Here is a 115,038-nt window from a genome sequence, read left to right as displayed (position 1 = left end):
GTGGTTCATCGCTGCCAACTCGTGGAGCGAATGGTAAACGCGCTCAAAATGAGCCTCCCACGGCTCTGCACCGTAATACTCCTCAAGCGTACTTTTCACCCATTCGTAGGCCTTCAATCCCCCCGTTTTGACACAATATTGGTTGTTCCTAAGCTCGTTTTCGAGAGCTGCTGTAAAGTCTCTGGTCTGAGGAATACCGAAATCGACAGAGGCCCCGGCGCCGACAAGAACTAGAATTCTTTTTTTCCAAAACGTTGTCATTGATATCTCTTACGCGTAGGTAGTTTTCGCCAGCTTGTTCAGCAGGTATGGCTGCACGTGTCGCAGAGTCCGGTACTGAAGATATATAAATTCATGCTCGGTCGAATGGCGTCTTTTGGCCGTTTGCTGCCCTCAACCACCAGCCGGATCGACTCAAAGCGCTGCTACGCGCAGGGCTAATCACCGCCGTTCCGTGTACCCCAACAAACTACTCAACCCGGGCGCCTAGGGCGACTGGGGCCTGGATAATCCGCTCTAACCAACTCCACTCCATATATCGATCACCACGCCCCCTCAGATGGGTGTAACGCCGCAGCGAGTTCCAGTGACGATGACCGGAAACACTCGACACCCTCGGGATATCCCAATCCATTTCGAACAACCGGCTCACACCTTCATGGCGCAGATCGTGAAAATGCAGGTCCTCCACGCCAACCATCTTGCACGCTCTGGACCAGGCCGTGCCGATAGAGTCGGTGTTGTAAGGGAAGATCTCAGCGCACTGACGCGGCATGCTTTGCACAATCTCCCACGCCTCATCCGGAAGATGGCACCACACGTCGTTGCCGATCTTCTGCCCGGGGTTCTTCATGTCCCGTACTTTCACCGCCTGGCGGTGCTCATCCAGATCCTCCCACATGATGCGAGCGATCTCGTCCATACGGCGCGTGGAAAAGATGGCAAACGCAACCACCTTCGGCATGTGAATGACTGTCGGACGCCGTGCAAGCATCTCGAAGAAATGCTCAAGCACCTTGTCGAGTTCTTCAAGCGTTGGCCGGCGATCCCGCTCCCGGCTCTTCATGTTGTAGCCGAGGCGTTTCAGGACAAGGCGTGCGTCGGGCATAGCTTGGGGGTTGATCTCGTACTCCCACGCTGCCCTAGCAAGCGACAACACTGAACCCAGGTGAGCCAGATCATTGCCGGCTGTCTGCGGTTTGATGCCACCGCCTGCGGGGCTCATACGCCATAGGGCATAGTCCACCAGCACCTGCTGGCTGATGTCGGAGTCGACCATCTCACCCAGGTAGCTGTTCTTGATGGCGTTTAAAGTGCGTCGCTTGGTCTCGCCCAGAGGCCGAGCTTTCTCTGCCTCTACCAGGTAACGGTCGATCATCTGTTTGACCGTGTGCCCTACCCGGTTGGCGCGCTCGATAGCACCAGGCTCAGACAACTCAGTTTCCCGTCGCTTCGCCCAGGCCACTGCAGCCTGTTTGCGGGCGAACGTTTGGCTCTCTTGGTAGACTGTCACCTTGTCGCGATTAATGCTGATCTGCAAGCGCTTGGTAAAAACGCCCCAAAACCCCCGAAAATTGGTACAAAACACGTTGAACGAAATGACCGCAAAATCAGGCTACAAACCAGAAAATACGCGCCCTGAGCCGTCACGCCGCTTCAGCGTTGCACCTATGATGGACTGGACAGACCGCCACTGCCGCTTCTTCCTGCGCCTGCTCTCCAGCCAAACCCTGCTCTACACCGAGATGGTCACCACCGGCGCCCTCCTCCACAACGACGCCCACCGCTTCCTGCGCCACGACGTCTCCGAACACCCGCTGGCCCTGCAACTGGGCGGTAGTGTGCCCGCCGACCTGGCTGCCTGCGCGCGCCTGGCCGAGGAGGCCGGCTACGACGAGGTCAACCTCAACGTCGGCTGCCCGAGCGACCGGGTGCAAAACAACATGATCGGCGCCTGCCTGATGGCACACCCGGCACTGGTGGCCGATTGCGTGAAGGCCATGCGTGATGCGGTGTCGACGCCGGTGACGGTCAAGCACCGCATTGGCATCAATGGCCGCGACAGCTACGCCGAACTGTGCGACTTCGTTGGGCAGGTGCGAGAGGCCGGCTGCCGGAGTTTTACCGTGCATGCGCGCATCGCGATCCTGGAGGGGCTGTCGCCGAAGGAGAACCGCGAAATCCCGCCGCTGCGCTATGACGTGGCAGCGCAGTTGAAGGCCGACTTCCCGGACCTGGAGATCGTGCTCAACGGCGGGATCAAGACCCTGGCCGAATGCCAGGCGCACCTTGAAACCTTCGATGGCGTGATGCTGGGGCGTGAGGCATATCACAACCCTTACCTGCTGGCCGAGGTAGACCAGCAGCTGTTTGGCAGCGCGGCGCCGGTGGTCAGCCGTAGCGAGGCACTGGCACAGCTGCGCCCTTACATCGTGGCGCATATGGCAAGTGGTGGCGCGATACATCACGTTACCCGGCACATTCTAGGGTTGGCGCAGGGGTTCAAGGGCGCACGGCGCTTCCGCCAATTGCTGTCGGCGGATATTCACAAGGCCGCTGAGCCGTTGGCGGTGTTTGATCAGGCAGTCGAGTTGTTGCAAGGGCGGTGACAAGGCGGGATTGGGAACCTCGGGCCGGCTTGCGACTCGAATCTTCACCTTTCGCACCGCCCTTCGCGGGCAAGCCTGCTTCCACCGCTTGCCTGCATGGTTTCGACGGCCCTTGAGCGGCCGTCGGGGCTCGGGTAATGTCGAGTCATTGCACAGGACAGAGCACGCCCATGACCTCCAAGCTGGAACAACTCAAGCAGTTCACCACCGTGGTCGCCGACACCGGGGACCTGGATGCCATCACCCGCCTGAAGCCGGTCGATGCCACCACCAACCCGTCGCTACTGCTCAAGGCCGCCGCCATCCCGGGCTATGCCGATCTGCTCACGCAGGTGAAGGCCGATGCCAAGGGCAATGTCGACCTGGCTTGCGACAAGTTCGCAGTGGCCGTGGGCTCGGGCATTCTCAAGGTCATCCCGGGGCGTATCTCCACTGAAGTGGATGCGCGCCTGTCGTTCGATGAGCCGGCCCTGCTGGCCAAGGCGCGCAAGCTGATCGAGCTGTACGAAGCGGCCGGGGTTGGCCGTGACCGTGTGCTGATCAAGCTGGCCTCCACCTGGGAAGGCATTCGCGCCGCCGAAAAGCTGGAGAAGGAAGGCATCCAGACCAACCTAACCCTGCTGTTCTCCTTCGCCCAGGCACAAGCCTGCGCCGATGCCGGGGTGTTCCTGATTTCGCCGTTCGTGGGCCGTATTTACGACTGGTACAAGAAGAGCACCGGCAAGGAATACGTGGGCGCCGAAGACCCTGGTGTGCAGTCGGTCACGCGCATCTACGACTACTACAAGGCCAATGGCTACGACACCGTGGTCATGGGCGCCAGCTTCCGCAATATCGGCCAGATCGAACAACTGGCCGGTTGCGACCGCCTGACAATCAGCCCTGAGCTGTTGCAGCAGTTGAGCGATGACCAGGGTGAGCTGCCGCGCGTGCTCAAGCCTGGCAATGCGGGTGAACCCAAGCAACAGCTGAATGAAAGCCAGTTCCGCTGGGCAATGAACGAAGATGCCATGGGCACCGAGAAGTTGGCCGAAGGTATCCGCCAGTTTGCGCGGGACCAGGAAAAGCTGGAGAAGTTAATGGCTGAAAAGGCCTGATACAGTTCGGGTTTGCCTGACGGGCGGGAGGTGTTAAGCATTTTCCGCCCGTTTTGTTTTGCCCTGTTTTAGTTGTGTACTGAATTCCAGGGCCTTTTCGCGGGCTTGCCCGCAAAGAGGCCCGCATAGCCACCCGAGCTGTCGATGACCCCCTCTACCCCATTGCCCCTCGTGCTCGCCGGCCCGGTACTGCGCCGCCTGGAGCCTCAGCGCCTGGCCATCTGGCTGGTCGCCACCCAACCGCTGCAACCCGATTTCATCTGCCCCGCAGGCGAGGCCCAGGTCGATTGCCAGGTTCTCCCGGTCGGCCAACAGGCCTTCATTCACCTGCTGGATATCCACTTCGCAAATCCCCTGCCCTGCAACCAGCTGCTTGACTACGATCTGATGATCAACGGTCAAGGCATCGCCAGTTGGGCGCCACACTTGCTCTACCCCGGTACCCAGCGCCCAAGCCTGGTGCTGCGCGACCGCCTCGACCACTTGCTGCACGGTTCCTGCCGCAAGCCGCACCACCCCGCTGCCGATGGCCTGTTGTGCGCCGATCGCCTGCTCAAGGCCTGCACAAAGCCCGAGGACCGCCCGGCCGTGCTGCTGATGACCGGCGACCAAGTGTACGCCGACGATGTCGCCGGCCCCATGCTGCGCGCCATCCATACCCTGATCGCGCGCCTGGGCCTGTTCGACGAGCAGCTGGAGGGTGCGGTGGTGCCGGATAGCCAGGCGCTGTACCAACACCCGGCCAGTTACTACCACCGCGCCGACCTGCTGCCGGCGCAGGAACACAACGACACCTTGCGCGAGCGCTTTTTCGGCGGCAAACGCAAGCCGATTTTTTCGTCCAGCAACGCCGACAACCACTTGGTGACCTTCGCCGAGGTCATGGCCATGTACCTGCTGGTGTGGTCACCGGTGCCTTGGCAACTGGTGAACCTGGACATGCCCACCGGTCTTACCGACCAGCGCCAGGCCCGTTACCGGCAAGAGCTGCCATTGATCCAGGCGTTTGCCGACAACCTCGACCAGGTGGCGCGGGTGATGGCCCACCTGCCCTGCCTGATGATTTTCGACGACCACGACATCACCGACGACTGGAACCTCTCGGCACAGTGGGAAGAAACCGCCTACGGCCATCCGTTCTCGCGGCGCATCATCGGCAACGCCCTGCTCGGCTACCTGCTGTGCCAGGCATGGGGTAACAACCCGGACGGCTGCAAGCCACTGACCGAGCAATGCCAGGCGCTGACCGGTCAACACCAGGATGCGCTCATCGACGAGTTGTTGCGCTTCCAGGGCTGGCAATTCAGCCTGCCCACAAACCCGCCCCTGCTGGTGCTGGACACCCGCACCCGGCGCTGGCGCAGTGAAAGCAGTTTGGCCAAGCCGTCCGGCCTGCTCGATTGGGAGGCGCTGAGCGAGTTGCAGCAAGCACTGCTCGACCACCCGTCAGCGGTCATCGTGTCACCGGCGCCGATTTTTGGCGTGAAGCTGATCGAGACGGTGCAAAAGGTGTTCAGCTGGCTGGGCTATCCACTGTTGGTGGATGCCGAAAACTGGATGGCCCACCGAGGGGCGGCGCAGGTCATCCTCAACATCTTCCGCCACTCCCGCACACCGGGGCACTATGTGGTGCTGTCCGGGGATGTGCACTACTCGTTCGTCTATGAAGTGCTGATCCGCCACCGCCAGCGCAGCCCGCACCTGTGGCAGGTGACCAGCAGCGGGATCAAGAACGAGTTCCCCCGGCGTTTGCTGGATGTGCTCGACCGGCTCAACCGCTGGCTGTATTCGCCACGCTCGCCGTTGAACTGGTTCACCAGACGTCGGGAGATGGAAGTGGTACCGCGTACGCCCAGCCACAGCAAGGCTGGAGAGCGGCTGTGGAACGGGGCGGGGTTGGGGCAGGTGTTCTTCGACGAACAGGGGCGGCCAGTGCGGGTATTTCAGCTGGATGCCGGCGGCGCTGAAGCAACCGAGTTTGTTGCCGGGCGGTAGCCGGGCGACAGGTCAGCTTCGCTCCAGCGCACTGACCAGGTCATGGAACGCTTCGCGGTTGGAGTCGTTCAGGCCCATGAGGATCTTGTGCGCCTCCAGCACCTTGGAGCGCACCACGTCTTCGTTCTGGTCCTGCGATGGCAGGTCGGTCAGGCATTCCGGGCACGGAATTGGGCGATCGACGATGTTGAACACCTGATCGAAGCCCATCGACTGCAGCAACCGGGAAATGTCCGGGTTGGTGGTAACCACGGTCGGCAGCAAGCCCACCTTCTGCCGCGACAGGATCGACAGCTTGGCCAGCAGGCCCAGGGTGGTGCTGTCGATGCTTTCGGTTTCAGTCAGGTCGATGACAATCGCCGAGAAGTTCAACGCCGTGAAAATCTTCTCGATCGTCGCATCCAGCGCCGAACACAGGGTCAGGCGCACTTCACCGACAAATTTCAGTACGAAGGTACCACTCTGCTCGGCGAACTGGATTCTACCGGTACTCATTGAAGGTTCCTGCTCAACACCAATAGGGCGATATCATCCGGCATCTCCCCAAGCGTAGCCAATCCGAATCGTTGACGCAGCCCATCCAGGCTGCCACCTGCTGCCTTGACGATCTCCGGCAAGGCGGTTTCTTTATCTTTGAGCGTGTCACCCGGCAAAAGGTCCAGAATGCCATCGGACATCAGGCTGAGGCTGAACTGCGGTGGCAACTCGACTACCAGGTCCTGGTAGGTGGCCTCCTCAAACAGCCCCACCGGCAGCCCACGGCCTTCCAGATAGCGGGCGTGATCGGGGGTGTACAGCACCGGCAGCGGCAGATGGCCGCCCACGGCGTAGGTCAGCAGACCGGACTCTTCGTCGATCACACCGCCGACCATGGTGACGTGCTTGCCCAGCTTGCTATTGATCAGGCCGCGGTTGATATGGCTAAGCACTTCCGACGGCTTGAACTCGCGCATCCTGCTGCGCTTGAGCTCGAACATGAGCCGCGTGGTCATGAACTTCAACAGCACAGTGACAAAGGCCGACGACGCGCCATGCCCGGAAACATCGGCGAGGTAGAAGGCAATGCGCCGCTCGTCCACGCGGAAGTAATCGACAAAATCACCCGACAGGTACAGCGACGGAATGATCTGGTGCGCGAAAGCGAACTCGCCGGCTGCCCAGGGGCTTTCCGGCAGCATGTTCATCTGCACCTGGCGACCGGCGGTCTGGTCCTCCTGCAGCAGGTGCAGGCTGGCTTCCAGTTCGCGGTTGGCGGCTTCGAGCTTGTCGCGATAGCGCTGGTTTTCCAGCACCAGGCGCGAACGGTCGAGGGCGCGGCGCACCGAATGCTCGAGTACGGCCAGGTCTTCCAGCGGTTTGATCAGGTAGTCGGCGGCGCCCAGGCGCAACGCTTCAACCGCATCACTCATGACGCCGGCACCAGACACCACGATCACCGGCAACTGCGGCGCGCGCTCGCTGACCTGGCGGATCAGTTCGAGGCCGCCCATCTGCGGCATGCGCAGATCGCAGATCACGAGGTCGGGCTGGTGTTCTTCGAAGACCTGAAGCCCCTGCTGGCCATTACCGGCCTGGAGGACGCTGAAGCCACTGTCTTCAAGATAGGCGGCGAGGCTCGCACGGACCACGTCGTCGTCATCGATGATCAGCAGCGTTGCACTGGTTTTCTGCATGTGGGCGAACGGCGCCGATTTAGGTTGGTGCAGCGGTGTCGGCAAGGCAGACGGCCAGCTACGGGAATTCTTTAGGGTCACACTCTACTTGAGTTGTAGGACAAGAACACCTGCCCGGCAACTCTCCGGCAACTGTCAGAGCTACCTTGTAAGGCGCAGACGGTACTCCCATCCGGCAGGGGTTTCAAGCATGCAAGGGTCGACCTCGCCGCTCTTTACAGGGCAAATCACCGGGAGTTATAAGAAAGTCGACCAGCGCAACCCGATGGGAAGGATGCAGCATGCCCCACACGCCCTCCAGCCACAGCGAGAAACGCGACTTTATCCGTATGCGCATCGACACCGAGGCCAGCCTGCTGCATGAAGGCCAGGTGATTGCGGCGGTGTGCCTGGACCTGTCCAGCGGCGGCATGCAGGTACAGGCACCGCAGCGCTTTCTGGTGGGGGATCATATCGAGGTGCGGATCGACTCAGAGCACCCGGCGCTCAAAGGGCTGCATGCCAGCACCGAAGTGGTATGGATTGCCGACCAGCCGGGCGGGCAGCAGAAGTTCGGGCTGCGGATTCTGGCGATGCACTGAACCTGGGGCCGCGTTGCAGCCCCAGGCCAGCCCACGGATCAGAAGTCGTCTTCGACTTCGCCGTCCTGCACCTTGAACTCGCGGTTCTGCAGGTAGGCGTTGCGAATGAAGATGTACTTGTCACCCTGAATCAGCTTCTCGGCCGACAGCAGGTCGGCACGGGTGTCGATCACGTCCAGGGCGAAGATCGAGTTACGCGTCGGCACATGGTCGATGTAGCGGTAGGGTTTGGTGTAGGTGTCCGGGTATTTGGCTACGCCGTCACGTACGGTGCTCGGCCCCAGCAGCGGGATGACGACGTACGGGCCGCTCGGCACGCCCCAATAACCCAAGGTCTGGCCAAAGTCCTCGTCATTACGTTGCAGGCCCATCTTGGTACCCACATCGAAGAAGCCGCCCAGGCCGAACGTGGTGTTGACGATCAGCCGCGCAGTATCCACGCCCGCTGCATGAGGCTTGAGCTGCAGCAGGTCGTTGGCCAGGTTGGTCACGTCGCCCAGGTTGCGGAAGATGTTGTGGATGCCATCTTCAAGGAACTGCGGGGTGACCGCCTGGTAGCCCTTGGCCAAAGGCTTCAGGGCATAGGTGTCGAGGGTATCGTTGAAACGGAAGATCGGGCGGTTGACCGCTTCCCAGGGATCTTCCTCGGTGGCGGCCTGGGTGGCTGCCACGGGCGCCAGCAGCAAGCTGGCGCAGACACAGGCCTGGGTGACTCGTTCGATCACACTGGCACCGATCCTACGCATAGATGTCTCTCCATCGAATTTCTCGGCCGCACGCGCAACGGGGCGCGCTGCTGGTAAGGCGGCAGTATAGAGGCTTGCGGCCCGATAAACAGCTTTACACATTTTTGCTCAATATTTTGTGAACAACTGTTGCGCGGGCGAGCCTGTCACAGGCCGGTAACAATCAGCGAATAGCCTGCGGACTATTTGGGGGAAGTTGCCATGGACGCTGCACCCGCCTTCACCGCTGTGCTGTTCGGCTTGCGCGGCTGCCTGGTGGAGGCTGCCAATGGCGGCGCCCCCTCACCCGCTCCCGGCGCACTGGCCACCCTCGCCAGCCTGCGTCATCGCCAGGTGCCGTGCATCTGGCTGGATGACCTCACCGCCGCCCACAGCAAACGCCTGGCCCATGTGCTGCCCGACTGGCTGCCAGGGCACCTGGTCAACGGCGTCCGCTGGCCAGCGCCCAACGCCTGCTGGCAGGCCTTGATGAGCCTGGACAGCGAACGCCTGGACGGCTGCGTGCTGGTCAGCGGCGACCCGCGCCTGCTGCAGTCGGGCCTTAACGCGGGCCTGTGGACGGTGGGCCTGGCGGCCTGCAGCCCGCTCTGCGACCGCAGCTCGCAGCAATGGCAAGCCATGAGCACACAAGAACAAGACCTGGCTCGCGGCAAGGCGACGCTGGAGCTGTTCAGCCTGGGCGTGCATTCGGTAATCGACCACCTCGAAGCGCTGGATACCTGCCTGCAGGACATCGCGCAGCGCCGCCGCAAAGGTGAAAAACCCTGATACAGCACCTTTGACACGGATCATGCAAAGCGGCGGCAGGTGGATTACGCTGAAGACAGGCCAGAACCTTTGCCGCTTCGCTGAGGTCCATGGTTTGCCAAGCCATTGATGGAGAACTGCCAATGCCTGCCCGCGAATTGCAAGAGCGCCTGAACAGCTTGCGCGAGCAACTGGACCGCAACGTACCGCTTTCGGAAGAAGAGCTGGCCGCGCTGCACGAAGAAGCGCGCCAGATCGAGGCGCAACTGAAACTTGAGGAAGCCACCCCGGACAACAACCTGGTCGATGGCGTGAACCTGGCGATCGAACGCTTCGAGGCCGACCACCCCGACCTCACCGCCACCCTGCGCAGCATTGCCAACTCGCTGCACAGCATGGGGATCTGAAATAGCCGGGGCTGCGTTGCAGCCCTTGTGCCGCGAAAGGGGCGCAGAGCGCCCCCCAGCGTACGGGAACCTTACTGCCTAACCAGCCGCGTGTTCTGCGGGCTGATCGCCCCGGTGCTGCGGTAAGGGTTGATGTCCAGCCCACCCCGGCGCACATAGCGCGCATACACCGTCAGGTGCTCCGGCTGCAGCAGGTTCTTCAAGTCCAGGTAAATGCGTTCTACGCACTGCTCGTGGAAGTCGGCATGCTGGCGGAAGCTGATCAGGTAGGTCAGCAGGCTGGCATGGTCCAGCGCCCTGCCCTTGTACTCGACCACCACGCTGCCCCAGTCCGGCTGGCCGGTAACCGGGCAGTTGGACTTCAGCAGGTGGCTGTGCAAGGTTTCTTCCACCACCCGCTCCGGGTCGCAACGCAGCAGTTCCGGCTGCGGCTGCTCGTAGTTGCTGATGGCCACATCCAGTGCATCGATGCACAGCCCCGGCAAAGCCACCACACCCTGGGCCTCGACCTCGGCCAAGGTCCGCACTTTCACGCCCACCGGCTTGCCAGCGGCAGCGGACAGGTCTTTTTCCAGGCACGCCTGCAACTCGCCCAGCGAGGCGAACACCGTCTGGTTCAGCGAGTTGAGGTACAACTTGAACGACTTGGATTCGATGATGTTCGGCGAATCAGCCGGAATGGCGAACTCGCCGATCGCCACCACAGGCTTGCCCGACGGCAGCAGCCAGCTCAGCTCAAAACAGTTCCAGTAATCCACGCCCTGCCAGGGCAAGGTCTGCGCGGTAACGCCCAGCTCGGCCCACTTGGCAGTACGCGGGATCGGGAACAGCTGCTCCGGGGAGTAGGTGGCAACGTATTCGCTGGATTTGCCCAGCGGGGAGTGTTCGGCAGCGGGATGCATGGAAACTGACCTAGAGGTTCGAAATTGCCCCTAGTTTACCGGTTTTGCACCCCGCCTTGCAGGGCAAGTCACTCGATGGTCAAGACCCCGACCATACCGGCCTGGTAATGCCCTGGTACGTTGCAGGCAAACTCGATGGGCGCCGACTGGCGGAAGGTCCAGGTCAGCTCGGCGCGCTGGCCGGGCATTACCAGCACGGTATTGCCACCGCCGTGACCATGGCCGCCACCGTGATCCATCATCTGGCTGTGATCCATGCCTTCATGGTTCATGGCCTGGGTGAACATCCTGCCTTGCATGGCGACCATTTCTTTCTGGTGCTCGGCATGCATGGCCTTGTCACCCAGGTTGAACTCGTGCGGCAGCTTGCCCTCGTTGACCAGCACGAAGCGCACCGTCTCACCGGCTTTTACCTGCAGGCTCTTGGGCTCGAAGGCAATGTCTTTGAGCACCACGTCCACCGTGCGGGTGGCTTTGGCCGCCGGGGCCGGCTCGCCGAAGGCGAAGGTTTTCGCCTCGGCAGAAAAGGCTGGCAGGCTGACCAAGGCAAGGGTGGCGGCGATGAACAGGTGTTTCATGATGACTCCGGGCATGCACAACAGTATGAGGCGACCTTAGTCAGGGACGGCTGGCGGCAACCTGACAGGGAGATTACAACGTTGTCAGCTTGAGTGACGACCGGGATAGTCACGTATCATTTCAAGCATCACCCGGCCCTTGCTGGAGGCAAGCTACCCAATGAAATTGCTGATCGTCGAAGACCAGGCCCGCACCGGCCAGTACCTGAGACAAGGCCTGAGCGAAGCCGGCTTCGCCACCGAACTGGCCACCGATGGCGAAACCGGCCAGTTCCTGGCGCTGACCGGTGACCATGACCTGCTGATCCTCGACGTGATGCTGCCCGGCCGGGATGGCTGGCAGATCCTGCAAGCGGTGCGCCAGGCCGGCCTCGACACGCCGGTACTGTTCCTCACCGCACGCGACGCCGTCGAAGACCGGGTGCACGGCCTGGAGCTGGGCGCCGATGATTACCTGGTCAAGCCCTTTGCCTTCTCCGAGCTGCTGGCCCGGGTGCGCACCTTGCTGCGCCGTGGCACCAACCCCGGCCAGGACACCATCCTGAGCTTGGCCGACCTGCGCCTGGATCTGATCCGTCGCCGCGCCGAGCGCGCCGGCCAGCGCATCGACCTGACCGCCAAGGAGTTCGCCCTGCTCGAACTGCTGCTGCGCCGCCAGGGCGAGGTGCTGCCAAAATCGCTGATTGCCTCGCAGGTATGGGACATGAACTTCGACAGCGACACCAACGTGATCGAGGTGGCAATCCGCCGCTTGCGACTGAAGATTGACGACCCGCACACCAACAAACTCATCCACACCGTACGCGGCATGGGGTATGTACTCGAAGAGCGTGCAGATTGATGCGCAGGCTTTCCCTCGGCAGCCGTTTGGCCCTGTTGTTCGCCGCCTGCACAGCAGCCGTCTCGCTTGGTGCCGGCCTGTTGTTCAGCAAGGCCAGCGAGCAGCATTTCGTCGAGCTGGACCAACAATTGCTGGACTCGCGCCTGTCGCTGTTCCGCGCACAACTGGCCGGTATCAGCACGCCGGAAGATTTACAGGCCCGCCTGCCCGCCCTGCACGATGAGCTGAGCCACCAGGCCGACCTGGCCTTGCGCATCAGCGGCAACGATGGCACCACCTGGTTCGAAAGCCGCACAGGGCTGCCGCAGGCACCACGGCCAGCGGGGCTGGCTACCCTGCACGCGCAAGGTACCGACTACCGCAGCCTGGCCGTGCACCTGGCACAAGCCACAACACCGTCGCCGCAACTCACCCTTTACCTGGACATCACCCACCACCAGCACTTCCTGCAAGGCATGCAACGGTTGATCTGGCTAACCGTCGGCCTGTCGGCGCTGGCCACCGCGCTGCTCGGCGCCTGGGCCGCACGCAGTGGGCTACGCCCTTTGCGGCAGATGGGCCAGGTGGCCGCTGGCGTGTCGGCACGTTCGCTCACCACCCGCCTGCCGGTGGCGCAGATGCCCGAAGAACTGGCCGAGCTGGCCACCAGCATGAACGCCATGCTGCAACGCCTGGACGATGCCTTCCAGCGCCTGTCGGCGTTTTCTGCCGACATCGCCCACGAGCTGCGTACCCCCCTGTCCAACCTGCTGACCCACACCCAGGTCACCCTCACCCGCCCCCGCAGCCTGGAGGAGTACCGCGAGGCGCTGCATGGCAACCTGGAAGAGCTGCAGTGGATGGCGCAGATGATCAACGACATGCTGTTCCTGGCCAAAGCCGATCACGGCCTGCTGGTGCCGGGGCAGGCGCCGCTGGCGTTGCATGAAGAAGTGGATGCACTGCTGGAGTACTACGCGCCGCTCGCCGAGGACAGCGGGGTGCAGATGTTGCGTGAGGGAGAAGCCGTGTTGCAGGGCGACCGGCATATGCTGCGGCGAGCGTTGTCCAACTTGCTGGACAACGCCCTGCGGTTTACCCCGGCGGGCGGGCAGATAAGGGTGACGCTGGAGCCGGGGCCTACAATCTGCGTGGCCAATACCGGGCAGGCTATCGACCCTGCGGCGTTACCACGGTTGTTCGACCGCTTCTACCGGGTCGACCCAGCGCGACGGGAAGGCAGCAGCGAGCATGCGGGGTTGGGTTTGGCGATTACCCGGTCGATCGTGCAGGCCCATGGCGGGTGCATCCGGGCGGAATGCGAGGATGGGTGGACGCGGTTTTTGATCGAGTTCACTCAGGATCGTTGAAATTGGGGCTGCTTCGCAGCCCCCAGACTCTCAGGTAAACATCAAACCGCCAGGCCAATCGCCGGCTGCACCTGCGATGCCCGATATGCCGGGTAAATGGTCGCCAAAAAGCTCATCACCAGGCCCGCAGTGCAGATGATCGCCACATCCCCCCACTGCAACTGCGATGGTAAGCTGCTGACAAAGTACACATCCGACGTAAAGATGTGCTGCCCGCTAACCCGCTCCAGCCATCCAACGATCTGGCTGACATTGAACGCCGCAATCACCCCCAGCACGCCACCAATCAACGTACCGACAATGCCGATCAGGCTGCCCTGAACCATGAACGTGCCCATGATCTGCGCCGGCGTGGCGCCCAGGGTACGCAGGATGGCAATGTCCGGCCCCTTGTCGTTCACCACCATCACCAGGGTGGCGATGATGTTGAACGCGGCCACCGCGATGATCATCATCAGCAACAGGCCGATCATGGTCTTTTCCATCTTCATGGCGCTGAACAGGCTGCCCTGGGTGTGCGACCAGTCATCGGCGCGGTAGGCATCGCCCAGCCCGGCAGCGATGGCCTTGGACACCTGCGGCGCGGCATACAGGTCATGCAGTTTCAACCGCACGCCCTGCACCTGGCCCGGCGCCCAGCGCTGCATCTCACCGGCATCCGCCAGGTGGATGTAAGCCTGCGAACCGTCCAGCTCGGCGCCCACCTTGAAAATACCGACCACGGTCAGGCGCTGCATACGCGGGGTAATCCCGCCCGGCTCCTTGCTGATTTCCGGCACGATCAGGGTCAGCTTGTCGCCGGTGTTCAGGCGAAAGCGACGCGCCGTCAGCTCGCCGATGACCACGCCGAACTCACCCGCTTGCAGGTCCTGCAAGCGGCCCTGCACGATGTGCTGGCCAACGATAGAGACCTTGCCCTCTTCGGCCGGGTCGATACCGCCCACCTGGATCGGCTGCATCGCCCCCTTGTACGACAGCATGCCTTCCATTTCGGTAATCGGCGCTGCCGCCATCACCGCCGGGTTCTGCAGGGCCGCGTCGGCCACCTTGTGCCAGTCGTCCATCGGCTGCACGCCCAGGATGGCAGCATGCGGCACCAGGCCAAGAATGCGCGCGCTCATTTCACGCTGGAAGCCGTTCATCACCGACAACACCACGATCATCGCCAGCACACCCAGCGACAGGCCGATCATCGAGGTCATCGAAATGAACGAGATGAAGTGGTTGCGACGCTTGGCTCGGGTGTAGCGCGCGCCGATGAAAATGGGCAAGGGTCTGAACATGTACGGAATCACCCAGTGAAAACAGGAAAACGGGGCGGCACCTGCCACCCCGGGCAGTCGATCAGATGGCCACCAGGTGGCCGTCGTCGAGCTTCAATACACGGTCCATCTGCCGCGCCAGGTTGAGGTCGTGGGTCACCACGAGGAACGCCGTGCGCGAGGCGCTGGACAGCTCCTGCATCAGCTCCTGGATGCCCTGGGCGGTATGGTGGTCGAGGTTGCCGGTCGGCTCGTCGAGCATCACCAGGCCAGGGCGGTTGACCAGGGCCCGGGCAATCGCCACACGCTGGCGCTCACCACCGGACAGCTCGGCCGGCTTGTGGTTCAGGCGATGGCCCAGGCCCACGCGCTTGAGCAGCGCCTCGGCGCGCTCACGGGCCTCGGGGATGGGCGTGCGGCCGATCAGCAGCGGCATGCACACGTTCTCGATGGCGGTGAACTCTGGCAACAGGTGGTGGAACTGGTAGACAAAGCCCAGCTCTCGGTTGCGCAGCAGGCCACGGGCGCGCTCGCCCAGCGCCGACAGCTCTTCGCCGGCCAGCCAGACGCTGCCCTGGGTCGGCCGGTCGAGGCCGCCCAGCAGGTTGAGCAAGGTACTCTTGCCCGAACCGGAGCTGCCGACAATGGCCACCCGCTCGCCGGCGTGCAGCTCCAGGTTGAGCCCGGACAGCACCTGCACCGACTCCGGGCCCTCGTCGTAGGACTTGCCCAGGTTGCGGCAACTCAGAACGGCTTTATCACTCATGCGCGACTCACTCATAACGTAGCGCCTCTGCAGGCTGGGTGCGGGCCGCACGCCAGGCCGGGTACAGGGTGGCGAAGAAACTCAGGACCAGCGCCGCACCGCAGACCATGTACACGTCCTGGGCCTGGATCTGCGAGGGCAGGTAATCGATGAAGTACACGTCGGCGTTGAGGAACTTGTGCCCGATCAGTTTCTCGATGCCGGCGATCGCCGCACTCACGTTCAGCGCGGCAACAATCCCGACCACGGCGCCGATCAGGGTACCGATCACCCCGATTACCGTGCCCTGGACCATGAAGATGAGCATGATCTGCCCGGGCGTGGCGCCCAGTGTGCGCAGGATGGCAATGTCACCACGCTTGTCGTTCACCACCATCACCAGCGTGGAAATGATGTTGAACGCCGCCACCGCCACGATCAGCAGCAACAGCAGGCCGATCATGGCCTTTTCCATGCGGATGGCCTGGTACAGGTTGCCGTGGGTGCGGGTCCAGTCGCGGCTGTAGTACTCCTGGTCACCCAGCTGCTGGGCAATGCTCCAGGCCACCCGTGGCGCCTGGAACAGGTCGTCGAACTTCAGGCGCAGGCCCTGTACCTGGTCGGGCTTCCAGCGGTGCAGGCGGGACAGGTCGCTGATATTGGTCAGGCCCAGATAGCCGTCGATCTCCCCCGCGCCCACATGGAAGGTGCCCACCACGGTGAAGCGCTTCATGCGCGGGAACATGCCGGCAGGCGTCACGCTGACTTCGGGGGCGACGAAGGTGAGTTTGTCGCCAATGGTCACACCCAGCTTCGCCGCAGCCTTGTCGCCTATCATGATGCCCCACTCGCCCGGCGCCAGCTGGTCGAGGCGGCCTTGCAAGATGAAGTTGTCGATAATCGACACCTCGCGCTCGCGGGCCGGGTCGATGCCGTTGAGCAGCACCTTCTGCACCTTGCCGTCATGGGTCAGCAGGCCCTGCATCTGGGTGAAAGGCGCTACCGCCACCACCTGCGGATTCTGCTTTACTTGTTGGGCAAGGGCAGGCCAGTCGGTTATGGGCTGGCCGCTCTCCAGCGTGGCATGCGGGACCATACCGAGCACACGGGTACGCATCTCGTGGTCGAAACCGTTCATCACCGACAGCACCACGATCATCACCACCACGCCCAGGGCGAGGCCGATCATCGAGGTCAGGGAAATGAACGAGACGAAGTGATTACGGCGTTTGGCACGGGTATAACGCGTACCGATGAATGCGAAAAGAGGTCTGAACATGTCGGGGCTTGTTCGGATGAAAGGGAACGTCCTTGTGGCGAGGCGCCTACGGCGGCTTTACACTCGGACCACCGCCGCTACCTTGGGTTCGCCATGACGACATTAGACGAAGAAGATCGCCGCGAATACTACCGCATCGAAGATCGGATCGCACTTCAAATAAGCCCCCTCAGCGCGGCCGAAGCCCTCGACCCAGATGTGTTGCAAGATGATTCCCCGCTGTTCAACCTGCTCAGCGAACTGCATCTGTCCGACTTCGAGTCGCAGCACCTGCTGCGCCAGCTGAGTGACAAGGACCGCACCCTCGCTGCCTTCCTGCGGGCGCAGAACAAGCGCCTCGACCTGCTTAGCGCGGTGGTTGCGCAAACCCTGCTTGGCGAAGTCGGCCAGCCGCTGCCGGTGGTCATCTCCGAAGGCGGTATCGAATTCGCCCAAGCCACGCAGATTGCCCCCGGCACCCGGGTAAAAGTGAAAATGGTGCTGATGCCGCGCGCCCATGGCCTGCTGCTGCGCGGCAAGGTCACCCATTGCGACCCGCGCCCGGAGGGCGGCTTCGAGGTCGGCACCGAGTTTACCGACATGACCGACGCCCAGCGTCAACTGCTGGCCCGCTACATCCTGCAGCGCCAGCAACAACAACGGCGCCAGCAGCTGGAACAGAACGACCCCGCCTCCTGAGCCTATTTTCCCCTGATTTGAAGGAACGAACGTGACCCTGATCTACGGCCATCGCGGCGCCAAGGGCGAAGCACCCGAGAACACCCTGACCAGCTTTCGCCAGTGCCTGTCCCACGGCGTCACCCGCTGCGAGCTGGACCTTCACCTGTCGGCCGACAACGAGCTGATGGTGATACACGACCCTACCCTCAAGCGCACCACCGGCAAACGCGGCAAGGTGGTCGAGCACCCGGCCGCCGACCTGGTGAAAATCGACGCACGTAAAGGCGGCCCGGGCCATGTGCAGCCCTGCCCTATTCCAAAACTGGAAGAACTGTTCGAGAAGTGCCCGTTCGAGCACTGGCAGCTGGAAGTCAAGAGCGCTTCGCGCACCCGCGCCGCCACCACCGTGCTGGCGATCCGCGAACTGGCCCAGCAATACGGCCTGCTGGACAAGGTAACCATCACCTCCAGCTCACGCGAAGTATTGGGCGCAGCCCAGGAGCTGGTGCCAGACGTGAAACGCGGGCTGGTAGCCGAATACGCCTGGCTCGACCCGTTGAAGGTGGCGCAGAACTACGGCTGCGAGATGCTGGCCCTGAACTGGACACTGTGCACCCCCGAGCGCCTGCTGAAAGCACAGGGCCAGGGCTTGCACGTGTCGGTGTGGACGGTCAACGAACCGGCACTGATGCGCCGGCTCGCTGACTTTGGCGTGGACAGCCTGATTACAGACTTTCCCGGTTTGGCCAAGACCACCCTCGGGTAGGGTTGAAATCGGTCTCTCCGACCGGCTCAGGCCACCGGTCGGAGCCGCTCAAAAAAGCCGGTTCAGGCCATCGTAGGCAGCTACCCGGTAGGCTTCGGCCATGGTCGGGTAGTTGAACGTGGTGTTGACGAAGTACTTCAGGTTGTTGTGCTCACCCGGCTGGTTCATGATCGCCTGGCCGATGTGGACAATTTCCGAAGCCTGGTAGCCGAAGCAGTGCACGCCGAGGATTTCCAGGGTTTCGCGGTGGAACAGGATCTTCAGCATGCCCTGCGGCTCGCCGGCGATCTGCGCGCGCGCCATGCTCTTGAAGAAGGCCTTGCCCACTTCGTACGGCACCTTGGCCTGGGTCAGCTCCTGCTCGTTCTTGCCGATCGAGCTGATCTCCGGAATGGTATAGATGCCGGTCGGCACGTCATTGACGAAGCGCCAGCTGCCATTGTCGACGATGCTGCCAGCCGCTGAACGGCCCTGGTCATGGGCCGCACTGGCCAGGCTTGGCCAGCCGATCACGTCGCCTGCACCGTAGATGTTCGGCACGCTGGTGCGGTAGGCCTCGTCGACCTCGATCTGGCCACGGCCGTTAACCTTGATACCGATGTTCTCCAGGCCCAGCTTGTCGGTGTTGCCGGTACGGCCGTTGCACCACAGCAAGGCGTCGGCCTTGATCTTCTTGCCCGACTTCAGGTGCAGGACAACCCCGTTGTCCAGGCCTTCGACGCGCTCATACTCTTCGTTGTGGCGCACGGTGATGTTGTTGTTGCTGAAGTGGTAGCTCAACGCCTGGGAAATTTCCGAATCCAGGAAGCTCAGCAGCTGCCCACGGTTGTCCACCAGTTCTACCAGCACGCCCAGGCCACTGAAGATCGAGGCGTATTCGCAACCGATCACACCGGCGCCGTACACGATCAGCTTGCGCGGGGTGTGGCTGAGGCTGAGGATGGTGTCGCTGTCGTAGACACGCGGGTGGTGGAAGTCGATGTCGGCCGGGCGATACGGGCGCGAACCAGTGGCGATGATGATGTGCTTGGCGTTGAGTTTTTCCACCACGCCGTTCGGGCACACCACTTCGACGGTTTGCTCGTCGGCAAAGCTGCCGGTGCCGAAGAACAAGTCAACGCGGTTACGGGCGTAGTAGCCAGTGCGCGATGCCACCTGCTTGGCAATCACCTTCTCGGCGCTTTTCAGCACGTCCGGGAACGAGAACCAGCGTGGCTCACCGATGGCACGGAACATCGGGTTGGTGTTGAACTGCATGATCTGCCGCACCGAGTGACGCAGTGCCTTGGACGGGATGGTACCCAAGTGGGTGCAGTTGCCACCAACCTGGCGACGGTCATCGACCATCGCTACCTTGCGCCCTGCTTTGGCGGCGTTCATTGCCGCACCTTCACCGGCCGGGCCGGAACCCAGCACCACTACGTCGTAGTTGTAGACAGCCATGCGTACTCCTTCAGAACTGGCCCGCAAGCCACGGTCGCTCGCGGGGCGCGATCATGCCGCCGGGGCGTCATGAGAAAATTCGGGTGCAGTCTAATCAAGCGTGAACGCCGCGCACATTAACCCTTGGTCGCGTCGTAGGCCAATTTCGCCCGCACTACATATGGTTTACCCATTCCCTGGCGGCAATCATCCCTGCCTGCGCTTTCAATCGCCTTTCACCGCCCGTTCGAATGCGGGCGTAGCTCGGGAGACGAAGCCACCCTCGGCCCGAGTCACCAATACCGCAGCCAGGCCATGCGCCAGGGCAAAGTCCCAGCCACGCTCGGGACCAAGGATCAGCAGCAGCGTCGAATAACCGTCGGCCTGCAGCGCCGAAGCGTGTAGCACGGTGACGGCGGCCAGGTCATGTTGCACCGGGCGCCCCAGGCGGGCATCGAAGGCGTGCGAATAGCGCCGGCCATTCTGCTCGAAATAGTGCCGATAGTCACCCGAGGTTGATACTGAAAGGCCATTGACCGGGATGATCTGGCGTGCGATCTGGCGGTCTTCACGGGGCAGTTCCAGGGCGATGCGCCAAGGGCTGCCGTCAGGTTTGCGGCCGACCGCCTTGAGCTCGCCAGTGGCCTCGGCGACAAAGCGGGTTACGCCCATGGCTTGCAGGCGAGCGGCAATCAGGTCGACGGCATGGCCAGCGGCCATGCTGTTGAAGTCGAGCTGCACCTGGGCGTCCTTGCACAGGGCCTGCCCTTTGATGTGCAAGTGCCGGTAGCCCACGCGCTGGCGCACCTGAGCCAGGGCTTGCGGGTCCGGCACCTGCTCGTGGCGGGCCTGGGGGCCAAAGCCCCACAGGTCGAGCAAGGGCTCGACGGTGAGGTCGAAGGCGCCATCGCTCTGCTCGGCCAGATGCTGGCCAAGGTTGACCAGTTCGAGCATGTCGGGCGGCAGGGCCAGGCACTGGTTGGCGGGCAACTGGTTGAACAGGCTGACAACGGAGTCTGCGCGGTAGGTCGAATAGTGCTGGTCGATGTCGCCCAGGATGGTTTCGACCGCCGCTTGCACCTGCTCCGGCGCCGGGCCGCCGGGCTCACGGACGTACTGGATGCTGTAGCTGCTGCCCATGGTCGGGCCACCCAGGCGCTCCAGGGTAGGGCCTTGGTTGCAGGCGGTTAGCAGCAGGAGGAAGGACAGTAAGGCTTTGCGCAAAAAATCGGTTCCTGGGTGCTTGGCTTGAATTTTGTGGTGTGGCACATATCGAGCGCCGCGCGGGCGGCGCTCGATCTAACAGACGCCACACAACTTACTCCAGGCAAAAAAAACGGGAACCCGAAGGTTCCCGTTTTTTCATTGCCTTACAAGCGCATTAGCGTGGAAACGCTGGCGGGTTCACACCGGCCATCTCTTCCATCACGCGAACCACCTGGCAGCTGTAACCGAACTCGTTGTCGTACCAGACGTACAGAACAACGCGGTTGTCGTTGGCGATGGTGGCTTCAGCGTCAACCACACCGGCGTGGCGCGAGCCGACGAAGTCGGTCGAAACCACTTCCTGCGAGCTGACGTAGTCGATCTGCTTGTGCAGCTCCGAGTGCATGGCGGTCTGGCGCAGGTACTCGTTGATCTCGTCGCGCGAGGTGGCCTTTTCCAGGTTCAGGTTCAGGATGGCCATCGAAACGTTCGGCGTCGGCACGCGAATGGCGTTGCCGGTCAGCTTGCCCTTCAGCACTGGCAGTGCCTTGGCGGCAGCAGTGGCGGCGCCGGTTTCGGTGATGACCATGTTCAGCGGCGCGGCACGGCCACGGCGGCTGCCCTTGTGGAAGTTGTCGATCAGGTTCTGGTCGTTGGTGAACGAGTGAACGGTTTCGACGTGGCCGTTGACGATGCCGTACTGGTCGTTGATGGCCTTGAGTACCGGCACGATGGCGTTGGTGGTGCAGGAAGCTGCCGAGATGATCTTGTCATCGGCGGCGATGTCACCGTGGTTGATGCCGTGCACGATGTTCTTCAGCGCGCCCTTGCCAGGTGCGGTGAGGATCACGCGGGCAGCGCCCGGGCAGGCCAGGTGCTGACCCAGGCCGTCAGCGTCACGCCATACGCCGGTGTTGTCGACGATCAGCGCGTTGTCGATGCCGTACTGGGTGTAGTCGACTTCGCTCGGGCTCTTGGCGTAGATAACCTGGATCAGGTTGCCGTTGGCGGTGATGGTGTTGTTGGCTTCATCGATGGTGATGGTGCCATCGAACGGGCCGTGAACCGAGTCACGACGCAGCAGGCTGGCACGCTTGACCAGGTCGTTTTCGGCGCCTTTGCGCACGACGATGGCACGCAGGCGCAGGCCGTCGCCACCACCGGTCTTCTCGATCAGGATGCGCGCCAGCAGGCGGCCGATGCGACCGAAGCCGTACAGGACAACGTCGGTGCCTTTACGGGCCGAAGCGTTCTGCTGGCCAACCACGTCAGCCAGCTCTTCACGGACGAACTGCTCGGCAGTGCGGCCATTGCCTTCCTGCTTGAACTTGTTGGCCAGCTTGCCCAGATCGACCGAAGCGGCGCCCAGTTTTAGCTCGCTCATGGCCTTGAGCAGTGGGAATGTCTCGTGGACGGACAGTTCGGTTTCGTCGGCTTGACGATGACGCGCAAAGCGGTGCGCCTTGAGGATCGAGATAACCGAACGGTTGATCAGGCTGCGGCCATAAATCGAGCTCACCACGTTGTTGTTGCGGTAGAGCTGACCGATAAGCGGGATCATCGCTTCAGCCAGGGCTTCACGATCGATCCACTCACCAAGACACTGGTCGGGCTTCTGAGTCACGGGAACCTTCCACATGTAGGGACAGAAAAAAGGGGCTACATTATGACGCCCCAACGCGGAACCGGCAATGAGCGCCTGTCGCAGTCACGCAAGCCAGCGTTCATGCCCTTTCAAGCCTGACAGGCGGCACTGGCACCGGTACAATCGGTCTCTTTGCCGCAACGCTTGGAGTGCAATCTCCCGTGTCAGTTCTGCGCCTACCGCAAATGTCGGCCACGGCCGGCAAACAAACCTGGGGCAACCTGCCCGGTGCCGCCCTCAGCCTTGCCATCGCCGAGGCCGCCAGCAGCGCTGGCCGCTTCACCCTGCTGCTGACGGCCGACAGCCAGGCCGCCGACCGTCTGGAACAGGAGCTGCGCTTCTTTGCCCCAGACCTGCCGGTGCTGCCGTTCCCCGATTGGGAAACCCTGCCCTACGACCTGTTCTCGCCACACCAGGACATCATTTCCCAGCGCATCGCCAGCCTGTACCGGCTGCCGGAGCTGAGCCACGGCATCCTCGTGGTGCCGGTCACCACCGCCCTGCACCGCCTGGCACCCACACGCTTTCTGCTAGGCAGCAGCCTGGTGCTGGATGTGGGCCAGACCATCGACGTGGAACAGATGCGTACGCGCCTGGAGGCCAGCGGCTATCGCTGCGTCGACACCGTGTACGAGCATGGCGAGTTTGCCGTGCGCGGCGCGCTGATCGACCTGTTCCCGATGGGCAGCAAACTGCCCTACCGTATCGACCTGTTCGATGACGAGATCGAGACGCTGCGCACCTTCGACCCCGAGACCCAGCGCTCGATCGACAAGGTGGATTCGGTGCGCCTGCTGCCGGCACGCGAATTCCCGATGCAGAAAGAGGAAGTGACCCGCTTCAAGGCGCGCTTTCGCGAGCGCTTCGACGTCGACTTCCGCCGCAGCGCCATCTTCCAGGACCTGGCCAGCGGCATCATCCCCGCCGGTATCGAGTACTACCTGCCACTGTTCTTCGAAGACACCTCGACCCTGTTCGACTACCTGCCAGCCGACACCCAGGTGTTCTCGCTGCCCGGTGTGGAGCAGGCCGCCGAACACTTCTGGAACGACGTACGCGGGCGTTATGAAGACCGTCGCGGCGACCTGAGCCGGCCGCTGCTGCCACCGGCCGAGCTGTTCCTGCCGGTGGAAGACTGCTTTGCCCGGCTCAAGCAGTGGCCGCGGGTGGTGGTCAGCAGCGAAGACCTCGACCCGGGCGCGGGCCGCGAGCGCTTCCCGGCACGCGCCCTGCCCAATCTGGCCATCGAGGCCAAGGCCAACCAGCCGCTGGCCGAACTGGCCAACTTCCTCGACCAGTTCCCCGGCCGCGTGCTGTTCACCGCCGAATCGGCGGGCCGCCGCGAAGTGTTGCTGGAACTGCTCGACCGGCTGAAGCTGCGCCCGCATACCGTCGACGGCTGGGACGATTTCATTACCGGCAGCGAGCGCCTGGCAATCACCATTGCTCCGCTGGACGACGGCCTGGTGCTGGACGACCCAGGCCTGGCCCTGGTGGCCGAAAGCCCGCTGTTCGGCCAGCGGGTGATGCAGCGCCGACGCCGCGACAAGCGTGGCGAAACCGCCAACGACGCCGTCATCAAGAACCTCACCGAGCTGCGCGAAGGCGCGCCAGTGGTGCACATCGACCACGGTGTGGGCCGCTACCTGGGCCTGGCCACCCTGGAAATCGACGGCCAGGCCGCCGAGTTCCTTACCCTGGAATACGCCGAGAACGCCAAGCTGTATGTGCCAGTGGCCAACCTGCACCTCATCGCTCGCTACACCGGTAGCGACGACGCGCTGGCGCCGTTGCACAGGCTGGGCTCGGAGGCCTGGCAGAAAGCCAAGCGCAAGGCCGCCGAACAGGTGCGCGACGTGGCCGCCGAGCTGCTCGACATCTATGCTCGTCGCGCTGCGCGCAAGGGTTATGCGTTTGCCGACCCGTCTGCCGACTACGCCACCTTCAGCGCCGGCTTCCCGTTCGAAGAAACCCCGGACCAGCAAGCCGCCATCGAAGCCGTGCGTGCCGACATGCTGGCACCCAAGCCGATGGACCGTCTGGTGTGCGGCGATGTCGGCTTCGGCAAAACCGAAGTGGCCATGCGCGCCGCGTTCATCGCTGTGCACAGCGGCCGCCAGGTGGCCGTGCTGGTGCCCACCACACTGCTCGCCCAGCAGCACTACAACAGTTTCCGTGACCGCTTCGCTGACTGGCCGGTGACCGTGGAAGTGATGAGCCGCTTCAAATCCGCCAAGGAAGTGGCCGCCGCTGCCGCCGACCTGGCCGAAGGCAAGATCGACATCCTCATCGGCACCCACAAGCTGCTGCAGGACGATGTGCGCTTCAAGGACCTGGGCCTGGCCATCATCGACGAAGAACACCGTTTTGGCGTGCGCCAGAAGGAGCAACTGAAGGCCCTGCGCAGCGAGGTCGACATCCTTACCCTCACCGCCACGCCGATTCCGCGTACGCTGAACATGGCGGTAGCGGGCATGCGCGACCTGTCGATCATCGCCACGCCGCCGGCGCGCCGCCTGTCGGTGCGCACCTTCGTCATGGAACAGAACAAGAGCACGGTCAAGGAAGCGCTGTTGCGTGAACTGCTGCGCGGTGGCCAGGTGTACTACCTGCACAACGATGTGAAAACCATCGAAAAATGCGCCGCCGACCTCGCCGAGCTGGTACCCGAGGCGCGCATCGGCATTGGCCACGGGCAAATGCGCGAGCGCGAGCTGGAACAGGTGATGAGCGACTTCTACCACAAGCGCTTCAACGTGCTGGTGGCCTCGACCATCATCGAAACCGGCATCGACGTGCCCAGCGCCAACACCATCGTCATCGAGCGTGCCGACAAGTTCGGCCTGGCCCAGTTGCACCAGTTGCGTGGCCGGGTCGGGCGCAGCCACCACCAGGCCTACGCCTACCTGCTCACACCCACCCGGCAGAAAGTCAGCGCCGACGCCGAAAAACGGCTGGAGGCTATCGCCAACACCCAGGACCTGGGCGCCGGTTTCGTGCTGGCCACCAACGACCTGGAAATCCGCGGTGCGGGCGAGCTGCTGGGCGAAGGTCAAAGCGGGCAGATCCAGGCGGTGGGCTTCACCCTGTACATGGAAATGCTCGAACGTGCGGTGAAGGCGATTCGCAAAGGCACCCAGCCGAACCTCGAACAGCCACTGGGCGGTGGCCCGGAGATCAACCTGCGCCTGCCGGCGCTGATCCCCGAAGACTACCTGCCCGACGTGCACGCGCGGCTGATCCTGTACAAGCGCATTGCCTCGGCGGCCGACGAAGAAGGCCTCAAAGACCTGCAAGTGGAAATGATCGACCGCTTCGGCCTGCTGCCGGAGCCAACCAAGAACCTGATGCGCCTGACCTCGCTCAAGCTGCATGCGGAAAAGCTTGGCATCAAGAAAGTCGACGCCGGCCCCAATGGCGGCAAGCTCGAGTTCGAGGCCGAAACCCCGGTCGACCCGCTGACCCTGATCAAGCTGATCCAGGGGCAGCCCAAACGCTACAAGTTCGAAGGTGCGACCCAGTTCCGTTTCCTGGTGCCGATGGAGCGCCCCGACGAACGTTTCAACACCCTGGAGGCGCTGTTCGAGCGCCTGACCCCACAGCCTGCCTAAGGAAGATCCATGCGTGCCATCCGTAGCCTGACCCTGCTGCTGGCGCTGTTTGCGCCAGCCGCCTTCGCCGAAGGCCTGTATCAGGTTGAAATGATCCTGGTGCGGCAAAACAGCGTGCCCGCCTTCACCAGCCCGTTCGCCCCGGAAAACTGGAGCGCCGGCGCCCCACGCCTGGAAAAGGACGCCGAGCGCCGCTTGGCGCTGGAGGACGAAGCCACCCGCCTGGAAGCCACTGCCGACTACACCGTATTGATGCACAAGGCCTGGCAGCAGCAGGTGGGCAGCGAGCCCGGCCGCATTGCCCTGGGCGAAGGTACTGAGCAGTTCGGCCACTTCCCCATCGAAGGTAACCTGAGCATCGCCGAAGGCCGCTTCATCACTGTCGAGGCCAACTTCTGGGTCAACCAGCTGGACGGCAACGGCAACGTGCTGCAAAGCGAGCAGTTCAAGCAGAGCAACAGCAACGTCAAGGGCGGCCAGCTGACCTTCCTCGACGGCGGCCACCTGGCCGTACTGCTGAAGGTGACGCCACCGGGTACGCCGAAAATGCCGGTGGTGGACCCGGAGATGATGGAGCAGTGACGTGAGCGAGAGCGATGCGCAGTTCTTTGTGCGGGCGCACAATGGCTGGACTATGTCGTTTGATCGCAAGACCCTGCGGCGCGGTCGGGACTATGCCGATGAAGGCAGAAGCGCGATCGTATCGATCCTGGGCATGACGATCCGCGCTGAGTGTACAGGCTCCGCGGGCCGCACCTACTACCAGCGCATAACCCTGGACATGACTGGAGATGGCCTGGAATGCGAGGGCAGTTGCACGTGCCCTGTAGGTGAAAACTGCAAGCATTGCGCCGCTGCACTTTACCTGCTGGAACAGGGCCCGGATTGCGGCGAAGGCGATCAGGACACCCCGCCTGCACCTGCCGAAACGACCCAGCACTCGCTCGACCTCCCCCCTGAACTCGCCCACTGGGTCGAAACCCTGGAAGTCCCGACCAAGCCCGCTGAACCCGCCAAGCGCAAAGGCCCCTCGCTCTACTACAAGGTCGTTAACGACCATGGCGTTTGCACGCTCAGCGTATCCAAAGGCACCCGCGAAGCCGATGGTCAGCTGAAGCTGGGGCGTGCCAGCTCGCTGCCTGAAATGCTCTATTACACGCCGCGTTATGTCACAGATGAAGATCTGCGCATCCTCAGGTTGATTGACACCCTTGCCAATAATTCCAGCATGCCCATCGCCAGACTGGAAGGTAAACAAGGTGCAGAGCTGTATGAATTCGCACTTGCCAGTGGGCGCTTGATTCATGCCGAGAAACAGTTGTCATTAATCCCTGGGCCGACCCTCCAAGCCGAGTTCCGCTGGATGAGGCTTGAGAACGGCAGCTATCGCGGTTCGTGGCACAATGACAAGCGGATGCATGACGTGGCACTGCCGCTCGACCCGCTCTACTACATCGATACTCAAACGGGTATGACTGGCAAGCTTGAGCATGGTCTTGACCCGTTCATTGCCAGCCAACTGGCAAGCGCACCTACGGTGCCCGAACACTTGATCATCCCCCTGAGCCACCGGTTGAATGCGCTGAATCGCCAGGTGCCAACGCCTACAAGCGTACGCAGTGAAGAAATCGACAGTATTCAACCCAGGCCGCACCTGACCCTCGGCAGCCTCGAATTCAGCGCCTACATGCCCAAGACCGGCCGCATGCAGCGGCAGATGCAGCATCGAGCCGCACTGGCGTTCGACTATGACGGTTTACGCGCCAGCGGCAGCGACGAAAAACCGCTGACCCGCCTGATCAACAACACCAGCCAGCGCATCCGCCGCCAGCCGCAGGCCGAGCAGGCGCTGCGCAAGGTGCTGCTTGACCTGGGCTTCAAGGCCGCCACCCGACAAAGCAAGGCCCTGCCCGACAGCGCCGGCGAGATGTTTCAGCTGCCAGACGACGAAGCTTGGCTGCGCTTTGCCCGCGAAGGCCTGCCCCGCCTGCGCGAGGCCGGGTGGGACATCGACATCCACCGCGATTTCGCCTTCAACCTGCAAGAGGTAGACGACTGGTACGCCACCATCGACGAAGCCCCCGGCCATGAATGGTTCGACCTGGAGCTGGGTATCGTGGTCGATGGCCAGCGCCACAGCCTGCTGCCGATTGTGCTGCAACTGCTGCGCAGCAACCCGGAATTGCTGCGCCCCAGCGAACTGGCCCGGCGCAGCGACGACGAGCACCTGCTGATCGACCTCAACCGCGGCCGCCTCGATGCCTCGGCCCTGCGCGTTGCCCTGCCCTACGGCCGCATCAAGGCCGTAATGGGCACCTTGGGCGAGCTGTACCTGCACGAAGACGTAGCCGGCCCGTCCCTGCGCCTGGACCGCGCCGATGCCGCACGCCTGAACGAGATCGAAGGCTTGCCCCTGCACTGGGAAGGCGGCGCACATGTGCGGGATCTGGGCCGCCGCCTGCGCGACGCCCGCGACTTGCAGGTAGCCCCGCCCACAGGGCTGCAGGCCAGCCTGCGCCCCTACCAGCAACAGGGCCTTAACTGGCTGCAGGCACTACGCGAAATGGGCACAGGCGGCATCCTGGGCGACGACATGGGCTTGGGCAAGACCCTGCAGGCCCTGGCACACCTGCTGCTGGAAAAGCAGGCCGGGCGACTGACCGCTCCCGCCCTGGCAGTGATGCCGACCAGCCTGGTGCCCAACTGGCTGGACGAAGCCCAGCGCTTCGCCCCCGACCTGCGCGTGCTGGCCCTGCAAGGCCCGGGGCGCAGCAAGCATTTCGCCACGCTGCACGAATACGACCTCGTCCTGACCACCTACGCCCTGGTGCCACGCGATCTCGAACACCTGCGCAGCCAACCCTGGCATGTACTGGTGCTGGACGAGGCGCAAAACATCAAGAGCAGCACCAGCAAGGCCGCACTCGCCGTCTACGAGCTGCAAGCCAACCAGCGCCTGTGCCTGACCGGCACGCCAATGGAAAACAACCTGGGCGAGCTTTGGTCGATCTTCCACTTCCTGATGCCCGGCTGGCTGGGTGACCTGAAGCGCTTTAACCAGGACTACCGTACCCCCATCGAGCGCCATGGCGACAACGAGCGGCTGGCCCACCTGGTTACACGCATTCGGCCGTTCCTGTTGCGCCGCACCAAGGAACAGGTGGCCACCGAGCTACCTGCCAAGACCGAGATGGTGCACTGGGTGGAGCTGAGCGACGCCCAACGCGACACCTACGAGGCCGTGCGCGTGGCGATGGACAAGAAAGTGCGCGACGAAATCGCCCGCAATGGCGCCGCCCGCAGCCAGATCGTCATTCTCGACGCCCTGCTCAAGCTGCGCCAGGTGTGCTGCGACCTGCGCCTGGTCAAGGGTGTGGAAAGCAAGGGTAACCAGGCCGACAAGGGCAAGCTGGGTGCGCTGCTGGAAATGCTCGAAGAACTGCTCAGCGAAGGGCGGCGGGTACTGTTGTTCTCGCAATTCACCTCGATGTTGGCGCTAATCGAGCAAGAACTGCAGAAGCGCAAGATCCGTTACAGCCTGCTGACCGGTGACACCCGCGACCGGCGCACGCCGGTACAGCAATTCCAGCAAGGTGAGAGCGACGTGTTCCTGATCAGCCTCAAGGCAGGTGGCGTGGGGCTGAACCTGACAGCTGCGGACACGGTGATCCACTTCGACCCCTGGTGGAACCCGGCCAGCGAGAACCAGGCCACCGACCGCGCCTACCGCATTGGCCAGGACAAGCCGGTGTTCGTGTTCAAGCTGATTACGCGGGGGACGGTGGAGGAGAAGATTCAGCTGTTGCAGCAGGAAAAGGCGGCGCTGGCGGCAAGCCTGCTGGATGGCGGGCAGGCTGGGCAGTGGCGACTGGGGGATGAAGAGATCGAGGCGTTGTTTGCGCCGCTGCCGGGGAAGCGTGGGCGGTGAGTGTTTCGGGGCGCATGACTTGAGGGTTTTGTCGCCCGTCAGATCGAGCGCCGCGCGGGCGGCGCTCGATCTCGGCAACCCCAGAAAACTCAAGACCTAAGCTTCGGCTCAATCAACCAGCTGGGCCTCCTTCAACGCCCCCAGCGCCTCCAGCCAGCGCGGCTGCTGCCGGTAGTCGGTCCGCGCAAACCCTTGCCCACGCATCCGCGCAATTCGCGGCGAGGGCTTCACTTTCATTCGCTGAGCCGCACTCAGCGCCAGCTCAGCCGCCGCCCGGTCGTTACACACCAGGCCCATGTCACAGCCGGCACTCAGCGCCGCCTCGATACGGCTGGCCGCATCACCCACCACATGTGCCCCGGCCATCGACAGGTCATCACTGAAGATCACCCCGTCGAAGCCCAGCTCGCCACGCAGGATGTCCTGCAGCCAGCGCCGCGAGAAGCCGGCTGGCTGGTTGTCGACCTGCGGGTAGATGACATGCGCCGGCATCACCGCTGCCAGCTGCCCGCTCAGGCGGGTGAACGGCACCAGGTCGGCCTGGCGCAGCTGCTCAAGGCTGCGCTCATCGGTAGGGATGGCCACATGCGAGTCGGCCTCGGCCCAGCCATGCCCCGGGAAATGCTTGCCACAAGCGGCCATGCCCGCCGCATTCATGCCGCGAATGAAGGCCCCGGCCAGTTGCGTGGCACGCAGCGGGTCACCCTCGAAGGCGCGGCTGCCAACCACGGCGCTACGCTGGTGGTCCAGGTCGAGCACCGGGGCAAAGCTCAGGTCCAGGCCAACCGCCAGCACCTCGGTCGCCATCAGCCAGCCGCATTGCTCGGCCAGGTACTCGGCATTGTCATTGTCGGCCAGCGCACGCATGGCTGGCAGGCGCACAAAGCCCTGACGCAGGCGCTGCACACGGCCACCTTCCTGGTCTACCGCCAGGATCAGGTCGGGGCGAATGGCGCGGATCGACGCACACAGCTCACGCACCTGGCGCGGGCTATCGATGTTGCGGGCAAAGATGATCAGGCCAGCCACTTCGGGCTGGCGCAGCAAGTGACGGTCTTCGGCGGTCAGCCATTTACCGGCGATATCCACCATCAGGGAGCCTTGCAGGCTGACGGTCATGGGTAATCCTTCATTGAAGACTGAGAGAAGCCCACTGGGGGCAGGCAGCTTGTTCGATGAGCACCGGGCAATGGACCGGCACCCGCTCGAACAGGCTTAGCAAGTCGGTATTACGCAGGCGTATGCAGCCATGGGACAACGCTACGCCCAGGGGTTCCGTATCCGGAGTGCCATGCAGGTAGATATAGCGGCGGAACGTGTCGACCGCACCCAGGCGGTTGACGCCAGGCTCGCAGCCGCTGAGCCAGAGGATGCGGGTGAGGATCCAGTCGCGCTCCGGGTTTTGCGCGTGCAGCTCCGGCGACCACACCTCACCCGTCCAGCGCCGCCCGGCCAATACCGCATTCAGCGGCAGGCCTGCGCCAATCTTTGCCCGCACCTGATGCAGGCCGCGCGGCGTGCACCCCGAACCGTTGCGCTCGCCGGCTCCGTTACGCGCCGTGGACACTGGCACGCGCACGCGTAACTGGCCACGGGCGAAACCGTACAGGCATTGGTCGGCAAGGGAAATGTGCAACAGATCGAGGTCGGGCATGGGCGCTAGCTTAGCCGAAGCGCCCTGCCCCGCCCAGCCTTCAGGCTTTGGCGGTGGTAGCGCTGACGCTGGTCTTGGTACGCGGGCGCAGCTGGGCGCTGGCCATGGCATCATCGGTGACACCGCTGTCGGCACGCATGCCGGCCGCCAGGAACGGCACCATCAGGCGCATCACCTGCTCGATCGAGGTATTGATGCCGAAGTCGGTCTCGGCGATCGCCCGCAGGGCCTTGATACCGGACATGCTGAAGGCCGCAGCACCGAGCATGAAGTGCACACGCCAGAACAGCTCCAGCGGTGGAATGCGTGGCGCGGCCTCGTTGACCAGCAGCATGTAGCGGCGGAATACCTTGCCGTACATGTCTTCCAGATAGCGCCGCAGGTGGCCCTGGCTCTGGCTGAAAGCCAGGCCCAGCAAGCGCATGAAGATCGACAGGTCATTGTTGCTGCGAGGCTGCACCGCCAGCGCCTGCTCCACCAGCATTTCCAGCAGCTCTTCAAGGCTGGGTTTTTGTTCCGGCTTGGCCTGACGCCGCTCGAGTTCACGCTCCAGGCTGGCACAAAACGGGCCGAGGAAGCGCGAGAACACCGCCTGGATCAACGCCTTCTTGGAGCCGAAATGATAGTTGACGGCCGCCAGGTTGACCCCGGCCTTGCTGGTAATCAGCCGCAACGAGGTTTCGGCGAACCCCCTTTCCGCGAACAGCTGCTCGGCAGCATCGAGAATGCGTTCAACGGTTTCCGATTGGGCCATGACTACTCCGGGTACTCCGCCAGACAAACAGGTGTTTGAAACATACGTTTCAGCCCCGCTTCTGTCAAGGCTCGGTGACCGGGCGGTCGCCATTTAAAAGCGCCAGACGGCCGGCTGCAAGCATCACCTCTGCTGTTTATTGCGCCTTTTGGCTTGCAGCGCATCCAGCACTGTATATAATCCCAGTCACTGTACAAAAAGACAGAGCGCTCACCATGTTGAAACTGACGCCACGCCAAGCCGAAATTCTCGCGTTCATCAAACGCTGCCTGGAAGACAACGGCTTCCCGCCGACGCGCGCCGAGATCGCTCAGGAGCTGGGCTTCAAGTCGCCCAACGCCGCCGAGGAGCACCTCAAGGCCCTCGCCCGCAAAGGCGCCATCGAGATGACCCCGGGCGCCTCCCGTGGTATCCGCATTCCCGGCCTGGAAGCCAAAGCCGAAGAAAGCGGCCTGCCGATCATCGGCCGGGTTGCTGCCGGTGCGCCGATCCTTGCCGAACAGCACATCGAGCAATCCTGCAACATCAGCCCCGCCTTCTTCCACCCCCAAGCCGACTATCTGTTGCGCGTACACGGCATGAGCATGAAGGACGTCGGCATCTTCGACGGCGACCTGCTGGCGGTACACACCTGCCGCGAAGCCCGCAACGGCCAGATCGTGGTGGCCCGCATCGGCGACGAAGTGACCGTCAAGCGCTTCAAGCGTGAAGGCAGCAAGGTATGGCTGCTTGCCGAAAACCCCGAATTCGCCCCCATCGAAGTCGACCTGAAAGAACAGGAGCTGGTGATCGAGGGCTTGAGCGTCGGCGTCATTCGCCGCTGATCCAGGAGGCGTCATGCAGCAGTTCATTCACGCACCCGAGCAAGCTCAGTTGCCCCTGTTCGAAGCTTTTCTCGCCCAGCCCGTGCTACCGGGCCTGAAAGCCAGTGAACTGGCACGCAAGAGCAGCCAACCCGAGCTGTTCAGCGAACTGTCGCTGCGCGGCGCCCCTGGGCACTGCCAAAGCCTGCTGGCACCGGTACTGCGCGAGCTGAGCGAAGAGGACGAAGCGCGCTGGCTGACCCTGATCGCTCCGCCCTCCAGCCTGACCCAGGCCTGGTTGCGCGATGCCGGGCTCAACCGTGAACGTATTTTGCTGCTGCAACCTCGCAGCAATCAAAGCCCGCTGCAACTAGCCTGCGAGGCCTTGCGCCTTGGCCTCAGCCACACCGTGGTGAGCTGGCTGGGTAGCGTCAATGCCACTGCACGTCAACAGTTGCTACGCGCGGCCAGTGCCGGAAATGCACAAAGCCTGAACATCCGCCTCGGCTGATGTTCAGGCTTTGCCTGTCACTTCAAAAAGCCTGACACGTTGCTGCACCCTTAGTGCAGCACACGCGGCCCTTCATCACGCTCAAGCTCGCCATCCATCAGGCGACCGGCCATCTGCACGCCCACACTGAGCATGGCCTTGGCCACTTCCACATGCTGGCCCTGCAGGAACACCTTGGCGTCTTCCGAGAAATCCAGGGTTACCAGAGAGCCCTCATCCTCGGCGCGACGCAGTTCGATGCGGCCATCAGGCAACTCGACAATTTCCAGAAACGACGTAGACATAAATGGCAGTTCTCCGCGAAAGGCCGCTAGTGTATCAGCCGTTGCGACTATCAGCACTCACTCAACGCATCGCGGAAACGTCTCACCAAGCCCTTGAGGTTGCTGCGCCAGCTTTCCAGCTCGGCACGCGACAGTGCAGGATGCTCGGGCTCATCGAGATTGACGGCCTGGATCAGGGGTTGGGTAACGTCAGTTTTCGGCGCCTTCTTCGCGACAGGTGGTCGGAACAAATCGGCATAAGCACCCAGCATTTGCGCCAGCCAGGTTTCGCGCTGGCGGGCGATTTCCAGTAGCTCAGCCACTTCCGGGATGGCGATGCCGTTCAAGGCATCGTCAGCCAGGGCTTGCTCGACCGTTGCAACAACCGGCAGGCGGTAGAAGCCGCCGATCTCATGACACAGGCCCAGCAGCGCGCCGTACAGATGGAACAGCGCCGATTCGCGTTCGGCCTGCACCAGGCCTTGAGCGTTCATGGCCTGGCTTTGCTCGGCCTTGGCCATGGACTCCAGGGCGAGGCCGGCGAAGAACAGTTTCTGGTTGGTACGGGTATACAGTTCCTGGGCCATTTCAGTGGCCTCCCTAAGGCTGCAAGGCGAGTACATGCATCATAAATGATTGGGGCCGCAAAGCGGCCCCAATTGCTGCACTGAAGAATCAGCGCTTGTCTTCAACCTTCCACGCATTCCCGTCGTAGAACGCCTTCCAGCCGGTCGGCTTGCCATCAACCTCGGACTGCACGTACTGCTCCTTGGTCTTGCGGCTGTAGCGGATTACCGCCGGGCGGCCTTCCGGGTCTTTCTGGGGCGCTTCGCACAGGAAGTGGTACTTGGGGTCGATCTCATGCTTGTGCGGCACAATCTCCAGCACCAACGGCGCACGGGTTTCGCGGTTTTTCGGGAACTGGCTAGCCGCCAGGAACAACCCCGAAGCGCCGTCACGCAGCACGTAGGTGTCGTCGACCTTTTCGCACTTGAGTTCAGGCATGTCCACCTTGTCCATCTTCGGTGGCGCAGCCTCGCCGCTCTTGAGCAGCTTGCGGGTATTCTTGCATGCCGGGTTGGTGCAACCGAAGAACTTGCCGAACCGGCCGGTTTTCAATTGCATCTCGCTGCCGCACTTGTCGCACTCCAGGCTAGGCCCTTCGTAGCCCTTGATGCGGTAGTTGCCTTCCTCGATCTCGTAGCCGGCGCAATCCGGGTTGTTGCCGCAGATGTGCAGCTTGTGCTTCTCGTCCAGCAGGTAGGCGTCCATCGCCGTGGCGCAAATCGGGCAGCGGTGCTTGCCCAGCAGCACGCGCGACTCCGACTCACCCTCGTCATCAGCGGCAATCTCGTCACCCGGCACCAGGTTGACGGTGGCCTTGCAGCGCTCTTTCGGCGGCAGGCTGTAACCCGAGCAACCCAGGAACACACCCGTGGAAGCGGTGCGGATCATCATCGGCCGGCCACATTCCTTGCAGGCAATGTTGGTCATGGTCGGCTGGTTGGCGCGCATGCCGTTTTCGCTGGACTCGGCAGTCTGCAGCTTCTTGCTGAAATCGCCGTAGAACTCGTCGAGCACGTTCTTCCAGTCACGCTCGCCTTGGGCTACGTCGTCGAGGTTCTCTTCCATGTCGGCGGTAAAGCCGTAGTCCATCAGATTGGAGAAACTCTCGGATAACCGCTCGGTCACGATGTCGCCCATCTTCTCGGAATAGAAGCGGCGGTTGTGCAAGGTCACATAGCCACGGTCCTGGATGGTCGAGATGATCGCCGCATAGGTCGACGGGCGACCAATGCCGCGCTTTTCCATTTCCTTGACCAGGCTGGCTTCAGTGAAGCGCGCCGGCGGCTTGGTGAAGTGCTGGCTCGGGTCGATCTGGATCAGCTTCAGCGCTTCGCCCTGGACCATTTCTGGCAGCACGTCGTCTTCGCCCGGCTTGCTCTGCTGTGGCAGCACGCGGGTGTAACCGTCGAACTTGAGAATGCGGCCCTTGGCGCGCAGCTCGAAGTCGCCAGCCGCCACGGTGACGCTGGTGGACAGGTACTGCGCCGGCGGCATCTGGCAGGCCAGGAACTGGCGCCAGATCAGCTCGTACAGGCGTTCGGCGTCACGCTCCATGCCACTGAGCTTGGTCGGGTGGGTATTCACGTCAGAAGGACGAATCGCTTCGTGCGCTTCCTGAGCGCCTTCCTTGCTGCCGTATACCAGCGGTGCTTCCGGCAGGTACTGCTTGCCGAACTCGCGCTCGATGTAGCTGCGCGCCATGTCCAGGGCATCGGCCGACAGGTTGGTCGAGTCGGTACGCATATACGTGATGTAGCCGGCTTCGTACAAACGCTGGGCCATCATCATGGTTTTCTTCACCCCGAAGCCCAGGCGGTTACTGGCCGCCTGCTGCAGGGTGGAGGTAATGAACGGTGCCGATGGCTTACTGCTGGTCGGACGGTCTTCACGCTTGACCACGCTGTAGCTGGAAGCCTTGAGCTTCTCCAGCGCAGCCATGGCCTGGGCTTCGTTCAGCGGTTTGAACGCCTCACCCTTCTCGCGCGCCACCTCGAAACGCACCTTGGCGTTTTTGGCGGTGCCCAGGTCGGCGTGGATCTCCCAGTACTCTTCCGGGATGAACGCACGGATTTCGCGCTCGCGCTCCACCACCAGCTTTACCGCCACCGACTGCACGCGGCCGGCAGACAGGCCACGGGCAATCTTGGCCCACAGCAGCGGCGAAACCATGTAACCGACCACACGGTCGAGGAAACGGCGCGCCTGCTGGGCGTTGACCCGGTCGATATCCAGCTCGCCTGGCTGCGAGAAGGCGTCCTGGATGGCCTTCTTGGTAATTTCGTTGAACACCACGCGCTTGTAGCGGGTGTCGTCACCCCCGATGGCTTCGCGCAGGTGCCAGGCAATGGCTTCCCCTTCGCGGTCCAAGTCGGTTGCGAGATAGATGGTGTCGGCATCCTTGGCCAGGCGGCGAAGCTCTTCGATCACCTTTTCCTTGCCAGGCAGGATCTCGTACTTGGCCTTCCAGCCATGGTCAGGGTCGACACCCATGCGTGCCACCAGCTGGCGACGGGCCTTTTCTTTTGGCGAAAGGGCCGGAGCCTCACCCGCAGCCTTGCCACGCTTGGCGGCTGGCTCTTTGCTCGCGCTGGCCGAACCGCTGGTGGGGAGGTCTCGGATATGGCCGATACTCGACTTCACCACGTACTGGTTGCCCAGGTACTTGTTGATGGTCTTGGCCTTGGCCGGGGATTCCACAATGACCAGCGATTTGCCCATGGATCGGAGTATTCCTGAATCTGAAGATGAAAAACGCGTCAGGTGCCAGACGCGGCACCGCTATATATAGTGGCAAAAGTGTGAGGTCAAGCTCGAACGATCATGCGTGCGACTTGCTCAGCAACCCGGGCAGCCCCTCTTCGGCCTTGACCAAAGCAAAGCGTGGCACCTGCTCGCCGTCAACCTCGACAGACTCCTGGAACATCGAAAGTGGCCGTACCCAGAAGCTGTAATCACCATACAGGCACTGGTAGAACACCATCCACTCTTCGCTCTCGGAGTGCCGTGCAACACTGAAGACACGGTACTCAGGCCCTTTGTAATGCCGGTATACGCCTGGTTGCATCTGCATGTTGCCCACCCTCTTGACTTGAACCTGAAAAAAACAAAAACCGGGGCACAAGGCCCCGGCTGCTGTCCTGCTACGCGATCAGACGCGTTCGAAGACAGTGGTGATACCTTGGCCGAGGCCGACGCACATGGTCGCCACCCCCAGGGTACCGCCATTCTGCTTCATGACGTTGAGCAGGGTGCCCGAAATACGAGCCCCGGAGCAACCGAACGGGTGGCCCAAAGCAATGGCGCCGCCGTGCAGGTTAACCTTCTCATCCATCTTGTCGAGCACTTTCAAGTCTTTCAGCACTGGCAGGGCCTGTGCGGCGAAGGCTTCATTGAGCTCGATGAAGTCGATATCGGCCATGGTCAGGCCGGCACGCTTGAGGGCTTTCTGAGTCGACGGCACCGGGCCATAGCCCATGATTGCCGGGTCGACACCGGCCACCGCCATCGAACGAATCACCGCCAATGGCTGGATGCCCAGGTCCATGGCGCGCTGGCCAGACATCACGATCATGCACGAGGCGCCGTCGGTGATCTGCGACGAGGTACCGGCAGTAACGGTGCCGCCTTTCGGGTTGAACGCAGGCTTGAGCGATGCCAGGCCTTCGAGGGTGGTTTCCGGGCGAATGGTTTCGTCGAAATCGAACACCTTCAGGAAGCCGTTCTCGTCGTAGCCCTGCATCGGGATGATCTCGTCCTTGAACTTGCCTTCGACCGTGGCCTTGTGGGCCAGCTGGTGCGAACGCAGGCCGAACAGGTCCTGCTGCTCACGGGTGATGCCGTGCATCTTGCCGAGCATTTCCGCAGTCAGCCCCATCATCCCGGAAGCCTTGGCGGCGTGCAAGGACAGGTGCGGGTTGGGGTCGACGCCGTGCATCATGCTGACGTGGCCCATGTGCTCCACGCCACCGACCACGAACACATCACCGTTGCCGGTCATGATCGCCTGGGCAGCCGTGTGCAGCGCGCTCATCGACGAGCCACACAGGCGACTGACGGTCTGGGCTGCGGAAGTGTGCGGGATCTGGGTCATCAGCGAGGCCATGCGGGCGATGTTCCAGCCCTGCTCCAGGGTCTGGTTGACGCAGCCCCAGATCACGTCCTCGACCTCTTTCGGGTCGACCTTGTCGTTGCGTTCCAGCAGCTTGCTGATCAGGTGCGCCGACATGTCTTCGGCGCGGGTATTGCGGTGCATGCCACCCTTGGAGCGGCCCATTGGCGTGCGACCGAAGTCGACAATCACCACGTCTCTTGGATTCAGGCTCATATCAAATCTCTCGCTCTAGCTCGTTGACCGCTCAGTTGAAGAAGCGCTGGCCGTTCTTGGCCATTTCACGCAGCTTGGCGGTCGGGTGGTACAGCGGCCCCAGGTCGGCGTACTGATCGGCCAGGGCGACGAATTCAGCCACACCGATCGAGTCGATATAGCGCAGCGCACCACCGCGGAAGGGAGGGAAACCAATGCCGTAGACCAGGCCCATGTCGGCTTCGGCGGCGGTTTCGACAATGCCGTCTTCCAGGCAACGCACGGTCTCCAGGCACAGCGGGACCATCATCCAGTTGATGATGTCTTCGTCGGTGACGTCACGCTGCTCGAAGACGACAGGCTTGAGCACGTCCAGCACGGTGGCGTCGAAGACTTTCTTCGGCTTGCCGCGCTTGTCGGTTTCGTAGGCATAGAAGCCCTTGCCGTTCTTCTGGCCCAGGCGGTTGGCTTCGTACAGCGCGTCGACGGCCGAGCGGCGCTCGTCTTTCATGCGGTCCGGGAAGCCTTCGGCCATCACGTCGCGGCCGTGGTGGCCGGTGTCGATGCCGACCACGTCCATCAGGTACGCCGGGCCCATTGGCCAGCCGAACTTTTCCATCACCTTGTCGATACGCACGAAGTCGACACCGGCGCTGACCAGCTTGGCAAAGCCGCCGAAGTACGGGAACAGCACACGGTTGACCAAGAAGCCCGGGCAGTCGTTGACCACGATCGGGTTCTTGCCCATTTTCTTGGCGTAGGCCACGGTGGTGGCGACCGCCACTTCACTGGATTTCTCGCCTCGGATCACTTCCACCAGCGGCATCATGTGCACCGGGTTGAAGAAGTGCATGCCGACGAAGTTTTCCGGGCGCTTGAGCGCCTTGGCCAGCAGGTTGATGGAGATGGTCGAGGTGTTGGAGGCGAGAATCGCATCATCCTTCACCTGGCCTTCCACCTCAGCCAGCACGGCCTGCTTCACTTTCGGGTTCTCGACCACGGCTTCGACGACGATGTCGACATTGGAGAAATCGCCATAGGACAGGGTCGGGCGAATGGCGTTGAGCGCCTCGGCCATCTTGGCCGGGGTCAGGCGGCCCTTCTCGACGCGGTTGCCGAGCAGCTTGGAAGCCTCGTTAAGGCCCAGCTGGATGGCTTCCTCGCGGATATCCTTCATCAGGATCGGGGTGCCCTTGACCGCCGACTGGTAAGCGATACCGCCACCCATGATGCCAGCGCCGAGCACGGCAGCCTGCTTCACGTCGTGGGCGATTTCGTCATGCGCCTTGGCCTTGCGCTTGAGCTCCTGATCGTTCAGGAACAAGCCGATGAGGCTTTCGGCAACCGAGGTCTTGGCCAGCTTGGCAAAGCCTGCGGCTTCGACCTCCAGCGCCTTGTCGCGGCCGAAGTTGGCAGCTTTCTGGATGGTCTTGATGGCTTCGACCGGTGCAGGGTAATTCGGGCCGGCCTGGCCAGCGACGAAGCCCTTGGCGGTTTCGAAGGCCATCATCTGTTCGATGGCATTGAGCTTGAGCTTTTCCAGCTTCGGCTGGCGCTTGGCTTTGTAGTCCAGCTCGCCGCTGATGGCGCGCTTGATCAGGTCCAGAGCACCGGCCAGCAGTAGCTCAGGGGCGACCACAGCGTCGACGGCACCCACTTTCAGGGCGTCTTCGGCGCGGTTTTCCTTGCCGGCGGCAATCCACTCGATGGCGTTGTCCGAACCGATCAGGCGTGGCAGACGCACAGTGCCGCCGAAGCCCGGGTAGATACCCAGCTTGACTTCCGGCAGGCCGATCTTGGCGCTGGTGGACATGACCCGGTAGTCGGCGGCCAGGCACATTTCCAGGCCACCACCCAGGGCGATGCCGTTGATGGCGGCAACGGTCGGCACTTCGAGGTCTTCGAAGGCGTTGAAGATGCGGTTGGCTTCCAGGTTGCCGGCGACCAGTTCGGCCTCGGGCAGCTTGAAGTTGTCGACGAACTCGGTGATGTCGGCGCCGACGATGAACACGTCCTTGCCACTGCTGACGATCACGCCCTTGACCGAGGCATCGGCCTTGATGGCATCGACGGCCTGGCGCAGCTCGTTCAGGGTCAGGCGGTTGAACTTGTTGACGGACTCACCCTTGAGGTCGAACTTGAGCTCGACGATGCCACTTTCAAGAGCCTTAACCGTGATGGCTTTACCTTCGTAAATCATCAACTGATCTCCACGATATGGAAGCTGAACTGTACACGCCGATCGCTGCAGCAAAAGCAGGCCTAACTGCCCCGCCCCAGGCACACCCGTCAGCGCGCTAGTCGGAAGTATGGCTTGGCGTCACGACATACAAACGCTCAATTCATACGCCCGTTTGATTTGGGTGTGCACACATTCTCCGAAAAGATCGGCGTTGTCAAATGCTCACGAGCATGGCGAAAACGCGACTTTCCAGTCATTTTGTATCGTCTTGGTACAAAACATGATGACAGTGATCGCCGGCCATTCATGTCAGCGATTGACCACAGCCACTTGCAGTGTGCTGCAACTTTCCGCTTGCACGGCAACCCCGGGCGGCTACACTGCCACTTGCTTGAATGAATACCCGGCCTGCCTGGCCTTTTCTGCGCAGCAGAACGCAAAGCGGCGACTTGGCACCCCACCCTTCAGGGTTCTGCCAAGCCGCCGCTTTGTCGTTTCAGGCCAGATTAACCGGGCTGATGCCTACCCGCCCCTAGAAGGCGTATGAGCATGACTCAGGCGAGGGTTTCAAGGACGTAGGCAACATCCTGCAATACAGCCGTATCGCCCCGCTCAGTCCAGTACAACGCGATCATCCGAGCATCCGCCTCGACCTTGTAAACGCTCGCCGGCAAGCGCGCCAGGGCCTCCACGAAGCGCGGGTCTTCGCAGGGTTCACGCCACTGGTTCCACCACACCCCCGGGCTGACCTGCCAGAAACTGAAGCTGTCCTCGTGCCCACGGCGCCGGGCGCGGTGGTACTGCGGGCAAGGGCTTGGCGGCTCCTTTTCCAACCAGTGCGGCCATTGCTGCGGCGCCAGCTGCATGGCCAGGCCCATGCGCCGTGCTTCCAGGCGCAGTTTCATCTGCTCGCTCTGTTTGCGCGAGGAACGCAGCCAGGAAAGCGGGCTGAGAATCAGCGCAAGGATTGACACCACCAGCAATACCGTCATATCAGTAGATCCCATAAAGCGTTGCAAATGAGCTGGTTAGCCATTTTTCACGGAAGACCCGCCCGAAAGCGACCATACTTCTTCTATCGCGATTGTCAGGAGTACCGCTCATGCAATACGAACATTTGTTGGTCGCCGTCGACCTGACCGAAGAATGCGACCCGGTGATCAAACGCGCCATGGCGCTGGCCGCGCCTTCGAACGCCAAGGTGTCGCTGGTGCACATCGTCGAACCGATGGCCATGGCGTTCGGCGGTGACGTGCCAATGGACCTGTCGCAGCTGCAACAGCAGCAGTTCGACCAGGCCAAGGAGCGCATGGACCGCCTGTTCAACAAATACCCGGGCATCAACCGCGGCGACTCACACCTGACCTATGGCCAACCGCGCCAGGAAATTCACCAGCTGGCCAAGGACCAGAAATGCGACCTGATCGTGGTCGGCAGCCATGGCCGACACGGCCTGGCGTTGCTGCTGGGTTCCACGGCCAATGATGTGCTGCATGGGGCGCCGTGTGATGTGCTGGCGGTGCGGTTGCTGAAGAAGGAATGATTTAACCTGTACCGGCCTCTTCGCGGGTAAACCCGCGAAGAGGCCGGTACAGGTTAAAATCTGATCAGCCTTCCAGCTCAGCCCAGCGCTCTACCAGTACATCCAGCTCACCCTGCAGCTTCTCGATCTTGGCCAGCACCGCCGAAGTCTCCGCAATCGGCCGCTGATAGAAGCCCGCTGCATTCACTTCTTCCTGGGCTTCAGCCATGCGCTGCTCCAGCGCGTCGATCTGCCCCGGCAGCATCTCCAGCTCACGCTGCAGCTTATAGCTGAGCTTCTTCTTCGATGCCTCTTCCGCCACCGGCGCAGCAACAGGCGCAGGCTTGGCCTCGACCTTCTCCACCACCGCACTGTTGAGGGCCGACTTGCCGCCCTTGCTCTCGGTCACGCCCAGCAGCTTCGGCGAGCCACCCTGGCGAATCCAGTCCTCATAACCACCGACATACTCGCGCACCTTGCCCTCGCCTTCGAACACCAGGGTGCTGGTAACGACGTTGTCGAGGAAGGCCCGGTCGTGGCTGACGATCAGCACAGTGCCCTTGTAGTTGGACAGCACCTCTTCGAGCAACTCGAGGGTTTCCACGTCCAGGTCGTTGGTCGGTTCGTCGAGCACCAGCAGGTTGGCCGGTTTGCTGAACAACTTGGCCAGCAGCAGGCGCGCACGCTCACCACCCGACAGCGCCTTGACCGGCGTACGCGCACGCTGCGGGCTGAACAGGAAGTCGCCCAGGTAGCTCAGCACGTGGCGGTTCTGGCCGTCGATCTCGATGAAGTCACGGCCTTCGGCCAGGTTGTCGATCACGGTCTTTTCAAGGTCGAGCTGGTGGCGCATCTGGTCGAAATAGGCCACTTCGAGCTTGGTGCCGCGCTCTACCTTGCCTGCGGTCGGCTCAAGGTCGCCGAGCATCATCTTCAGCAAGGTCGTCTTGCCAGTACCGTTGGCGCCCAACAGACCGATACGGTCCTCGCGCTGCAGGACCATGGAGAAGTCCTTGACCAGCATCGGCCCGTCAGGGTGATGGAAGCTGACGTTTTCCAGCACCATCACCTGCTTGCCGGACTTTTCCGCCGCTTCGATCTGGATATTGGCCTTGCCCTGGCGCTCACGGCGCTCGCCACGCTCCACACGCAAGGCTTTCAGCGCACGCACACGGCCTTCGTTGCGGGTACGACGGGCCTTGATGCCCTGACGAATCCACACCTCTTCCTGGGCCAGACGCTTGTCGAACAGCGCATTGGCGGTTTCTTCGGCGGCCAGTGCGGCCTCCTTGTGCACCAGGAAGCTGGCGTAGTCGCCGTTCCAGTCGATCAGGCCGCCACGGTCCAGCTCGAGGATGCGTGTGGCCAGGTTCTGCAGGAAGGAACGGTCGTGGGTAATGAACAGCACCGCACCGTTGAAGCCGCGCAGGGCTTCTTCGAGCCAAGCGATGGCACCGATGTCCAGGTGGTTGGTGGGCTCGTCGAGCAGCAACAGGTCGGGCTCGGACACCAGCGCCTGAGCCAGCAGCACCCGGCGGCGCCAGCCACCGGACAGCTCGGCCAGGGTCTTGTCGGCGGGCAGTTGCAGGCGGCTGAGTGTGCTCTCCACCACCTGCTGCAGGCGCCAGCCATCACGGGCTTCCAGCTCGTGCTGGACGTGCATGAGCTTTTCCAGGTCTTCGTCACCCTGGATGTTCATGCTCAGGTGGTGGAACTGCGCCAGCAACTCCCCCACGCCGTCCAGGCCAGCGGCCACCACATCGAACACCGTACGTTCGTCGGCCACCGGCAGTTCCTGCGGCAATTCGCCGATCTTCAGGCCCGGGGCACGCCAGATTTCACCGTCATCGCCCTTCTGCTCGCCCTTGACCAGGCGCAGCATGCTCGACTTGCCGGTGCCGTTGCGGCCGATGATGCACACCCGCTCGCCACGAGCGATCTGCCAGGACACTTTGTCCAGCAGCGGCATGGCGCCGAATGCGAGGGACACATCGCTGAATTTGAGCAGGGTCATGTTGGTCTCCATAAATCGGGCGCGCATTCTACCTGACTTGGCCCTCGACGGCATCCGCCAAGCCAACCGGCGAGTGCCTGGCGACATCTGGTCGAACTTAATATCCCGATACAAGCACAGTGCTTTCACCCGCTGCCGGCAAACAGCTAAGCTAAGGCAATAGCTTTCAACAGTGCTGGCTCCGCCGTCACTTCCCCATGGTTCAACTGCCCGGACGTATCATGCGCAGCCGCCTGTTACATATTGCATCCTGCCTGCTGCTTACCGCTGCCACCTGCGCGGCGCAGGCCACCGACCTGACCCTGCAACGCCAGTACTACGACGAGGCCAAGCGTGCGCTGGCCAAAGGCGACAAAGGCCCGTACCTGCGTTATGCCCAGGCCCTGAACGACTACCCGCTGACGCCCTATCTGGCCTACGACGAGCTCACCGCCCGCCTGAAAAGCGCCAGCAACCAGGAAATCGAAGGCTTCCTCGCCAAGCATGGCGACCTGCCTCAGGCCAACTGGATGAAACTGCGCTGGTTGCGCTGGCTGGCCGAACGGGGCGAGTGGGACACCTTCGTCAAATATTACGACCCCAAGCTCAACTTCACCGAGCTGGACTGCCTCAACGGCCAGTACCAGCTCAGCCATGGGTTGCGTGCCGAGGGCTACGCCACGGCCGATAAACTGTGGAACGTCGGCAAGTCACAACCTGCCGCGTGCGACACGCTGTTCGGCATGTGGGCCGCCGAAGGCCAGCTGACCGAGGCCAAGCGCTGGGAACGCACCAAGCTTGCGGCCCAGGCGCGCAACTACGCGCTGGCCAATAACCTGGTCAAGACCCTGACCACCCTCGGCCCGCAAGGGCGCCTGCTGGTCGACGTGGCGCAAAAACCGGAGCTGCTCAACCAGCCGTCGCGCTTCACCCCGGTCAACGAAGCCATGTCCGACGTGGTCAGCCTCGGCCTGCGCCGCCTGGCCCGCCAGGACCCGGAGCGGGCCATGGCCTTGCTGGACGATTACGCCCAGCGCATGCACTTTTCCCGCGACGAGAAGGTGGCCATCGCCCGTGAAATCGGCCTGACCCTGGCACGCCGCTACGACCCGCGCGCCCTCGACCTGATGACCCGCTACGACCCAGAGCTACGCGACAACACCGTCAGCGAGTGGCGCCTGCGCCTGTTGCTGCGCCTGGGCCGCTGGGAAGACGCCTACGAGCTGACCAAGCGCCTGCCCCAGGACCTGGCCAGCAGCAGCCGCTGGAAGTACTGGCAGGCTCGCAGCCTGGAGCTGGCACAGCCGAACAACCCGCAGATCCCGCTGCTGTACAAGACCGTGGCGCGTGAGCGCGACTTCTATGGCTTCCTGGCTGCGGACCGGGCACAAACACCGTACCAGTTGAACAACAAGCCGCTGCTGCTAAGCCCGCAACTGGTCAAGAAGGTACGCAACACACCCGGCATCCAGCGCGCGCTGGAATTCCACGCCCGCGGCCAGATCGTCGAAGGCCGCCGCGAGTGGTACCACGTCAGCCGCCACTTCACCCGCGACGAAATGGTTGCCCAGGCGCGCCTGGGCTATGAGCTGCGCTGGTACTTCCCGGCTATCCGCACCATCAGCCAGGCGCAGTATTGGGACGATCTGGACATCCGCTTCCCGATGGCCCACCGCGACACACTGGTGCGCGAAGCCAAGGTCCGCGGCCTGCATTCGAGCTGGGTATTCGCCATCACCCGCCAGGAAAGTGCATTCATGGAGGATGCGCGCTCGCCGGTGGGTGCCAGCGGCCTGATGCAACTGATGCCGGCCACAGCCAAGGAAACCGCTCGCAAGTTCAGCATCCCCCTGGCGTCACCGGCGCAGGTACTGAACCCGGACAAGAACATCCAGCTGGGCGCCGCGTACCTGAGCCAGGTGCACAGCCAGTTCAACGGCAACCGTGTGCTGGCTTCGGCGGCCTACAACGCAGGGCCCGGGCGCGTTCGCCAGTGGCTGAAAGGCGCCAAGCACCTGAGCTTCGATGTGTGGGTGGAGTCGATCCCGTTCGACGAAACACGCCAGTATGTGCAAAACGTGCTGTCGTATTCGGTGATCTACGGGCAGAAGTTGAATTCGCCACAGCCGCTGGTGGATTGGCACGAGCGGTATTTCGATGACATGTAAGGTTCGCCGAGCCTGAACCGGCCTCTTCGCAGGTAAACCCGCGAAGGGGCCAATACGGACAAACAGTTATTCAAGGACTTCCACTTTCATCCCCACCTCAAGCCACCCATTCCCATCCACCGCCAGGTTCTGCCCGAACAGCACATCCCCCTCCTTCTCGCGAAAGGTCTTGAGCGTGGCCATCGGCTCCCGATCGGCACTGCGCTCCCCGGTAGCCGGGTCAATCGTGGTAAAGATGCACCGCACACTCGGTTTGAGCACACGAAACACCAAGCTGCCGACACGAATCCGCTTCCAGCCATCTTCGGCGAAGGGTTCAGCGCCGTGCACCACCAGGTTGGGCCGAAAGCGCAGCATCTCCATGGGCCGGCCAACACGCCGGCTGAGCTCGTCGAGCGAGCCCTGGCCAATCAGCAGCAAGGGGAAACCATCCGGAAACGCCGCCCGGTCACTGTTGAAACCATAACCATTGGGCAGGTAGCGCGCACGCTGCTCCGGGCAATGCACCAGGCGCACGGCCTTGCCTAGCAGTTCGCTCAGCCAGGCCGCCACTTCATCGCCTGCATCAGGCACTCGCAACGTATCGCGCCAAATGGTCACGCCACGCAGGGCTTCGTCGGCAGCGGGTACAGGTACCCGCAACGGTGCCTGCCCGGGCGCCTGCAGCAGCAACCGGCCGCTGTCGTCTTCACACGCCTGTAACTGGCCAAGTTGAGGCCATGCGCGCTGGGTCAGGAAGCGTCCGTTTTCTTCCTCGACCACCATCCAGCGCCGGTCACCTTGCAACCCCAGCAACCCAACCGGTGAAGCCTGCAGGCTTTGCGCCTGCCCCGACTTCACCGGGTATCGATACAACTCACTGAGAAACATCCCTGCTGCCTCGCGTCATGCCAAAAGCCAAGCTTATACCTGGCCGGCCCAGGGTTCACGCAGTGGCGGTGTCCAGTAGCAGGCGTTGCTTGACCACATCGACCAGGCGATCAGGCTGGAACTTGGACAGGAAGTTGTCGCAACCCACCTTTTTCACCATGGACTCGTTGAAACTGCCCGACAGCGAGGTGTGCAGCACCACGTAAAGCTGGCGCAAGCGTGCATCACTGCGGATCTCGGTGGTCAGCCGGTAGCCGTCCATTTCCGGCATTTCGGCATCGGTAAATACCATCAGCAGCTTCTCGCATACGTCTTCGCCGGCATCGGCCCAGCCCTTGAGCATACGTAGCGCTTTCAGGCCATCACTGGCCACATGCAGTTTCACGCCTAACTGGGACAGCGTATCGCGCAACTGCGCCAAGGCCACGCTGGAGTCATCCACCAACAGCACCTCGCGGCCACGCGCCCGGGCCAGCACCGGGTCGGCGAGTTTGTCGCCGGAGACCCGGGCGTTGTACGGCACGATCTCGGCCAGCACCTTCTCTACGTCGATAACCTCCACCAACTTGTCATCAACCTTGGTGATGGCTGTCAGGTAGTGTTGGCGCCCGGCACTGGAAGGGGGTGGCATGATCGACTCCCAGTTCATGTTGACGATGCGGTCCACACCACCCACCAGGAAGGCCTGCACCGAGCGGTTGTACTCGGTGACGATGATGGTGCTGTCCGGCCCCGGCTGCAGCGGGCGCATGCCAATCGCCTGGGACAGGTCGATCACCGGCAGGGTCTGCCCGCGCAGGTTGACCACACCGCAGACGAAGGCGTGGCGCTGGGGCATCAAGGTCAGTTTGGGCAGTTGCAGCACCTCCTGCACCTTGAACACGTTGATCGCGAACAACTGGCGACCGGCCAGGCGAAACATCAGAATTTCCAGGCGGTTCTCACCCACCAATTGCGTGCGTTGGTCTACCGTGTCGAGAATGCCAGCCATTGGAAACCCCCAGGCTTGAGTCGGAAAAGGTGAAATCATCTACCCTGTATCGGCGGTTTCACGCGCACCTTGACCCTTGCGGGAAAATACCGCAAAGGCAATTGATATCACTTTACCATCATGCTTTACTGCGGGCCCACCGGGATAAACCGAGGGTGCTGAAAAAGTTCCCCACCCCGGCCCCGCATCAGGGAAACCCTTAGTCGCAATCGGGCGCAACCTGATGTTCGCGATATCCTTTAGCCATTAATGTGACGCCATTCTCACTGCATGAATGGAGTCAGGCTTTTGCTAGCTATCGTTTTGGCGTGCCCGTCCCCTGCGCCTACCCCACGCGCGGGGACCTGACCATGGACACTGCCTTATCGTTCGACGACGCCCTCCAAGGCTTCCTGCTGGATGCCCAGGTACTGCTGACCCAGGCCCAGGAATGCCTGCAGCATCTGGAACTGATCGACAATGATCCGGATGCCTGCCGCTGCCTGGGCAACGCCCTCGACAGCCTCGCCCGTCAGGCCACACGCCTGGGCCTGCGTGAAGTCGCCCATTACACCACTGCCCTTCAACAGTTGCTTGCCCCGGCCTGCCACGGTGGTTGCCTGCAACGTGCAGCCCTACCCGCGGTAGGGGAGTGCCTGACCCTGCTGGCCTGGCAACTGGAGCTGGTCGACACCCGAACCGGGCGGCTGAACCTGGACATCGGCGAGCAACTGGTGCTACTGGGTGAGTTGGCGAAAGTCGTGCAACAACCTTTTGCGTCAGCCTGTACGTCATGCGATGAGCAAGGCAGCGAGTGCATACACACCCAGGGTGAAGTGGCAGACAGCAGCCACCCTGATCGCTCTAAGCCGGCGCTTTAAAAGACGCAGAGTGCAACTAAGTACCGTTGTTCAAGCTCCACCATGGTCAAACTTGGTAAGTTCTCCAGGTTTTCAGTGGCCCAAGTTGAACCTTGAGCACGCGAGTTACAGCACAAGTGCGTACTGCACGATTAAAGGGTGGCACTTTGCTACCCGAAAAGACCGGACCAGCAGGCGTTTCAAAGCGTTTCCCATCCGCGACCGATGCAATGCAAAGTGGTAATATGCGCCCCCACCAAGGCTTGCAACCTGAAGCAAGGTTGCAAGATCACGCATTCGAAAAAACATCGAAAGTACTTCGCCAAAGCCTCTGACCAGCATTGTGCAAGGCCTCCATCAGCAATACTTCAGTGGCTTTCCTACTTATGTTCCCACGCTTGAAGACTTCTCTGCGTTGCTGCTCCCGCGCCGTCCTGTTGCGTTGGGCGACGGCCGGGCTGTGCGTGGCCTCGCTGGTTGCGAACCTGGCGCTGTACCTGGCCAACCAGGCCATCCCGGCCAGCCTGCTGGTGCTGCAGCTGGCCGCCACGCTGGGCGCCGCCGTTCAACTGGGCCTGGGCGCCAGGTCGATCAGCCTGCGCCCGGCCGAACTGGCCGAGCGCATGCTCAAGGTGCAGGAAGACGAACGTCAGCATCTGAGCCGCGAACTTCACGACGACATCGGCCAATTGCTGACCGCTGCGAAGCTGCAGTTGCAGTGGCTGCAGCGGCGTATGCCCGACGAGCTGCAAAGCCACTGCGATGCCCTGCGCGGCACGCTGGATGACACCCTGGGCAACGTGCGCGATGTGTCCGCCCTGCTCAACCCCCGGCAGCTCGCCAGCCTTGGCCTGGAAGCCAGCCTGCGCGCGCACCTGGTACGTACGCTGGCCAGCAGCAGCGTGCACTGGAGCCTGGCGTGCAACCAGCGCCTGGGCGGCATCGACGAAGCCGTGGCCATGGCCGTGTTCCGCATTACCCAGGAGGCGGTGACCAACATGTTGCGCCACGCCCAGGCACAGAACCTGGTCATCCGCCTGCAGCGCACCCCTGAAGGGCTGGCGCTGTCGATCCACGACGATGGCCGTGGCTTCATTCCGGCCCGGCACCCGGCCGAGGCAGGCCAGCGCGGTCTGGCCGGCATGCAGGAGCGGGTAACCGCGTTGCAGGGCAGCCTCGACATCACCAGCCAGCCTGGCCTGGGCACGCAGATCGAAGCGATGTTCCCCTGGCCCCCGCGCAGCCAGCAACGCGCCCGGAGTACTGCCACCCATGACCTGTAGACTGCTGCTGGTTGACGACCACTCGCTGATCCGCGCCGGGGTACGCGCGCTGGTCTGTGACATCCCTGGCTATGACGTGATCGGCGAAGCTGACGATGGCGGCCAACTGCTCGAACAGGTGCGCACGCTGGCGCCCGACATCGTCTTGCTGGACATTTCAATGCGCTCCACCAGCGGCCTGGATGCCCTGACTCAACTGCGTGCCAGCGGCAACGCCTGCAAAGTGCTGATTCTGTCGATGCACACCGACCCCGACCTGATCATGCGGGCGCTGGAAATCGGCGCCCACGGCTATCTGCTCAAGGACACCAGCGCCACCGAGCTGGAACAGGCCCTGAGCGCGGTGCGCAACGGCGAGCGCTACCTCAGCCCGGCCATCGCCCACACCGTCATCAACCAGGCGCTACGGCACACCAAACCGGGCAAGCAGGCCGCTGGCGAGCGGCATAACCTCACGGCCCGGCAACTGGAGATCCTGCGCCTGATCGTGCGCGGCAAGTCCACCCGGGAAATCGCTGCGGGCCTAGGCCTGTCTATCAAGACGGTCGAAACCCACCGTTCGCAAATCATGAAGCGGCTGCAGATTCATGACGTGGCTGGCCTGGTGCTGTTTGCCGTACGCGAAAAGATCATCAGCCTGGACGACTGAGCAATGGCGACCCGGTCGGCAGGTGCAGGCGTATCGCGGCTGGCCTGGCCTGAAAGCGCAGGTTGTCGGCCTGCAAAGGCTCGCCGTCGAGGTTGATATCCAGCCCCTGCGAACTCTTGATTTCCACCCAGGGCAGCCTCGCCCGAATGAACAGGCCATCGCCGGCCAGCAGATCGCGCAAAGCTCCAACCACTTCCTGCGGCGCAGGCAGGATGGCGATGTCCAGCAAGCCGTCATTCACCACCGCTTCAGGGCATAGCACCTGCCCTCCCCCAGCCTGGCGGCCATTACCGATACCGAGTGCCAGCAAGCTCCCTTGCCACTGAAAATCTGGCCCTTGCAGTTCCACCGAAGCTGCCTGCAGTTCGCTGAAGCGCGACAAGCCGGTGAACAGGTAGGCCGCCGCCCCCAGCACTTTTTTCAGGTCTTCGGAGGTGTTGGCGGTGACCTGACTGCCAAATCCGCCTGTGGCCATGTTAAGGAACAACTGGTCCCCAGCCTGGCCCAGGTCTATCGCCTGGGCCGGTGTGTTCAACAACGCCAGAGCCGCAGCAGGCTCCAGCGGTATACCCGCGGCCCGGGCGAAGTCGTTGGCAGTGCCAAGGGGCAACAGCGCCAGGCTGGCATCGGCGCCGGCCAGCCCCATGGCTTCGGCCACGTCGCGCAAAGTGCCGTCCCCACCACCGGCGACAATATGGCTGTAGCCCGCGCTAAGTGCCTCACCGACCAGCCGCTGCGCATCACCCGCCTCCCAGGTAACACGTACATCCAGTGCCCAACCGGTACCGCGCAGGTCATGCACGGCGCTGCGCAGTTCTTCGTTCATCGCCTGCTTACCGTGCAGGATCAGCATTGCCTTGCGCCCTTGCATTGCGCTTCTCCGTGAAGTTGAACCACCCAAATCTCGACCATGCCCAGCAACGGATCGTTGCATAGGTGTAAAAAAATAACGAAGCCGGCGCGGTCTTTTTCCCACACCCGACAATGCGCGGCTATGCTCAGGAAATGAACTTTTGACAAGTTTTTGACCCAGGCCAACATTTTTCCCAGGGTGGTCAGCCTTTTGACTTCTGTTCGCCGGGCCAATCTCGATCCTGGCCATGGACGCGCCCCCCGGCAGTGGTGTGCATAGCGCTGCCGATGGGCGCGTCTTTTCATCCACAGCCTTCAGCGAGGATTCCGGGTCATGCGCATTCTCTGGACACTGCCGTACCTGCCTTGGCCAACTACCAGCGGCAGCAAGACCCGGCAATACCACCTGATGCGCGCAATGGCACAGCAAGGCCACCGCATTACCCTGCTGGTGCAGTCGAAAATCCCGCTCAGCGATGCGGCCCGCGAAGCCCTGGAGCCCCTACTCGAACGACTGATCGTGCTACCCCGTCGGCCACTGCACAGCCCGCTGAACCTGCTGGCCTCGCCGATCATCGACTACCCCATGCGGGCGATCATCAATGGCCTGTCCCCTTGCCTGCGGCACCGCTTCGAGCAGTTGCTGGACGAACCGTGGGACGTGATCCAGATCGAGCACAGCTATAGCTTTCAACCGTTCGAAAAGGCTTTGCAGGCGCGCGGGCTGCCCTACATGCTCAGCGAGCACACGCTGGAGTCCGTGATGGGCGGTGCCTGCCACGACCGCCTGCCGCTCTGGCTACGCCCGCTCAATGCCTTTGACCGCTGGCGCTACCGGCGCTGGGAACAGCGGGTGCTGCGCCAACCTACCGAGCTGGTAGCGGTCAGCGCACACGATGCCGAGCTGATCGCGCAGATCAGCGGGCGCCCGGTGAACGTGGTGGTCAATGGTGTGGATTGTGATTTCTACCAGCACGTGCAACCTGCGCTGCATAGCCAGCGCTTGTTGTTCGTGGGCAACTTCGAGTATGGCGCCAACCTGGAAGCCATCGAGTGGGCGCTGGAAGACATCATGCCGCAAGTGTGGATGAGCAACCCGGCGGTGCGCCTGGCGATAGCCGGGCATGCGCTGCCAATCAGCTGGAAATTGCACTGGAACGACCCGCGCATCGAATGGTTCGGCTACCGCCCTGACCTGCGCGAGCTGCAAAAGCGTTCGGCACTGTTCTTCGCCCCGCTGCGCTATGCCGGCGGCTCCAAAGTAAAAATCCTTGAGGCCATGGCCGCCGGCCTGCCGGTGATCACCACCGGCAAAGGCGTATCGGGCCTGGCCGCGAACAACGGTGAGCACTACCTGGGCAGTGATGACGGTGACCAGCTCGCCCTGCTGATCACCCAACTGCTCAACCAGCCCTGGCGCATGAGCCAACTGAGCGATGACGGGCGGCAATTCGCCCGTCAACGCCACGACTGGAGCGTGGCGGCCCAGCAACTGGAGAACGTGCACATGCGCCTGGCCCAGGCAGCGCCCGCCGAGGCCGCACCGCTGGGCAGTGCCTGGCTGGGCCGCTCAGCCAAGTAGCTCGCTGAAGGGGATGAACGGCACGCTATCGCCCTGTTTCGGCGTACTGCCTTCGCGCACCTCTACCAGGCCCTCGGCCCAGGCGGCACTGCGCAGCACCCCCGAGCTCTGGTTCTTGTAGATGCGCACCTGGCCCTGTTCGATGCGCGCGCGCAGGTATTCGCGGCGCGTGCCAGGCTTGGGCCAGTCGAAGCCCGCCGGCATGTCGAAACGCAGCGGCGTGACATCGGCCACCCCCTGACGACGGAGCAAGTAGGGCCGGGTCAGCAGGCCAAAGGTGACCAAGGTCGAGGCCGGGTTGCCCGGCAGGCCGATCACCGGCACGCCCTGGAAGTGGCCGAAGGTCAGCGGTTTGCCCGGTTTGATCGCCAGCTTCCACAACGCCAGCTCGCCGGCTTCGCGCAGGGCAGCACCGAGGTAGTCGGCCTCCCCCACCGAGACACCGCCGGTAGACAAGATAAGGTCAACGTCGCCCAGCGAGGCCAGGCAGGCACGGGTACGTGCAAGGTCATCCGGCAGGATGCCCGCATCGACCACGTCGCAGCCCAGCCGCTGCAACCAGCTGACCAGCAGCCGACGGTTGCTATTGTAGATTTGCCCAGGGCCCAGCGGCAGGCCGGGCTCGACCAGTTCGTCACCGGTGGACAGCACCGCCACCCGTACCTTGCGTACCACATCCAGGCGACCATGGCCCAGGGTCGCCGCCAGGCCCAGTTCGATCGGACCAAGGCGGGTGCCGGCGCTCATTACCTGCTCACCCCTGCGGGTTTCCTGGCCCTGAGGGCGTATGTTCTGCCCGGTTTGCAACGCTTCAAGAAAGCGTACCCGGCCATCTTCGAGCACCTCGGTGTTTTCCTGCATCTCGACGCAGTCGGCCCCTTCCGGCACCGGCGCCCCCGTAAAGATGCGCGCGCAGGTGCCTGGCTGCAGCGGCTGTGGCGCATGCCCGGCAAAAATGCGCTGGCTGACCGGCAGCGGCTGGCCCTGCCAGTCGGCGTTGCGCAAGGCATAACCGTCCATGGCGCTGTTCGGCCAGGGCGGCAGGTCGAGCGAGGCCACCAGATCGGTAGCCAGCACACGGCCTTCGGCCTCGGCCAGCGGCAGGTTCTCCATCTCGCGTATGGGCGCCGCCTCGGCCAGCGCCAGCAGTTGCTCCAGGGCCTGCTCCACCGGCATCAGCGGCCGGGCCTGGCCGGCCTCAGCCACGGCTGTCACAGGCCGCTGCCTGCTTCAGGTGCGCAACGAAGTTGCACGGGCGATGGCGGGCATCGAGCTGTTCGGCCAGGATGCCATCCCAGCCGGTACGCACGGCGTTGGTCGAGCCCGGCAGGCAGCACACCAAGGTACCGTTGGCCAGCCCGGCCAAGGCACGCGACTGCACAGTGGAGGTGCCAATGTCGGCCACCGAGATCTGCCGGAACAACTCTCCAAACCCTTCCACCTGTTTGTCCAGCAGGCAGGCCACCGCCTCGGGCGTGCTATCGCGGCCGGTAAAGCCGGTCCCCCCCGTGATCAACACCACTTGCACGTTGTCATCGGCGATCCAGGTGGCAACCTGGGCGCGGATCTTGTACAGGTCATCCTTGAGCAGCACGCGCTCGGCCAAACGGTGGCCGGCCGCACTCAGGCGGTCGACGAACAGCTGCCCGGAGGTGTCGGTGTCGAAAGTACGGGTGTCGCTGACCGTGAGCACGGCGATGTTCAGCGCCACGAAGGGGGTATCTGCCTTGGCTTTCATGGGTGTCCGTCACAACAGGATGAGATGGCCGCAGTTATATCACAGCGCACCTTTCCCGACGTTGCGCCCATGGCGATTGCCCTCGGTCAATAGGCCGGGTTTGCCGCTATGCTGCACTAGAGAAGGAACTTGCATGGACACCCTGCGTCTTAACTGACATCTAGCACCATCGCACTGGAGAAACACGATGATTCAACGGACCCTACCCGCCTTCCTGCTCGCCCTGGGCCTGGGCGCCCTTGCCGGCTGCGCTTCGCCGACCGTCATTACCCTGAACGATGGCCGCGAAATCCAGGCCACGGACACCCCGAACTACGATGAAGACTCCGGCTTCTACGAATTCGAGCAACTGGATGGCAAGCGCACCCGCCTGAACAAGGACCAGATCCGCACCGTCAAAGAGCTCTGATCCAGGCGCCCGTTTTGCAAAGCCCCTTTGAACAACAAGGGCTTGTGTGCAAAAACGGGATGCAGTAGGATTTTGTTCATCGGAGTGTAGCGCAGCCAGGTAGCGCGTCTCGTTCGGGACGAGAAGGCCGCAGGTTCGAATCCTGTCTCTCCGACCAGATCCTGCTCGAAAAGCCCGCCTTGTGCGGGCTTTTTGTTGTGCCTGAAAACGGTCAGGCCGTCAGGCGCGAGGTCACCTCACCCAACTGCCCCGACAACCCGTGCAAGCGCTGCCCGGCCTGCTCGGTATGCTGCACTGCCTGCTGGTTGGCCGTGGCGATACGGGTGATTTCGATCAGGTTGCGCGAAATGTCCTCCGCCACACTGGTCTGCTCTTCGGCCGCCGTGGCGATTTGTCGGTTCATGTCACGGATCGCCTCTACGGACTGGGTGATGCGCTGCAACATCTGCCCGGCCTGCTGCACCTGCTCGGCCCCCTCCTCGCTGCGCTGCTGGCCGCTTTCGATCGCCTTGACCGCCTCTACCGCCCCCGACTGCACGGCTTCGATGATCTGGTGAATCTCGGCAATCGATGCAGCGGTGCGCTGGGCCAGGCTGCGCACCTCATCGGCAACCACTGCAAACCCACGCCCGGCTTCGCCAGCACGGGCCGCTTCGATGGCTGCGTTGAGCGCCAGCAGGTTGGTCTGCTCAGCGATGCCACGGATCACCTCCAGCACTTTGCCAATGCGCGTGCTGTCGTGTTCCAGGTCGCGGATTACCGCCGCCGTGCCGGCGATTTCACGGTTGACCACACCGATAATGTCGATGGTCTGCTGCATCACCTGCTCGCCGGCCTGGGCGCTGTGGTCAGCGTCATCTGCCGCGCGAGCGGCCTCGGCGGCGTGGCGGGCGACCTCCTGGGCGGTGGCGGACATCTCGTGCATGGCCGTGGCCACCTGGTCGGTACGCTGGAACTGGTCGTGGGTGCCACGGGCCATGTCGCCGGCGATGCTACGCAACTGGCCACTGGCGCCTTCCAGCTCCTGCGCGTTGTCCTGCAGGCGGCCAACGGTATCGGCAAGGAAGTCGCGCAGCGTGTTGGCAGCCCGCGCCAGGCGCCCCAGTTCATCTTCACGGCGGCTATCGACCCGGGCGGCGAAACGCCCTTGGCTCAGTTGTGCGACATACTCGATCAGTTGGCGGATCGGCTCGATCAGGCTACGGTTGACCAGCCACAGGCTGAGCAGCCCCACCAGCACCGCCGAAGCCAACATCACCAGCAAGCCCAGCCATACCGTGCGCTCGGCGCTGGCGCTGATGCTGGCCGCACGCTGACGCGCATCGGCACGCAGCTGCTCGACCAGTTCGCTCATCTGCTCGCTGGCGGCGCGGTCCACGCCTTTGACCGCCTGGTCGCCGGCTACCGGGTCACCACCTGCGGCAAGGAAAGCCTGGCGGCCCTGCGCATAGGCCTGGCCCAACTGCCGGTGGCTGTCACGCAGCTGCTGCAACGGCGCCTTGAGCCTGGCGTCGCTGCTGTCGATCAACTGCCCGAGCAGCTCTTGAACCTGTTGTTCACGGGCCTGGAACTGCTGCCAGTACTTGTCCATGTCCGCTGGCTGGCGCCCGCGCAGCAACACGTTCTTCCATTCCTGTACCTGTATCTTGAATTGCAGGTTGGCTTCGTCGATCAATTGCGAGGCCCGCAGCGGCCCGTCGACCAGCTCGGCATAACCGCGCACGCTGGACGACAGGAACTGGAAACACACCAGGGCGATCAGCAACATCGCCGCCAGGCTGCCGCCGAGCAGCGAGAGAATTTGCACTCTGAGGGATTTACGCAACATCTAGGGTCTCGGAACCAGAGAGAGAGGGCTGGGGCCGCTGTGCAGCCCCCATTACTGGCAGGCCAAAAAAAAGCTGCCATCAAGCAATGGCAGCCAGGTCGAGCACTTACGCAACAGTTGAGGCAGATACTCTCAGGCAATTGCTACAAAAATGTTACAAAACCGCGACACCCTACCCTGTGGTGAACTGCAAGGCCGCCAACCGCGCATACAGCGGGCTTTCCTCGATCAACTGACGGTGTGTGCCCACCGCCACCAGCCGCCCCTTGTCGATGACCGCGATACGTTCGGCATGCTGCACCGTGGCCAGGCGATGGGCGATCACCAGCGTGGTGCGCCCGGCCATCAGGCTGGGCAACGCCTGCTGGATCAGGTGTTCGCTCTGCGCGTCGAGGGCGCTGGTGGCTTCATCCAGCAACAGGATCGGCGCATCCACCAGCAACGCCCGGGCAATCGCCAGGCGCTGCCGCTGCCCACCGGAAAGCCCGATGCCGCCCTCGCCCAAAGGCGTCTGGTAGCCTTGCGGCAGCTGCCGGATGAATTCATCGGCATAGGCACCGCGGGCGGCTGCCTCGACTTCTGCCAGGCTCGCCTCGGGCCGGCCATAACGGATGTTGGCCTCCACCGTGCCACGAAACAGCGAGGGGTTTTGCGCCACCAGGGCGAACTGGCGGCGCAGCTGGTCAGGGTCGAGCGCGGTAATCGCCTGACCATCGAGCAGGATGCGCCCTTGCTGTGGGTCGTAAAAACGCAGCAACAAATCGAACAAGGTCGACTTGCCTGCACCCGAGGGGCCAACCAGGGCAACGGTCTGTCCAGGTTCGATGGCCAGGCTCAGGCCATCGACAGCCGCCACCGTAGGCCGTGACGGGTAGGCAAACACCACCTGCTGCAATTCGATGTGCCCTTTGGCCCGCTGTCTTGGTAGCGCCTGCGCCAGCTCGGGCGGCAGGATTGCACTGCGCGCAGCCAACAGTTCGGCAATACGCTCAGCGGCGCCAGCGGCACGCTGCAGCTCGCCGATCACCTCGCTGAGGGTACCGAAGGCGCTACCGACGATCAGGCTGTAGAACACGAATGCAGCCAGCTCGCCTGCAGAAATACGCCCAGCGATCACATCCATGCCGCCGACCCACAACATCACCCCCACCGCCCCCAACACCAGCACGATCACCAGGGTGATCAGCCAGGCACGCTGGGCAATCCGCTTGCGGGCCACGCTGAACGCTGCTTCGACAGTGCCCGCGAACAGTTCGCGGTCGTGCGCCTGGTGGTTGTAGGCCTGCACCGTCTTGATCTGCCCCAGCGTTTCGGCCACGTAGCTGCCCACATCGGCCACCCGGTCCTGGCTCTGCCGCGACAGGCTGCGCACCCGACGACCGAACAGCAGGATAGGTGCCAACACCAACGGCAGGGCCACCACCACGATACTGGTGAGCTTGGGGTTGGTGATGAACAGCAACACCACGCCGCCGATGACCATCAACGCGTTACGCAAGAACATCGACAACGATGAGCCGATGACCGACTGCAGCAAGGTGGTGTCCGCCGTCAGCCGCGACTGGATCTCGGAGCTGCGGTTGTCTTCGAAAAAGCCGGGGTGCAGGCCGATCAGGTGATCGAAAACGGCGCGACGGATATCGGCCACACACCGCTCGCCAATCCACGAGACCAGGTAAAAGCGGCTGAAAGTGCCCACCGCCAGGGCCAGCACCAGCAGCAGGAACAACCCGATGGTCTGGTTGAGCTGGTGCGCGGAGCGGGTCATGAAGCCCTGGTCCACCAACAGGCGGATGCCCTGCCCCATCGACAGGGTGATGGCGGCAGTGACCACCAGGGCCAGCAAGGCCAGCAGCACTTGCCGGCGATAGGGGCGGACGAACTGCCAGGCCAGGCGCAAGGCGCGGCGCTGACGTGGGGAAACCGATTCGGGCATGGCGACGACCATAATGCGGGGGAAACCGCAGACTACCACTCATCCAGGCTGTGGGAATGCCCGCAGGTTGCTATAGCCCATCGGTATAACCAGTCGCTGGAGCTTTCACCTGGTTTCTGTTGGACTGTTGCTGCCGTGACACAGAAGCTGTCACAGGCCAGTCACGGCGCAGGGCTAACTTGAGCTTGAACCTGATGAGGAGACAGTGCATGAGCTTGCAGCATGGCAGTGACAACCAGAAGCCCCGGACCACCCCGCAACCGCAGGTGTGCGGTTCGATCATCGACGCCCAGGGGCGCGAAGTGCCGATCACCGAGCAAATGATCCAGCAGGCCTGCAAGGCCCTGGAAGAAAGCCGGGCCGAGCGCGTACGCAAAGGTTGACCGACGAATTATTTGCAACCCGGCGCTCGCGCCGGGTTTTTATTGGCCTGAATCAGGCCAGCACCCCACCCAAGGCACTGACCAGCTGCGCCAACTGTGGCGACTCACCCCGCAAGCGCACCGCCAGCCCTTCGATCTCGCGACGTGGCGGGTACTGCTTGCGCAACTGGTCGAACGCCGCCCGCTGCAGCTGCGGGTCGTCGCTCAGGCTGCGGCGGAAGTCCGCATCGTCGCGGCGCGGGTCGTACACGGCGCGGCACAGGGTCGCCAAGGCCCAGGCCGGGTCGGTGCCGGCATCCAGTTCGATTTGTGCCAGTGGCGGCCGGGGCAGCAAGTCTGCCAGTTGCACCTGCTCGTCCACGCCGAGGAAGCGGCACAACGCCTGGTAGATCTGCGCCGTGCCACGCTGGCGGCCATCGAGGCTGTAGCCGGCAATGTGCGGCGAAGCCAGCGTGCACAGGTCGGCCAGTTGCAGGTCGACCTGCGGCTCGCCCTCCCACACATCCAGCACCGCATGCACGTCTTCACGGTCCAGCAGCAGCTCGCGCAAGGCAGCGTTGTCCACCACCGGGCCACGACTGGCGTTGATCAGCCAGGCCCCTGGGCGCAACTGCGCCAACTGCGCCTGGCCCAGCAAGTGCCAGGTCGGGTGCTCGCCGGCACGCTGCAACGGGGTATGCAGGCTGATCACATCGCACTGCTGCAAGATCGTCTCGAGGCTGACGTAGTCGCCACCCTCGACGGCCTGGCGCGGCGGGTCGCACACCAGTACTTTCCAGCCCAGGCCGTGAAGCACCCGCACCAGGCGGCCGCCCACCTCACCCGCACCCACCACGCCATACACGCGATCGGGCAGTGCCACGCCATCGAGCTCGGCCAGGGTCAGTACGCTGCCCAGCACGTAGTCGACCACGCCGCGTGCATTGCAGCCCGGCGCACTGCTCCAGCGGATGCCGGCTTCGGCAAAGTAGTCCAGGTCCAGGTGATCGGTACCGATGGTGCAAGTGCCGACAAAGCGTACGCGGCTGCCTTCGAGCAGCTGGCGGTCGACTTTGGTCACCGAGCGCACCAGCAGGATATCGGCGTCCTTGACGCTGGCGGCATCGAGGCTTCGGCCCGGGTAGCGGCGAATTTCACCGAAACCCTGGAAGAAGGCATCGAGCAGCGGGATGTTCTCGTCGGCAACTATCAGCATGGCGCTCTCCTGTCTGGGGAACGCAGTGTAGGCGCAACGCGGGGCGTGTTCCAGAGCGCTTCAGTCGGCTTTTTTACGGATCCAGTACAGGAAGGTGCCGGCGTCCTCTTGCTGCTGCAGCAATTCGTGGCCGAGGAAGTTGCAGAACTTGGGAATGTCACGGCGGGTCGACGGATCGGTGGCGATGACCTTCAGCAGGCCGCCAGCCGCCAGGTTGCGCACGTGCTGGTGCAGCATCATTACCGGTTCCGGGCAATTCAGGCCGGTGGCGTCGAGGATGGCATCGGGGGTGAAATCGGTCATGGGGGGCTCCGCAAATGATCGTTATTGTCGCGCATAGGCTCGCTTCAACCAAGGGGCTGGCTTGCAGCCCCCGAAATCAGCGCGGCTTCAGGTCCAGTCTGCGCAGATGGCAGGTCACTTCCTCACGGTCGTGATACAGCTGCTTGCAGGCAATCGATACCCTGATCTTGCGCGCCTTGAACGTCGCCTCCATGCGGTCGAGCAACCGGCGTACTTCGGCATAGCGTTGCTTCATCGGCAATTTAAGGTTGACCACTGCCTCGCGGCACAACCCCTCACCCAGCCAGGTTTCGATCAGCGAAGTGGTGCGCGCCGGCTTCTCGACGATGTCGCACACCATCCAGTCCACCGGCTGCTTCGGCTGCCAGGTGAAACCGTCGGCCATCAGGTGCTGCACCAGGCCGGTGTCCATCAGGCTTTCGGCCATCGGCCCGTTGTCGATGGCCGTCACCAGCATGCCACGACGTACCAGCTGGTAGGTCCAGCCACCCGGCGAGGCGCCCAGGTCGACACCGGTCATGTCATCGCCCAGGCGCTGCTCCCACTGCTCACGCGGGATGAACTGGTGCCAGGCCTCTTCCAGCTTGAGGGTCGAACGGCTGGGTGCCTCGCGGGGGAATTTCAGGCGCGGGATGCCCATGGGCCACAACGCGCTGTTGTTGGCCGGGGCCAAGCCGACAAACACCCGCCGGCCGCTGATGAAGGTCAGCAGCAACCGTGGGCGGCTGGCGTCGTCGACCAGGCGGCCGGCCTTTTCCAGGGCCTTGCGCAACGGCACTTCGAACTTGCGACAGAAGGTGGACAATTCCTTGCCTTCGTTGCTGTCCAGCACTTCCAGCCACAGGCTGCCGAACACCGGGAAGTCGGCCAACTGCGCCAGCAGCACACTGATACGGTCACTTTCCGGTAACTCGACAAAACCGCCACGGGCCCACTGCCGAGGGAAAATCAGCTCGTTGAAGCGCAGCGCCCCCATCAATCGCTCGGCACCGCCGTCTTCACTGCAGACAAACTCGGCGCTGGCACTTTGTGGCTTACCTTTGGCATAGCCGGCAATGCCCAGGCGGGCGGCATGTTCGCTGATTTCGGCGCAAACCTCGCCCTCGAAACCGGGCCGGCAATGCATGAACAGGGTATTCATCTCTCACTCCACTACGGCTGGCGCGCAACAGGCGCCGGCAGGGCGGCGATGATAAAGGAAGATCGGAACCTGCGACACGCTCCGCCGGTCCAGAAAAGGGTCAGCGGCCGCAAAGCGGTCTAACCTGACCTTTCAGCCAGGTCCGTACCGTGCGGACCGCAACAGAGCGGTGACACCGGCAGACCTTGAGTAATTGCCGGGCACCGGCGCAGAAGGAGTTGGCAATGCCCTCGCTCGACAGCCTGAACACCCTCAAGACCCTCCAGGTCGGCAACCAGACCTATCACTATTTCAGCCTTACCGAGGCCGCCCGCCAGCTGGGTGACCTGCAACGCCTGCCCATGTCGCTGAAGGTGCTGCTGGAAAACCTGCTGCGCTGGGAGGACGGCCATACCGTCACCGGCGACGACTTGCGCGCCCTTGCCCAGTGGCTAAGCGAGCGGCGCTCTGACCGCGAGATCCAGTATCGCCCGGCGCGGGTGCTGATGCAGGACTTCACCGGCGTGCCGGCCGTGGTCGACCTGGCCGCCATGCGCGCAGCCATGGCCAAGGCCGGCGGCGACCCGCAGCGGATCAACCCGCTGTCACCGGTGGACCTGGTGATCGACCACTCGGTAATGGTCGACCATTACGGCACGCCGCAGGCCTTCGGCGAGAACGTGGATATCGAAATGCAGCGCAATGGCGAGCGTTATGCCTTCCTGCGCTGGGGCCAGAGCGCCTTCGACAACTTCCGCGTAGTGCCGCCGGGCACCGGCATCTGCCACCAGGTCAACCTGGAGTACCTGGGCCGCACGGTGTGGACCCGTGAAGCCGATGGCCGCACCTATGCCTTCCCCGACACCTTGGTGGGTACCGACTCGCACACCACCATGATCAATGGATTAGGTGTGCTCGGCTGGGGTGTCGGCGGCATCGAGGCAGAGGCGGCCATGCTCGGCCAACCCGTGTCGATGTTGATCCCCGAAGTGATCGGTTTCAAGCTGACCGGCAAGCTGCGCGAAGGCATCACCGCCACCGACCTGGTACTGACGGTTACGCAAATGCTGCGCAAGAAAGGCGTGGTGGGGAAGTTCGTCGAGTTTTACGGCGATGGCCTGGCCGAGCTGCCATTGGCCGACCGGGCGACCATTGCCAACATGGCGCCGGAATACGGCGCAACCTGCGGTTTCTTCCCGGTCGATCAGGTGACCCTGGACTACCTGCGCCTGTCGGGCCGCCCCGAAGCGACCGTGCAACTGGTCGAGCATTACTGCAAAGCCCAAGGCCTGTGGCGCCTGCCTGGCCAGGAGCCGCTGTTCAGCGACAGCCTGGCGCTGGACATGCACGAGGTCGAAGCCAGCCTGGCCGGGCCTAAACGGCCACAGGACCGGGTAGCGCTGGGCCAGGTCAGCCAGGCTTTTGACCACTTCATCGAGCTGCAACCCAAACCACTGGCCAAGGACATCGGCCGTCTGGAGAGCGAAGGTGGCGGCGGCGTAGCGGTGGGCAACGCCGACCAGGCGGGCGAGATCGACTACAACCATGCAGGCCAGACTCACACCCTGCGCGATGGTGCCGTGGTGATTGCAGCGATCACCTCGTGCACCAACACCTCCAACCCCAGCGTGATGATGGCGGCCGGGCTGGTGGCGAAAAAGGCGCTGGAAAAGGGCCTGCAACGCAAACCCTGGGTCAAGAGCTCGCTGGCACCGGGCTCCAAGGTGGTCACCGACTACTTCAAGGCCGCCGGGCTCACCCCCTACCTCGACCAGTTGGGCTTCGACCTGGTCGGCTATGGCTGCACCACCTGCATCGGCAATTCCGGCCCGCTGGATGAAGCGATCGAGAAAGCCATTGGCAGCGCCGACCTCACCGTGGCATCGGTGCTGTCTGGCAACCGCAACTTCGAAGGCCGTGTGCACCCACTGGTCAAGACCAACTGGCTGGCCTCGCCGCCGCTGGTGGTGGCCTACGCCCTGGCGGGCAGCGTACGGCTGGACCTGACGCGTGACCCGTTGGGTACCGGCAAGGACGGCCAGCCGGTTTACCTGCGCGACATCTGGCCCAGCCAGCAGGAAATTGCCGAAGCCGTCGCCAAGGTCGACACGGCGATGTTCCACAAGGAATATGCCGAAGTGTTCGCCGGCGATGCACAATGGCAGGCCATCGAGGTGCCGCAGGCCGCCACCTACGTGTGGCAGCCCGACTCTACCTACATCCAGCACCCGCCGTTCTTCGACGGCATCAGCGGCCCGCCGCCACAGATCGTCGACATCCAGGGTGCGCGTGTGCTGGCGCTGCTGGGCGACTCGGTGACCACCGACCACATCTCACCGGCTGGCAACATCAAGGCCGACAGCCCCGCCGGGCGCTACCTGCGTGAGCAGGGGGTGGAGCCACGCGACTTCAACTCCTACGGTTCGCGGCGTGGCAACCATGAAGTGATGATGCGCGGCACCTTCGCCAACATCCGCATTCGCAACGAAATGCTGGCGGGTGAGGAAGGCGGCAACACCTTGCATGTGCCCAGCGGCGAGAAGTTGTCGATCTACGACGCGGCCATGCGCTACCAGCAGGAAGGCACCCCGCTGGTGGTGATTGCCGGCCAGGAATACGGCACCGGCTCAAGCCGCGACTGGGCAGCCAAGGGCACCAACCTGCTGGGGGTCAAGGCTGTACTGGCGGAAAGCTTCGAGCGTATTCACCGCTCAAACCTGGTGGGCATGGGCGTGCTGCCGCTGCAGTTCAAGGCCGGTAACGACCGCAAGCAACTGGGGCTGACCGGCAAGGAGCGAATCGATGTGCTGGGCTTGAATGGCGCGCAGATCCGCCCGGGCATGAGCCTGCCCTTGCGCATCACCCGCGAGGATGGGCAGCAGACGCAGATCGAGGTGCTGTGCCGTATCGATACCCTGAATGAGGTGGAGTATTTCAAGGCTGGGGGGATTTTGCATTATGTGTTGCGACAGCTGATTGCCGGCTAAGTCAGCAAAGCCTGGGGCCGCCGCACAACGGCCCCAGGCTGGGTTGGCATGCCTGGTATCTTTCACATTAAATAATCATTCAATAAAACCAGTCCCTTGCCGATACCTGTCGAAAGCCTTGCGGACTATCAACCCATGCGTAACAACCAGCCGATTACCCAGAGAGAACGGACTTTCCCTGCCCAGCAGCGGTTGATCTCCACCACCAATGCCAAGGGTGTGATCACCTACTGCAACGATGCCTTCATCGAAATCAGTGGGTTCACCCGCGAAGAGCTGACCGGTGCGCCGCACAACCTGGTGCGTCACCCCGACGTGCCGCCTGCCGTGTTCGCCCATATGTGGCAAACGCTCAAGCAGGGCCAACCCTGGATGGGCATTGTCAAAAACCGCTGCAAGTCTGGCGACCACTACTGGGTCAACGCCTATGTCACGCCGATCTACGACAACAACCAGGTCGTGGGCTTCGAGTCCGTGCGGGTCAAGCCCACCGCCGAGCAGATCCGTCGCGCCGAGGCGCTGTACCAGCGCATCAACCAGGGCAAGCCGCCAGTACCGCGCCGCGACAAGTGGCTGCCGGTGTTGCAGGACTGGCTGCCGTTCATCCTGATCAGCCAGGTAGGCTTCCTGATCGGCAACTGGCTTGGCCACTCCTGGGGCTTCGCACTGGCCGCCGGGCTTTCCGTACCGTTGGGCCTGCTTGGCCTGGGCTGGCAGCAGCGCGGCCTGAAGCGCTTGCTGCGCCTGGCCGAACAGACCACCTCCGACCCGCTGATCGCACAGATGTTTACCGACAGCCGAGGCGTGCAGGCGCGCCTGGAAATGGCCATGCTCAGCCAGGACGCCCGCCTGAAAACCTGCCTGACCCGCCTGCAGGACAGTGCCGAACACCTCAGCGACCAGGCGCGCCAGTCCGACGCCCTGGCGCACAAGAGCTCCTCGGGGCTTGAGCGTCAGCGGGTAGAAACCGAGCAGGTCGCCGCTGCAGTCAACCAGATGGCCGCCACCACGCAGGAAGTGGCCAACCATGTGCAGCGCACCGCCGACGCCACCCAGGAAGCCAACCGTCTGACCAGCCAGGGGCGGCAGATTGCCGGGGAAACCCGCGATGCCATCGAGCGCCTGTCGGCAGCGGTGGGTGAAACCGGCCAGACGGTGACCCAGCTGGCCAAGGACAGCGACGAAATTGGCGGTGTGGTCGATGTGATCAAGGGCATCGCCGACCAGACCAACCTGCTGGCGCTTAACGCAGCGATCGAAGCGGCGCGCGCCGGGGAAATGGGCCGTGGTTTTGCCGTGGTGGCTGATGAAGTGCGCCAACTGGCTCAGCGCACTGCAGAGTCCACCGGTCAGATCCATGGCCTGATTGCCAAACTGCAACAAACTGCCAACAACGCCGTACTGACCATGGAAACCGGCCACCGCCAGGCACAGGAAGGCGTCGACCGGGTGATGCAGGCTGACGAGGCGCTGGTGGGGATCAGTGAAGCGGTCGCCAACATCACCGACATGGCGACCCAGATTGCTGCAGCGACCGAAGAGCAGACTGCAGTGGCCGACGAGATCAGCCGCAACATCAGCACCATTGCCGAACTGGCCGACCAGACCGCCGAACAGGCCTTGCACTCGGCACTGCTCAGCGAAGAGTTGACCAGCACGGCGGGGAGCCAGTACTCGCTGGTGGAGCGTTTCAACCGCTGACTCCCGCTGGCCTTACGCGGTCCCTGTAGGAGCGCCCTTGCCGGGGCGCTCCTACAGGGACCGAGTGCGTCCGACTTACCGCGCTACCAATCCAGCCGCAACCGGCTCTCGAAATACCGCTCTTCCCCGCTCAACGGGTCCTTGAAGCGCAGGCTCTGCGCCAGCAGTTTCAGGGGCCGCTGATAGTCATCTTCTTCGTTCAGCAACTGCGGATAGAACGGGTCGTTGCTGATCCCCGCCCCCAACGCCGCCATGTGCACGCGTAATTGGTGGGTCTTGCCGGTTACCGGCGACAACCCATAGCGCCACAGCTCACCCTTCTTCTCCAACACCTCGGCCAGGGTCTCGCTGTTGGCCTCCCCTTCTACCTCATGCATGCGGAAAAACGGCTCGCCATGCACCAGCCGGCTTTTGTGTACCAGCGGATACTCATGCTGCGGCATGGCTGCGGCAATGGCCTGGTAGCGCTTGTCGATACGCCGTTCGGGGAACAGGCGCTGGTAGGCACTGCGGCTGTGCGGATTGGCAGAAAACAGCACAAGCCCGGCGGTGTGACGGTCGATACGGTGCAGCGGCACCAGGTGCGGGTTATCCAGACGGCGGATCAGGCGGCGCAGCAAGGTCTGCTCGACGTATTCACCGGTTGGCGTCACCGGCAGAAAATGCGGCTTGTCGGCCACCACCAGGTGCTCATCCACATGCAGGACCGTTTCCTGCACCGGGATGGGTCGCTCGTTCGGCACTTCACGGAAATAGTGCAAACGCATACCGCGCTTGTAAGGCAACTCGGCAGAAACCGCCCGCCCCTCGGCATCCAGCACCCGGCCACGGGCAAAACGGTCGAGCCACTGGGCGCGATCGATAGCCTTGAAATGGTCACACAGGCAATCGAGCACCGTCGCCCAGTTACCGGGGGGCAGGCACACCGTGCTGGCTTGCTGGCGGGCGGGGTCGAAAGGCGTGGTCATGGCAGGCTCGAAACGTTCACGGCCGCGTATTATCCCCCAAGCCCGCGCCCTCAACCAGCCTGGCCTATGGCCTCGCTGCGCTCCTTCAGCCAGCGCAGCACCTGCACCGGCTCCCAGCGGCCTGGGTCGTAGAGGGCATACAGCAACCCTTGGTAACCCACTACATCCAGCCCCCGGTGGTAACCGGCACGCTGGAACAGGGCCTCGATCTCGGCGAAACAGGTATTGAAGTGGACCTTACCGAACGGGGTACGGTCATCGGTGACCAGGCCTTCGAGGCGCAGTTCCAGCACGGCATCGGCCACCCGCTCCACGGGCATGCGGTTGACGCTGTACTTGAGTTGCTCGACGTTGAGCATGGGTTCACCTCGATACTGTATTTATATACAGCATACGAACATCCCCTTGCCGCCGTCAATGCGGTTCATTGCAGCCCCGGCAGATAGCCACTGCCTTTGCGCAGGGTCAGCACCTGGCGCCGAGGCGTGTCGCACGTCACGGACAGGTGCACCCAGCGATCGAATTCGAGGATCAACTGGTCGAAAGCGATGGTGCTGTTACTGATTCTGCGCACGGTATCGCGCGGGCTGACTTCAATCACCGTGAAATCTGCCGCCAGGCCTTGAACGTGCTGGCTATTCCGGGAGCCTCCGATCAGCTGGTTGACCTTCTCGCTGCGGTAGCCGCTGCTGATGATGATGGGCGCATCGAACAGCGCGCGCACCTGCTCGAGCGCTCCACACAGAAACTGCAGGTTGGCACGGGCTTGCGGCGGTGGCGTGTTATCAAAGCCGTCCCTGGCGGCAAGCTGGGAAACGGTCATTTCATCAAGCGTGAAATGCGGGGTGATCAACATGGCGAGGCTCCCGGTGACTGAATGTAGGCACCGGATCATCAGCTCAACGTCATCACCTTGGAGCAGGGACGCAGCTCCCCTGGAGCCATCACTGCGCGAGGAACGCCACCACCTGCTCGGCATCGAACGGCCAGTGCAACTCACCGCCGTTGTCGCAGCGTCGCAGCACCGGAATGATCAGGCCATAACGCTCGAACAGGGCCTCGTTCTCGGCGATGTCGACCAGCTCAACCAACAGACCATGATCGACGAAGGGCATCAGCACGGCCTCGGCCACTTCGCACAGGTGGCAGCCGAGGGTGCCGAACAGTTGGCATTCAGGCAGCATGGGGTACATTCCGGTATGGCTGGGAAAAACCTATTCTAGGTCCGTCCCGCCATCCGTGCACCTGACCTGGCTCAATCCTGGCTGGTGGCGCCAATGCGGTGCAGTGACAGGTCCGCGCCCTGGAACTCCTGCTCATGGCTCAAGCGCAGGCCATGCAACGCGCGGATTGCCCCGTACACGGCAAAGCCACCGGCCAAGGCCACAACCACACCCATCAGGCTGCCCAACAACTGGCTGGCCAGGCTGACACCGCCCATCCCACCCAGGGCTGTCTGACCGAATACGCCGCAAGCGATTCCCCCCCAGACGCCGCACAGCCCGTGCAACGGCCACACACCCAGCACGTCGTCGATCTTCCAGCGGTTTTGCGCTGCGGTGAAGGTCCAGACGAACAGTGCGCCCGCCACCAGGCCTGTGGCCAGCGCACCGATCGGGTGCATCAGGTCGGAACCGGCACAGATTGCCACCAGGCCGGCCAACGGCCCGTTGTGCAGGAAGCCCGGGTCGTTGCGTCCGGCCAGCAGGGCCGACAGGGTGCCGCCGACCATGGCCATCAATGAATTGATCGCCACCAGGCCGCTGACGCCCTGCAACGTCTGGGCGCTCATGACATTGAAGCCGAACCAGCCGATGATCAGGATCCACGAACCCAGCGCCAGGAAGGGAATGCTCGACGGCGCAAACGCCACCAGCCGGCCATCGCGGTAGCGCCCGCGGCGCGCGCCCAGCAACAGCACCGCCGCCAGCGCCAGCCAGCCGCCCATGGCATGCACCACCACCGACCCCGCAAAGTCATGGAACGGCGCGCCGAAGCGTGCCTGCAGCCAAGCCTGCACGCCAAGGTTGCCGTTCCACACCACACCTTCGAAAAACGGGTAGATGAACGCCACGATCAAGGCCGTGGCGCACAGCTGCGGCACAAAGCGCGCCCGCTCGGCAATGCCGCCGGAGATGATCGCCGGTATCGCCGCCGCGAACGTCAGCAGGAAGAAGCACTTGACCAGGGCATAGCCATGATCGGCAGCCAGCGTTGCCGCGGGCTGGAAGAAGTTGACGCCATAGGCGATCCAGTAGCCTATAAAGAAGTACACCAGCGCCGAGATGGCAAAATCGCTGAGGATCTTCGACAAGGCGTTGACCTGGTTCTTGTGGCGCACCGTGCCCACTTCGAGGAACGCGAAGCCGGCATGCATGGCCAGCACCAGAATGGCGCCCATCAGAATGAACAGGGTATTGGAACCGTGGACCAGGGAGTTCATCGCGCTGTGCATGTTTTCCATGAAATAGGCAGACCTGCTGAAAAAGGCACCAGGACAGTTCAAGAACCTGCATCCCTGCACCGATTCGGTGCCAGCCCCCTGCCCTGTTTTGGCGAACCGGGCGGAGCCTGCGTGGTTTTTTCTTGGGTTTGTCGTGGATTGGGTTAAGGTTTATCGGTATTCGCTGCATGGGCGCCCTGAATCGGCGCAAGCCGTGACGGCGGTGCCCCGCAACGTGGCAAACACTTAGCAAGGCCCATACCAGCACTAGCACTTGAACCTTCCGCGCGTGCTATCACTCGAATTACCAACACTCAATCGACAGGGAGACACCCATGGCCAGCAAATCGGCAAAGACTGCACAAGAGATATTGATGGCTGACTTCCAGGCCTTGGTGCGTGACACCGAGAAACTATTGGCCGACACCGCCAACCTTGCCGGCGACCAGGCCGACGAATTGCGTGAACAGATTCACGACCGCCTGGCCCAGGCCCGCGAAACCCTGCAACTGACCCAGGACTCGGTGCGTGAACGCGGCCAGGCCGCGCTGGGCAGCGCCGAGCAGTATGTGCGGGAAAGTCCGTGGCAGGCGATCGGCATCGCCGCCGGCGTCGGCCTGTTGATCGGCCTGCTGGCCAACCGGCGCTAAGGGGTTCCCATGGAGAATGACGCCAACGGCGCCAGCGCCTCGGGCAGGCGCCTGGGCGCCGCCGCGCTGGGCCTGCTGCACAGCCACATCGAACTGTTCGGCATCGAATTGCAGGAGCAAAAGGGCCGCACCTTGAGCCTGCTGCTGTTCGCCGGCCTGGCGCTGGTATTCGCGCTGCTGCTGCTGACGGCGCTGTCCGGGCTATTGCTGGTGCTGCTGTGGGACAGCTATCGCCTGGCCGGTATCATCGGCCTGTGCGTGTTCTACGGCATGGCCGCGCTGTACTGCGGGCTACGCCTGAAGGCGGCGGTGTTCGACGAGTCGTCGCCGTTCGGCGCCACCCTCGAAGAACTTGCCAAGGACCGGGAGCGCCTGTTGCCATGAGCCTGCCAGAACTGCCAAACACGCGTAACCCACGCGAACTGCGCAAGGCACTGCTGCGCCTGCGCATGGAAATGCACCGCCAGGAAATCCGTCACGAGTCGGGGCAACTGATGGAACCGCTGCGCCGTGTGCGCGGCATGGGCAACTCGCTGCACGATGGCCTGGGGATCAAACATGCGCCCTTGTGGGGGATTGGCGCCGTGGTGGCGCTGGGCTTCCTCACCGGCAAAGGCGTGCGCAGCGGCAACCTGGCGCGCCTGGTGCGGCTGGGGACCAGCCTGTTGCCGCTGGTGCGCCTGTACCTGCAAGGCAACCGCCGCCCCTGAGCCTTGAATGACCCGCCCCCACCCAGGGGCGGTACCACCCTGCCCCTTGCGCAGATGAACACGACACGGGAAGCTAAAGCCTTCGATCCACAGGAGACCGCGCCTTGGACTGGCACACCCTGCTCACCCGCGAACGCCTGGGCAAAGCCCTCTATAGCGCCGATGAACTCGGGCGCAGCCCCTTCCACAAAGACCACGACCGCATCATCTTCTCCGGCGCTTTCCGTCGCCTTGGGCGCAAGACCCAGGTACACCCGGTTTCCAGCAACGACCATATCCACACGCGCCTGACCCATTCGTTGGAAGTCAGCTGCGTCGGTCGCTCGCTGGGCATGCGCGTCGGCGAAACCCTGCGCGACAGCCTGCCGGACTGGTGCGCCCCCAGTGACCTGGGAATGATCGTACAGTCGGCCTGCCTGGCCCACGACATAGGCAACCCGCCTTTCGGCCACTCTGGCGAGGACGCCATTCGCCACTGGTTCCAGCAAGCCGCCGGGCGTGGCTGGCTGGACGACATGAACGACGACGAGCGGGCCGACTTCCTCAACTTCGAAGGCAATGCACAGGGCTTTCGTGTGCTTACCCAGCTGGAGTATCACCAGTTCGACGGCGGCACCCGGCTGACGTATGCCACCCTCGGCACCTACCTCAAGTACCCCTGGAGCGCGCGCCACGCCGACGCCATGGGTTACAAGAAGCACAAGTTCGGCAGCTACCAGAGCGAACTGCACCTGCTCGAACAGATCGCCCGCAAACTGGGGTTGCCACAACTGGAAGACCAACGTTGGGCACGCCACCCGCTGGTGTACCTGATGGAGGCTGCCGACGACATCTGCTATGCACTGATCGACCTCGAAGACGGCCTGGAAATGGAGCTGCTGCAATACGCCGAAGTCGAGGCGTTGCTGCTCGACCTGGTCGGTGATGACCTGCCGGAAACCTACCGCCAGCTAGGCCCACGCGACTCGCGCCGGCGTAAGCTGGCCATTCTGCGTGGCAAGGCCATCGAGCACCTGACCAACGCTGCCGCCCACGCCTTCGTCGAGCAGCAACACGCCTTGCTGGCCGGGCAACTGGCAGGCGACCTGGTCGAACACATGCACGGCCCGGCCAAGCGCTGCGTGCTGCAGGCCAAGGACATGGCGCGCAACAAGATCTTTCAGGACAAGCGCAAGACCCTGCATGAAATCGGTGCCTACACCACCCTGGAGATTCTGCTGAACACCTTCTGCGGTGCAGCCCTTGAACAGCATGGTGGGCGCACGCCATCGTTCAAAAGCCGTCGGGTACTGGACCTGATCGGCAACAATGCCCCAGACCCGCATGCCTCGTTGCACAGTGCCTTCCTGCGCATGATCGACTTCATCGCTGGCATGACCGACAGCTACGCCAGCGAAATGGCCAGTGAAATGACCGGGCGCTCCAGCCCTACGTGAGTTGTGCTTTCGGTGCAGCCTGCCTCGGCTGCACCGCTGATTGCAGGAAACTTCCTACATATACTGACGGCAAATTAAACAACACGAATAAAAATCAATGAAAAGTTACCAAATGCGCTTTGACATCGAGTTGAACATGCCCATTTCGTAGCCGGTTTTGTTTTATCTTGTAAGCCATTTCCCATATAAGGCTAACAGCCCATCCTCGCATGCCCGGCGACTTCCAACTGCGATAAGGTGCCACCTGTCACCCTAAACGACCGCAGGGAAGTTAAACATGCACTCCATATTTATTGTTGACGACCATCCGGTCATTCGCCTGGCCGTCCGTATGCTGCTGGAAAACCAGAACTACAAGATTGCCGGCGAGTCGGACAACGGCGTGGATGCCATGCAGATGATCCGGGAGAGCAACCCCGACCTGGTCATCCTCGACATCAGCATCCCCAAGCTAGATGGCCTGGAGGTACTTTCCCGTTTTCAGTCGATGGCCCTGCCCTTGAAGGTTCTGGTATTGACTGCACAGTCCCCGGCATTGTTTGCCGTGCGCTGCATGCACTCAGGTGCTGCGGGTTACGTGTGCAAGCAAGAAGACCTGGGTGAACTGCTCAGTGCGATCAAGGCGGTCCTGGCTGGATATAACTATTTCCCCAGCCAGGCAATCAATAACAACCCGACTACCGGCACCGACTTGCAACTTTTCCGCCAGGTGAATGACCGCGAACTGATGGTACTGCAACTCTTCGCCCAAGGCCGCAGCAACAAGGAAATTGCCAAAGGCATGTTCCTCAGCAGCAAAACCGTCAGCACCTACAAAAAGCGCCTCATGCACAAGCTTCAGGTCAACACGCTGGTGGATCTGATCGAGATGGCCAAGCGCAACGCGCTTGTCTGAAGGTGGTCATGGCCCGCACTATCGCCCGCCTGCTGCTCGCCCTGCTGCTATCAAGCGGCGCGACACAGGCTACCACTCGCGAAGCGTCGTCCTACACGTTGCTGGCAAGGTCATCGGCCGGTCCGGCCCAGCTCCTGTTCACGCCCGAACAACGGTTATGGCTCGAAGGCCGTCAGGAACTGGTACTGGGAACGTCGGCGCCCGACTACCCACCGTTCGACATCACCAGTGGCGGCCGCGCCTACCAAGGCCTGACCGCCGAGTATGCAAGCCTGGTCGGCAAGGCCCTGCAGTTACCCGTGCGGGTGCTGCGTTTTCCCAGCCGGCAAGCGGCGGTGGAGGCGCTCAGGCAGGGTGATATCGATTTACTCGGCAGCGCCAATGGCTACGAAGCGGCCAACGACGGCCTGGTGCTGTCACAGCCCTATGCCATCGACCAACCGGTACTGGTAACGCGCGAAGATGAAAACCGGGCGATGGACACGGACCTGACCGGCATGCGCCTGGGCATGCTCTACCACTACCTGCCCGAACAGGAAGTACACAGCGCCTACCCCAAGGCCGAGCTGCTGGCCTTCGGCTCTTCCAGCCAGGCACTGAATGCCGTGGCATTCGGCCAGGCCGACGTGTTCATCGGCGACACCATCTCCACGCACTACCAGCTCAATCGCGGCCACCTGCCACGCCTGCGCATGGCCAACTTCGGCCAGCACAAGGCCATCGGCTTCGGTTTTGCCTTGCGCCAGCAAGACACACTGCTGCTGGAGCTGGTGAACATTGTCCTCGACAGCCAGACGCCGGCCATGCGCACCAGCATTTTCAAGCGCTGGAGCGCTGGCAGCGACCAACTGCTGAGCGACCGCCAACTGCAATTGAGCGAGGCCGAGCAACAGTGGCTGCAGCAGCATCCGGTGATGCGCGTGGCGATTGATGACACGGCTGCACCCCTCTCCTATTTCGATGATTCGGGGCATTTTCGCGGCATCACTGCCGACCTGCTGGAGCTCATCCGCCTGCGCACAGGCTTACGCTTCGAAGTACAACGTGCCAGTGGCATTGCCGACATGATTGCCCGCCTCAAGGATGGCCGGGCCGATGTCATCGCCGCATTGGCCAGCGCCAGGGCGGCGGGGGACGACCTGCTAATCAGCCGCCCCTACCTGGAAAGCGCCTACGTACTGGTCAGCCACAAGGACAACAAGGCACTGGGCTCGCTGGAACAACTGAAAGGGCATCGCATCGCCATTACCCGCTACAGCGCCATGGATGCCATGCTGTCCCGGTACTATCCGCAGATCGGCTGGGTCGAGACCGAAAGCGCGTTCTACTCCATGGCGTTGCTCAACAGTGGTGCCGTCGATGCAGTGATTACCACCCTGATCGATGCCAACCACGCCTTGGCCAGCAACCCGGAACTGGTGATCCGCTCGTCGGTGGGCAGCGAACCCGCCAACTTCGCCATGGCCACCATGGCCCCTTCACCGGCCCTGCTGTCGATCCTCGACAAGGCACTGCTCAGCATCTCACCGGAGGAGCTGGGGGTTATCAACAACCGCTGGCGCGGCTTTAGCCGACACGAAGACAGCAACGCCAAGGGTTACAGCCGTCTCGCACTGCAGGTCATGCTGGGCATTGCCGTGCTTCTGCTGCTGGCCTTGCTCTGGAACGCTCGCCTGCGTCTGCAGATTCGTCAGCGCCACCGCGCCGAACGCGCCCTGAACGACCAACTGGCATTCATGCGCGCACTGCTCAACGGCACCCCCCACCCCATGTATGTGCGTGACCGCGAGGGCTGCCTGAAAAGCTGCAACTACAGCTACCTGGAAGCCGTGCAGGCCCGGTCCGATGAGGTCATTGGCAAGCAACTCGAAGACAGCCTTTTCGCCAATCCCGAGCAAACCCGTCAAATCCAGGCCGACTACCTGAAAGTCATGGCCGCCGGCTCGCCGTTGATCATGGACCGCCCCCTGCGGATCAAGGGACGCGAGCTGACCATTTATCACTGGATTCTGCCGTACCGCGACTCACTGGGAGAAATCCAGGGCATCATCGGCGGCTGGATCGATATCAGCGATCGCCGCCAACTGGTGCTGGAGCTGCGCCAGGCCAAACAACAGGCCGACGATGCCAACCGCGCCAAAAGCACCTTCCTGGCCACCATCAGCCACGAAATACGCACCCCGATGAATGCCGTGATCGGCATGCTCGAACTGGCGGTGAAGCGCGCCGACCAAGGTCGCCTGGACCGTGGCGCACTGGAGCTTGCCCACCATTCGGCCAAAGACCTGCTAGGCCTGATCGGCGATATCCTCGATATCGTGCGCATCGAGTCCGGGCACCTGACCCTGGCGCCGGAGGCCGTAGACCTGGCCGCATTGGTGGAGTCAGTGGGGCGCATCTTCGAGGGCCAGGCGCGGCAGAAAGGCCTGGCACTCGAGGTGATGATCACGCCGGCCGCGCGCTGCCATGCCTTGCTCGACCCCCTGCGCTTCAAACAGGTGCTGTCCAACCTGGTCAGCAACGCCATCAAGTTCACCGAGCATGGCCAGGTGCGTATCAGCGCCGACCTGCAGGACAACGGCACCAGCACGCCCGCCGTACTGCAACTGGAAGTGCGTGACAGTGGCATCGGCATCCACGCCGACGACCTGCAACGCCTGTTCACCCCGTTCGTCCAGGCCAACCCGCATAGCCAGGGTGCGCGCGCAGGTACCGGGTTGGGCCTGACCATCTGCCGCAACCTGTGCGAAATGATGGGTGGCGACCTGACCCTCAAAAGCCTCGAAGGGGTCGGCACCCAAGTCTGCCTGAAAATGCCGCTGCAACAGGTTGATGCGCAAGTGCAGCCGGCGCCCCTGATCGAAAAGCTCGATGTGCCCGACCCGCGGCTGAACGTGCTGGTGATCGACGACCATCCGGCCAACCTGCAACTGATGGCGCAGCAGCTTGCCTACCTGGGCCTGGAGCACGCCAGCGCCCGCGATGGCCGTGAAGGCCTGGCCACCTGGCGGGCGGGCAACTTCGATGTGCTGGTACTTGACTGCAACATGCCGCACATGAACGGCTACCAGCTGGCGACAGCCGTGCGCACCGAAGAGCGCCATGGCAACCGGCCACGCTGCACCATTCTTGGCTATACCGCCAACGCTCAGCCAGAAGTACGCCGCAAGTGCCTGAGCGCCGGCATGGACGACTGTTTGCTCAAGCCCATCAGCCTGAGCACCCTCAGCCAGCGCCTGGCCGGCATCAACCCGCGCCGGCAGCGCAAGCGCCGACGCCCCCTGTATCACCTGGATGGCCTGGCTGCAGTAGTCGGGCATGACCCCGCCGACCGCCGGCGTTTTCTGCAGACTCTGCAGCAAAGCCTGCAGGCCGATCTTTCCACCTTGATGGCGCTGCACCCAGAGCACGACGCCGATGCGATTGCCGAACAGGCCCACAAAGTGCTCAGCGCAGCGCGCATGCTCGAAGCGCCCGACCTGATGGCCGCCTGCGAAGCACTGGAGTCTGGTGGCTTGCCTACTGCCCAGTTGCGCCTGCGGCGTCAGGCACTGGCGCGGCACATGCGGCGAGTGGAGCTGGCCCTGGCCAAAGAATTACCCCCAAGCACCGATACGCAGGCAGCCAGCCGTGTTAACTGGTAGACTGCGCGGCGTTATTACCTAAGAGGATTGTTTCATGGCCACAAACCGCTCCCGTCGTCTGCGCAAGAAGCTGTGTGTCGACGAGTTTCAGGAATTGGGCTTCGAGCTGAACCTGGAATTCAAGGAAGATCTGGATGACCAGGCAATCGATGCTTTCCTCGATGCGTTCCTGGAAGAAGCCATGGACGCCAACGGCCTGGACTATGTAGGCGGTGACGATTTCGGCCTGGTGTGCTCGGTCAAGCGCGGTTCGGTCAGCGAAGAACAACGCGCCGCCGTAGAAGCCTGGCTCAAGGGCCGCAGCGAACTGACCAAAATCGAAGTCAGCCCACTGCTGGACGCCTGGTACCCGGAAAAGCCGATCAACAAGGCTGAGTGATACTTGCCTGTCTGATCGCTGAAAAGGCCACCCACATGGGTGGCCTTTTTTATTGTCGATGCTTTTTATCCGCCATGCTTTTCCGTCGAACGTGGCGCATCGTCGCTGCGCTTGGGGCATAATGCGTACTCTTTCGTCCTGGGGCCATCATCTCTTACAGCCCCTATGCCCTTTTCCCTCGCTGCAGGGTATTTATTCATTATGATCAAAACGCTTCGCCCCCTCGTTCTTGCCGGCCTGCTGTTGCCACTCGCATTGCCCAGCCACGCCGCCGCCGTCAACACCACCCTGCCCGCCAAAGTGCAGCAGGCGCTCAAAGCCAACAAGCTGCAGGACACAGCGCTGTCGCTGGTAATGTTGCCGCTTGACGGGCCCGGTACCCCGACCGTGTTCAATGCCGATGTTTCGGTAAACCCGGCCTCGACCATGAAACTGGTTACCACCTATGCCGCCCTCGAGCTGCTTGGCCCCACCTTCCAGTGGAAAACCGAGTTCTACACCGACGGTACCCTGAGCAATGGCGTGCTCAACGGCAACCTGTACCTCAAAGGTGGAGGCGACCCGAAGCTGAACATGGAAAAGCTCTGGTTGCTGATGCGTGACCTGCGCGCCAATGGCGTGCGCACCATCACCGGTGACCTGGTGCTGGACCGCAGCCACTTCGTGCAGCCCAACCTGCCGCAGTTCAACGATGACGGCGGCGATGAAAACAAGCCGTTCCTGGTCAAACCCGACTCGCTGCTGGTCAACCTCAAGGCCCTGCGCTTCGTGGCCCGCAACGATGGTGGCAAGGTTACCATCGCGGTCGAACCCCCTATTGCCAGCATTCGCATCGACAACCAGGTCAAGGCCGTGGCCTCCAAGCAGTGCACGGGTGATGTGCGCTACAACCCGGTACCTCAAGCCGATGGCATCAGCGTAACCGTCAGCGGCCAGCTGGGTGACGGCTGCAACTCGCAGACCTACCTGTCGCTGCTCGACCACCCGACCTATGCCGCCGGTGCCGTGCGCGCGATCTGGAACGAGCTGGGTGGCAACATCCAGGGCGGTGACCGCATCGAGAACGTGCCCAAAGGTGCACGCCTGCTGGCCCGCGCCTTCTCGCCAGACCTGGTGGAAGTGATCCGCGACATCAACAAGTACAGCAACAACACCATGGCCCAGCAGCTGTTCCTGAGCCTTGGCGCGCAGTTCCGCACCGATGCCGACGGCGACGACGCCCGTGCCGCGCAACGCGTGGTCCGCCAGTGGCTGGCGAAGAAAGGCATTACCGCGCCGCACCTGGTGATGGAAAACGGCTCAGGGCTGTCGCGTGCCGAACGGGTCAGCACCCGGGAAATGGCCGAGATGCTGCAGGCCGCCTGGAAGAGCCCCTACGCCGCCGAGTTCATGAGCTCGATGCCGCTGGTAGGCATGGACGGCACCATGCGCAAGCGCCTCAAGCGCACAGCCATGACCGGTGAAGGGCACATCAAGACCGGCACGCTGAATACCGTGCGGGCGATTGCCGGTTTCAGCCGTGACAGCAACGGCCACACCTGGGCAGTGGCGGCAATCCTCAACGACCCGAAACCATGGGGGGCTTCGCAGGTGCTCGACCAGGTGCTGCTGGACCTGTATCGCCAGCCGAAGCTGGCGGGCAGCACTGCAGCCAACTGATTGGTTAGCCCGTACCGGCCCTTTCGCGGCTATAGCCGCGAAGAGGCCGGTACGGGCAGCCAAAAACGTTCAGGCTGACTCGCCTTCCACCCTGTCCCGCCCCGCCTGCTTGGCTGCATACACCCCCGCATCCGCCCGCAACAACAGGGCATCGGCGCCCTCCCCCGGCCGCCATCCCGCCACACCAAAACTGGCCGTCACCTTGCCCACGCCGTCCACCGGCACATTGCGCAGCCCATGCCACAACTCCAGTGCCAGCAGCCGCGCCTGTTCGGCATCACTGCCCGGGCACAACACCATGAATTCCTCTCCACCCAACCGGCAGAATACATCGGTACGCCGCAAGCGCTGGCCGATACGCTGGCACAGGCTGCGCAGCACCCGGTCGCCGACGGCATGGCCGAAGCGGTCGTTGATGTGCTTGAAGTGATCGATATCGAGCATGATCACGGCCAGCGTCAAGCCATCACGCTGAGCCCGCTCCAGTTCGACCTTGAGCCGTTCCTGGAAGTAGCGGCGGTTATGAATGCCGGTCAGTGAATCGGTCACCGACAGCGCCCGCAACTCTTCCTCCACACCCTTGAGGTCCGAGATGTCCGTCAGGTAGCCATGCCACAAGGTACAGCCCTGTTCTCCCACCTCCGGCGTCGCTTCGCCACGCACCCAGCGCAGGCCGGCACGTGGCAGGCACACCCGGTATTCCTCGCGCCAGGGTGCCTGGTGCTCGGCCGAGTAACGTACCGAACGGCGCACGCGCTCCAGGTCATCTGGGTGGATACGCTCGAACACCCCCGAGGCATCTTCGCGCAACTGCTGCAGGTCCACTTCGTAGATGTCGTAAAGGCCTTTGCTGGCGTAGGGAAAACACGAATGCCCATCGGCATCCAGGCGATACTGATAAATACCGCCCGGCACCTCGGCACTGAGCTTTTCCAGCAGCCGATCGCGCGCCGCCAGTGCCTCGTGTACCCGACGCCGCTCGGTGACATCGATGCAAATGGCCAGGTAGCCAACCCACAGGCCCTGTTCGTCAAGCATGGCCGTGACCAGCATGTTGGCCACCAACTGGCTGCCATCGGCGCGTAGCAAGGTCCACTCACCCGGCTCGGCGCCTCGCTCGTAAACGGTTTCTGCAAACAGCGCCTGGCCACCGGCGATGTGCCGGCCAAAACGCTGGCTGAGCGCATGCGCACGCAGGCTCAATTCGTCCGGCAGCACCAGGTCCTCCAGGCGCAACTGGCCGATGGCCTGATTGGCCGAGTAACCAAACATACGCTCGGCCCCCGTGTTGAACGTGCTGACTTCGCCCTTGAGGTTGGTGGCAATAATGGCCACCTGGGTCGCGGCCTCCAATACACTGCGCAACTGATTATGGGTACCTCGCAAGGACTGTTCGCTGACCCGCAACTCGGCGGTACGCTGCTCGACCAGGGCCAGGGCACGCTGGCGCTGGCTGAACAGGCTGTAGAGCAAGGCACTGAGCAGCAGGCTCAACAACCCGCCCAGCAGGCCGACCGCCAGTACCGCCGATGTGCGATTGGCCCGCACGAAGGCCTGGCTCGGCAGGATGCTCAGCTGGAAGTGGTGGTCTGCCAGGTGCAGCAGCGGGTTGCTGCTCAGCGACAAGGGGGCAACCTGGTTCTGCGAGTCGTACAGCACTTGCGGCCCTTGCAACCCGGACGGGTCGACGATACGCACCACCAGGTTGTCATCCGCTGCCACAGGGCGCCCATCGCTGACCATCTCGCGCATGCTCAACAAAGCCACCACATAGCCCACTGCAGCGCCATGCGGGTTGGCATCGAAAAATACGGGGGCTACCAGCGCCAAGCCGCGCGCGTACGAAGGAATATCGTACATGGCCAAGGGCTCGGACACCGCCATGCTGCCAGATCCGAGCGCCCGCACCAGGGCAGCCTGGAGCTCACCCTGGCCGGCAAGATCGAGTCCATAGGGCAGCCCGGGCATTTCACCGGATTGGGTATACAACACAGGAAAGTAATGGTCGCGCAGCGGCGCGGGGTGCCACTGGCCTTGCGCATCCTGGTCACGGATCACATAGCCCGGGCCGGAATGCTCGCGGGCATGCTGCTCGAACTCGGCGCGCTGCGCGGCTTCGACACGCGGCGCCCAGGCGTAGGCCAGGGTACGCTGCAGCAACGGCCGGGCGTAACCGTCAAATTCGCGTGGTGTCACTTCGTTGGAAAAGCTGAAGAACCGCCGCAGGCCATCCAGGCGCTGCTGTTGTTCATCAAAACGCTCGGCAATACGGCTGTAGCGTTCGCTGGCCAGCAACTCAAAGCGCTGGCGCAGCTGCTGCTTGTAAAACGCCTGTGCGGCCAGCGCCAAGGCGGCCGTCAACAGACCGCCCGCCACCAAGGCCACCAGCGCCACCGCCCACGCGGACACCGTCTCTGTGCACAGGCCAGATAACCGCGCACGCACGCCACACTTTGACATACACCCATCTCGTCACGTCAGCGTCCTGCGGATTATCTTGCCCTGCCCACATTTATAGCCATTGGCCATTAGCCACGCAATGTACCTCGTCGGCTCAGCGCAGCTGCAGACGCCAGGCCCGGTGAATCCGGTTGTTACGGGCGAAGTCCGGGTCCAGGGTCTGGGCAGTGATTTCCTCCACCGCATAACGCGCCATCAGGTGCTCGTCCAGCTGGAACTTGCGGAAGTTGTTGGAGAAATACAACACGCCGCCCGGCGCCAGGCGGGCCATGGCCAGGTCCAGCAGTTGAACGTGGTCACGCTGCACGTCGAACACGCCTTCCATGCGCTTGGAGTTGGAGAAGGTGGGCGGGTCGATGAAAATCAGGTCGTAGCTGTCGCGGTTACCCTCCAGCCAGGCCATCACATCACCCTGCTCCAGGCGGTTGCGCTCAGAGAAGCCATTAAGCGCCAGGTTGCGCCGCGCCCAGTCCAGGTAGGTTTTCGACAGGTCGACGCTGGTGGTGCTGCGCGCACCGCCCTTGGCCGCATGCACGGTGGCAGTGGCGGTGTAGCAGAACAGGTTGAGGAAGCGCTTGTCGGCAGCCTCGCGCTGGATGCGCATGCGCATCGGGCGATGGTCGAGGAACAGCCCGGTGTCGAGGTAGTCGGTGAGGTTGACCAGCAGCTTGACGCCACCTTCGTTCACCTCCTGGAAACGGCCCTCGGTCGCCTGGCGTTCGTACTGGCGGGTGCCGCTCTGGCGCTCGCGGCGCTTGAGCACTACGCGCTGCGGCGAAATGCCCAGCGCCTGCGGGATGGCTGCCAACGCATCAAGCAGGCGCGCCTGGGCCTTTTCCGGGTCGATCGAGCGTGGCGCGGCATACTCCTGCACGTGCACCCAGTCCTGGTACAGGTCAACAGCCAACGCGTACTCGGGCATGTCGGCATCGTACAGGCGGTAGCAGTCGACCTGTTCGCGGCGAGCCCATTTGCCCAGCTGTTTGAGGTTTTTCTGCAACCGGTTGGCAAACATCTGCGCGCCTTCCGAAAGGCGTGCCGGTTCGCTGGCAACGGCGGGTTGCTGGCGGGTTTGCGCGCCCTCAGGTTGTGCTTCGCGACGCTCGCCGGTGACGAACTGGTCAGGCTGCACCTTGAACAGCAGCAGCTTGCACGGCAAGGCGCCGTTCCAGAACGCGTACTGCTTGTGGCTGCGAATGCCCATGCGCTTGCCCAGCTGCGGCGCGCCGGTGAACACCGCTGCCTCCCAGCCCATGCAGGCCTGGCGCAGGCGCTCGCCGAGGTTCTGGTAGAGGTACAGCAGGCTGGCTTCATCACCCAGACGCTCGCCGTATGGCGGGTTGCTGATGACCAGGCCTTTCTGGTTCTGGTCCGGGCGCGGCTCGAAGGTGCTGACTTCGCCCTGGTAGATTTTCACCCAGTCGCCCAGGCCTGCACGCTCGACGTTGTTGCGGCCCGGCTGGATCAGCCGCGGGTCGGCCTCGTAGCCACGGATCCACAGCGGAGGCTTGGCCAGGCCAGCCTGTGCACGCGCCTGCGCTTCGTCATGCACCTTGCGCCACAGCGCTGGCACATGGCCGAGCCAGGCACTGAAGCCCCAGCGCTCACGCTTGAGGTTGGGCGCGATGTCGGCGGCGATCATCGCGGCCTCGACCAGGAAGGTACCCACACCGCACATCGGGTCGGCCAACGCGCCCCCTTCAGCGGCAATGCGCGGCCAGCCAGAACGGATCAACACCGCAGCCGCCAGGTTTTCCTTCAGCGGCGCAGCACCTTGCTGCAGGCGATAGCCACGCTGGTGCAGGCTGTGGCCGGACAGGTCGAGGGAGAGAATGGCCTCGCCACGGTCCAGACGCAGGTGCACGCGCACGTCGGGGTCGATCTTTTCCACCGACGGGCGCAGGCCTTCGCGGTTGCGCAACTTGTCGACAATCGCGTCCTTGACCTTCAGCGCACCAAAGTGAGTGTTGTCGATGCCCGAACCATGGCCACTGAACTCCACCGCCAGGGTGCCATCGGCTGCCAGGTGGTCGGCCCAGTCGACCGCGTGCACGCCATCGTAAAGGTCGTCGGCGTTCTTCATGGAGAAGCGCTTGAGCACCAACAACACCCGGTTGGCCAGGCGTGACCAGACACACAGGCGGTAGGCGGTTTCCATGTCGGCGGCGCCGCGAATGGCCGAGGTGTGCTCACGCACTTCGTCCAGGCCAAGGCCTTTGGCCTCTTCGGCAAGCAGGCCTTCAAGGCCTTTGGGGCAGGTGAGGTAAAGTTCGAAACGGTCCGACATGAGTATTCCAGAGCCTTGGGCTATTGACTGACGAGGCAACGCATCACCCCGCGATGTTTGCCCGCAGGCCTTTCCAGCAGGCGTGCGGGTGGCCCTTCCCTGCACATGAACGTGCCGCGAAAGGCCAGGCCACCTGACCGATCTGCACTCGGCCCGGTGGCCAAGACAGCTTAGATCATCAGGCAGTATGAAAAATTCTGGCGATAACCGGGGCGATGTGACCCTTCGTCGCATTTCAAATTATTTCTGTCATCCGCAAGCAACGCTGGCGAAATGACGTCAATGTTCAGCAAACCCCGATCACAGCGGGCTCAACGCCAAACAAGGTTGAGTCGCATTTATTTACTTATCCCCTCACCCTAGGAAAGGTTACGTGCTTATGACAAATCGATCATTCACACCGTGACTCGCATTCGATAGAACTGGTCTCAGGCCGCTTCGCAACGAGGCGGCACCTTCAGCCCGCCACGCCGGCAGCGGGCGCAAACCGGCAGAAAGACTCTGCCCGGCCTCGGAGAGGCCGACGGGACATTACAGTCAACAAGTGAGGGCAACACCCTATGAGAAGACTTAAGCGTGATCCGTTGGAAAGAGCATATTCACGTGGCTACCAATACGGGGTCACCGGCAAATCCCGCGAACTTTGCCCCTTCAATCTTCCTTCTGTTCGCCAAGCCTGGATCAACGGCTGGCGCGAAGGTCGCGGTGATAACTGGGACGGAATGACTGGCACCGCTGGCATCCATAGACTCAACGAAAATCACGCCGTTGGCTGAACGAGGACACTGAATTCGAGTCACCATGCGCGCCCTATCCGGGCGGCGGGCTGCGGCCCAGGGGCCCCTTGACGGGGCCCTTTTTTATGCCTGCCGTTTAACCGCGCGGTAATGCCGCAATGGCATCGACCGCTTCACGGATCAACGCTGGCCCCTTGTAGATGAAGCCCGAGTAGATCTGTACCAGGCTCGCACCGGCAGCGATCTTCTCGGCAGCGTGACGGCCTTCGGTAATGCCACCCGCGGCAATGATCGGCAACTTGCCGCCCAGCTCGCCTGCCAGCACCTTGACAATGTGGGTGCTCTTTTCCAGCACCGGCGCGCCCGACAGGCCACCCGCCTCGCCACCATACGGCAGCCCCTCGACACCTTCACGGCCCAGCGTGGTGTTGGTGGCGATCACCGCATCCATGCCCGACGCCATCAGCGCGGCAGCCACCAGCGTAGTTTCTTCGTCACTCATGTCCGGGGCGATCTTGATGGCCAGCGGTACACGCTTGCCATGGGTAACCGCCAGTTGCTCGCGGCGTTCGGCCAGGGCGTCGAGCAACTGCTTGAGCGAATCGCCGAACTGCAGGCTGCGCAGGCCCGGGGTATTCGGCGAGCTGACGTTGACGGTGATGTAGCTGGCGGCGGTGTACACCTTGTCCAGGCAGATCAGGTAGTCATCCACGGCGCGCTCGACCGGGGTGTCGAAGTTCTTGCCGATGTTGATGCCCAGCACGCCGTTGTAGCGCGAGGCACGCACGCGGCCGAGCAAGTGATCGACGCCCAGGTTGTTGAAGCCCATGCGGTTGATGATGGCCGTCGCTTCCGGCAGGCGGAACAACCGCGGCTTGGGATTGCCCGGTTGCGGGCGCGGAGTGACGGTACCGATTTCGACGAAGCCGAAGCCCAGCTGGGCAAAGCCGTCGATGGCCGCGCCATTCTTGTCCAGGCCTGCGGCCAGGCCCACCGGGTTGGCGAAGTTCAAGCCCATGACCGAAACCGGCAATGCCGCCGGCTGCTTGCACAGCATGCCATTGAGGCCAAGACGGCCACCGGCACCGATCAGGTCCAGGGACAGGTCGTGGGAAGTTTCCGGGGAAAGCTTGAACAGCAGCTGGCGGGCCAGGGTATACATGGGCGGGCAAGGCTCGGGGTGAGTGAGGGGGCGATTATAGCCAGCCTGGGGCTGACAGGACAGCAAATCGTGGGGCCGCCAAGCACCCCGGCCACCCTTGGCACATCGGTTGCACCGGTTTGGCCCACAGCCTTATCCGTACAGGCGAGGAACCTTGTGAACACCGTACCCCGAGCAACGCCCCTGGCCTGGGTCAATGGCAGTGACGCGCCGGAAAAGCCCAGCCTGAACATCGGCTATATGGCACTGACCGACTGCGCCTCGGTGGTGGTCGCCGCCACCCAGGGCTTCGCCCAGCAATACGGCCTTACCCTCAACCTCAAGCGCCAAGGCTCCTGGGCCGGGCTGCGCGACAAGCTGGTCAGCGGCGAGCTGGATGCCGCGCACTGCCTGTATGGCCTGGTCTATGCCGTGCACCTGGGCATCGGTGGCGTACCGGCCAGTGACATGGCGGTGCTCATGGGCCTGAACCAGAACGCCCAGGCCATCAACCTCTCCCCTGCCTTGCAGCGCAAAGGCGTGACCAACCCTGAAGCATTGGCGCGCCTGGTGCACCAGCATGGCGCACGCCTGACCTTCGCCCAGACCTTCCCCACTGGCACCCACGCCATGTGGCTGTATTACTGGCTGGCCAGCCAAGGCATCCACCCGCTGCGCGACGTGGACAGCGTCGTGGTGCCGCCGGCCCAGATGGCCGCGCATATCCAGGCGGGGCGCATCGACGGCTTCTGCGTGGGTGAGCCTTGGGCCGCCGATGCTGTGGCCAAGGGCCAGGGCTTTACCCTGGCCACCAGCCAGTCGATATGGCCAGACCATCCGGAAAAGGTGCTGGCGTGTGCTCGCGCCTTCGCCGAACACTACCCCAACAGCGCCCGCGCGCTCATCAAGGCGATCCTCGCCGCCAGCCGGTTCATCGAGCAAAGCCCCGAAAACCGCCGCAGCACTGCGCAACTGCTTAGCGGCAACGCCTACCTGGACACCCCGCTGGACAGCATCGAGCCCCGCCTGCTCGGCCACTATCAGGATGGCCTGGGCAACCAGTGGCAAGACCCGCACGCCCTGCGCCTGTTCGACCAGGGCAGAGCCAACCTGCCGTACCTGTCCGACGGCATGTGGTTCATGACCCAGTTCCGCCGCTGGGGCCTGTTGCGCGAAGACCCCGACTACCTCGGTGTGGCTCGGCAGGTTCAGCAGTTGGCGCTGTACAGCGAGGCGGCGCAAAGCCTGGGCGTCGCGTGCCCCGAACAGCCGATGCGCAACAGCCTGCTGATCGATGGCATCCGCTGGGACGGCAGCGATCCTTATGGCTATGCCCGCAGCTTCAGCCTGCATGCCCTGGGCGACCTGCCCGATGCCCGCGTCGGCGCGTGAGGGGGACCAACATGTTGCGCATTCTGCTGATCGACGACACCCAGAACAAACTCGGCCGCCTCAAGGCGGCGTTGATCGAGGCCGGCTTCGAGGTTACCGAAGCCCCAGGCCTGACCATCGACCTGCCCGCCTGCGTCGAAACGGTGCGCCCGGATGTGGTACTGATCGATACCGACTCACCGGACCGCGACGTGATGGAACAGGTGGTGCTGGTCAGCCGCGACCAGCCGCGCCCCATCGTGCTGTTCACCGACGAGCACGACCCTGGCGTGATGCGCCAGGCGATCCAGGCAGGCGTCAGTGCCTACATCGTCGAAGGCATCCATGCTGCCCGGCTGCAGCCGATTCTGGATGTGGCCATGGCCCGCTTTGAAAGTGACCAGGCGCTTAGGGCGCAGCTGCTGGCGCGCGACCAGCAGCTGGCCGAGCGCAAGCGTATCGAGCAGGCCAAGGGTTTGCTGATGAAAATGAAGGATTGCAACGAAGAACAGGCCTACACCCTGATGCGCCGCCAGGCCATGAGCCGGCAGCAGAAGCTGATCCAGGTGGCCGAGCAGATCATTGCCATGCACGAAATGCTGGGCTGATGCAGCCGGCGATAGGGCCATCACAGGAAACAACAGTTGGCCCGGCTCTTGCTGAGGTTATTGCACCGGTAGCCAACGGCGGTTGCCCCACTTAAATCCCGACAAAGACGTCGCTCTCCCCTCCACGACCGTGGAGCGGGTGGCGGCGTCTTTTTCGTTCCGTTGCATTGCCGAGTGAGGTGTTCGATGAGTACCAGCTTCTGGAAATCCGGGCATGTGCCCACGCTGTTCGCCGCGTTCCTGTACTTCGACCTCAGCTTCATGGTCTGGTACCTGCTGGGCCCGCTGGCGGTGCAGATTGCCGCCGACCTGCAACTGAGTGCACAACAACGGGGCCTGATGGTGGCCACGCCGATCCTGGCCGGGGCGATCCTGCGCTTCGCCATGGGCGTGCTGGTTGACCGCCTGTCACCCAAAACAGCCGGGCTGATCGGCCAGGTGGTCGTCATCGTCGCCTTGGCGGGCGCCTGGCACCTGGGGGTGCACAGCTACGAACAGGCCCTGCTGCTGGGCGTGTTCCTCGGCTTTGCCGGTGCGTCGTTTGCCGTGTCGTTGCCGCTGGCTTCACAGTGGTACCCGCCGCAGCATCAGGGCAAGGCCATGGGCATCGCCGGTGCCGGCAACTCCGGCACCGTGTTCGCCGCCCTGCTGGCCCCGGCGCTGGCTGCCGGCTTTGGCTGGAACAATGTGTTCGGCTTCGCGCTGATTCCGTTGTCGCTGGCGCTGGTGGTGTTCGCCCTGCTCGCGCGCAATGCGCCACAACGCCCCAAGCCAAAAGCGATGGCCGACTACCTCAAGGCCCTCGGCGACCGTGACAGCTGGTGGTTCATGTTCTTCTACAGCGTCACCTTTGGCGGTTTCATCGGCCTGGCCAGCGCCCTGCCCGGCTACTTCAGCGACCAGTACGGCCTGAGCCCGGTCACCGCCGGCTACTACACCGCCGCCTGCGTCTTCGCCGGCAGCCTGATGCGCCCGCTCGGCGGTGCCCTGGCCGACCGCTTCGGCGGTATCCGCACCCTGTTGGGCATGTACAGCGTGGCAGCCATCTGCATCGCGGCAGTCGGTTTCAACCTGCCGTCCGCAGCCGCCGCTCTGGCGCTGTTCGTAAGCGCCATGCTTGGCCTGGGCGCCGGTAATGGTGCGGTATTCCAGTTGGTACCACAGCGCTTCCGCCAGGAGATCGGCGTGATGACCGGGCTGATCGGCATGGCCGGCGGTATCGGTGGTTTCCTGCTGGCAGCCGGGCTTGGCACCATCAAGCAGCACACCGGTGACTACCAGTTGGGGTTGTGGCTGTTCGCCAGCCTGGGCCTGCTGGCCTGGTTCGGCCTGCATGGCGTGAAACAACGCTGGCGCACCACCTGGGGCTCGGCAGCCGTGACCGCTGCACGGGTCTGAGGGGCACCCATGAGCCTGCAACTGAAGTTCGCCCAAGCCAGCGCTACCGGGCCACGCGAGGAAAACCAGGATGCCCTGCGCCTGGTCACCCCGGCGCCGGAGCTGGCCGCCAGCAAGGGCTACCTGTTCGCCCTCGCCGACGGCGTCAGCCAATGCGCCGATGGCGGCCTGGCAGCACGCGCCAGTTTGCAGGCACTGGCGCTGGACTACTACGCCACCCCCGCCACCTGGAGCGTGGCCCAGGCGCTGGACCGCCTGCTGCTGGCTCAGAACCGCTGGTTGCGCGCCCAGGGCAGCGGCCAGCCTTTGCTGACCACACTCAGCGCACTGGTGTTACGTGGCCGGCGCTTCACCTTGGCCCATGTGGGGGATTGCCGGGTTTACCGCTGGTACGCCGGGCGCCTGCAGTGCCTGAGCGAAGACCATGTGTGGGACCAGCCGGGCATGCAGCATGTACTAAAACGCGCACTGGGCCTGGACCAGCACCTGCTGGTGGATTACCTGGAGGGCGAGCTGCAGCCAGGCGAGTGCTTCCTGCTGGTCAGCGACGGGGTCTGGGCCAGCCTGGGCGACCAACACATCCAGGCCGTGCTGCGCGATCAGACCGACTTGCAACTGGCCGTCGACACACTGGTTGCCAGCGCGCACCTCAATGGCAGCCAGGACAATGCCAGTGCCTTGCTGGTGTACGTCGAACAGCTAGGCACCGCCAACCTGGGCGATACCCTGGCGCAATTGCAGCAGTGGCCGGTGCCCGGCGCGCTGCGAGCAGGCCAAGTGATCGATGACTGGCAGGCCGACTGCCTGCTTTCACAAAGCCGCCAGTCGCTGCTATACCGGGTGCGCGACAGCCAAGGCCAACCTTGGCTTCTCAAGACCCTGCCTGCCGAACGCGAACAAGAGCCCGGTGCTGCGCAAGCGCTGTTGCTCGAGGAGTGGTTCCTGCGCCGGGTTGCAGGCCGCCACTTCCCCGAGTTGCATGCGGCCAGCCAGCGGCAACACCTGTACTACGTGATGCGCGAGTACCCCGGCCAAAGCCTTGCCACCCTGCTGGCCGAGCATGGTCCGCTGCCCCTGCCGCAGTGGCTCGAAATGGCCCGGCAACTGCTGCAGGCGGTTGGCGTGTTGCACCGGCGCAACCTGCTGCACCGCGACATCAAGCCAGACAACCTGCACCTGGGCAGCGATGGCCAACTGCGCCTGCTGGATTTCGGTCTGGCCTATTGCCCCGGCCTTTCCGAAGACCCGTTGCACGACGTGCCCGGCACGCCCTCGTACATCGCCCCGGAAGCGTTCGACGGCCAACCACCCAGCCCGCGACAAGACCTGTATGCCGTGGGCGTGACGCTGTATCACCTGCTGACCGGGCACTACCCGTATGGCGAGGTGGAAGCCTTTCAGCGCCCGCGCTTCGGTCAGCCGGTCAACGCTGCACGCTACCGCCCCGACTTGCCGGAATGGCTGCAGCACAACCTGCAGCAGGCGGTGGCGGCCGATCCGGCGCAGCGCTTCGAAACGGCCGAACACTGGTTGTTGCTGCTTGAGCGTGGCGACCGCCAAGAGCTGCCTGACAGGCCACGCCCCTTGCTGGAACGCGAGCCGTTGAAGGTATGGCGCACCCTGGCCCTGCTGTCGTTGCTACTCAACCTGATCCTGCTGCTTGGCCTGCTCAAAGGCTGAGCGCACCCTGCCAACGAGGAATACCCGATGAATGCAAAAGTCTGGCTGGTAGGCGCCGGCCCTGGCGACCCTGAACTGCTCACCCTCAAGGCCGTGCGTGCCTTGCAGCAAGCGGCAGTGGTAATGATCGACGACCTGGTCAACCCGGCGGTGCTGGAGCATTGCCCGCAGGCCCGGGTGATTGCCGTGGGCAAGCGTGGCGGCTGCCGCTCCACGCCACAAGCGTTCATCCAGCGCCTGATGCTGCGCCATGCTCGGCAAGGACGTTGCGTGGTACGGCTCAAGGGTGGAGATCCGTGCATTTTTGGCCGTGGCGGCGAAGAGGCACTGTGGCTACAGGGGCATGGTATTGAGGTGGAGTTGGTCAACGGCATCACGGCCGGTCTGGCAGGCGCCACGCAATGCGGGATTTCGCTGACCTCACGCGGGGTGAGCCGAGGGGTGACGCTGGTAACGGCGCATACGCAGGACGACAGCGAGCTGAACTGGGCAGCCTTGGCCCAGGGCGGGACAACGTTGGTGGTGTACATGGGGGTCGCGCGACTGGAGCAGATTCGCCAGGGGTTGCTGGAGGGTGGCATGGCACCCGGAATGCCAGTGGCGATGATCGAGAATGCCTCATTGCCGCAGCAGCGAGAGTGCAGGAGCGATGTGCGGGGGATGGTCGAAGATGCACAGGGATTTGGTTTGCGTAGCCCGGCGATTCTGGTGATTGGCGAGGTGGTTGACGAACGACAGGTTCAGAGACTGTTGGCAGTCGCCGGGTAAAATCCGAGCAAAGAAAAACCCGGCCGAGGCCGGGTTTTTCATGAAACATCAGGCCAATTACTTGGACTGAGCTTCTACCTGAGCTTCAACGCGACGGTTGATAGCACGGCCTTCTTCGGTGGCGTTGTCAGCAACCGGACGGGTTTCGCCGTAGCCTACCGAGTCAACACGGCTGGATTCTACGCCGTACTGCTGGGTCAGCACTTGCTTGACAGCGTTGGCACGACGCTCGGACAGCTTCTGGTTGTAAGCGTCTGGACCCACGGAGTCAGTGTGACCTTCAACCACGGTGGTGGTTTGTGGGTACTGCTTCATGAAGTCAGCCAGGTTTTTGATGTCGCCGTAGCTGTTTGGCTTGACGACCGACTTGTCGAAGTCGAACTTCACGTCCAGCTCAACACGAACGACTTCGGCAACAGCCGGGCAGCCGTCGGCGTCAACGGTAACGTTGGCCGGGGTGTCTGGGCACTTGTCGACGTTGTCGCAAACGCCGTCGTTGTCGGAGTCGGAGCAGACTTCAGCAACTGGAGCCGGAGCGGCTGCGGCTTGCTTCGGGCTACCGCCGAAGTTCAGGCCAACACCAACGCTTGGAGCCCACTCGGTGTCGCCCTGGTCGATGTTGTACTGAGCTTCAACGCCGGCACGGGCGTAGAACATGTCGGTGATGTACCACTTGGCGCCAGCGCCAACGTTGGCGAAGGTGGAGTGGTCACGACCGCCACGGCCGGTCTGGCCCAGCGACTGGTGCGAGAAACCAGCGGAAACGTACGGACGGATAGCGTCGTACGGGTTGTTGAAGTGGTAAACGGCGTCCAGGGCGGTGTTCGAGCCCTTGATGTTCTTGCCGTCTTCGCCACGAGCGTTGTGTACTTCGTCGTAGCCCAGACGCAGTTCAACGTCGTCGGTCAGGAAGTAACCGATCGAGCCGCCGAACAGGTTGCCGTCGTTCTTGAAGTCGCGCTGGCTGTCGAAGAATTCTTTTTTGTAGAAAACTTCGGTCTCGACGGCGCCTTGACCTTGTGCCATAGCGCCAATCGAAGTGGCGGCTACGAGCGAACCAATGGCCAAGCCCAAGGTGTTTTTCAATTTCATCCGTTAAATCCCCATCTGGTGATAGTTAAGCCGTCCCACCACGAACACGGGGGACAACTCGACGGCAAGTCTAGCAGAACTCGCCGATTCGTTAGAGATATTTGCACGCCACTAAGTTTCATCGAGGCCGGCAAATTTCTCCCGAAGCTTGTCTAGCGCGCGCTTGTAGCGCATTTTCGTCGCGCTCAGGCCCATGTGCATGATGTCGGCAATTTCCTGAAATTCCAGTTCTGCGACAAAACGAAGCACCAGAATCTCCCGGTCAATCGGGTTCACATGCACCAGCCATTTGTCCAGCCCGCCTTTTTCTTCCGGCTTCGGGGCCTTGTCCTCGGACGCCTCTTCGACAGGGTCCAGACTCAAGGCATCCATCAACCGGCGTTTACGGCGCTCCTTGCGGTACTGGGTAATGCACTCGTTGTAGGTGATGCTGTAGAGCCAGGTCTTGAACTTGGATTTACCTTCGAAGTTCTTCAGGCCGTACAGCACTTTCAGCATCACTTCCTGACAGACATCGTCCGCGTCCCGGTCGTTCCCCAGATAACGCGCACAGACGTTGAACAGGGTCCGTTGGTAGCGCCGCATGAGCTCTTCATAGGCGCGGGTAACGTGGTACAGCTCCTCATGCGAACGCGCCACCAACTCTTCGTCCGTGAGCTCGCGGGGGTCATAACGCATGGGCGGCGAATGAACTTTATTCAAAACGGATCTGGCCGACAGTCAGGTCAATGTCGCCGCGCGACCCCGTGGGTCGAATTTCGCGGCGGCATACATTAACAGCTTTTGTGCGGTTAGCGGCTATTGACACGCTGCTCGAGCAACTCGCGGTTGGACAGCGACACCAGTTCGCCATCATCGGTCAGCAGCGTTGTCTTGACCGTGCCGATTTCCTCGATGTGCCCTTCAACCTCTCCAATCCGCACCTGCTGGCCGACCTGATACAGCTCGCGCACGTAAATGCCGGCCAGGATCTGCCCGGCGATCTCGCGACTGCCAAGGCCCATGGCCAAGGCAACGGCCAGACCAACGGTAATCAGCCCGATGACGATAACGTGGTTCAGCAGGTCGGTTTTCACCTCCAGCTGGCTGATGGCCACCGAGATGCTGATGATGATCACCAGGCCCTGGGTAATGCGCCCAAGCCCTGCCGAGTATTCCAGGCCGATGCCTTCGGCAGCGCCGCGCACCAGGCCATTGGCAATTTGTGCCAGCAGCACGCCGGCCAGCAGCACCAAGGCCGCGCCGAACACCTTCGGCAGGTACAGGGCAAGCATGTCGAGGGTGGCCGACACCCGCTCCAGGCCCAGCGACTCGGCGGCCGAGACCAGGAAGATGAGCAGCACGAACCAGTAGACGATCTTGCCGATCAGGGTCGAGATCGGCACCTGAATGCCGACCCGGCCAAGCATCTTGGTGAGGCCGGTGCCGGCCATCAGGCGGTCCAGGCCAAACTTGGCCAGCAGCTTGGACAGCAGTGTGTCGAGCAGCTTGGCCACCACGAAACCGAGCAGCACCACGACCAGCGCGCCGAACAGGTTGGGGATGAAGTTCGCTACCTTGGTCCAAAGGGCAGTCATTGCGGTGACCAGGCTCTGGGTCCAGAGATCGAGTTCCATATTCAATCGGCCTTATCTGCTTTGCTGCCGGTGGCAGCGTTGCGGGAAGAGTGTCGACGCACCGGCGCGACATGCGCCGAGCCATTATTGACGGCGATGAGCAGCGCCTGGCTCCAGCGGCCAAGCAGGCTGAACAGATCACCCGCGCCAACCTGGCGGTTGGCGGTTTTCAGTACGCGGCCCAGGCAAGCGGCGTCGTCCCGGTCGTCCCGGTCATTGCCGGAGGGTGACGCCTTGAGCAGGTCGCGCAGGGATTCTTCAAACGGATCGTGCATGGGCACCTCGCGCAGTGTCAGCAAGAGACGAGATGGCCGGGCAATGGGTCACACATCCCATTGGTACGAATGTTTCAAAATGCACACCTAAACCCATCGCAACCGCCGGAACAGCCACCACTGCCCCACCGCCAGCCCCAGCACGACGATGCAGGCGAACAAAAAGCCCAACGGATTATCCGCCCCCGGAATACCGCCGACATTAATGCCCAGCAGCCCGGTGATGAAGCTCATGGGCAAAAAGATGCAGGTGATGATGCCAAAACGGTACATGGTGCGGTTCATCCGCTCGCTGCGCCGGCGGTCTTCACTTTCCAGCACCAGCGCAGCGCGCTCGCGGGTCAGCTCCAGTTCTTCGAGGTAGCGGATCAGGCTGTTATTGAGCTCGTTCCAGTAATCGGCGTCGGCATTGGCGAACCAGCTCCATTTGCTGCGCGACAACTGGGCGTAGATTTCCCGTTGCGGAGCAAGGAAACGGCGCAGGCCGGCGGCACGACGGCGGATCTGCTGCAGGCTGCCATGCTCAGGGGTGTACCGCTCGTCGGTTTCGACCTTTTCTTCTTCCAGGTCGACCAGTTCGGCCAGATCACTCACCAGGCCCTGAACCTTTTCAGTGAGCAGTTCGCCCATCAACAGCAACAGTTCGGAGGCCGATTTCGGCCCCCTGCCCTGTTCCAGTTGCTGGAGAATTTCGTCACTGGCACGCAACGGTCTCAGGCGCAACGAGATAACCCGCTGTGCCTCGGCGAAAATACGTACCGAAACCATGTCTTCAGGCTCGGCACCCGGGTTGAGGTTGACCCCGCGCAGGAACAGCAGCAGCTGTTCGTCCGCCATGGGCAGCAGGCGCGGCCGGGTATTTTCTTCCAGCAGCAGCTCGCAGGCGAACTCGCTCAGGCCACTGTCATGCAGCAGCCAGGTACGGGTTTGCGGATGGCTGCGGTCCCAGTGCAGCCACAGGCTCTGCTCTGGTTGCAGTTGCAAGCTGTCCAGTTCGGTACGGGCAATCGAGCGCGCGCCGCCTTTACCATCGAGCACCAGGGCATGCACCAGCCCCCACTGCGCGTTGTCTTCCTCGAACATCAAAGCTCCATCAGCGCGTGGGGCGCATCACTCCGGCATTTTCAGCGGGCTTGGCGAAACCAGTACGCCATTGTTGTCGGCATACACGTACTCGCCCGGGCGGAAGGTAACGCCGGCGAAGGTCACCACCACATTGAGGTCACCGATACCACGCTTGTCGGTTTTCATCGGGTGGCTGGCCAGGGCCTGCACGCCGACGTCGGTCTGGATCAGCACATCGACGTCACGCACGCAGCCATAGATCACCAGGCCTTCCCAACCGTTTTTGGCGGCTTTTTCCGCAAGCATGTCGCCCAGCAGCGCACGGCGCAGCGAACCACCACCATCGACCACCAGGACCTTGCCCTTGCCGTCGAGTTCGACCTGCTCCTTGACCAACGAGTTGTCCTCGAAGCACTTGATGGTGACGATCTGGCCACCGAACGAATCGCGGCCGCCAAAATTGCTGAACATGGGTTCCAGCACGTGTACCAGGTCGGGGTAGGCGTCACACAGGTCGGGCGTTACGTAATGCTGCATGGGAAGCTCCTGTCAGTCACAACGAAAGCGGGTATCGGCCAAGGCTACACCTTGGAGGCCGTTGCAGTCATCCGGGACCGGGCAGTCATTTGTATTCATCCTGTACCGGCCCTTTCGCGGGCACGCCCACGAAGAGGCCGACCCAGGCGATGCAAGATCAACTGACTGGCAAAGGTTCCTGAGCCACGGTGGAGGCATGCACCGGCAGCAATGGATCACGCAACCAGCGCTCCACCAACGGCCATACCTGCGCCTGCGCAGCCTTGCTCACCAGCATGTCGACATGCCCAAAGGCCTCAAAACCTTCCTCACGCCCCAGCCGCAGGAACTGCTTGCGCTCGCCCCCCAACTGCTCGAACAGCTTGCGGCAGGCCCACACCGGGTCCTGGAAGTCCCCCGCGCCGGCCACTGCCAGCAGCGGCACATCCACCTCTGCCAGCCCCGCCCACCAGTCGTTCTGCTTGTCGCCAAAGCGTCCGAACAGGCCATGCCAGCGCATGCTTTCCAGCGCCAGGCCAATCGGCTCGTCTTCCGGTCCACGTTTGAAGCGAGGCCCGGATATCTGCCCCCAGCGCTTGAGCACCAGCTTCGCCCCCCACACCAGCGGTGGCACCTTCAACGGCCAGTAGACACGGCTGATCTGGGTGCCGAACAGCGCCACGCTGGCCACCTGTTCGGCACCCAGGAAACCACCCCCAAGCGCCGCCACCAGGGTGGTGCCGCCCAAGGAATGGCCAACCCAGTGCGGCGCCTGGCCCGACTGCTCGCGCACGAACGCGGCAATCAGTGGCAGGTCATCACGGGCATAGGCCGCAACGCTGTTGTGCCGCCAGGCACGGTTGCGTGGTGACAGGCCGTGACCGCGCATTTCCGGGATCCACACATCAAAACCGGCACGGGCGAGGTAGGCGCCCAAGCCAATACCTTTGGGCGAATACCAGAAACGCCGGTTGGAAAAACTGCCGTGCAGAAGAATGACCGGCACGCCCTGGGCACGGCCATGGTCGGCCAACCCCAGGCGGGTGATGGCCAGCTCGACGCTAGGGTCCGGGCCGTTGCCAGCCTTGATCCGGTACACGTCTTCGCTGAGGTCGCCGCGGCGCTCGGCACTGAGCAGGGCCACGGGGAATAGAGTGCTGCTGCTTTGCATAAGGTTGCTTGGTGCACAAAAAAGGGCGGGATCCATTGCTGGAACTCGCCCTGGAAAAAACCAGGCGGGGGTACGCCAGACGTCCCCCCGCGTTTTACAGCATCAGGCCGCGCCTTGGCCTTCGGCCAGGAAGAACCAGGTTTCGAGTACCGAGTCCGGGTTCAGCGACACGCTTTCGATGCCCTGCTCCATCAGCCATTTGGCCAGGTCCGGGTGGTCCGATGGGCCCTGGCCGCAGATGCCGATGTACTTGCCGGCCTTGTTGCACGCGGCAATGGCGTTGGCCAGCAGCTTCTTGACGGCAGGGTTACGCTCGTCGAACAGGTGGGCGATGATGCCCGAGTCACGGTCCAGGCCCAGGGTCAGCTGGGTCAGGTCGTTGGAGCCGATCGAGAAGCCGTCGAAGTACTCCAGGAACTCTTCGGCCAGGATGGCGTTGGACGGCAGTTCGCACATCATGATCACGCGCAGGCCGTTGTCGCCGCGGGCCAGGCCGTTTTCGGCGAGCAGGTCGACCACTTGGCTGGCTTCGCCCAGGGTGCGTACGAACGGCACCATGATCTCGACGTTGGTCAGGCCCATCTCGTTGCGCACGCGCTTGAGGGCACGGCACTCGAGCTCGAAGCAGTCACGGAACGATTCGCTGATGTAACGCGAAGCGCCACGGAAGCCCAGCATCGGGTTTTCTTCTTCCGGCTCGTACAGCTTGCCGCCGATCAGGTTGGCGTACTCGTTGGACTTGAAGTCCGACAGGCGCACGATGACCTTTTTCGGGTAGAAGGCCGCCGCCAGGGTGCTGATGCCTTCGACCAGTTTCTCGACATAGAAGCCGACCGGGTCGTTGTAACCGGCAATGCGCTTGTCGACGCTGTCTTTCAGGTCGGCAGGCAGGCCGGCATAGTTCAGCAGTGCCTTGGGGTGCACACCGATCATGCGGTTGATGATGAACTCCAGGCGCGCCAGGCCGACACCGGCGTTGGGCAGCTGGGCGAAGTCGAAGGCGCGGTCCGGGTTACCGACGTTCATCATGATCTTGAACGGCAGCTCCGGCATGGCGTCGACGGAGTTCTGCTTGACGTCAAAGCCCAGCTCGCCTTCGAAGATGAAGCCGGTATCGCCTTCGGCGCAGGACACGGTCACGCCCTGGCCGTCTTTGAGCACCTGGGTGGCGTTGCCGCAACCGACCACGGCCGGAATGCCCAGCTCACGGGCGATGATCGCCGCGTGGCAGGTACGGCCGCCGCGGTTGGTCACGATGGCGCTGGCGCGCTTCATCACCGGTTCCCAGTCCGGGTCGGTCATGTCGGAAACCAGTACGTCGCCCGGCTGGACCTTGTCCATTTCCGAAACGTCGTTGATCACGCGCACTTTGCCGGCGCCGATGCGCTGGCCGATGGCACGGCCTTCGACCAGCACGGTGCCTTTTTCTTTCAGCAGGTAGCGTTCCATGACGTTGGCGCTGGAACGGCTTTTCACGGTCTCAGGGCGCGCCTGGACAATGTACAGCTTGCCGTCATCGCCATCTTTGGCCCACTCGATGTCCATCGGGCGCTGGTAGTGCTGCTCGATGATCATGGCCTGTTTGGCCAGCTCGCTGACCTCGGCATCGCTCAGGCAGAAGCGTGCGCGCTCGGCGCGGTCCACTTCCACGGTTTTGACCGAACGGCCGGCCTTGGCTTCTTCGCCGTAGACCATCTTGATGGCCTTGCTGCCCAGGTTGCGGCGCAGGATGGCCGGGCGGCCGGCCTGCAGGGTGTTCTTGTGCACGTAGAATTCGTCAGGGTTGACCGCACCCTGCACCACGGTTTCACCCAGGCCGTAGGCGCCCGTGATGAACACCACATCGCGGAAGCCCGACTCGGTGTCGAGGGTGAACATGACGCCGGCGGTGCCGGTTTCGGAGCGGACCATGCGCTGCACGCCAGCAGACAGGGCCACCAGCTTGTGGTCGAAGCCCTGGTGCACGCGGTAGGCGATGGCGCGGTCGTTGAACAGCGAGGCGAACACTTCCTTGGCCGCGCGGATCACGTTGTCGACGCCACGGATGTTGAGGAAGGTTTCCTGCTGGCCTGCGAACGAGGCGTCCGGCAGGTCTTCGGCAGTGGCCGAGGAGCGCACGGCAACCGCCATGTTGTCGTTGCCGGCAGCCATCGCGGCGAAGGCGGTTCGGATTTCCGAATCCAGACGTGCCGGGAACTCGGCTTCCATGACCCACTGGCGAATCTGCGCGCCGGTCTTGGTCAGGGCATTGATGTCATCCACGTCCAGCGCGTCGAGCGCGGCATGGATCCGGTCGTTGAGACCACTCTGTTCGAGAAAATCGCGGTACGCCTGCGCCGTAGTGGCAAAGCCGCCCGGCACCGATACACCAGCACCTGCAAGGTTGCTGATCATCTCGCCCAGGGATGCGTTCTTGCCCCCCACATGCTCCACATCATGGACGCCGAGCTTATCGAGGGAAACTACGTACTCTACCAAGGTGATCTCTCCACTAACTGTGTTGGAAAAGCTCAAAAGGCGCCCGCCTGTCTTCTGTGACTTGGCCGGGCGTTTGTGGCCTGTACCTGGAAAATAAGTGAGAATGCCGACAGCCGCATTCGGCAAACCGAACTTATCATATCCAAGAAACGTCATCAGCTTAAGGCCCAGATCGCAAATGAAACGAACCGCGTTCTTCATCTCCGACGGCACCGGTATCACTGCCGAAACCCTGGGCCAGAGTTTGCTCGCGCAATTCGAGAGCATTCCGTTCAACAAATTTACCCGCCCGTACATCGATTCGCCGGACAAAGCACGGACCATGGTCCAGCAAATCAACGCCGCCGCCGAGCGTGACGGGGTGCGCCCGATCATCTTCGACACCATCGTCAATCAGGACATCCGTGAGATCCTGGCGACGTCGAATGGCTTCATGATCGACATCTTTTCATCGTTTTTATCCCCGCTCGAGCAGGAATTGACCGCCCATTCGTCGTATTCCGTGGGTAAATCGCACTCGATTGGCGGTAATTCCAACTACATGGAACGCATCGAGGCGGTGAACTTCGCCCTGGACAACGACGACGGCGCGCGTACCCACTACTACGACAAGGCCGACCTGATTCTGGTTGGCGTGTCGCGTTGCGGCAAGACCCCTACCTGCCTGTACATGGCCATGCAGTTCGGCATCCGCGCCGCCAACTACCCGCTGACCGAGGACGACATGGAGCGCCTGCAGCTGCCGGCGGTGCTGAAAAAGCACCACAACAAGCTGTTCGGCCTGACCATCGACCCCGATCGCCTCACCGCCATCCGCCACGAGCGCAAGCCCAACAGCCGCTATTCCAGCTTTGCCCAGTGCGAGTTCGAAGTGCGCGAGGTGGAGAACCTGTTCCGCCGGGAGAACATTCCCAACATCAATTCCACGCATTTTTCGGTGGAAGAGATTTCGGCGAAGATTCTGGTGGAGAAAGGGGTGGAGCGCAGGTTCAAGTAAGCCTGTTCTGGCCCTTTCGCGGGCATGCCCGCGAAGAGGCCAGCACAGGGATAAAAAAACCCGGCATCTCTGCCGGGTTTTTCATTTCAGCTCAAGCTCAGGACGGCACCACCGCCGCCTGCCCGCTCATGGCCAGGTCGACCAGCTCGCGGTTGGCCACCGCGTACATCGCATAGTCGGTGCCCGTGGCATTGCGCAGGTCGTCCAGCATGGCGCGCCAGCGCTCCACCATCACCCGGTGCTGCTCGGCCCACAGCGCCACGCGGGCGTCCATGTCTTCCGGTGCATCGGCCATCTGCAGTACCGAGATGGTGATTGCCCGTTGCTGCAGGTCAATGTCATCGCGGAACGCTTCGCGGGCCAGGGCCTGCCAGTTGTTTTCCACCGGTAGGTTGCTGATTTCCTGCAAGTACCAGGTCAGGTCCAGCGCGCTGCCCACCGCAAAGAACGCCTTGGCCACCTGCGCCGGCTCATGGCCGGTGACGTCGGCGGCTTCGATGATCGGCAGCAGGGTGTACAAGTGGCTGGTACCGGCCACCATGCGCGCCAGCAACTCCGGCACACCGGCGTCGACAAAGCCCTGGTAACGCACCATCCAGCGTTCGCGGGTCGGGCCTTCCAGCAGCTCGTCCAGCTTGAGCCCCAGCTGCGCGATCTTCGGCCCGAAGTGTGCGGTGTCGCGCCCGGCGTCCTGCTCGTTACGGCGGCTACGCAGGAACCAGCGGGTGGCACGGCGGCCCAGACGCATCAGCTCGTCCATGAGGGTGAGCTGGATTTCTGCGGGCACCTGGTAGTCCAGGGCCTCGATCTGGCGGAACCAGTGAGGCAGATGGAAGATGTCGCGCACGATCACATAGGCCCCGGCCACGTTGGCCGGGCTCATACCGGTCGACTCCTTCAGGCGCTGGACGAAGGTGATGCCCATGTTGTTGACCAGGTCGTTGGCGATCTGGGTACTGACGATTTCACGCTTCAGGCGGTGGCGGCGCATGGCCTCGGCGAACTTGCTGACCAGCGACGGCGGGAAGGCGGTTTCCATGTCGCGGGTCAGGTAGTCGTCGTCCGGCACCAGCGACTTGAGCAGTTGCTCCTTGAGGTCGATCTTGCTGTACGAGATCAGCACCGACAGCTCGGCGCGGGTCAGGCCCTGGCCGGCAGCCAGGCGTTCAGCCAACTGCTCTTCGGACGGCAGGAACTCGATGGCGCGGTCCAGCTTGCCACGGCCTTCCAGGTCGGCCATCAGGCGCTTGTACTCGGCAATCCGCTCGCGGGCGCGGCGGGCCGCCAGCGACAGCGCCTGGGTCTGCTTGTAGTTGTTGCCCAGCACCAGGTTGCCGACTTCGTCGGTCATGCTGCCCAGCAGCTGGTTACGCTGCTTCTCGGTCATGTCGCCACCCTGCACCACTTCGTTGAGCAGGATCTTGATGTTGACCTCGTGGTCGGAGCAGTCAACGCCGCCGGCGTTGTCGATGAAGTCGGTGTTGGTGGCGCCGCCGTTCAGGCCAAACTCCACCCGGCCAAGCTGGGTCATACCCAGGTTACCGCCCTCGCCCACCACCTTGCATCGCAGCTCATTGCCGTTGACCCGCAGCGCGTCGTTGGCCTTGTCGCCGACATCAGCGTGGCTTTCGCTGCTGGCCTTCACGTAGGTACCGATACCGCCGTTCCACAGCAGGTCGACCGGTGCCTTGAGCAACGCGTTCAGCAGCTCGGTCGGGGTCAGGCGGTCGGCCTCGATGGCAAAGCGCTCTTTCATCTGCGGGCTGATGGCGATGCTTTTGGCACTGCGCGGGAAGATACCGCCGCCTTCAGACATGATGCTGGTGTCGTAGTCGCTCCAGGCCGAACGCGGCAGGTCGAACAGGCGCTTGCGCTCGGCAAAGCTGGACGCAGGCTCGGGGTTGGGGTCGATGAAGATGTGCAGGTGGTTGAACGCCGCCACCAGTTGCAGCTTGTCGGACATCAGCAGGCCGTTGCCGAACACGTCGCCGGCCATGTCACCCACGCCGATGACGGTGATCGGGTCTTCCTGCACGTTGATGCCACGCTCGCGGAAGTGGCGCTGCACACCCACCCAGGCGCCGCGTGCGGTAATGCCCATCTTCTTGTGGTCATAACCGGCCGAACCGCCCGAGGCAAAGGCGTCGCCCAGCCAGAAGCCATAGTCGATGGCAATGCCGTTGGCGATGTCGGAGAAGGTTGCAGTGCCTTTGTCGGCCGCCACCACCAGGTACGGGTCATCATCGTCGTGACGCACCACGTTGGCCGGCGGCACCACGCCACCGTCCTTGAGGTTGTCGGTGATGTCGAGCAGGCCGGAAATGAAGATGCGGTAGCACGCCACGCCTTCGGCGGCGATCTCGTCCCGGCTACCGCCCAGTGGCAGGCGGCGCGGCAGGAAACCGCCCTTGGCGCCGACCGGCACGATGACCGAGTTCTTCACCTGCTGGGCTTTGACCAGGCCCAGCACTTCGGTGCGGAAGTCTTCTTCACGGTCAGACCAGCGCAGGCCGCCACGGGCGACGTTGCCAAAGCGCAGGTGCACGCCCTCGACCCGAGGCGAATAAACGAAGATCTCGAACTTGGGCACCGGCTTGGGCAGTTCGGGGATCAGCTTGGGGTTGAATTTGAAGCTGAAGTACGACTTGTTCTGGCCGTTGGCATCCGGCTGATAGAAGTTGGTGCGCAGGGTGGCCTTGATCAGGTCCAGGTAGCGCCGCAGGATGCGGTCTTCGTTGAGCACCTGCACGTCGTCGAGCGCGGTCAGGATGGCTTGTTCCAGGCGCTGCTGCTTGTCGTCGAGGTCGTCCTGGGTGAGCTTGCGCGCCAGGTAGAAGCGGGTCTTGAACAACCGGGTCAGCTCGCGGGCGATGTCGGTGTGGTTGTTCAGGGTGCTGGCGATGTAACCCAGGTCGAAGCCCAGGCGGATCTGCTTCAGGTAACGGGCGTAAGCGCGCAGCAGCGCCACGTCACGCCAAGGCAGGCCAGCGGTGAGTACCAGACGGTTGAAGGCATCGTTCTCGGCATCGCCACGCACGATGTGGATAAACGCGTCCTGCAGGGTGTCGTTGAGCTGCTGGATATCCAGGCTCAGGCCTTCGCTGTAGGTAAAGGCAAAATCGTGAATCCAGTACTCGCGGCCACTGGCATGGCGCAGGCGATACGGGAACTCGCCCAGCACGCGCAAGCCGAGGTTTTCCAGAATCGGCAGCACGTCGGACAGCGCCAGCGGGGTGTCAGCGTGGTACAGCTTGCAGTGCAGGATGCGCTCTCCCACCTGGGTCAGCGGCTGGTAGAAGCTCATGGCCAGCGGCTTGCTTTCCGACAGGTTCAGCACATGTTGCAGGTCGACAACGGCCGAGTGCGCGGCGAAACGTTCGCGGTAGCCGGCCGGGAAGCCCTTGGGGAAATCGGCGAGGATGTTGGTGCCTTGGGCTTCGCCGAAGTTCTCCACTACCAGCGTCGAATAATCGTCATGCCACGAGCGGCAGGCCTGGATGACTTCGCGTTCCAGCTGCTGCGGGTCGATGTCGATGCGGTTTTTCGGGTCTACCCGCAGAATCAGTTGCACACGGGCCAGCACCGATTCGGAGAAGAAGGTCCAGAACTCGCAGTCGCTGGCCTTCAGGCGCTCCATCAGTACTTGCTGGATTTTCTGTCGCACTTCGGTGGAGTAGATCTCCCGCGGCACGTACGCCAGGCAGTAGCAGAAGCGGCCGTACGGGTCCTTGCGCAGGAACACGCGGATCTTGTTGCGCTCCTGGATCTGTACGATCGCCATGACGGTGGTGAACAGCTCGTCGATCGGCGTCTGGAACAGGTCGTCGCGCGGCAGCACCTCCAGCACCTGGGCCAGTTCCTTGCCGAGGTGGGCCTTGGGGTCGAAGCCCGAGCGGCGCTCGACTTCGGCTACCTTGACGCGGATGTAAGGGATGGCATGCACGCTTTCGCCATACACCGACGAGGTGTACAGGCCCATGAAGCGGTGTTCCTTGATGACCTTGCCATCGGCGTCCAGCTGGCGGATCGACACGTAGTCCGGGTAGGCCGGGCGGTGCACGCGGCTGGGCAGCGCGGCCTTGGCGAACGACAGCAGCAGCGGTTCGTTGAGGTAGGCCACGGCGTAGTCTTCGATGCGCAGCTCTTCGGCCGTCAGGCCCACGCGCAGGCGGCGCGGCAGGCCGAGGAACGACTGCTCGTCGTAAACCATCTGGCCGCCATCGGCGTCGCCCTTGACGGTGAATTCTTCATAGCCCAGGAAGGTGAAGTGGTTGTCCAGCAGCCACTCGAGGAAGGCCTTGACCTCGCCCTTTTCGTGTTGCGCCGGGCCGAAGGCGGTCTGTTCCACCTCGGCCACCACGTCACGCAGCTTGGCCTTCATCGGCTCGAAATCGGCGACTGCCACCCGCACCTCGGCCAGCACCTGCTCGATTTCGCGGGCCAGCACGGTCAGCTCTGCGGCATTGGCGCAGCGGTCGATCTCCAGGTACATCAGCGACTCGTGGCGCACGCCCTCACCCTGGGTACCCTTGGGCAGCAGCTCCAACAACTCACCCTTGGCGCCACGGCGCACGCTGAGCACGGTGGTTTGCAGGGTGTGAATGCTGTAGCCACGGCGGTTGAGCTCGGTGCGCACCGAGTCGACCAAAAACGGCAGGTCGTGGTGCAGCACTTCGACCACGGTGTGGGTCGATTGCCAGCCGTTGCGCTCGTAATCAGGGTTGTACACCCGCACTTGCGGGTATTCGGGGTCGAAACGTTCGATGATGCGCCAGGCTGACAGGGTGCAGCCGGCCAGGTCGGAAAGCCTGCGCTGGGTGAGTTCGTCCAGAGAGATGATGCCGAAGAACTGCTCGGCGAACAGCGCCACTTGTGGCAGGGACTGTTCGCTGATGTGCTGCGCCAGGGCCGCTTGCAGTTGATGCTGGAAGTCGGCTTTGCTGGCTGCGGTGAAGAACGCCATCTGTGGTACTCCGCTTGGGCTTTGTAATAGTTGAAGCGTCGCTGCGTGCGCCGTGTACGGATCAACGATAGCCAACCCGTGGCAAGGCGGACGGTAAAACCAGACGTTGAACGTGCGCGGGCACGCCCAGGGCTCGCCGAAGCTTAACGACTGATCGGTCATCAACGCTTGCAGCGCTGCGACAATTTCGGTCAAGGGGCGGTAACTTTACGTTTATGCCTGTACGCAAGACTGTCAGAATTCCCTTCCATTCACTTTGATCCGAGCCCGCTCATGCAAATCAACACCGCCCTGCTCTTCGCCACCCCTTGCGATGACGAGGAAGACAACATGGCGACCCTGTGCTGCCACAGCGACAAGGGCCAGATGTTTCTGCTTACCCGCTACCCGGACGAAGACACCGTCGACCTGACCCTGGATGACGAGCCATCGACGCTGGACGGGCTGAAAGTGACCCTGAGCGCCAAGCGCCTGCTGATTGAAGTGGCAGCCGGCGACCGCGATGCGCTGAAGGGGGATGAGGTGCTGGAGATCAACCTGACCAGCGACCTGAGTGACCTGGACGAAGTGAAAGAAACCCTGGAGAACATCCTGGCCGGGACTGGGACATTCGTCAGCGAGTTGTGAGCCCGCCTTTATTGCAACGCTGTCTGCATCTCTTGCGCCTGCACCCGCAGCGCCTCGCAAAACGGCTCCACCGCTGCCGATGCCGGCCTGTGGTCTGGCCGTATCAGCATCACCTGGTACGGCACCGACACCCGCAACCTGCGGATCGGCAACCCGCCCTGCGCCGCCTCCAGCCCGCTCAACGGGTTGATGATCGCCACCCCCAACCCTTGCCTGACCATGGCACACACCGAGGCGGCACTGGTGGTCTCGATCACCGTGCGGCGGTTCACCCCCGCCGCGCGAAAGTGCTGGTCCAGGCGCTGGCGGTAAGTGTCCAGGCTGGCCAGGTTGATGAAGTCCACCTCATGAAAGTCGGCAAGTTCCAGCTCGGCTTTTGCCTGTAGCGAGTGATGCGCGGGCAGCACGCACACCATGTTGGCGCTGAACAGCAGCTCGCCATAGGCACCGCGCGGTATCTGCTCGACCTCGGTCAGGCCAAGGTCGTGCTGCTGGGCCACCAGAGACTCTTCCAGCAATGGCGATTCCTGCGCCAGGATACTCACGCTTACGCCTCGATGCTGTTGGTGGAAACGCTGGCAAGCCTTGGGCAGCAACGTCTGAGAGAACAGCGGCAGGCAAGTGATGGCCAGCCTCCCCTGCTCGAAATTGCGAATGGCCTGGGCAAAGCGATCGATCCGCTCCAGCCCGACGTAGGCGCGCTCGACCTCTTCGATCAACAGCAACGCCTGGGCTGTCGCCACCAGGCGCCCACCCTCGCGCTCGAACAGGTTCAGCCCGGTCACCTGCTCCAGCCGCGCCAGCTCGCGGCTGACAGTGGGCTGCGAGGTAAACAGCAGGCGCGCCGCACCGGTCACACTGCCAGCGGCCATGATGGCGCGGAACACTTCGATATGGCGGACAGAGAGTTTCACAGCAGTACCCGGCAAAGTCAGCAATGGGTATATCAGATATGAATGACCGTCAGAAAAATAGCTATTTTTCTGAATTCCTTGTTTGGCTCATCCTCGCGGTCATCCTTATATGAGTAGCGCCACCATGACCGCACCTTTCTCCCTCCTGGCCGAAGCTGTCCGCCAGCACGGCTCGCCGCTGTGGGCGTACGACGCCAGCACCATCGCCGAACGTGTCGAGCAGTTGAAGGTGTTCGACACCGTACGCTTCGCCCAGAAAGCCAACCCTAACCTGCACGTGCTGCGCCTGATGCGCGCCCATGGCCTGGTGCTGGATGCCGTATCGCTGGGTGAGATGGAACGGGCCTTCGCAGCGGGTGCCCGCGTGGACGGCGACCCTGCCGGCGTGGTGCTGACCTGCGACGCCCTGGACCGGCCGACCCTGGAGCGCGTGGTGGCCTCGAAGATCGAAGTGAACGCGGGCTCCATCGACATGCTGCGCCAGCTGGGTGAACGCTCGCCCGGCCACCGCGTGTGGATCCGCATCAACCCGGGCTTTGGCCATGGCCACAGCCGCAAGACCAACACCGGCGGCGAGAACAGCAAGCACGGCATCTGGCACGAAGAGCTGGAGGAGGCACTGGTCTGCATCAAGGCCCATGGCCTGCACCTGGTGGGCGTGCACATGCACATTGGTTCTGGTGTGGACTACCAGCACCTGGAGCAGGTGGCTCGCTCGATGATCGAGCTGATTGGCCGCCTGGGCGTGGATATCGAAGCGTTTTCCATCGGCGGCGGGCTCTCCACCCCTTACCGCAGCACCGACAAACCGGTCGACCTGCAGCGCTACGCCCAGACCTGGGCGGTGGCACGCAAGGAAATCGAAGCGATGCTCGGCCACCCGGTGCGCATGGAGATCGAGCCTGGGCGCTTCCTGGTGGCGGAGTCGGGCTACCTGGTGGCCGAAGTGCGCGCCGTGAAGCAGGTGGGGCGCAATACCTTCGTGATGATCGACGCCGGCTTCAACGACCTGATGCGCCCGGCGATGTACGGTGCGTACCACGGCATGACCCTGCTCGATGCCAACGGCCAGCCAGTGGAACGCCCCCGCCAGCCGACCGTGGTGGCCGGGCCGCTGTGCGAGTCGGGGGATGTGTTCACCCAGGATGACCAGGAACTGACCCCACAAGACCTGCCCCAGGCGCAGGTGGGCGATTTGCTGGTGATTCACGATGCCGGGGCCTATGGGGCGTCGATGTCGTCGAACTACAACAGCCGGCCGTTGCTACCGGAGTTCCTGATCGAGGAAGGGGCGCTGCGCATGATTCGCCGGCGGCAGACCGTGCAGGACCTGCTGGGCCTGGAGGCGGGGTTCTAATCTCAGTGCTTGGGGCTGGATCGCAGCCCCAATGGACAAACCCTCCTTGCAATCACCTTGGCTCATCGCGACAATGCGATCAATTCCTATTCATATTGCGAATTTGACGCCATGTCGACGCTCGATCACCAGGCCCTTCACCTGCTCTACAGCGAAAACAACAGCTGGCTGAAAGGCTGGCTGCGCGCCCGCCTGGGAAACGCAGCCGATGCCTCCGACCTGGCGCACGATACGTTCCTGCGGGTCATGACGGCCCGCAGCCAGCTACCCATTCGCGAACCGCGCAGCTACCTCAGCGCCATCGCCCGCTCCCTGCTGATCGACAAAGTGCGCCGCCGCGCCATCGAAAAAGCCTACCTGCAAGCCCTGGCCCTGCGACCGGAGCCGGTGGAGGTATCACCAGAGGTTCGCCTGTCGATCATCGAAATGCTGATGGCCGTGGACAGCCTGCTTGACGAACTCGGCCCCAAGACCCGTGCCATCTTTCTCGCCGTGCAACTGGAAGGCCTGACCTACGGTGCTGCGGCCGAGCGCTTCGGTGTATCGGTCACAACGGTGAAGAATCACCTGATCAAGGCCATGACCCGCTGCCTGCTGGCCGTCGAAGGCTGAACGGCATGGACGTCAAAACCCTGGAAGCCGCTGCCACTTGGTACGTGCAGCTCAACGATGGCGACAGCAATGAAGCCCGCACCCACGCCTGGCGCCAGTGGCTGCAGGCCAGCCCTCAGCATGCCGCTGCCTGGGCGCGCGTTGAAAAGCTTCAGCAACAATGGGCCATGGTGCCGCCACACGCGGCGCTGTCCAGCCTGGGGGCGGCGCAGACGCAGCGGCGCGATGTGCTGAAAGTGCTGAGCTTGCTGCTGGCCATGGGCGGCGGTGGCTGGCTGGCAACCGAGCAGGTGCCCTATCGCGCCTTGATGGCGCAACAACGTACCGCTACCGGCGAGCGGCGCGCTGTAGAGCTGGCGGATGGCTCGCAGCTGGAGCTGAACGTGGGTACCGCGCTTGATGTGCGCTTTGACAGGAAAGTGCGGGCAATCCAGCTGTACCAGGGGGAGATCCTCGTGCGACCGGCCAGCGACATTCAGCAGCGCCCGTTCATCGTGCACACCGACGACGGCAGCGTGCTGGCCCACAGTACCGAGTTCAGCGTTCGCAAACTGGCACAACAGACACGCGTAGGCGTGTTGCAGGCCAGCGTCGATGTACGCCCGCAGCGCCATCCTGACCGGGTGCTGCACGTGCAGGCCGGGCAGCAAACGCGCTTTGACCAGCAAGACTTCACCCTTGCCCATGCCCTGCCCGCCGACTCCACGGCCTGGCTACAGGGCATGCTGAGCGTGAACGACTGGCGCCTGGGCGACTTCATCGAAGAGCTGGGCCGCTATCGGCCGGGCGTGCTGCGCTGCGCCTCATCAATCCAGGCCATGAGCATTTCCGGCGCATTCCGTATCGACGATACCGATATTGCGCTGGCCAACCTGCCGAAAACCCTGCCTGTAAAGGTGCGCTACCTCAGCCGCTACTGGGTGAATGTGGAACCCGCCTGAACGGCTGGTGAAAAAACTTTCGCTCAAATCTTGCTGATTTTGATTCTCGTCCGTCCCTGACACAAGCCGCGACGACAGCGACTTTCTGCCATAACTCGGAAGGATCACCCAATGCCTCACCTGCACCCCACCCCTACCACGCTGAGCCAGGCCGTGCGCCTGGTGCTGTTCGGCATGTCCCTGGCCAGCGCGCCAGCCTTGCTGCTGATGCCTGCCCAGGCCATGGCCCAGAGCCAGACTGCCTACCACGTCGCGGCTGGCCCGCTGGGCAACGCCATCACCCAGTTTGGCGTGCAGGCGGGTGTGACCATTTCGTTCGACACTGAGCAAACGCGCAACCTGAACAGCGCAGGCCTGGAAGGCAGCTACAGCATCGAGGAAGGGCTGGTGCGGCTGCTGAGCAACAGTGGCTTGCAGGCACAACGCCAGGGTAATGGCGGCTATGTGCTGGTGCCTTCAGGCAACGGTTCGGCGATGGAACTGGGGCCACTGAACATCGATGCCAACCGGCTGGATGCGACCAGCGAAGGCACCCAGTCTTACACCGCCCGCGCCGTGACCATAGGCAAGGGTGTGCACACGCTGAAGGAAACCCCGCAGTCGGTCACCGTCATGACCCGCAAGATGCTCGACGACCAGAACCTCAACACCCTGGAACAGGTGCTGGACAAGACCCCGGGCATCACCGTGTACGACTCGCCCATGGGCGGCAAGTATTTCTACTCCCGCGGTTTCAACCTGGACGGCCAGTACCAGTACGACGGCGTGCCGCTGGATGTGGGTGGCAACTACGTGCAGGCCAACAGCTTTTCCAGCGACATGGCCTTCTATGACCGCGTCGAAATTCTCAAGGGTGCGGCTGGCATGATGAAGGGCTCCGGTTCCTCCGCCGGTGGCGTCAACTTCGTGCGTAAACGCGGCCAGGAAAAAGCCGCTACCACCGTCACCCTGTCTGCCGGTAGCTGGGACAACTACCGCGGCCAGGTCGATGTGGGCGGCCCGCTCAACGAATCCGGCACGGTGCGTGGCCGGGCCGTGGCGGCGCTGCAGGACCGTCAGTACTTCTATGACATTGCCAAGCGCCAGGACCAGATTCTGTACGGCGCCATCGACTGGGATGTCAGCCCCGACACTACGCTGGGCTTTGGCCTGGCCTATGAGGATGTCGATGCCACACCGTGCTATGCCGGTGTGCCACGCTACGCCGATGGCAGTGACCTGAAGCTGTCGCGTTCCACCTGCCTGGGGGTCAGCTGGAACGACCTGCAAAGCCAGCGCATTACCGGCTTTGCCGACCTCAAGCACCACTTCAACGATGACTGGACGCTGAACTTTGCCTCGATCTACACCCACAACAACCAGAACATCGAATACGCCTACTCCGAAGGCACGGTACCGGTCGGCGCCAGCACCGGCAGCATGAGCGTGCGAGCCGGTCGTTTCGACTACGACCAGGACGACTATGGCTTCGATACCTATGTCGATGGCAAATTCGAGGCGTTCGGCCTGCAGCACGAACTGATCATCGGTGCCAACGCCAGCCGGCAGAAAACCCATGACTACTTCGCGCTGATGCTGCTGGACGGCAAGCAGAACCCATTCGACCCGTCTGCACATTTCCCACACCCGTCCAAAGCCGATTACCTGGTCAACCCGACCCGCGGTGGCAGCGTGCCAACCGACTCCACCACCACGCAATACGGCACTTACGCCAACCTGCGCCTGAAGCTGGCAGAGCCGCTGACCCTGGTGCTGGGTGCACGGGTCAGCTGGTACCGCAACAAGAGCGACTCCTATACCCAGTACTATGATTACTGGGTGAATAACCGCAGCGAAGAAAACGGCCAGGTCACGCCGTTCGCCGCCGTGCTGTACGACCTGAACAACCAGTGGACCGCCTACGCCAGCTACGCCGACATCTTCCAGCCGCAAAGCGACAAAGTGGACGCCGAGCGGCAGTCACTCCAGCCCAAGACCGGTGCCAACTACGAGATTGGCATCAAGGGCGAGCTGCTTGAGGGTGCCCTGAATACTTCGTTCAACCTGTTCCGCACCGTCGAGAATCACCGCGCAGAAAGCGACTACATCGAGACCTGTCCGTCAGGCGACGGCTATTGCTACACCGACAGCGGCAAGGTGCGTGCGCAGGGCTTCGAAGCCGAGATCAGCGGCTCGCCCATCGAGCGCCTGCAATTGTTGGCAGGCTACACCTACACCCAGACCAAGTACCTGAAGACCATCGAGGACACCGACCCCACCGAGCTGACCTTCACCTCCAGCTTCATCCCGCGGCACATGCTCAAGGTGTGGGGTGACTACCAACTGGGCGGCGCCTTGGAGCGCTGGACCTTGGGTACCGGTTTCAACAGCCAGAGCGAGAACTTCCGTACCACCGGCAAGACCCGCGTCGAGCAGCCTGGCTACACCGTGTGGAACGGCCGCGTGCAGTACCGTCTGGATCAGAACTGGACCGTCGCCCTCAACGGCAACAACCTGTTCGACAAAAAGTACTACGCCACTATCGGCGCGCCGGGCTGGGGCAACTTCTATGGCGAACCGCGTAACTTCATGGTGACGTTGCAAGGGGCGTTCTGAAATGCACCAGGGCCGCTTTGCGGCCCTTTTGATTTGCCAGGTCGCCTACAACAAGCCTCTCAGGTTCGGTCTCCCGCCGACTTTCCGTAGCGTGACGAATGCCCCTTCGTGGAAGTGATAACCGGTGAAAACACCTACCGAAGTCAATACCACCGCATTTTCAGAAAACTCCTACGCGCGTATCGGAAGCGCAAAGCTCCAGCAAGAAGTGATTCCTCGCTAGGGTCCAGGTTCGGGTCGAATGCAGCGCGTTGCATGCATTTGCTGATCACTCCTGCTCACTGGAGCACATCCATGGATTCATTGAACGAAGCCCTAGAATTGTGCCGGCGCATCACCACCGGCTACCGTCCCGCCCTGCGCAACAGCCCGGTCGCCGACTGCACCCGCCGCTTCGAGCTGCTGCCCCTGCGCTACGCCGCTGTCGGCGGCAACCCGGCACAACGCGCCCGCCTGCCCAAACTGCCGGGTTATCTCAGCCCGTTCCAGGACGTGGGCGAGATGACCCACTCCAGCTACGCCATCCGCCCCCTGCGTGAGGGCTTTCTTTACCTGCTGATCAAGCGCCACAGCGCAGATGCCTACGAATGGCACAGCCAGTACCGCGTGGCACCCAACGGTTCCCTGCAGTACATCAGCGCCGACGCACCGTGGGAACCCGCCCCCCTCACTGGCAATCTGGATGACATCATCCGCAGCTTCGGCTGGACCATCACCCTCTACGACCTCGACGACATCCAGGAACTGCGTCCGTTGTTCAGCCCTTCCCCCCTCACCCCGCGCCTGCTCGACAACTACCGCCTGCTCGAAGACGAATACCGCAACAGCCTGCCCGCCATCGATATCGCCCGCTTCATCCAGCCGTCCGAAGCCCCGCCGCAGCCCCATGTGCTCAAGCACGACCAACTGAACTGGGTAGCCGACTTCAAGGCCCGGGACGATGCCGACCTGCAAGCGCTGCTGGACCTGCAACCTTTCAACAACGACCAGATCGTCTCGCCCCACGCCTCACGCCAGGCCCTGGCGCCGCCAGTGAACCAGACCAAACCCCGTGGCGCCGCTATCGTGATCGAAGACGCCATCGGCATTACCCAGGAGCTCAACGCCTGGCGCAATGCCGCGGTCGATGATGTGAAAACGAAGTGGCTGG

Annotated in this window: 98 protein-coding genes, 1 tRNA gene and 1 pseudogene (1 of these 100 only partly in view); 47 read left to right on the top strand and 53 right to left on the bottom strand. The window is 62.9% G+C overall.

Translation table 11 applies throughout. From position 1 onward, the window contains the following. Together B9A31_RS20465 and B9A31_RS20460 are read right to left on the bottom strand one after the other, a co-directional pair. On the bottom strand, positions 1 to 261 hold the start of the coding sequence (locus B9A31_RS20465) for an SIR2 family protein (RefSeq protein ID WP_084297308.1). 951 nt of this gene lie to the left of the window's left edge; 261 of the gene's 1,212 nt are visible here — the first part of the coding sequence; its start codon is at positions 259 to 261; the stop codon falls past the left edge of the window. A 208-nt stretch (positions 262 to 469) separates the two neighbouring features. After that, entirely contained in the window at positions 470 to 1,540 is a 1,071-nt protein-coding gene (locus B9A31_RS20460; protein WP_232104733.1) for a site-specific integrase, read from the bottom strand. A gap of 58 nt (positions 1,541 to 1,598) precedes the next feature. On the opposite strand from B9A31_RS20460, the gene dusA reads away from it, so the two are divergent. From dusA to B9A31_RS20445, 3 genes are all read left to right on the top strand, one after another. Continuing rightward, positions 1,599 to 2,609: a tRNA dihydrouridine(20/20a) synthase DusA gene (dusA, locus tag B9A31_RS20455; protein ID WP_084297306.1), complete on the top strand. Its 1,011-nt coding sequence runs from the start codon at positions 1,599 to 1,601 to the stop codon at positions 2,607 to 2,609. A gap of 170 nt (positions 2,610 to 2,779) precedes the next feature. Beyond that, on the top strand, positions 2,780 to 3,706 hold the full coding sequence (tal, locus tag B9A31_RS20450; protein ID WP_019096599.1) for a transaldolase: 927 nt from the start codon (positions 2,780 to 2,782) through the stop codon (positions 3,704 to 3,706). Between the two features lie 144 nt (positions 3,707 to 3,850). Next, positions 3,851 to 5,701: an alkaline phosphatase D family protein gene (locus B9A31_RS20445; RefSeq protein WP_027615685.1), complete on the top strand. Its 1,851-nt coding sequence runs from the start codon at positions 3,851 to 3,853 to the stop codon at positions 5,699 to 5,701. A gap of 12 nt (positions 5,702 to 5,713) precedes the next feature. On the opposite strand, the gene rssC is transcribed toward B9A31_RS20445, so the two are convergent. Together rssC and rssB are read right to left on the bottom strand one after the other, a co-directional pair. Further along, on the bottom strand, positions 5,714 to 6,196 hold the full coding sequence (rssC, locus tag B9A31_RS20440) for an anti-sigma factor antagonist RssC (RefSeq protein ID WP_019096598.1): 483 nt from the start codon (positions 6,194 to 6,196) through the stop codon (positions 5,714 to 5,716). Beyond that, positions 6,193 to 7,374 carry a two-component system response regulator RssB gene (gene rssB, locus B9A31_RS20435; RefSeq protein WP_019096597.1) on the bottom strand — a complete coding sequence of 394 codons (1,182 nt, stop codon included), beginning with the start codon at positions 7,372 to 7,374 and terminating at the stop codon, positions 6,193 to 6,195. The genes rssC and rssB overlap by 4 nt, the downstream gene beginning before the upstream one ends. A gap of 281 nt (positions 7,375 to 7,655) precedes the next feature. Here rssB and B9A31_RS20430 point away from each other — a divergent pair, with 281 nt between their 5' ends. Beyond that, on the top strand, positions 7,656 to 7,955 hold the full coding sequence (locus B9A31_RS20430) for a PilZ domain-containing protein (protein WP_019096596.1): 300 nt from the start codon (positions 7,656 to 7,658) through the stop codon (positions 7,953 to 7,955). Positions 7,956 to 7,993: 38 nt separating this feature from the next. Here B9A31_RS20430 and B9A31_RS20425 read toward each other — a convergent pair whose 3' ends face one another. Beyond that, entirely contained in the window at positions 7,994 to 8,701 is a 708-nt protein-coding gene (locus B9A31_RS20425) for an MlaA family lipoprotein (RefSeq protein WP_025754453.1), read from the bottom strand. Positions 8,702 to 8,902: 201 nt separating this feature from the next. On the opposite strand from B9A31_RS20425, the gene B9A31_RS20420 reads away from it, so the two are divergent. Both B9A31_RS20420 and B9A31_RS20415 read left to right on the top strand, forming a co-directional pair. Then, on the top strand, positions 8,903 to 9,469 hold the full coding sequence (locus B9A31_RS20420) for a hypothetical protein (RefSeq protein WP_025754454.1): 567 nt from the start codon (positions 8,903 to 8,905) through the stop codon (positions 9,467 to 9,469). Positions 9,470 to 9,591: 122 nt separating this feature from the next. After that, positions 9,592 to 9,855, top strand: a complete 264-nt coding sequence (locus B9A31_RS20415) for a DUF4404 family protein (protein ID WP_003248815.1) — start codon at positions 9,592 to 9,594, stop codon at positions 9,853 to 9,855. 71 nt (positions 9,856 to 9,926) lie between these two features. On the opposite strand, the gene queF is transcribed toward B9A31_RS20415, so the two are convergent. Continuing rightward, the gene (gene queF, locus B9A31_RS20410; RefSeq protein WP_084297305.1) at positions 9,927 to 10,757 is read right to left on the bottom strand and encodes an NADPH-dependent 7-cyano-7-deazaguanine reductase QueF; all 831 of its coding nucleotides are present in this window, start codon (positions 10,755 to 10,757) and stop codon (positions 9,927 to 9,929) included. 68 nt (positions 10,758 to 10,825) lie between these two features. Beyond that, complete coding sequence (locus B9A31_RS20405) at positions 10,826 to 11,335, bottom strand: cupredoxin domain-containing protein (protein ID WP_019096219.1); 510 nt, start codon at positions 11,333 to 11,335, stop codon at positions 10,826 to 10,828. A gap of 160 nt (positions 11,336 to 11,495) precedes the next feature. Between B9A31_RS20405 and cinR the strand changes: the two genes are divergently transcribed. After that, a complete protein-coding gene (gene cinR / locus B9A31_RS20400) occupies positions 11,496 to 12,176 on the top strand; it encodes a two-component system response regulator CinR (protein ID WP_084297304.1) in 681 nt (226 codons plus the stop codon). Then, complete coding sequence (locus B9A31_RS20395) at positions 12,173 to 13,525, top strand: heavy metal sensor histidine kinase (RefSeq protein ID WP_019096217.1); 1,353 nt, start codon at positions 12,173 to 12,175, stop codon at positions 13,523 to 13,525. The genes cinR and B9A31_RS20395 overlap by 4 nt, the downstream gene beginning before the upstream one ends. A gap of 41 nt (positions 13,526 to 13,566) precedes the next feature. Here B9A31_RS20395 and B9A31_RS20390 read toward each other — a convergent pair whose 3' ends face one another. The 3 genes from B9A31_RS20390 to B9A31_RS20380 all read right to left on the bottom strand — a co-directional run bounded on the left by B9A31_RS20390 (position 13,567) and on the right by B9A31_RS20380 (position 16,811). Continuing rightward, on the bottom strand, positions 13,567 to 14,808 hold the full coding sequence (locus tag B9A31_RS20390; RefSeq protein ID WP_084297335.1) for a lipoprotein-releasing ABC transporter permease subunit: 1,242 nt from the start codon (positions 14,806 to 14,808) through the stop codon (positions 13,567 to 13,569). A 61-nt stretch (positions 14,809 to 14,869) separates the two neighbouring features. Beyond that, entirely contained in the window at positions 14,870 to 15,553 is a 684-nt protein-coding gene (gene lolD / locus B9A31_RS20385; RefSeq protein WP_174244669.1) for a lipoprotein-releasing ABC transporter ATP-binding protein LolD, read from the bottom strand. 7 nt (positions 15,554 to 15,560) lie between these two features. Continuing rightward, the gene (locus B9A31_RS20380; protein WP_019096215.1) at positions 15,561 to 16,811 is read right to left on the bottom strand and encodes a lipoprotein-releasing ABC transporter permease subunit; all 1,251 of its coding nucleotides are present in this window, start codon (positions 16,809 to 16,811) and stop codon (positions 15,561 to 15,563) included. A 93-nt stretch (positions 16,812 to 16,904) separates the two neighbouring features. On the opposite strand from B9A31_RS20380, the gene B9A31_RS20375 reads away from it, so the two are divergent. Both B9A31_RS20375 and B9A31_RS20370 read left to right on the top strand, forming a co-directional pair. Further along, the gene (locus tag B9A31_RS20375; RefSeq protein ID WP_016714910.1) at positions 16,905 to 17,489 is read left to right on the top strand and encodes a PilZ domain-containing protein; all 585 of its coding nucleotides are present in this window, start codon (positions 16,905 to 16,907) and stop codon (positions 17,487 to 17,489) included. 31 nt (positions 17,490 to 17,520) lie between these two features. Beyond that, positions 17,521 to 18,237, top strand: coding sequence for a glycerophosphodiester phosphodiesterase (locus tag B9A31_RS20370; RefSeq protein ID WP_019096214.1), 717 nt, complete (start codon positions 17,521 to 17,523; stop codon positions 18,235 to 18,237). Positions 18,238 to 18,285: 48 nt separating this feature from the next. Here the strand turns inward: B9A31_RS20370 and sthA are convergent, their stop codons facing one another. The 3 genes from sthA to B9A31_RS20355 form a co-directional block, all read right to left on the bottom strand. Beyond that, positions 18,286 to 19,680, bottom strand: a complete 1,395-nt coding sequence (sthA, locus tag B9A31_RS20365) for a Si-specific NAD(P)(+) transhydrogenase (RefSeq protein ID WP_025754456.1) — start codon at positions 19,678 to 19,680, stop codon at positions 18,286 to 18,288. Positions 19,681 to 19,884: 204 nt separating this feature from the next. Then, positions 19,885 to 20,883, bottom strand: coding sequence for an FAD:protein FMN transferase (locus B9A31_RS20360; RefSeq protein ID WP_025754457.1), 999 nt, complete (start codon positions 20,881 to 20,883; stop codon positions 19,885 to 19,887). Between the two features lie 157 nt (positions 20,884 to 21,040). Then, positions 21,041 to 22,504, bottom strand: a complete 1,464-nt coding sequence (locus B9A31_RS20355; protein WP_016714907.1) for a glyceraldehyde-3-phosphate dehydrogenase — start codon at positions 22,502 to 22,504, stop codon at positions 21,041 to 21,043. Between the two features lie 167 nt (positions 22,505 to 22,671). Here B9A31_RS20355 and mfd point away from each other — a divergent pair, with 167 nt between their 5' ends. From mfd to B9A31_RS20340, 3 genes are read left to right on the top strand one after another with little or no spacing between them, the layout of a single operon-like run. After that, positions 22,672 to 26,121, top strand: coding sequence for a transcription-repair coupling factor (gene mfd / locus B9A31_RS20350; protein ID WP_084297303.1), 3,450 nt, complete (start codon positions 22,672 to 22,674; stop codon positions 26,119 to 26,121). A gap of 9 nt (positions 26,122 to 26,130) precedes the next feature. After that, positions 26,131 to 26,703, top strand: coding sequence for a CsiV family protein (locus tag B9A31_RS20345; protein WP_027615684.1), 573 nt, complete (start codon positions 26,131 to 26,133; stop codon positions 26,701 to 26,703). Positions 26,704 to 26,755: 52 nt separating this feature from the next. Further along, on the top strand, positions 26,756 to 30,049 hold the full coding sequence (locus tag B9A31_RS20340) for a DEAD/DEAH box helicase (RefSeq protein WP_177325294.1): 3,294 nt from the start codon (positions 26,756 to 26,758) through the stop codon (positions 30,047 to 30,049). 108 nt (positions 30,050 to 30,157) lie between these two features. Here the strand turns inward: B9A31_RS20340 and nagZ are convergent, their stop codons facing one another. The 3 genes from nagZ to B9A31_RS20325 are packed head-to-tail and all read right to left on the bottom strand — an operon-like array spanning position 30,158 to position 32,457. Continuing rightward, positions 30,158 to 31,156, bottom strand: coding sequence for a beta-N-acetylhexosaminidase (gene nagZ / locus B9A31_RS20335; protein ID WP_172455937.1), 999 nt, complete (start codon positions 31,154 to 31,156; stop codon positions 30,158 to 30,160). Between the two features lie 22 nt (positions 31,157 to 31,178). Further along, on the bottom strand, positions 31,179 to 31,703 hold the full coding sequence (locus B9A31_RS20330; protein ID WP_019096208.1) for a L,D-transpeptidase: 525 nt from the start codon (positions 31,701 to 31,703) through the stop codon (positions 31,179 to 31,181). A gap of 40 nt (positions 31,704 to 31,743) precedes the next feature. Continuing rightward, positions 31,744 to 32,457 carry a TetR/AcrR family transcriptional regulator gene (locus B9A31_RS20325; RefSeq protein ID WP_019096207.1) on the bottom strand — a complete coding sequence of 238 codons (714 nt, stop codon included), beginning with the start codon at positions 32,455 to 32,457 and terminating at the stop codon, positions 31,744 to 31,746. A gap of 215 nt (positions 32,458 to 32,672) precedes the next feature. On the opposite strand from B9A31_RS20325, the gene lexA reads away from it, so the two are divergent. After that, on the top strand, positions 32,673 to 33,281 hold the full coding sequence (gene lexA / locus B9A31_RS20320; protein ID WP_016714901.1) for a transcriptional repressor LexA: 609 nt from the start codon (positions 32,673 to 32,675) through the stop codon (positions 33,279 to 33,281). Between the two features lie 13 nt (positions 33,282 to 33,294). Continuing rightward, entirely contained in the window at positions 33,295 to 33,771 is a 477-nt protein-coding gene (gene sulA, locus B9A31_RS20315) for an SOS-induced cell division inhibitor SulA (RefSeq protein ID WP_016714900.1), read from the top strand. A gap of 50 nt (positions 33,772 to 33,821) precedes the next feature. Here the strand turns inward: sulA and B9A31_RS20310 are convergent, their stop codons facing one another. The 7 genes from B9A31_RS20310 to B9A31_RS20280 all read right to left on the bottom strand — a co-directional run bounded on the left by B9A31_RS20310 (position 33,822) and on the right by B9A31_RS20280 (position 42,078). Continuing rightward, on the bottom strand, positions 33,822 to 34,055 hold the full coding sequence (locus tag B9A31_RS20310; RefSeq protein WP_003248777.1) for a hypothetical protein: 234 nt from the start codon (positions 34,053 to 34,055) through the stop codon (positions 33,822 to 33,824). 50 nt (positions 34,056 to 34,105) lie between these two features. Next, the gene (locus B9A31_RS20305; protein WP_019096206.1) at positions 34,106 to 34,621 is read right to left on the bottom strand and encodes a DUF6586 family protein; all 516 of its coding nucleotides are present in this window, start codon (positions 34,619 to 34,621) and stop codon (positions 34,106 to 34,108) included. A gap of 88 nt (positions 34,622 to 34,709) precedes the next feature. Further along, positions 34,710 to 37,319, bottom strand: coding sequence for a type I DNA topoisomerase (topA, locus tag B9A31_RS20300; protein WP_025754460.1), 2,610 nt, complete (start codon positions 37,317 to 37,319; stop codon positions 34,710 to 34,712). 100 nt (positions 37,320 to 37,419) lie between these two features. After that, on the bottom strand, positions 37,420 to 37,671 hold the full coding sequence (locus tag B9A31_RS20295) for a DUF1653 domain-containing protein (protein ID WP_084297302.1): 252 nt from the start codon (positions 37,669 to 37,671) through the stop codon (positions 37,420 to 37,422). A 78-nt stretch (positions 37,672 to 37,749) separates the two neighbouring features. Further along, positions 37,750 to 38,925 (bottom strand): acetyl-CoA C-acyltransferase FadA, encoded by a 1,176-nt coding sequence (gene fadA / locus B9A31_RS20290; RefSeq protein WP_013971712.1) that lies wholly within the window; start codon positions 38,923 to 38,925, stop codon positions 37,750 to 37,752. A 31-nt stretch (positions 38,926 to 38,956) separates the two neighbouring features. Next, positions 38,957 to 41,104: a fatty acid oxidation complex subunit alpha FadB gene (gene fadB, locus B9A31_RS20285; protein ID WP_084297301.1), complete on the bottom strand. Its 2,148-nt coding sequence runs from the start codon at positions 41,102 to 41,104 to the stop codon at positions 38,957 to 38,959. A gap of 536 nt (positions 41,105 to 41,640) precedes the next feature. Beyond that, positions 41,641 to 42,078, bottom strand: coding sequence for a hypothetical protein (locus tag B9A31_RS20280; RefSeq protein ID WP_019096202.1), 438 nt, complete (start codon positions 42,076 to 42,078; stop codon positions 41,641 to 41,643). A 110-nt stretch (positions 42,079 to 42,188) separates the two neighbouring features. Between B9A31_RS20280 and B9A31_RS20275 the strand changes: the two genes are divergently transcribed. Further along, on the top strand, positions 42,189 to 42,629 hold the full coding sequence (locus B9A31_RS20275; protein WP_019096201.1) for a universal stress protein: 441 nt from the start codon (positions 42,189 to 42,191) through the stop codon (positions 42,627 to 42,629). 64 nt (positions 42,630 to 42,693) lie between these two features. On the opposite strand, the gene B9A31_RS20270 is transcribed toward B9A31_RS20275, so the two are convergent. Continuing rightward, positions 42,694 to 44,622 (bottom strand): ATP-binding cassette domain-containing protein, encoded by a 1,929-nt coding sequence (locus B9A31_RS20270; protein ID WP_019096200.1) that lies wholly within the window; start codon positions 44,620 to 44,622, stop codon positions 42,694 to 42,696. 221 nt (positions 44,623 to 44,843) lie between these two features. Between B9A31_RS20270 and B9A31_RS20265 the strand changes: the two genes are divergently transcribed. After that, positions 44,844 to 46,769 carry a transglycosylase SLT domain-containing protein gene (locus B9A31_RS20265; RefSeq protein ID WP_019096199.1) on the top strand — a complete coding sequence of 642 codons (1,926 nt, stop codon included), beginning with the start codon at positions 44,844 to 44,846 and terminating at the stop codon, positions 46,767 to 46,769. A 66-nt stretch (positions 46,770 to 46,835) separates the two neighbouring features. Here B9A31_RS20265 and B9A31_RS20260 read toward each other — a convergent pair whose 3' ends face one another. Together B9A31_RS20260 and B9A31_RS20255 are read right to left on the bottom strand one after the other, a co-directional pair. Continuing rightward, entirely contained in the window at positions 46,836 to 47,639 is an 804-nt protein-coding gene (locus B9A31_RS20260) for an MOSC domain-containing protein (protein WP_084297300.1), read from the bottom strand. A 55-nt stretch (positions 47,640 to 47,694) separates the two neighbouring features. Beyond that, positions 47,695 to 48,630 (bottom strand): chemotaxis protein CheV, encoded by a 936-nt coding sequence (locus B9A31_RS20255; RefSeq protein WP_016714890.1) that lies wholly within the window; start codon positions 48,628 to 48,630, stop codon positions 47,695 to 47,697. A 350-nt stretch (positions 48,631 to 48,980) separates the two neighbouring features. Between B9A31_RS20255 and B9A31_RS20250 the strand changes: the two genes are divergently transcribed. The 3 genes from B9A31_RS20250 to B9A31_RS20240 all read left to right on the top strand — a co-directional run bounded on the left by B9A31_RS20250 (position 48,981) and on the right by B9A31_RS20240 (position 51,401). Then, entirely contained in the window at positions 48,981 to 49,490 is a 510-nt protein-coding gene (locus B9A31_RS20250) for a hypothetical protein (RefSeq protein WP_025754465.1), read from the top strand. A gap of 365 nt (positions 49,491 to 49,855) precedes the next feature. After that, positions 49,856 to 50,752, top strand: coding sequence for a sensor histidine kinase (locus tag B9A31_RS20245; RefSeq protein ID WP_019096196.1), 897 nt, complete (start codon positions 49,856 to 49,858; stop codon positions 50,750 to 50,752). Then, a complete protein-coding gene (locus tag B9A31_RS20240) occupies positions 50,742 to 51,401 on the top strand; it encodes a response regulator (RefSeq protein WP_084297299.1) in 660 nt (219 codons plus the stop codon). Before B9A31_RS20245 ends, B9A31_RS20240 begins: the two co-directional genes overlap by 11 nt. Here B9A31_RS20240 and yegS read toward each other — a convergent pair. Then, a complete protein-coding gene (gene yegS / locus B9A31_RS20235; RefSeq protein ID WP_019096194.1) occupies positions 51,385 to 52,272 on the bottom strand; it encodes a lipid kinase YegS in 888 nt (295 codons plus the stop codon). The two genes, B9A31_RS20240 and yegS, sit on opposite strands and share 17 nt — an antisense overlap. Before the next feature lie 315 nt (positions 52,273 to 52,587). Between yegS and B9A31_RS20230 the strand changes: the two genes are divergently transcribed. Continuing rightward, a complete protein-coding gene (locus tag B9A31_RS20230) occupies positions 52,588 to 53,835 on the top strand; it encodes a glycosyltransferase family 4 protein (RefSeq protein ID WP_084297298.1) in 1,248 nt (415 codons plus the stop codon). On the opposite strand, the gene glp is transcribed toward B9A31_RS20230, so the two are convergent. Then, complete coding sequence (gene glp / locus B9A31_RS20225) at positions 53,824 to 55,050, bottom strand: molybdopterin molybdotransferase MoeA (RefSeq protein WP_027615678.1); 1,227 nt, start codon at positions 55,048 to 55,050, stop codon at positions 53,824 to 53,826. The genes B9A31_RS20230 and glp overlap by 12 nt on opposite strands. Continuing rightward, a complete protein-coding gene (gene moaB, locus B9A31_RS20220) occupies positions 55,034 to 55,573 on the bottom strand; it encodes a molybdenum cofactor biosynthesis protein B (RefSeq protein WP_016714883.1) in 540 nt (179 codons plus the stop codon). The genes glp and moaB overlap by 17 nt, the downstream gene beginning before the upstream one ends. Positions 55,574 to 55,760: 187 nt before the next feature. Here moaB and B9A31_RS20215 point away from each other — a divergent pair, with 187 nt between their 5' ends. Together B9A31_RS20215 and B9A31_RS20210 are read left to right on the top strand one after the other, a co-directional pair. Continuing rightward, entirely contained in the window at positions 55,761 to 55,982 is a 222-nt protein-coding gene (locus tag B9A31_RS20215) for a YgdI/YgdR family lipoprotein (protein WP_019096192.1), read from the top strand. A gap of 80 nt (positions 55,983 to 56,062) precedes the next feature. Beyond that, positions 56,063 to 56,139 (top strand) — tRNA-Pro (locus B9A31_RS20210). Positions 56,140 to 56,193: 54 nt separating this feature from the next. Here B9A31_RS20210 and B9A31_RS27810 read toward each other — a convergent pair. The 3 genes and pseudogenes from B9A31_RS27810 to B9A31_RS20200 form a co-directional block, all read right to left on the bottom strand. Continuing rightward, positions 56,194 to 56,898: a methyl-accepting chemotaxis protein gene (locus B9A31_RS27810; RefSeq protein ID WP_371105374.1), complete on the bottom strand. Its 705-nt coding sequence runs from the start codon at positions 56,896 to 56,898 to the stop codon at positions 56,194 to 56,196. A 228-nt stretch (positions 56,899 to 57,126) separates the two neighbouring features. Then, positions 57,127 to 57,237: pseudogene (locus B9A31_RS27805) on the bottom strand (hypothetical protein); the annotation flags it as partial. Positions 57,238 to 57,982: 745 nt separating this feature from the next. Continuing rightward, positions 57,983 to 59,746 (bottom strand): ABC transporter transmembrane domain-containing protein, encoded by a 1,764-nt coding sequence (locus B9A31_RS20200; RefSeq protein ID WP_025754469.1) that lies wholly within the window; start codon positions 59,744 to 59,746, stop codon positions 57,983 to 57,985. A 209-nt stretch (positions 59,747 to 59,955) separates the two neighbouring features. On the opposite strand from B9A31_RS20200, the gene B9A31_RS27330 reads away from it, so the two are divergent. Next, complete coding sequence (locus B9A31_RS27330) at positions 59,956 to 60,129, top strand: PA1571 family protein (RefSeq protein WP_016714880.1); 174 nt, start codon at positions 59,956 to 59,958, stop codon at positions 60,127 to 60,129. Between the two features lie 52 nt (positions 60,130 to 60,181). Here B9A31_RS27330 and pdxB read toward each other — a convergent pair whose 3' ends face one another. From pdxB to rlmM, 3 genes are all read right to left on the bottom strand, one after another. After that, positions 60,182 to 61,324, bottom strand: coding sequence for a 4-phosphoerythronate dehydrogenase PdxB (gene pdxB, locus B9A31_RS20195; RefSeq protein ID WP_016714879.1), 1,143 nt, complete (start codon positions 61,322 to 61,324; stop codon positions 60,182 to 60,184). 60 nt (positions 61,325 to 61,384) lie between these two features. Next, positions 61,385 to 61,627: a sulfurtransferase TusA gene (tusA, locus tag B9A31_RS20190; RefSeq protein ID WP_003248727.1), complete on the bottom strand. Its 243-nt coding sequence runs from the start codon at positions 61,625 to 61,627 to the stop codon at positions 61,385 to 61,387. A gap of 76 nt (positions 61,628 to 61,703) precedes the next feature. Continuing rightward, positions 61,704 to 62,768: a 23S rRNA (cytidine(2498)-2'-O)-methyltransferase RlmM gene (rlmM, locus tag B9A31_RS20185; protein WP_019096188.1), complete on the bottom strand. Its 1,065-nt coding sequence runs from the start codon at positions 62,766 to 62,768 to the stop codon at positions 61,704 to 61,706. 224 nt (positions 62,769 to 62,992) lie between these two features. Between rlmM and acnA the strand changes: the two genes are divergently transcribed. After that, positions 62,993 to 65,734 (top strand): aconitate hydratase AcnA, encoded by a 2,742-nt coding sequence (gene acnA, locus B9A31_RS20180; protein ID WP_019096187.1) that lies wholly within the window; start codon positions 62,993 to 62,995, stop codon positions 65,732 to 65,734. Positions 65,735 to 65,869: 135 nt separating this feature from the next. Continuing rightward, positions 65,870 to 67,435: a methyl-accepting chemotaxis protein gene (locus tag B9A31_RS20175; protein WP_019096186.1), complete on the top strand. Its 1,566-nt coding sequence runs from the start codon at positions 65,870 to 65,872 to the stop codon at positions 67,433 to 67,435. Positions 67,436 to 67,518: 83 nt separating this feature from the next. Here B9A31_RS20175 and B9A31_RS20170 read toward each other — a convergent pair whose 3' ends face one another. The 5 genes from B9A31_RS20170 to B9A31_RS20150 all read right to left on the bottom strand — a co-directional run bounded on the left by B9A31_RS20170 (position 67,519) and on the right by B9A31_RS20150 (position 70,867). After that, complete coding sequence (locus B9A31_RS20170) at positions 67,519 to 68,403, bottom strand: pseudouridine synthase (RefSeq protein ID WP_019096185.1); 885 nt, start codon at positions 68,401 to 68,403, stop codon at positions 67,519 to 67,521. Between the two features lie 50 nt (positions 68,404 to 68,453). Then, entirely contained in the window at positions 68,454 to 68,762 is a 309-nt protein-coding gene (locus B9A31_RS20165; RefSeq protein WP_019096184.1) for a hypothetical protein, read from the bottom strand. A 65-nt stretch (positions 68,763 to 68,827) separates the two neighbouring features. Further along, on the bottom strand, positions 68,828 to 69,259 hold the full coding sequence (locus B9A31_RS20160; protein ID WP_019096183.1) for a D-Ala-D-Ala carboxypeptidase family metallohydrolase: 432 nt from the start codon (positions 69,257 to 69,259) through the stop codon (positions 68,828 to 68,830). An 88-nt stretch (positions 69,260 to 69,347) separates the two neighbouring features. Then, positions 69,348 to 69,587 (bottom strand): glutaredoxin family protein, encoded by a 240-nt coding sequence (locus tag B9A31_RS20155; protein ID WP_019096182.1) that lies wholly within the window; start codon positions 69,585 to 69,587, stop codon positions 69,348 to 69,350. A gap of 71 nt (positions 69,588 to 69,658) precedes the next feature. Then, a complete protein-coding gene (locus B9A31_RS20150; RefSeq protein ID WP_084297297.1) occupies positions 69,659 to 70,867 on the bottom strand; it encodes an ammonium transporter in 1,209 nt (402 codons plus the stop codon). A 314-nt stretch (positions 70,868 to 71,181) separates the two neighbouring features. On the opposite strand from B9A31_RS20150, the gene B9A31_RS20145 reads away from it, so the two are divergent. The 8 genes from B9A31_RS20145 to dacB all read left to right on the top strand — a co-directional run bounded on the left by B9A31_RS20145 (position 71,182) and on the right by dacB (position 80,219). Beyond that, complete coding sequence (locus B9A31_RS20145) at positions 71,182 to 71,496, top strand: ElaB/YgaM/YqjD family protein (RefSeq protein ID WP_019096180.1); 315 nt, start codon at positions 71,182 to 71,184, stop codon at positions 71,494 to 71,496. Positions 71,497 to 71,505: 9 nt separating this feature from the next. Beyond that, entirely contained in the window at positions 71,506 to 71,880 is a 375-nt protein-coding gene (locus tag B9A31_RS20140) for a phage holin family protein (RefSeq protein ID WP_016714868.1), read from the top strand. Further along, positions 71,877 to 72,206: a hypothetical protein gene (locus B9A31_RS20135; RefSeq protein WP_019096179.1), complete on the top strand. Its 330-nt coding sequence runs from the start codon at positions 71,877 to 71,879 to the stop codon at positions 72,204 to 72,206. Before B9A31_RS20140 ends, B9A31_RS20135 begins: the two co-directional genes overlap by 4 nt. Before the next feature lie 104 nt (positions 72,207 to 72,310). After that, a complete protein-coding gene (locus B9A31_RS20130) occupies positions 72,311 to 73,642 on the top strand; it encodes a deoxyguanosinetriphosphate triphosphohydrolase (RefSeq protein ID WP_019096178.1) in 1,332 nt (443 codons plus the stop codon). 277 nt (positions 73,643 to 73,919) lie between these two features. Beyond that, entirely contained in the window at positions 73,920 to 74,537 is a 618-nt protein-coding gene (locus tag B9A31_RS20125) for a response regulator transcription factor (protein WP_019096177.1), read from the top strand. Positions 74,538 to 74,545: 8 nt separating this feature from the next. Further along, positions 74,546 to 78,181 carry an ATP-binding protein gene (locus B9A31_RS20120; protein WP_084297296.1) on the top strand — a complete coding sequence of 1,212 codons (3,636 nt, stop codon included), beginning with the start codon at positions 74,546 to 74,548 and terminating at the stop codon, positions 78,179 to 78,181. Positions 78,182 to 78,215: 34 nt separating this feature from the next. Continuing rightward, positions 78,216 to 78,560 (top strand): YggL family protein, encoded by a 345-nt coding sequence (locus B9A31_RS20115; protein ID WP_003248695.1) that lies wholly within the window; start codon positions 78,216 to 78,218, stop codon positions 78,558 to 78,560. Between the two features lie 201 nt (positions 78,561 to 78,761). Further along, positions 78,762 to 80,219, top strand: coding sequence for a D-alanyl-D-alanine carboxypeptidase/D-alanyl-D-alanine endopeptidase (dacB, locus tag B9A31_RS20110; RefSeq protein WP_016714859.1), 1,458 nt, complete (start codon positions 78,762 to 78,764; stop codon positions 80,217 to 80,219). Between the two features lie 69 nt (positions 80,220 to 80,288). Here the strand turns inward: dacB and B9A31_RS20105 are convergent, their stop codons facing one another. Next, positions 80,289 to 82,679, bottom strand: coding sequence for a sensor domain-containing diguanylate cyclase (locus B9A31_RS20105; RefSeq protein ID WP_084297295.1), 2,391 nt, complete (start codon positions 82,677 to 82,679; stop codon positions 80,289 to 80,291). Between the two features lie 94 nt (positions 82,680 to 82,773). Further along, the gene (gene rlmKL / locus B9A31_RS20100) at positions 82,774 to 84,966 is read right to left on the bottom strand and encodes a bifunctional 23S rRNA (guanine(2069)-N(7))-methyltransferase RlmK/23S rRNA (guanine(2445)-N(2))-methyltransferase RlmL (RefSeq protein ID WP_019096175.1); all 2,193 of its coding nucleotides are present in this window, start codon (positions 84,964 to 84,966) and stop codon (positions 82,774 to 82,776) included. 560 nt (positions 84,967 to 85,526) lie between these two features. Here rlmKL and rmf point away from each other — a divergent pair. Next, positions 85,527 to 85,742, top strand: a complete 216-nt coding sequence (rmf, locus tag B9A31_RS20095) for a ribosome modulation factor (protein ID WP_003248687.1) — start codon at positions 85,527 to 85,529, stop codon at positions 85,740 to 85,742. Positions 85,743 to 85,839: 97 nt separating this feature from the next. On the opposite strand, the gene B9A31_RS20090 is transcribed toward rmf, so the two are convergent. Next, complete coding sequence (locus B9A31_RS20090) at positions 85,840 to 86,865, bottom strand: quinone-dependent dihydroorotate dehydrogenase (protein ID WP_019096174.1); 1,026 nt, start codon at positions 86,863 to 86,865, stop codon at positions 85,840 to 85,842. A gap of 156 nt (positions 86,866 to 87,021) precedes the next feature. Between B9A31_RS20090 and B9A31_RS20085 the strand changes: the two genes are divergently transcribed. From B9A31_RS20085 to cobA, 5 genes are all read left to right on the top strand, one after another. Next, entirely contained in the window at positions 87,022 to 88,236 is a 1,215-nt protein-coding gene (locus tag B9A31_RS20085) for a CmpA/NrtA family ABC transporter substrate-binding protein (RefSeq protein ID WP_026020289.1), read from the top strand. Positions 88,237 to 88,247: 11 nt separating this feature from the next. After that, the gene (locus B9A31_RS20080) at positions 88,248 to 88,823 is read left to right on the top strand and encodes an ANTAR domain-containing response regulator (RefSeq protein WP_019096172.1); all 576 of its coding nucleotides are present in this window, start codon (positions 88,248 to 88,250) and stop codon (positions 88,821 to 88,823) included. 186 nt (positions 88,824 to 89,009) lie between these two features. Continuing rightward, entirely contained in the window at positions 89,010 to 90,221 is a 1,212-nt protein-coding gene (locus B9A31_RS20075) for a nitrate/nitrite transporter (protein WP_019096171.1), read from the top strand. 9 nt (positions 90,222 to 90,230) lie between these two features. Further along, positions 90,231 to 91,901, top strand: a complete 1,671-nt coding sequence (locus B9A31_RS20070; RefSeq protein WP_019096170.1) for a bifunctional protein-serine/threonine kinase/phosphatase — start codon at positions 90,231 to 90,233, stop codon at positions 91,899 to 91,901. A 27-nt stretch (positions 91,902 to 91,928) separates the two neighbouring features. Continuing rightward, a complete protein-coding gene (gene cobA / locus B9A31_RS20065) occupies positions 91,929 to 92,669 on the top strand; it encodes a uroporphyrinogen-III C-methyltransferase (protein WP_027615643.1) in 741 nt (246 codons plus the stop codon). A gap of 57 nt (positions 92,670 to 92,726) precedes the next feature. Here cobA and B9A31_RS20060 read toward each other — a convergent pair whose 3' ends face one another. From B9A31_RS20060 to ppsA, 8 genes are all read right to left on the bottom strand, one after another. Next, positions 92,727 to 93,761, bottom strand: a complete 1,035-nt coding sequence (locus B9A31_RS20060) for an OmpA family protein (RefSeq protein WP_016714850.1) — start codon at positions 93,759 to 93,761, stop codon at positions 92,727 to 92,729. Between the two features lie 111 nt (positions 93,762 to 93,872). Then, entirely contained in the window at positions 93,873 to 94,439 is a 567-nt protein-coding gene (gene sigX / locus B9A31_RS20055) for an RNA polymerase sigma factor SigX (RefSeq protein WP_003248665.1), read from the bottom strand. 113 nt (positions 94,440 to 94,552) lie between these two features. After that, a complete protein-coding gene (locus tag B9A31_RS20050) occupies positions 94,553 to 95,377 on the bottom strand; it encodes a mechanosensitive ion channel family protein (protein WP_019096168.1) in 825 nt (274 codons plus the stop codon). Positions 95,378 to 95,379: 2 nt separating this feature from the next. Beyond that, positions 95,380 to 95,652, bottom strand: a complete 273-nt coding sequence (locus tag B9A31_RS20045) for a hypothetical protein (protein WP_014591816.1) — start codon at positions 95,650 to 95,652, stop codon at positions 95,380 to 95,382. A gap of 87 nt (positions 95,653 to 95,739) precedes the next feature. Next, positions 95,740 to 96,735 (bottom strand): zinc transporter ZntB, encoded by a 996-nt coding sequence (locus tag B9A31_RS20040; protein WP_016714848.1) that lies wholly within the window; start codon positions 96,733 to 96,735, stop codon positions 95,740 to 95,742. Positions 96,736 to 96,762: 27 nt separating this feature from the next. Then, positions 96,763 to 97,254 carry a ribonuclease E activity regulator RraA gene (rraA, locus tag B9A31_RS20035; RefSeq protein WP_016714847.1) on the bottom strand — a complete coding sequence of 164 codons (492 nt, stop codon included), beginning with the start codon at positions 97,252 to 97,254 and terminating at the stop codon, positions 96,763 to 96,765. 157 nt (positions 97,255 to 97,411) lie between these two features. Then, entirely contained in the window at positions 97,412 to 98,404 is a 993-nt protein-coding gene (locus B9A31_RS20030; RefSeq protein ID WP_026020288.1) for an alpha/beta fold hydrolase, read from the bottom strand. Positions 98,405 to 98,506: 102 nt separating this feature from the next. Continuing rightward, complete coding sequence (gene ppsA, locus B9A31_RS20025; RefSeq protein WP_025754479.1) at positions 98,507 to 100,882, bottom strand: phosphoenolpyruvate synthase; 2,376 nt, start codon at positions 100,880 to 100,882, stop codon at positions 98,507 to 98,509. Between the two features lie 178 nt (positions 100,883 to 101,060). On the opposite strand from ppsA, the gene B9A31_RS20020 reads away from it, so the two are divergent. Beyond that, positions 101,061 to 101,879 carry a posphoenolpyruvate synthetase regulatory kinase/phosphorylase PpsR gene (locus B9A31_RS20020; RefSeq protein WP_016714844.1) on the top strand — a complete coding sequence of 273 codons (819 nt, stop codon included), beginning with the start codon at positions 101,061 to 101,063 and terminating at the stop codon, positions 101,877 to 101,879. A gap of 97 nt (positions 101,880 to 101,976) precedes the next feature. Here the strand turns inward: B9A31_RS20020 and B9A31_RS20015 are convergent, their stop codons facing one another. Then, the gene (locus B9A31_RS20015) at positions 101,977 to 106,842 is read right to left on the bottom strand and encodes an NAD-glutamate dehydrogenase (protein WP_025754480.1); all 4,866 of its coding nucleotides are present in this window, start codon (positions 106,840 to 106,842) and stop codon (positions 101,977 to 101,979) included. Positions 106,843 to 107,115: 273 nt separating this feature from the next. Between B9A31_RS20015 and B9A31_RS20010 the strand changes: the two genes are divergently transcribed. Continuing rightward, on the top strand, positions 107,116 to 107,469 hold the full coding sequence (locus B9A31_RS20010) for a hypothetical protein (protein WP_019096165.1): 354 nt from the start codon (positions 107,116 to 107,118) through the stop codon (positions 107,467 to 107,469). Between the two features lie 8 nt (positions 107,470 to 107,477). Here B9A31_RS20010 and B9A31_RS20005 read toward each other — a convergent pair whose 3' ends face one another. Next, positions 107,478 to 108,383 (bottom strand): LysR family transcriptional regulator, encoded by a 906-nt coding sequence (locus B9A31_RS20005; RefSeq protein ID WP_026020287.1) that lies wholly within the window; start codon positions 108,381 to 108,383, stop codon positions 107,478 to 107,480. A 124-nt stretch (positions 108,384 to 108,507) separates the two neighbouring features. On the opposite strand from B9A31_RS20005, the gene lysA reads away from it, so the two are divergent. The 5 genes from lysA to B9A31_RS19980 form a co-directional block, all read left to right on the top strand. Beyond that, positions 108,508 to 109,740: a diaminopimelate decarboxylase gene (lysA, locus tag B9A31_RS20000; RefSeq protein WP_025754482.1), complete on the top strand. Its 1,233-nt coding sequence runs from the start codon at positions 108,508 to 108,510 to the stop codon at positions 109,738 to 109,740. A 111-nt stretch (positions 109,741 to 109,851) separates the two neighbouring features. Beyond that, positions 109,852 to 110,352: a sigma-70 family RNA polymerase sigma factor gene (locus tag B9A31_RS19995; protein ID WP_019096162.1), complete on the top strand. Its 501-nt coding sequence runs from the start codon at positions 109,852 to 109,854 to the stop codon at positions 110,350 to 110,352. A gap of 5 nt (positions 110,353 to 110,357) precedes the next feature. Continuing rightward, a complete protein-coding gene (locus B9A31_RS19990; RefSeq protein WP_019096161.1) occupies positions 110,358 to 111,293 on the top strand; it encodes a FecR domain-containing protein in 936 nt (311 codons plus the stop codon). Between the two features lie 111 nt (positions 111,294 to 111,404). Then, on the top strand, positions 111,405 to 113,888 hold the full coding sequence (locus B9A31_RS19985) for a TonB-dependent siderophore receptor (protein WP_084297294.1): 2,484 nt from the start codon (positions 111,405 to 111,407) through the stop codon (positions 113,886 to 113,888). 294 nt (positions 113,889 to 114,182) lie between these two features. Continuing rightward, positions 114,183 to 115,038: T6SS effector BTH_I2691 family protein (locus B9A31_RS19980; protein ID WP_305881732.1), on the top strand; the 856-nt coding region annotated here is incomplete at its 3' end.

It is taken from the genome of Pseudomonas sp. URIL14HWK12:I5 (assembly GCF_900176445.1).
GTDB classification, from domain to species: Bacteria; Pseudomonadota; Gammaproteobacteria; order Pseudomonadales; family Pseudomonadaceae; genus Aquipseudomonas; species Aquipseudomonas monteilii.
The sequence above is the reverse complement of the archived record's forward strand: the minus strand, read 5'-3'. Positions and strand labels throughout refer to the sequence as shown.

Bases quoted from the DNA above. Each gene is read 5' to 3' on its own strand.
- B9A31_RS20310 (WP_003248777.1), bottom strand. From the start codon at position 34,055: ATGTCTACGTCGTTTCTGGAAATTGTCGAGTTGCCTGATGGCCGCATC.
- B9A31_RS20150 (WP_084297297.1), bottom strand. From the start codon at position 70,867: ATGGAAAACATGCACAGCGCGATGAACTCCCTGGTCCACGGTTCCAAT.
- B9A31_RS20115 (WP_003248695.1), top strand. From the start codon at position 78,216: ATGGCCACAAACCGCTCCCGTCGTCTGCGCAAGAAGCTGTGTGTCGAC.
- queF (WP_084297305.1), bottom strand. From the start codon at position 10,757: ATGCATCCCGCTGCCGAACACTCCCCGCTGGGCAAATCCAGCGAATAC.
- B9A31_RS20155 (WP_019096182.1), bottom strand. From the start codon at position 69,587: ATGCTGCCTGAATGCCAACTGTTCGGCACCCTCGGCTGCCACCTGTGC.
- B9A31_RS20340 (WP_177325294.1), top strand. From the start codon at position 26,756: ATGTCGTTTGATCGCAAGACCCTGCGGCGCGGTCGGGACTATGCCGAT.
- B9A31_RS20295 (WP_084297302.1), bottom strand. From the start codon at position 37,671: ATGCAGATGCAACCAGGCGTATACCGGCATTACAAAGGGCCTGAGTAC.
- yegS (WP_019096194.1), bottom strand. From the start codon at position 52,272: ATGCAAGGGCGCAAGGCAATGCTGATCCTGCACGGTAAGCAGGCGATG.
- B9A31_RS20355 (WP_016714907.1), bottom strand. From the start codon at position 22,504: ATGTGGAAGGTTCCCGTGACTCAGAAGCCCGACCAGTGTCTTGGTGAG.
- B9A31_RS20405 (WP_019096219.1), bottom strand. From the start codon at position 11,335: ATGAAACACCTGTTCATCGCCGCCACCCTTGCCTTGGTCAGCCTGCCA.
- B9A31_RS19985 (WP_084297294.1), top strand. From the start codon at position 111,405: ATGCCTCACCTGCACCCCACCCCTACCACGCTGAGCCAGGCCGTGCGC.
- B9A31_RS20075 (WP_019096171.1), top strand. From the start codon at position 89,010: ATGAGTACCAGCTTCTGGAAATCCGGGCATGTGCCCACGCTGTTCGCC.
- B9A31_RS20255 (WP_016714890.1), bottom strand. From the start codon at position 48,630: ATGGCTGGCATTCTCGACACGGTAGACCAACGCACGCAATTGGTGGGT.
- B9A31_RS20105 (WP_084297295.1), bottom strand. From the start codon at position 82,679: ATGTCAAAGTGTGGCGTGCGTGCGCGGTTATCTGGCCTGTGCACAGAG.
- cobA (WP_027615643.1), top strand. From the start codon at position 91,929: ATGAATGCAAAAGTCTGGCTGGTAGGCGCCGGCCCTGGCGACCCTGAA.
- B9A31_RS20390 (WP_084297335.1), bottom strand. From the start codon at position 14,808: ATGTTCAGACCCTTGCCCATTTTCATCGGCGCGCGCTACACCCGAGCC.
- B9A31_RS19995 (WP_019096162.1), top strand. From the start codon at position 109,852: ATGTCGACGCTCGATCACCAGGCCCTTCACCTGCTCTACAGCGAAAAC.
- B9A31_RS20160 (WP_019096183.1), bottom strand. From the start codon at position 69,259: ATGTTGATCACCCCGCATTTCACGCTTGATGAAATGACCGTTTCCCAG.
- B9A31_RS20375 (WP_016714910.1), top strand. From the start codon at position 16,905: ATGACGACATTAGACGAAGAAGATCGCCGCGAATACTACCGCATCGAA.
- B9A31_RS20380 (WP_019096215.1), bottom strand. From the start codon at position 16,811: ATGTTCAGACCTCTTTTCGCATTCATCGGTACGCGTTATACCCGTGCC.
- cinR (WP_084297304.1), top strand. From the start codon at position 11,496: ATGAAATTGCTGATCGTCGAAGACCAGGCCCGCACCGGCCAGTACCTG.
- B9A31_RS20240 (WP_084297299.1), top strand. From the start codon at position 50,742: ATGACCTGTAGACTGCTGCTGGTTGACGACCACTCGCTGATCCGCGCC.
- B9A31_RS20010 (WP_019096165.1), top strand. From the start codon at position 107,116: ATGCAAATCAACACCGCCCTGCTCTTCGCCACCCCTTGCGATGACGAG.
- B9A31_RS20245 (WP_019096196.1), top strand. From the start codon at position 49,856: ATGTTCCCACGCTTGAAGACTTCTCTGCGTTGCTGCTCCCGCGCCGTC.
- tusA (WP_003248727.1), bottom strand. From the start codon at position 61,627: ATGACCGATTTCACCCCCGATGCCATCCTCGACGCCACCGGCCTGAAT.
- B9A31_RS20040 (WP_016714848.1), bottom strand. From the start codon at position 96,735: ATGTTCGAGGAAGACAACGCGCAGTGGGGGCTGGTGCATGCCCTGGTG.
- B9A31_RS20270 (WP_019096200.1), bottom strand. From the start codon at position 44,622: ATGACCCTGCTCAAATTCAGCGATGTGTCCCTCGCATTCGGCGCCATG.
- B9A31_RS20050 (WP_019096168.1), bottom strand. From the start codon at position 95,377: ATGGAACTCGATCTCTGGACCCAGAGCCTGGTCACCGCAATGACTGCC.
- B9A31_RS20165 (WP_019096184.1), bottom strand. From the start codon at position 68,762: ATGCTCAACGTCGAGCAACTCAAGTACAGCGTCAACCGCATGCCCGTG.
- sigX (WP_003248665.1), bottom strand. From the start codon at position 94,439: ATGCGTTATGACCCCCGCGAGCTCACGGACGAAGAGTTGGTGGCGCGT.
- B9A31_RS20305 (WP_019096206.1), bottom strand. From the start codon at position 34,621: ATGGCCCAGGAACTGTATACCCGTACCAACCAGAAACTGTTCTTCGCC.
- B9A31_RS20260 (WP_084297300.1), bottom strand. From the start codon at position 47,639: ATGTTTCTCAGTGAGTTGTATCGATACCCGGTGAAGTCGGGGCAGGCG.
- tal (WP_019096599.1), top strand. From the start codon at position 2,780: ATGACCTCCAAGCTGGAACAACTCAAGCAGTTCACCACCGTGGTCGCC.
- B9A31_RS20265 (WP_019096199.1), top strand. From the start codon at position 44,844: ATGCGCAGCCGCCTGTTACATATTGCATCCTGCCTGCTGCTTACCGCT.
- B9A31_RS20020 (WP_016714844.1), top strand. From the start codon at position 101,061: ATGAAACGAACCGCGTTCTTCATCTCCGACGGCACCGGTATCACTGCC.
- B9A31_RS20420 (WP_025754454.1), top strand. From the start codon at position 8,903: ATGGACGCTGCACCCGCCTTCACCGCTGTGCTGTTCGGCTTGCGCGGC.
- B9A31_RS20060 (WP_016714850.1), bottom strand. From the start codon at position 93,761: ATGAAATTGAAAAACACCTTGGGCTTGGCCATTGGTTCGCTCGTAGCC.
- B9A31_RS20090 (WP_019096174.1), bottom strand. From the start codon at position 86,865: ATGTATACCCTGGCCCGCCAGCTGCTGTTCAAGCTTTCCCCGGAAACT.
- B9A31_RS20280 (WP_019096202.1), bottom strand. From the start codon at position 42,078: ATGACGGTATTGCTGGTGGTGTCAATCCTTGCGCTGATTCTCAGCCCG.
- B9A31_RS20345 (WP_027615684.1), top strand. From the start codon at position 26,131: ATGCGTGCCATCCGTAGCCTGACCCTGCTGCTGGCGCTGTTTGCGCCA.
- B9A31_RS20070 (WP_019096170.1), top strand. From the start codon at position 90,231: ATGAGCCTGCAACTGAAGTTCGCCCAAGCCAGCGCTACCGGGCCACGC.
- lexA (WP_016714901.1), top strand. From the start codon at position 32,673: ATGTTGAAACTGACGCCACGCCAAGCCGAAATTCTCGCGTTCATCAAA.
- B9A31_RS20120 (WP_084297296.1), top strand. From the start codon at position 74,546: ATGGCCCGCACTATCGCCCGCCTGCTGCTCGCCCTGCTGCTATCAAGC.
- B9A31_RS20135 (WP_019096179.1), top strand. From the start codon at position 71,877: ATGAGCCTGCCAGAACTGCCAAACACGCGTAACCCACGCGAACTGCGC.
- B9A31_RS20430 (WP_019096596.1), top strand. From the start codon at position 7,656: ATGCCCCACACGCCCTCCAGCCACAGCGAGAAACGCGACTTTATCCGT.
- pdxB (WP_016714879.1), bottom strand. From the start codon at position 61,324: ATGCTGATAGTTGCCGACGAGAACATCCCGCTGCTCGATGCCTTCTTC.
- B9A31_RS19990 (WP_019096161.1), top strand. From the start codon at position 110,358: ATGGACGTCAAAACCCTGGAAGCCGCTGCCACTTGGTACGTGCAGCTC.
- B9A31_RS20200 (WP_025754469.1), bottom strand. From the start codon at position 59,746: ATGCCCGAATCGGTTTCCCCACGTCAGCGCCGCGCCTTGCGCCTGGCC.
- rssB (WP_019096597.1), bottom strand. From the start codon at position 7,374: ATGCAGAAAACCAGTGCAACGCTGCTGATCATCGATGACGACGACGTG.
- lolD (WP_174244669.1), bottom strand. From the start codon at position 15,553: ATGAGTGATAAAGCCGTTCTGAGTTGCCGCAACCTGGGCAAGTCCTAC.
- sthA (WP_025754456.1), bottom strand. From the start codon at position 19,680: ATGGCTGTCTACAACTACGACGTAGTGGTGCTGGGTTCCGGCCCGGCC.
- dusA (WP_084297306.1), top strand. From the start codon at position 1,599: ATGACCGCAAAATCAGGCTACAAACCAGAAAATACGCGCCCTGAGCCG.
- B9A31_RS20140 (WP_016714868.1), top strand. From the start codon at position 71,506: ATGGAGAATGACGCCAACGGCGCCAGCGCCTCGGGCAGGCGCCTGGGC.
- B9A31_RS20170 (WP_019096185.1), bottom strand. From the start codon at position 68,403: ATGACCACGCCTTTCGACCCCGCCCGCCAGCAAGCCAGCACGGTGTGC.
- B9A31_RS20230 (WP_084297298.1), top strand. From the start codon at position 52,588: ATGCGCATTCTCTGGACACTGCCGTACCTGCCTTGGCCAACTACCAGC.
- B9A31_RS20325 (WP_019096207.1), bottom strand. From the start codon at position 32,457: ATGGCCCAATCGGAAACCGTTGAACGCATTCTCGATGCTGCCGAGCAG.
- B9A31_RS20125 (WP_019096177.1), top strand. From the start codon at position 73,920: ATGCACTCCATATTTATTGTTGACGACCATCCGGTCATTCGCCTGGCC.
- B9A31_RS20425 (WP_025754453.1), bottom strand. From the start codon at position 8,701: ATGCGTAGGATCGGTGCCAGTGTGATCGAACGAGTCACCCAGGCCTGT.
- topA (WP_025754460.1), bottom strand. From the start codon at position 37,319: ATGGGCAAATCGCTGGTCATTGTGGAATCCCCGGCCAAGGCCAAGACC.
- B9A31_RS20045 (WP_014591816.1), bottom strand. From the start codon at position 95,652: ATGCACGATCCGTTTGAAGAATCCCTGCGCGACCTGCTCAAGGCGTCA.
- B9A31_RS20175 (WP_019096186.1), top strand. From the start codon at position 65,870: ATGCGTAACAACCAGCCGATTACCCAGAGAGAACGGACTTTCCCTGCC.
- rssC (WP_019096598.1), bottom strand. From the start codon at position 6,196: ATGAGTACCGGTAGAATCCAGTTCGCCGAGCAGAGTGGTACCTTCGTA.
- B9A31_RS20030 (WP_026020288.1), bottom strand. From the start codon at position 98,404: ATGCAAAGCAGCAGCACTCTATTCCCCGTGGCCCTGCTCAGTGCCGAG.
- B9A31_RS20080 (WP_019096172.1), top strand. From the start codon at position 88,248: ATGTTGCGCATTCTGCTGATCGACGACACCCAGAACAAACTCGGCCGC.
- B9A31_RS20215 (WP_019096192.1), top strand. From the start codon at position 55,761: ATGATTCAACGGACCCTACCCGCCTTCCTGCTCGCCCTGGGCCTGGGC.
- B9A31_RS20445 (WP_027615685.1), top strand. From the start codon at position 3,851: ATGACCCCCTCTACCCCATTGCCCCTCGTGCTCGCCGGCCCGGTACTG.
- rlmM (WP_019096188.1), bottom strand. From the start codon at position 62,768: ATGAATACCCTGTTCATGCATTGCCGGCCCGGTTTCGAGGGCGAGGTT.
- dacB (WP_016714859.1), top strand. From the start codon at position 78,762: ATGATCAAAACGCTTCGCCCCCTCGTTCTTGCCGGCCTGCTGTTGCCA.
- B9A31_RS20250 (WP_025754465.1), top strand. From the start codon at position 48,981: ATGGACACTGCCTTATCGTTCGACGACGCCCTCCAAGGCTTCCTGCTG.
- rlmKL (WP_019096175.1), bottom strand. From the start codon at position 84,966: ATGTCGGACCGTTTCGAACTTTACCTCACCTGCCCCAAAGGCCTTGAA.
- B9A31_RS20015 (WP_025754480.1), bottom strand. From the start codon at position 106,842: ATGGCGTTCTTCACCGCAGCCAGCAAAGCCGACTTCCAGCATCAACTG.
- B9A31_RS27330 (WP_016714880.1), top strand. From the start codon at position 59,956: ATGAGCTTGCAGCATGGCAGTGACAACCAGAAGCCCCGGACCACCCCG.
- lysA (WP_025754482.1), top strand. From the start codon at position 108,508: ATGACCGCACCTTTCTCCCTCCTGGCCGAAGCTGTCCGCCAGCACGGC.
- rraA (WP_016714847.1), bottom strand. From the start codon at position 97,254: ATGCAGCATTACGTAACGCCCGACCTGTGTGACGCCTACCCCGACCTG.
- fadA (WP_013971712.1), bottom strand. From the start codon at position 38,925: ATGAGCCTGAATCCAAGAGACGTGGTGATTGTCGACTTCGGTCGCACG.
- rmf (WP_003248687.1), top strand. From the start codon at position 85,527: ATGAGAAGACTTAAGCGTGATCCGTTGGAAAGAGCATATTCACGTGGC.
- moaB (WP_016714883.1), bottom strand. From the start codon at position 55,573: ATGAAAGCCAAGGCAGATACCCCCTTCGTGGCGCTGAACATCGCCGTG.
- B9A31_RS20145 (WP_019096180.1), top strand. From the start codon at position 71,182: ATGGCCAGCAAATCGGCAAAGACTGCACAAGAGATATTGATGGCTGAC.
- B9A31_RS27810 (WP_371105374.1), bottom strand. From the start codon at position 56,898: ATGTCCGCCACCGCCCAGGAGGTCGCCCGCCACGCCGCCGAGGCCGCT.
- B9A31_RS20275 (WP_019096201.1), top strand. From the start codon at position 42,189: ATGCAATACGAACATTTGTTGGTCGCCGTCGACCTGACCGAAGAATGC.
- B9A31_RS20415 (WP_003248815.1), top strand. From the start codon at position 9,592: ATGCCTGCCCGCGAATTGCAAGAGCGCCTGAACAGCTTGCGCGAGCAA.
- sulA (WP_016714900.1), top strand. From the start codon at position 33,295: ATGCAGCAGTTCATTCACGCACCCGAGCAAGCTCAGTTGCCCCTGTTC.
- fadB (WP_084297301.1), bottom strand. From the start codon at position 41,104: ATGATTTACGAAGGTAAAGCCATCACGGTTAAGGCTCTTGAAAGTGGC.
- acnA (WP_019096187.1), top strand. From the start codon at position 62,993: ATGCCCTCGCTCGACAGCCTGAACACCCTCAAGACCCTCCAGGTCGGC.
- B9A31_RS20330 (WP_019096208.1), bottom strand. From the start codon at position 31,703: ATGCCCGACCTCGATCTGTTGCACATTTCCCTTGCCGACCAATGCCTG.